This window comes from Enterobacter sp. ECC_219_Taxon_10 (assembly GCF_058354905.1).
Genome location: NZ_CM178005.1, coordinates 798,750 through 914,092, shown reverse-complemented (window position 1 = coordinate 914,092; position 115,343 = coordinate 798,750). Strand labels below are relative to the sequence as shown.

General features: G+C 55.7%; 100 protein-coding genes (2 of these 100 cut by a window edge). 35 read left to right on the top strand and 65 right to left on the bottom strand.

Annotated elements, in window-relative coordinates; translation table 11 throughout:
- The 12 genes from fabZ to rpsB form a co-directional block, all read right to left on the bottom strand.
- On the bottom strand, window positions 1–316 hold the 5' portion of the coding sequence (gene fabZ / locus AC4ICF_RS04220) for a 3-hydroxyacyl-ACP dehydratase FabZ (protein ID WP_010426706.1). Its footprint begins 140 nt before the window's first position; 316 of the gene's 456 nt are visible here — the first part of the coding sequence; it begins with the start codon at window positions 314–316; its stop codon lies beyond the left edge, outside the window.
- Between the two features lie 102 nt (window positions 317–418).
- The gene (gene lpxD / locus AC4ICF_RS04215) at window positions 419–1,444 is read right to left on the bottom strand and encodes a UDP-3-O-(3-hydroxymyristoyl)glucosamine N-acyltransferase (protein WP_041911190.1); all 1,026 of its coding nucleotides are present in this window, start codon (window positions 1,442–1,444) and stop codon (window positions 419–421) included.
- 3 nt (window positions 1,445–1,447) lie between these two features.
- Window positions 1,448–1,942 carry a molecular chaperone Skp gene (skp, locus tag AC4ICF_RS04210; protein WP_014882635.1) on the bottom strand — a complete coding sequence of 165 codons (495 nt, stop codon included), beginning with the start codon at window positions 1,940–1,942 and terminating at the stop codon, window positions 1,448–1,450.
- A 122-nt stretch (window positions 1,943–2,064) separates the two neighbouring features.
- Window positions 2,065–4,482 carry an outer membrane protein assembly factor BamA gene (gene bamA, locus AC4ICF_RS04205; RefSeq protein WP_491466151.1) on the bottom strand — a complete coding sequence of 806 codons (2,418 nt, stop codon included), beginning with the start codon at window positions 4,480–4,482 and terminating at the stop codon, window positions 2,065–2,067.
- Between the two features lie 31 nt (window positions 4,483–4,513).
- The gene (rseP, locus tag AC4ICF_RS04200) at window positions 4,514–5,866 is read right to left on the bottom strand and encodes a sigma E protease regulator RseP (protein WP_320720901.1); all 1,353 of its coding nucleotides are present in this window, start codon (window positions 5,864–5,866) and stop codon (window positions 4,514–4,516) included.
- Window positions 5,867–5,877: 11 nt separating this feature from the next.
- Entirely contained in the window at window positions 5,878–6,735 is an 858-nt protein-coding gene (gene cdsA / locus AC4ICF_RS04195) for a phosphatidate cytidylyltransferase (RefSeq protein ID WP_116343998.1), read from the bottom strand.
- Window positions 6,736–6,747: 12 nt separating this feature from the next.
- Window positions 6,748–7,506: a (2E,6E)-farnesyl-diphosphate-specific ditrans,polycis-undecaprenyl-diphosphate synthase gene (gene ispU, locus AC4ICF_RS04190; protein WP_028015581.1), complete on the bottom strand. Its 759-nt coding sequence runs from the start codon at window positions 7,504–7,506 to the stop codon at window positions 6,748–6,750.
- Between the two features lie 186 nt (window positions 7,507–7,692).
- Window positions 7,693–8,892, bottom strand: coding sequence for a 1-deoxy-D-xylulose-5-phosphate reductoisomerase (gene ispC, locus AC4ICF_RS04185; protein ID WP_061099169.1), 1,200 nt, complete (start codon window positions 8,890–8,892; stop codon window positions 7,693–7,695).
- A gap of 95 nt (window positions 8,893–8,987) precedes the next feature.
- The gene (gene frr / locus AC4ICF_RS04180; RefSeq protein WP_003856180.1) at window positions 8,988–9,545 is read right to left on the bottom strand and encodes a ribosome recycling factor; all 558 of its coding nucleotides are present in this window, start codon (window positions 9,543–9,545) and stop codon (window positions 8,988–8,990) included.
- A gap of 167 nt (window positions 9,546–9,712) precedes the next feature.
- Window positions 9,713–10,438: a UMP kinase gene (gene pyrH / locus AC4ICF_RS04175; protein WP_008501910.1), complete on the bottom strand. Its 726-nt coding sequence runs from the start codon at window positions 10,436–10,438 to the stop codon at window positions 9,713–9,715.
- A gap of 150 nt (window positions 10,439–10,588) precedes the next feature.
- Window positions 10,589–11,440 (bottom strand): translation elongation factor Ts, encoded by an 852-nt coding sequence (gene tsf, locus AC4ICF_RS04170; protein ID WP_028015579.1) that lies wholly within the window; start codon window positions 11,438–11,440, stop codon window positions 10,589–10,591.
- A gap of 117 nt (window positions 11,441–11,557) precedes the next feature.
- Entirely contained in the window at window positions 11,558–12,283 is a 726-nt protein-coding gene (gene rpsB, locus AC4ICF_RS04165) for a 30S ribosomal protein S2 (protein ID WP_003856207.1), read from the bottom strand.
- Between the two features lie 322 nt (window positions 12,284–12,605).
- Between rpsB and map the strand changes: the two genes are divergently transcribed.
- The 3 genes from map to dapD all read left to right on the top strand — a co-directional run bounded on the left by map (window position 12,606) and on the right by dapD (window position 16,995).
- Complete coding sequence (map, locus tag AC4ICF_RS04160) at window positions 12,606–13,400, top strand: type I methionyl aminopeptidase (RefSeq protein WP_028015578.1); 795 nt, start codon at window positions 12,606–12,608, stop codon at window positions 13,398–13,400.
- 62 nt (window positions 13,401–13,462) lie between these two features.
- Window positions 13,463–16,138 carry a bifunctional uridylyltransferase/uridylyl-removing protein GlnD gene (gene glnD / locus AC4ICF_RS04155; RefSeq protein WP_163330353.1) on the top strand — a complete coding sequence of 892 codons (2,676 nt, stop codon included), beginning with the start codon at window positions 13,463–13,465 and terminating at the stop codon, window positions 16,136–16,138.
- A gap of 32 nt (window positions 16,139–16,170) precedes the next feature.
- Complete coding sequence (dapD, locus tag AC4ICF_RS04150) at window positions 16,171–16,995, top strand: 2,3,4,5-tetrahydropyridine-2,6-dicarboxylate N-succinyltransferase (RefSeq protein ID WP_008501915.1); 825 nt, start codon at window positions 16,171–16,173, stop codon at window positions 16,993–16,995.
- Here dapD and AC4ICF_RS04145 read toward each other — a convergent pair.
- On the bottom strand, window positions 16,992–17,624 hold the full coding sequence (locus AC4ICF_RS04145; protein ID WP_116342611.1) for an ECs1377 family protein: 633 nt from the start codon (window positions 17,622–17,624) through the stop codon (window positions 16,992–16,994). The two genes, dapD and AC4ICF_RS04145, sit on opposite strands and share 4 nt — an antisense overlap.
- Window positions 17,625–17,946: 322 nt before the next feature.
- On the opposite strand from AC4ICF_RS04145, the gene AC4ICF_RS04140 reads away from it, so the two are divergent.
- Window positions 17,947–18,336 (top strand): DUF3461 family protein, encoded by a 390-nt coding sequence (locus AC4ICF_RS04140; protein WP_008501916.1) that lies wholly within the window; start codon window positions 17,947–17,949, stop codon window positions 18,334–18,336.
- A gap of 68 nt (window positions 18,337–18,404) precedes the next feature.
- On the opposite strand, the gene AC4ICF_RS04135 is transcribed toward AC4ICF_RS04140, so the two are convergent.
- From AC4ICF_RS04135 to dgt, 3 genes are all read right to left on the bottom strand, one after another.
- On the bottom strand, window positions 18,405–19,562 hold the full coding sequence (locus AC4ICF_RS04135) for a CdaR family transcriptional regulator (protein ID WP_116342609.1): 1,158 nt from the start codon (window positions 19,560–19,562) through the stop codon (window positions 18,405–18,407).
- A gap of 146 nt (window positions 19,563–19,708) precedes the next feature.
- Window positions 19,709–21,145 carry a serine endoprotease DegP gene (degP, locus tag AC4ICF_RS04130; protein WP_116342607.1) on the bottom strand — a complete coding sequence of 479 codons (1,437 nt, stop codon included), beginning with the start codon at window positions 21,143–21,145 and terminating at the stop codon, window positions 19,709–19,711.
- Window positions 21,146–21,276: 131 nt separating this feature from the next.
- A complete protein-coding gene (gene dgt / locus AC4ICF_RS04125) occupies window positions 21,277–22,791 on the bottom strand; it encodes a dGTPase (protein WP_316380906.1) in 1,515 nt (504 codons plus the stop codon).
- A gap of 82 nt (window positions 22,792–22,873) precedes the next feature.
- On the opposite strand from dgt, the gene mtnN reads away from it, so the two are divergent.
- From mtnN to AC4ICF_RS04110, 3 genes are read left to right on the top strand one after another with little or no spacing between them, the layout of a single operon-like run.
- Complete coding sequence (gene mtnN / locus AC4ICF_RS04120) at window positions 22,874–23,572, top strand: 5'-methylthioadenosine/S-adenosylhomocysteine nucleosidase (RefSeq protein WP_166710163.1); 699 nt, start codon at window positions 22,874–22,876, stop codon at window positions 23,570–23,572.
- On the top strand, window positions 23,565–24,365 hold the full coding sequence (gene btuF / locus AC4ICF_RS04115) for a vitamin B12 ABC transporter substrate-binding protein BtuF (protein ID WP_166710161.1): 801 nt from the start codon (window positions 23,565–23,567) through the stop codon (window positions 24,363–24,365). The genes mtnN and btuF overlap by 8 nt, the downstream gene beginning before the upstream one ends.
- A 21-nt stretch (window positions 24,366–24,386) precedes the next feature.
- Window positions 24,387–25,010, top strand: a complete 624-nt coding sequence (locus tag AC4ICF_RS04110; RefSeq protein WP_316380909.1) for a TRIC cation channel family protein — start codon at window positions 24,387–24,389, stop codon at window positions 25,008–25,010.
- 95 nt (window positions 25,011–25,105) lie between these two features.
- On the opposite strand, the gene erpA is transcribed toward AC4ICF_RS04110, so the two are convergent.
- Both erpA and clcA read right to left on the bottom strand, forming a co-directional pair.
- Window positions 25,106–25,450, bottom strand: a complete 345-nt coding sequence (gene erpA / locus AC4ICF_RS04105; RefSeq protein ID WP_316380910.1) for an iron-sulfur cluster insertion protein ErpA — start codon at window positions 25,448–25,450, stop codon at window positions 25,106–25,108.
- A gap of 79 nt (window positions 25,451–25,529) precedes the next feature.
- Window positions 25,530–26,930, bottom strand: coding sequence for a H(+)/Cl(-) exchange transporter ClcA (clcA, locus tag AC4ICF_RS04100; protein WP_316380912.1), 1,401 nt, complete (start codon window positions 26,928–26,930; stop codon window positions 25,530–25,532).
- A gap of 177 nt (window positions 26,931–27,107) precedes the next feature.
- Between clcA and hemL the strand changes: the two genes are divergently transcribed.
- Complete coding sequence (hemL, locus tag AC4ICF_RS04095; protein WP_116342595.1) at window positions 27,108–28,388, top strand: glutamate-1-semialdehyde 2,1-aminomutase; 1,281 nt, start codon at window positions 27,108–27,110, stop codon at window positions 28,386–28,388.
- A 93-nt stretch (window positions 28,389–28,481) separates the two neighbouring features.
- On the opposite strand, the gene fhuB is transcribed toward hemL, so the two are convergent.
- The 10 genes from fhuB to hrpB all read right to left on the bottom strand — a co-directional run bounded on the left by fhuB (window position 28,482) and on the right by hrpB (window position 44,944).
- A complete protein-coding gene (gene fhuB / locus AC4ICF_RS04090) occupies window positions 28,482–30,464 on the bottom strand; it encodes a Fe(3+)-hydroxamate ABC transporter permease FhuB (protein WP_316380913.1) in 1,983 nt (660 codons plus the stop codon).
- Complete coding sequence (fhuD, locus tag AC4ICF_RS04085) at window positions 30,461–31,351, bottom strand: Fe(3+)-hydroxamate ABC transporter substrate-binding protein FhuD (protein ID WP_316380915.1); 891 nt, start codon at window positions 31,349–31,351, stop codon at window positions 30,461–30,463. The genes fhuB and fhuD overlap by 4 nt, the downstream gene beginning before the upstream one ends.
- Window positions 31,351–32,148 carry a Fe3+-hydroxamate ABC transporter ATP-binding protein FhuC gene (gene fhuC / locus AC4ICF_RS04080; RefSeq protein ID WP_116342589.1) on the bottom strand — a complete coding sequence of 266 codons (798 nt, stop codon included), beginning with the start codon at window positions 32,146–32,148 and terminating at the stop codon, window positions 31,351–31,353. The genes fhuD and fhuC overlap by 1 nt, the downstream gene beginning before the upstream one ends.
- Before the next feature lie 50 nt (window positions 32,149–32,198).
- Complete coding sequence (gene fhuA / locus AC4ICF_RS04075) at window positions 32,199–34,454, bottom strand: ferrichrome porin FhuA (protein WP_316380917.1); 2,256 nt, start codon at window positions 34,452–34,454, stop codon at window positions 32,199–32,201.
- Between the two features lie 203 nt (window positions 34,455–34,657).
- Complete coding sequence (locus tag AC4ICF_RS04070; RefSeq protein ID WP_316380919.1) at window positions 34,658–35,662, bottom strand: fimbrial protein; 1,005 nt, start codon at window positions 35,660–35,662, stop codon at window positions 34,658–34,660.
- Between the two features lie 12 nt (window positions 35,663–35,674).
- Window positions 35,675–38,152 (bottom strand): fimbria/pilus outer membrane usher protein, encoded by a 2,478-nt coding sequence (locus AC4ICF_RS04065; RefSeq protein ID WP_316380920.1) that lies wholly within the window; start codon window positions 38,150–38,152, stop codon window positions 35,675–35,677.
- 19 nt (window positions 38,153–38,171) lie between these two features.
- Entirely contained in the window at window positions 38,172–38,885 is a 714-nt protein-coding gene (locus AC4ICF_RS04060; RefSeq protein ID WP_316380934.1) for a fimbrial biogenesis chaperone, read from the bottom strand.
- Window positions 38,886–38,928: 43 nt separating this feature from the next.
- A complete protein-coding gene (locus tag AC4ICF_RS04055; protein WP_316380922.1) occupies window positions 38,929–39,537 on the bottom strand; it encodes a fimbrial protein in 609 nt (202 codons plus the stop codon).
- A 296-nt stretch (window positions 39,538–39,833) separates the two neighbouring features.
- Window positions 39,834–42,359, bottom strand: coding sequence for a bifunctional glycosyl transferase/transpeptidase (mrcB, locus tag AC4ICF_RS04050; RefSeq protein WP_316380923.1), 2,526 nt, complete (start codon window positions 42,357–42,359; stop codon window positions 39,834–39,836).
- A 155-nt stretch (window positions 42,360–42,514) separates the two neighbouring features.
- Entirely contained in the window at window positions 42,515–44,944 is a 2,430-nt protein-coding gene (hrpB, locus tag AC4ICF_RS04045; RefSeq protein WP_316380924.1) for an ATP-dependent helicase HrpB, read from the bottom strand.
- Window positions 44,945–45,018: 74 nt separating this feature from the next.
- Here hrpB and thpR point away from each other — a divergent pair, with 74 nt between their 5' ends.
- The 9 genes from thpR (at window position 45,019) to panD (ending at window position 51,954) form a co-directional block, all read left to right on the top strand.
- Window positions 45,019–45,573, top strand: coding sequence for an RNA 2',3'-cyclic phosphodiesterase (gene thpR, locus AC4ICF_RS04040; protein ID WP_316380926.1), 555 nt, complete (start codon window positions 45,019–45,021; stop codon window positions 45,571–45,573).
- Window positions 45,563–46,267: a DNA/RNA nuclease SfsA gene (gene sfsA, locus AC4ICF_RS04035; RefSeq protein ID WP_116342572.1), complete on the top strand. Its 705-nt coding sequence runs from the start codon at window positions 45,563–45,565 to the stop codon at window positions 46,265–46,267. Before thpR ends, sfsA begins: the two co-directional genes overlap by 11 nt.
- Window positions 46,268–46,443: 176 nt before the next feature.
- Entirely contained in the window at window positions 46,444–46,899 is a 456-nt protein-coding gene (gene dksA, locus AC4ICF_RS04030; protein ID WP_013095632.1) for an RNA polymerase-binding protein DksA, read from the top strand.
- Window positions 46,900–46,958: 59 nt separating this feature from the next.
- On the top strand, window positions 46,959–47,849 hold the full coding sequence (gene gluQRS, locus AC4ICF_RS04025; RefSeq protein WP_116342570.1) for a tRNA glutamyl-Q(34) synthetase GluQRS: 891 nt from the start codon (window positions 46,959–46,961) through the stop codon (window positions 47,847–47,849).
- A gap of 42 nt (window positions 47,850–47,891) precedes the next feature.
- Window positions 47,892–49,289, top strand: a complete 1,398-nt coding sequence (gene pcnB / locus AC4ICF_RS04020; RefSeq protein ID WP_028015552.1) for a polynucleotide adenylyltransferase PcnB — start codon at window positions 47,892–47,894, stop codon at window positions 49,287–49,289.
- Window positions 49,286–49,765, top strand: coding sequence for a 2-amino-4-hydroxy-6-hydroxymethyldihydropteridine diphosphokinase (gene folK, locus AC4ICF_RS04015; protein ID WP_316380928.1), 480 nt, complete (start codon window positions 49,286–49,288; stop codon window positions 49,763–49,765). The genes pcnB and folK overlap by 4 nt, the downstream gene beginning before the upstream one ends.
- A gap of 121 nt (window positions 49,766–49,886) precedes the next feature.
- Complete coding sequence (gene panB / locus AC4ICF_RS04010) at window positions 49,887–50,678, top strand: 3-methyl-2-oxobutanoate hydroxymethyltransferase (protein ID WP_116342566.1); 792 nt, start codon at window positions 49,887–49,889, stop codon at window positions 50,676–50,678.
- A gap of 11 nt (window positions 50,679–50,689) precedes the next feature.
- On the top strand, window positions 50,690–51,541 hold the full coding sequence (gene panC / locus AC4ICF_RS04005; protein WP_116342564.1) for a pantoate--beta-alanine ligase: 852 nt from the start codon (window positions 50,690–50,692) through the stop codon (window positions 51,539–51,541).
- A 32-nt stretch (window positions 51,542–51,573) separates the two neighbouring features.
- Complete coding sequence (panD, locus tag AC4ICF_RS04000) at window positions 51,574–51,954, top strand: aspartate 1-decarboxylase (protein ID WP_006810068.1); 381 nt, start codon at window positions 51,574–51,576, stop codon at window positions 51,952–51,954.
- Window positions 51,955–51,957: 3 nt separating this feature from the next.
- Here panD and AC4ICF_RS03995 read toward each other — a convergent pair whose 3' ends face one another.
- The 4 genes from AC4ICF_RS03995 to AC4ICF_RS03980 form a co-directional block, all read right to left on the bottom strand.
- On the bottom strand, window positions 51,958–53,205 hold the full coding sequence (locus AC4ICF_RS03995; protein WP_316380930.1) for a polysaccharide deacetylase family protein: 1,248 nt from the start codon (window positions 53,203–53,205) through the stop codon (window positions 51,958–51,960).
- A gap of 63 nt (window positions 53,206–53,268) precedes the next feature.
- Entirely contained in the window at window positions 53,269–53,709 is a 441-nt protein-coding gene (locus AC4ICF_RS03990) for a PTS sugar transporter subunit IIA (protein WP_116342558.1), read from the bottom strand.
- A 104-nt stretch (window positions 53,710–53,813) separates the two neighbouring features.
- Entirely contained in the window at window positions 53,814–54,584 is a 771-nt protein-coding gene (locus tag AC4ICF_RS03985) for an ABC transporter permease (protein ID WP_023334536.1), read from the bottom strand.
- A complete protein-coding gene (locus tag AC4ICF_RS03980) occupies window positions 54,581–55,507 on the bottom strand; it encodes an ABC transporter ATP-binding protein (RefSeq protein ID WP_163330333.1) in 927 nt (308 codons plus the stop codon). Before AC4ICF_RS03980 ends, AC4ICF_RS03985 begins: the two co-directional genes overlap by 4 nt.
- Before the next feature lie 107 nt (window positions 55,508–55,614).
- Between AC4ICF_RS03980 and can the strand changes: the two genes are divergently transcribed.
- On the top strand, window positions 55,615–56,277 hold the full coding sequence (gene can / locus AC4ICF_RS03975) for a carbonate dehydratase (protein ID WP_014882586.1): 663 nt from the start codon (window positions 55,615–55,617) through the stop codon (window positions 56,275–56,277).
- 65 nt (window positions 56,278–56,342) lie between these two features.
- On the opposite strand, the gene hpt is transcribed toward can, so the two are convergent.
- Window positions 56,343–56,879 carry a hypoxanthine phosphoribosyltransferase gene (gene hpt / locus AC4ICF_RS03970; RefSeq protein WP_014882585.1) on the bottom strand — a complete coding sequence of 179 codons (537 nt, stop codon included), beginning with the start codon at window positions 56,877–56,879 and terminating at the stop codon, window positions 56,343–56,345.
- 208 nt (window positions 56,880–57,087) lie between these two features.
- On the opposite strand from hpt, the gene AC4ICF_RS03965 reads away from it, so the two are divergent.
- Window positions 57,088–59,478 (top strand): glucose/quinate/shikimate family membrane-bound PQQ-dependent dehydrogenase, encoded by a 2,391-nt coding sequence (locus AC4ICF_RS03965; RefSeq protein ID WP_316380932.1) that lies wholly within the window; start codon window positions 57,088–57,090, stop codon window positions 59,476–59,478.
- Between the two features lie 84 nt (window positions 59,479–59,562).
- Here AC4ICF_RS03965 and cueO read toward each other — a convergent pair whose 3' ends face one another.
- Window positions 59,563–61,131, bottom strand: coding sequence for a multicopper oxidase CueO (cueO, locus tag AC4ICF_RS03960; RefSeq protein ID WP_316379685.1), 1,569 nt, complete (start codon window positions 61,129–61,131; stop codon window positions 59,563–59,565).
- A gap of 145 nt (window positions 61,132–61,276) precedes the next feature.
- Here cueO and AC4ICF_RS03955 point away from each other — a divergent pair, with 145 nt between their 5' ends.
- The 3 genes from AC4ICF_RS03955 to speD all read left to right on the top strand — a co-directional run bounded on the left by AC4ICF_RS03955 (window position 61,277) and on the right by speD (window position 63,404).
- Window positions 61,277–61,624, top strand: coding sequence for a YacC family pilotin-like protein (locus AC4ICF_RS03955; protein WP_014882582.1), 348 nt, complete (start codon window positions 61,277–61,279; stop codon window positions 61,622–61,624).
- Between the two features lie 115 nt (window positions 61,625–61,739).
- Window positions 61,740–62,609, top strand: a complete 870-nt coding sequence (gene speE, locus AC4ICF_RS03950; protein ID WP_028015536.1) for a polyamine aminopropyltransferase — start codon at window positions 61,740–61,742, stop codon at window positions 62,607–62,609.
- Complete coding sequence (gene speD, locus AC4ICF_RS03945) at window positions 62,610–63,404, top strand: adenosylmethionine decarboxylase (RefSeq protein ID WP_013095609.1); 795 nt, start codon at window positions 62,610–62,612, stop codon at window positions 63,402–63,404. It abuts the gene before it with no gap.
- A 30-nt stretch (window positions 63,405–63,434) separates the two neighbouring features.
- Here speD and yacL read toward each other — a convergent pair whose 3' ends face one another.
- Together yacL and acnB are read right to left on the bottom strand one after the other, a co-directional pair.
- On the bottom strand, window positions 63,435–63,797 hold the full coding sequence (yacL, locus tag AC4ICF_RS03940; protein WP_116342548.1) for a protein YacL: 363 nt from the start codon (window positions 63,795–63,797) through the stop codon (window positions 63,435–63,437).
- Window positions 63,798–63,977: 180 nt separating this feature from the next.
- Window positions 63,978–66,575, bottom strand: coding sequence for a bifunctional aconitate hydratase 2/2-methylisocitrate dehydratase (gene acnB, locus AC4ICF_RS03935; RefSeq protein ID WP_316379686.1), 2,598 nt, complete (start codon window positions 66,573–66,575; stop codon window positions 63,978–63,980).
- Between the two features lie 684 nt (window positions 66,576–67,259).
- Between acnB and AC4ICF_RS03930 the strand changes: the two genes are divergently transcribed.
- Window positions 67,260–68,789 (top strand): DUF3300 domain-containing protein, encoded by a 1,530-nt coding sequence (locus tag AC4ICF_RS03930; protein WP_316379687.1) that lies wholly within the window; start codon window positions 67,260–67,262, stop codon window positions 68,787–68,789.
- Window positions 68,790–68,799: 10 nt separating this feature from the next.
- Entirely contained in the window at window positions 68,800–69,591 is a 792-nt protein-coding gene (locus tag AC4ICF_RS03925; RefSeq protein WP_166710132.1) for a DUF2950 family protein, read from the top strand.
- Window positions 69,592–69,644: 53 nt separating this feature from the next.
- Here the strand turns inward: AC4ICF_RS03925 and lpdA are convergent, their stop codons facing one another.
- The 4 genes from lpdA to pdhR all read right to left on the bottom strand — a co-directional run bounded on the left by lpdA (window position 69,645) and on the right by pdhR (window position 76,706).
- On the bottom strand, window positions 69,645–71,069 hold the full coding sequence (gene lpdA, locus AC4ICF_RS03920; protein WP_023332094.1) for a dihydrolipoyl dehydrogenase: 1,425 nt from the start codon (window positions 71,067–71,069) through the stop codon (window positions 69,645–69,647).
- Between the two features lie 175 nt (window positions 71,070–71,244).
- Window positions 71,245–73,140, bottom strand: a complete 1,896-nt coding sequence (aceF, locus tag AC4ICF_RS03915) for a pyruvate dehydrogenase complex dihydrolipoyllysine-residue acetyltransferase (protein WP_316379688.1) — start codon at window positions 73,138–73,140, stop codon at window positions 71,245–71,247.
- Window positions 73,141–73,154: 14 nt separating this feature from the next.
- On the bottom strand, window positions 73,155–75,818 hold the full coding sequence (aceE, locus tag AC4ICF_RS03910; protein ID WP_028015529.1) for a pyruvate dehydrogenase (acetyl-transferring), homodimeric type: 2,664 nt from the start codon (window positions 75,816–75,818) through the stop codon (window positions 73,155–73,157).
- A gap of 123 nt (window positions 75,819–75,941) precedes the next feature.
- Entirely contained in the window at window positions 75,942–76,706 is a 765-nt protein-coding gene (pdhR, locus tag AC4ICF_RS03905) for a pyruvate dehydrogenase complex transcriptional repressor PdhR (protein ID WP_014882565.1), read from the bottom strand.
- Between the two features lie 263 nt (window positions 76,707–76,969).
- Here pdhR and AC4ICF_RS03900 point away from each other — a divergent pair, with 263 nt between their 5' ends.
- The 4 genes from AC4ICF_RS03900 (at window position 76,970) to AC4ICF_RS03885 (ending at window position 81,138) form a co-directional block, all read left to right on the top strand.
- Window positions 76,970–77,197: a hypothetical protein gene (locus tag AC4ICF_RS03900; RefSeq protein ID WP_116342538.1), complete on the top strand. Its 228-nt coding sequence runs from the start codon at window positions 76,970–76,972 to the stop codon at window positions 77,195–77,197.
- A 46-nt stretch (window positions 77,198–77,243) separates the two neighbouring features.
- Window positions 77,244–78,614 carry an aromatic amino acid transporter AroP gene (gene aroP / locus AC4ICF_RS03895; protein WP_028015528.1) on the top strand — a complete coding sequence of 457 codons (1,371 nt, stop codon included), beginning with the start codon at window positions 77,244–77,246 and terminating at the stop codon, window positions 78,612–78,614.
- A 165-nt stretch (window positions 78,615–78,779) separates the two neighbouring features.
- Window positions 78,780–80,177 carry a glycoside-pentoside-hexuronide (GPH):cation symporter gene (locus AC4ICF_RS03890; protein ID WP_233002965.1) on the top strand — a complete coding sequence of 466 codons (1,398 nt, stop codon included), beginning with the start codon at window positions 78,780–78,782 and terminating at the stop codon, window positions 80,175–80,177.
- A gap of 10 nt (window positions 80,178–80,187) precedes the next feature.
- Window positions 80,188–81,138, top strand: a complete 951-nt coding sequence (locus tag AC4ICF_RS03885; protein WP_316379689.1) for a glycoside hydrolase family 43 protein — start codon at window positions 80,188–80,190, stop codon at window positions 81,136–81,138.
- Window positions 81,139–81,156: 18 nt separating this feature from the next.
- Here the strand turns inward: AC4ICF_RS03885 and ampE are convergent, their stop codons facing one another.
- Window positions 81,157–82,011 carry a beta-lactamase regulator AmpE gene (ampE, locus tag AC4ICF_RS03880; protein ID WP_116342532.1) on the bottom strand — a complete coding sequence of 285 codons (855 nt, stop codon included), beginning with the start codon at window positions 82,009–82,011 and terminating at the stop codon, window positions 81,157–81,159.
- A gap of 9 nt (window positions 82,012–82,020) precedes the next feature.
- Window positions 82,021–82,572 carry a 1,6-anhydro-N-acetylmuramyl-L-alanine amidase AmpD gene (ampD, locus tag AC4ICF_RS03875; protein WP_479984776.1) on the bottom strand — a complete coding sequence of 184 codons (552 nt, stop codon included), beginning with the start codon at window positions 82,570–82,572 and terminating at the stop codon, window positions 82,021–82,023.
- 87 nt (window positions 82,573–82,659) lie between these two features.
- Here ampD and nadC point away from each other — a divergent pair, with 87 nt between their 5' ends.
- The 4 genes from nadC (at window position 82,660) to hofC (ending at window position 86,732) form a co-directional block, all read left to right on the top strand.
- Complete coding sequence (gene nadC, locus AC4ICF_RS03870) at window positions 82,660–83,553, top strand: carboxylating nicotinate-nucleotide diphosphorylase (RefSeq protein ID WP_116342528.1); 894 nt, start codon at window positions 82,660–82,662, stop codon at window positions 83,551–83,553.
- 174 nt (window positions 83,554–83,727) lie between these two features.
- Window positions 83,728–84,165: a prepilin peptidase-dependent pilin gene (gene ppdD / locus AC4ICF_RS03865; RefSeq protein WP_116342526.1), complete on the top strand. Its 438-nt coding sequence runs from the start codon at window positions 83,728–83,730 to the stop codon at window positions 84,163–84,165.
- 10 nt (window positions 84,166–84,175) lie between these two features.
- Window positions 84,176–85,558, top strand: a complete 1,383-nt coding sequence (gene gspE, locus AC4ICF_RS03860) for a type II secretion system protein GspE (RefSeq protein WP_320720965.1) — start codon at window positions 84,176–84,178, stop codon at window positions 85,556–85,558.
- On the top strand, window positions 85,548–86,732 hold the full coding sequence (gene hofC / locus AC4ICF_RS03855) for a protein transport protein HofC (protein WP_233002961.1): 1,185 nt from the start codon (window positions 85,548–85,550) through the stop codon (window positions 86,730–86,732). The genes gspE and hofC overlap by 11 nt, the downstream gene beginning before the upstream one ends.
- Window positions 86,733–86,773: 41 nt before the next feature.
- On the opposite strand, the gene AC4ICF_RS03850 is transcribed toward hofC, so the two are convergent.
- Complete coding sequence (locus AC4ICF_RS03850) at window positions 86,774–87,817, bottom strand: GMP reductase (protein ID WP_166710124.1); 1,044 nt, start codon at window positions 87,815–87,817, stop codon at window positions 86,774–86,776.
- 228 nt (window positions 87,818–88,045) lie between these two features.
- Between AC4ICF_RS03850 and coaE the strand changes: the two genes are divergently transcribed.
- From coaE to yacG, 3 genes are read left to right on the top strand one after another with little or no spacing between them, the layout of a single operon-like run.
- Window positions 88,046–88,666 (top strand): dephospho-CoA kinase, encoded by a 621-nt coding sequence (gene coaE, locus AC4ICF_RS03845; RefSeq protein WP_116342518.1) that lies wholly within the window; start codon window positions 88,046–88,048, stop codon window positions 88,664–88,666.
- Window positions 88,666–89,409 carry a cell division protein ZapD gene (gene zapD / locus AC4ICF_RS03840; protein ID WP_028015517.1) on the top strand — a complete coding sequence of 248 codons (744 nt, stop codon included), beginning with the start codon at window positions 88,666–88,668 and terminating at the stop codon, window positions 89,407–89,409. Before coaE ends, zapD begins: the two co-directional genes overlap by 1 nt.
- Before the next feature lie 9 nt (window positions 89,410–89,418).
- Window positions 89,419–89,613, top strand: coding sequence for a DNA gyrase inhibitor YacG (gene yacG / locus AC4ICF_RS03835; RefSeq protein ID WP_316379691.1), 195 nt, complete (start codon window positions 89,419–89,421; stop codon window positions 89,611–89,613).
- A gap of 34 nt (window positions 89,614–89,647) precedes the next feature.
- Here the strand turns inward: yacG and mutT are convergent, their stop codons facing one another.
- The 22 genes from mutT to ilvI form a co-directional block, all read right to left on the bottom strand.
- Window positions 89,648–90,040, bottom strand: a complete 393-nt coding sequence (gene mutT / locus AC4ICF_RS03830; protein ID WP_116342516.1) for an 8-oxo-dGTP diphosphatase MutT — start codon at window positions 90,038–90,040, stop codon at window positions 89,648–89,650.
- A 56-nt stretch (window positions 90,041–90,096) separates the two neighbouring features.
- Window positions 90,097–92,802, bottom strand: a complete 2,706-nt coding sequence (secA, locus tag AC4ICF_RS03825) for a preprotein translocase subunit SecA (protein ID WP_116342514.1) — start codon at window positions 92,800–92,802, stop codon at window positions 90,097–90,099.
- 57 nt (window positions 92,803–92,859) lie between these two features.
- Window positions 92,860–93,363, bottom strand: coding sequence for a secA translation cis-regulator SecM (secM, locus tag AC4ICF_RS03820; protein WP_163330317.1), 504 nt, complete (start codon window positions 93,361–93,363; stop codon window positions 92,860–92,862).
- 281 nt (window positions 93,364–93,644) lie between these two features.
- Entirely contained in the window at window positions 93,645–94,562 is a 918-nt protein-coding gene (lpxC, locus tag AC4ICF_RS03815) for a UDP-3-O-acyl-N-acetylglucosamine deacetylase (RefSeq protein WP_061099229.1), read from the bottom strand.
- A gap of 101 nt (window positions 94,563–94,663) precedes the next feature.
- Complete coding sequence (ftsZ, locus tag AC4ICF_RS03810; protein ID WP_008501978.1) at window positions 94,664–95,815, bottom strand: cell division protein FtsZ; 1,152 nt, start codon at window positions 95,813–95,815, stop codon at window positions 94,664–94,666.
- Window positions 95,816–95,878: 63 nt separating this feature from the next.
- Window positions 95,879–97,135: a cell division protein FtsA gene (gene ftsA / locus AC4ICF_RS03805; protein ID WP_006173845.1), complete on the bottom strand. Its 1,257-nt coding sequence runs from the start codon at window positions 97,133–97,135 to the stop codon at window positions 95,879–95,881.
- Window positions 97,132–97,974, bottom strand: a complete 843-nt coding sequence (ftsQ, locus tag AC4ICF_RS03800; protein ID WP_116342512.1) for a cell division protein FtsQ — start codon at window positions 97,972–97,974, stop codon at window positions 97,132–97,134. Before ftsQ ends, ftsA begins: the two co-directional genes overlap by 4 nt.
- A 1-nt stretch (window position 97,975) precedes the next feature.
- A complete protein-coding gene (locus tag AC4ICF_RS03795) occupies window positions 97,976–98,896 on the bottom strand; it encodes a D-alanine--D-alanine ligase (RefSeq protein WP_166710115.1) in 921 nt (306 codons plus the stop codon).
- Entirely contained in the window at window positions 98,889–100,364 is a 1,476-nt protein-coding gene (gene murC / locus AC4ICF_RS03790; protein WP_116342508.1) for a UDP-N-acetylmuramate--L-alanine ligase, read from the bottom strand. The genes AC4ICF_RS03795 and murC overlap by 8 nt, the downstream gene beginning before the upstream one ends.
- Window positions 100,365–100,420: 56 nt before the next feature.
- On the bottom strand, window positions 100,421–101,485 hold the full coding sequence (murG, locus tag AC4ICF_RS03785; RefSeq protein WP_116342506.1) for an undecaprenyldiphospho-muramoylpentapeptide beta-N-acetylglucosaminyltransferase: 1,065 nt from the start codon (window positions 101,483–101,485) through the stop codon (window positions 100,421–100,423).
- Window positions 101,482–102,726 carry a cell division protein FtsW gene (gene ftsW / locus AC4ICF_RS03780; RefSeq protein WP_028015508.1) on the bottom strand — a complete coding sequence of 415 codons (1,245 nt, stop codon included), beginning with the start codon at window positions 102,724–102,726 and terminating at the stop codon, window positions 101,482–101,484. The genes murG and ftsW overlap by 4 nt, the downstream gene beginning before the upstream one ends.
- A complete protein-coding gene (gene murD, locus AC4ICF_RS03775) occupies window positions 102,726–104,042 on the bottom strand; it encodes a UDP-N-acetylmuramoyl-L-alanine--D-glutamate ligase (RefSeq protein ID WP_166710111.1) in 1,317 nt (438 codons plus the stop codon). Before murD ends, ftsW begins: the two co-directional genes overlap by 1 nt.
- Before the next feature lie 2 nt (window positions 104,043–104,044).
- Window positions 104,045–105,127: a phospho-N-acetylmuramoyl-pentapeptide-transferase gene (mraY, locus tag AC4ICF_RS03770; protein WP_008501985.1), complete on the bottom strand. Its 1,083-nt coding sequence runs from the start codon at window positions 105,125–105,127 to the stop codon at window positions 104,045–104,047.
- Complete coding sequence (murF, locus tag AC4ICF_RS03765; protein ID WP_116342502.1) at window positions 105,121–106,479, bottom strand: UDP-N-acetylmuramoyl-tripeptide--D-alanyl-D-alanine ligase; 1,359 nt, start codon at window positions 106,477–106,479, stop codon at window positions 105,121–105,123. Before murF ends, mraY begins: the two co-directional genes overlap by 7 nt.
- Entirely contained in the window at window positions 106,476–107,963 is a 1,488-nt protein-coding gene (murE, locus tag AC4ICF_RS03760; protein ID WP_316379692.1) for a UDP-N-acetylmuramoyl-L-alanyl-D-glutamate--2,6-diaminopimelate ligase, read from the bottom strand. The genes murF and murE overlap by 4 nt, the downstream gene beginning before the upstream one ends.
- Entirely contained in the window at window positions 107,950–109,716 is a 1,767-nt protein-coding gene (locus AC4ICF_RS03755; protein ID WP_028015504.1) for a peptidoglycan glycosyltransferase FtsI, read from the bottom strand. The genes murE and AC4ICF_RS03755 overlap by 14 nt, the downstream gene beginning before the upstream one ends.
- A gap of 15 nt (window positions 109,717–109,731) precedes the next feature.
- Window positions 109,732–110,097, bottom strand: coding sequence for a cell division protein FtsL (gene ftsL, locus AC4ICF_RS03750; protein WP_006173860.1), 366 nt, complete (start codon window positions 110,095–110,097; stop codon window positions 109,732–109,734).
- The gene (gene rsmH, locus AC4ICF_RS03745; protein ID WP_028015503.1) at window positions 110,094–111,035 is read right to left on the bottom strand and encodes a 16S rRNA (cytosine(1402)-N(4))-methyltransferase RsmH; all 942 of its coding nucleotides are present in this window, start codon (window positions 111,033–111,035) and stop codon (window positions 110,094–110,096) included. The genes ftsL and rsmH overlap by 4 nt, the downstream gene beginning before the upstream one ends.
- Before the next feature lie 2 nt (window positions 111,036–111,037).
- Complete coding sequence (mraZ, locus tag AC4ICF_RS03740) at window positions 111,038–111,496, bottom strand: division/cell wall cluster transcriptional repressor MraZ (protein ID WP_014882537.1); 459 nt, start codon at window positions 111,494–111,496, stop codon at window positions 111,038–111,040.
- A 599-nt stretch (window positions 111,497–112,095) separates the two neighbouring features.
- Entirely contained in the window at window positions 112,096–113,103 is a 1,008-nt protein-coding gene (gene cra, locus AC4ICF_RS03735; RefSeq protein ID WP_014168621.1) for a catabolite repressor/activator, read from the bottom strand.
- Window positions 113,104–113,282: 179 nt separating this feature from the next.
- On the bottom strand, window positions 113,283–113,774 hold the full coding sequence (gene ilvN / locus AC4ICF_RS03730) for an acetolactate synthase small subunit (protein WP_045259452.1): 492 nt from the start codon (window positions 113,772–113,774) through the stop codon (window positions 113,283–113,285).
- A gap of 1 nt (window position 113,775) precedes the next feature.
- A protein-coding gene (gene ilvI, locus AC4ICF_RS03725) for an acetolactate synthase 3 large subunit (RefSeq protein ID WP_316379693.1) crosses the window boundary here: on the bottom strand, window positions 113,776–115,343 show its 3' portion. It continues 157 nt past the right edge of the window; only the last 1,568 of its 1,725 coding nucleotides appear in the window; its start codon lies beyond the right edge, outside the window — the gene reads right to left on this strand; the stop codon is at window positions 113,776–113,778.

Below are 115,343 nucleotides of genomic sequence, written 5' to 3'. Positions count from 1 at the left end.
CGACAGGACGCTTGAAGCGCGCTTCATCAATACCTGCGAAGTAATACAGTTCACCCGGCTCCAGCTTACCGACGCTTTTAAACGCCAGAATACCGGTAGCCTGAGCCATCGCTTCCAGAATCAACACACCCGGGAAGATAGGCTTACCCGGGAAGTGTCCCTGGAAGAACGGTTCGTTCACGGAAACATTTTTCACTGCGCGCAGAAAACGACCTTCTTCAAAATCCAGCACGCGGTCTACCAGCAGAAACGGGTAGCGGTGCGGCAGAAGTTCTAAAATCTCTTCAATATGCAGAGTATGAGTGTCAGTAGTCAAAATACTCTTCCTGTCAAAATGTACTGATAACAATAATAACACGGCCTGCCGGTTTATTAGAAAGCCGACAGGCCGGGAAAGATAGCGTTAAACGGGTGACGTTTAGTCTTGTTGATCGATCTTACGCTCAAGAGACTTGAGTCGCTTGCTCATATCATCAATGTTCATCACCAGAGCTGCTGTTTTACGCCATACCTTGTTGGGTTGCAGCGGAATACCGGAGGAATAGACGCCAGGTTCAGTGATAGGACGCATTACCATGCCCATACCCGTCACCGTCACCTTGTCGCATATTTCCATATGGCCATTAATCACGCTCGCGCCGCCAATCATGCAGTAACGACCAATTTTCAGGCTGCCCGCCATGATGACGCCCCCCGCAACCGCGGTATTGTCGCCAATCACAACGTTATGCGCAATCTGGCACTGGTTATCGATGATAACACCATTACCAATGATCGTGTCGTCGAGTGCACCACGGTCGATCGTTGTACAGGCCCCGATCTCCACGCGATCGCCAATAATAACGCGACCAAGCTGCGGGATCTTAACCCAGTTACCGCGATCGTTCGCGTAGCCAAAGCCATCAGAACCAATCACGGTACTGGACTGGACGAGGCAATTTTCGCCGATTTCAACTTCATGATAAACGGACACATTGGCCCATAAACGGGTTCCAGCGCCGATTTTCGTATTTTTCCCAACAAAGCATCCAGGGCCAATGACGACGTTATCGCCCAGCTCAACGCCAGATTCAATAACCGCATTCGCGCCAACGGCCACGTTGTTACCCAGCTTAGCCGTCGGATCAATCGCTGCGCTGGCAGCAATGTTCTGCGCCGGCTGCGGCGTGGTATCAAGAATTTGAGCCATGCGTGCATACGTCAGGTAGGGATTTTTCACTACCAGCGCGCTTCCAGTGGCAAAGGGAAGATCGTCCTGCGTCAGAACAACAGCTGACGCCTGGCATTGAGCCAGTTGTTCACGGTACTTAGGGCTTACCATGAAGGTAATCGTGCCAGCTTTAGCAGATTGCATGGACGCAACAGCGGTGATGACGATATCGCCATCACCGTGTAATTCTGCATCCAACTGCTGAGCTAAATCAGCCAGTCGAATTGAAGGCATTACTTATTTAACCTGTTTCAGAACATCAGCGGTGATGTCTTTAACATCGCTGCTGTTGAAAGCAACGGCGTTCGCATCAACAACCAGATCGATGCTCTGATCGGCAGCAACTGCTTTAACAGCAGTCTGAATGCGAGTCACCAGCTTGCCACGCTCTTCGTTAGAACGACGCTGACGATCCTGCTCGAAAGCCTGCGCTTTCTGGGAGAAGGTCTGGCGCTGAGCCATAACGTCTTTTTCCAGTTTGCTGCGATCGCTTGCTTTCATGGTAGAACCATCACGCTGCAGACGCTGCATTTTGGACTGAAGATCGCCTTCCATACGCTGCAGTTCGCTCGCACGGCCTTTGAATTCGTTTTCCAGCGTCGCAGAAACACCCGTTTTCTGTGCAACCTGCTGAAACAAATTACCCATGTTGACGATTGCGATTTTGTCTGCTGCCTGAGCAGAAGTTGCCATCGCTAAACCGAGACCTGCAGCTAATAACCACTTTTTCACAATTAACTCCTTACCATCCCATTGGCACCAGAAGGTACCGTTCTTTGCGTGGCAAGGCGACCGTTTGACCGATCGCCGGTTGTCAGCGCTACACTGCCAACGCATTCCGTTGCAGCGGATTATTACCAGGTTTTACCAATGTTAAACTGGAATTGCTCCGCTTTGTCTCCATCGTATTTCTTAAACGGCTGGGCGTAGGAGAAGACCAACGGCCCCAGCGGTGACATCCATTGTAATGCGATACCGGCAGACATGCGAATATTGCTCGGATCGCTGTAGTCTGGAACGCCAGCCAGACGCATCTGCTCAGTATTCTGCCAGTTGGTATCCCACACCGTACCCGCATCCCAGAAGAAGGATGTACGTACGGAGTTCGCGTATTTATCACTGATAAATGGCGTTGGGGTGATGAACTCCAGGCTGGCCACGGCCATGGCGTTACCGCCTACCGCATCATCAGAGCTACATACTTGTTTTGGATCACGGCTTGCGCAGTTATCTTCATCATTACCGCCGTAATAAACCGCTTTCGGACCAATGTTGTTGGACTGGAAGCCACGCACGGTACTTGAACCACCCGCGTAGAAGTTCTCATAGAACGGCAACTCTTTACTGCCGATACCGTCACCATAGCCCCAACGGGTACGACCCAGAACCACCCACTTGTGATCGTCATCAATTGGGAAGTAGGACGCGGTATCCAGCGTCACCTTGTAGAATTCGTTATCGGAACCAGGAATGGTCACCTTACCGTTCAGGTTGACGCGAGAGCCTTCCGTTGGGAAGTAACCGCGGTCAAGACGGTTGTAAGTCCAGCCGTAGTTGAAGGTGAAGTCATCTGCAGCAAAACCGTTGTCATCGCTGGATGTGCTTGCAGACTGGCCGATAGAGTCCAGATAACGCCACATCGCCACCTGCGGCTGCATGTTGGACAGGTCGTTATGCACGTAACCTAAGCCCGCGCGCAGGGTGTTGTATTCGTTAACCGGGAAGCCAAGCGTTCCGTCCACACCGTAACTTTTATTGGTGTAGGAAGACAGATCTGCATCATCCGCTTTAAAGTCGTTATAGAAGATACGACCGCCCAGGCTCACACCGTCAACGGTGAAGTATGGGTTAGTAACGGAGAACTCAGAGTAGGTCTGGTAGTCGTTTTTGGTACCGTTAATACCAACAGAGTAACCCGTACCCAGCCAGTTATCCTGCTGGACGCCCACCTGGAAACTCACGCCGCTTTCCGTGCCGTAGCCCACGCCGAAGTTAAAGCTACCGGTGTTACGCTCTTTCACTTTATAAACGACATCAACCTGATCCGGGCTCCCCGGTACACGCTGGGTTTCAGTGTCTACAGTTTCAAAATAGCCCAGACGGTTCAGACGCTCTTTACCCTGGTCGACCAGGTCGCTGCCCAGCCACGCACCTTCCATCTGGCGCATTTCGCGGCGCAAAACGGAGTCTTTGGAGGTGTCGTTACCGACGAAGCGGATCTTACGCACGTAGAAACGGTTGCCCGCATCAACGTTAACGTGCAGCTTAACGGTTTTATCTGCGTCGTTGATTTCTGGTTGAGTCTGTACGCGCGGATAGGCGTAACCATAGCGGCCGAGCAGCTTCTTAATACTGTCTTCCATTTTGGTGACTTTGGAGCCGCTATACAGATCGCCCGGCTGAATTTTGGTCAGCGATTCGATCTCAGCAGAATGCCCCACCAGGTTACCACTCACTTCAACACCGGAAAGCTTGTACTGATCGCCTTCAGTGATGTTAACCGTAATGTAGATACCTTTCTTGTCCGGAGTCAGACTGACCTGAGTCGAGTCGATGTTGAAGCGGGCATAACCGCGATCCAGATAGTAGCTGCGCAGGGTTTCAAGGTCGCCCGCCAGTTTCTGCTTCTGGTATTTACGATCGCCAACTACGTTCCACCACGGCACTTCATCGCGCAGCTGGAAGGTCGAGATCAGTTCGTCGGTGCTGAACGCGTGGTTACCCACAATGTTGATCTGCTGGATCTTCGCAGAAACACCTTCCTGGAAGACCAATTTCAGGTCAACACGGTTACGTGGCAGCGGAGTGACAACCGCTTTCACGCTGGCGCTGTATTTACCGACGCTGTAGTAGAAGTCTTCCAGACCTTTTTCAATGTCTGAAAGGGTTGTGCGGTCCAGAGATTCACCCACACGAACACCCGATGCTTCAAGGTTTTGCTTGAGCATGTCATCTTTCACCGACTTGTTACCGGAGAAAGTGATACTGGCGATCGTTGGACGTTCTTTTACCTGTACCAGCAGCGTATCACCATCGCGCAGGACGCGGACGTCCTCAAAGTTGCCGGTGGCAAACAGAGCACGGATGGTGTTACTGATATCATCATCATTAACCGTATCGCCGGGGCGCACAGGCATACTGAGGAGGGCCGCACCAACGGCGACACGCTGAAGGCCTTCGAAATGAATGTCTTTCACTACGAACCCGTCAGCACCGTATACGGTGGCGCTGCTAAACAGCAGCGACGCTATGAGCAACTTTTTCATCGCCATCGTTATTATGCGTTCTTCCTAACTAACTCTCTTACAACCGAGAGAAATCATTGAAAAGTGCAAGCCCCATTAACAGCACCAGCAAAATCGAGCCAATGCGATAACTAAAGTCTTGAACTCGCTCGGATACCGGTCCGCCTTTTAGCTTTTCAATCGCTAAAAACAGCAGATGACCCCCGTCTAAAACGGGAAGCGGGAACAGGTTGATAATCCCAAGGTTCACGCTAATAAGCGCGAGGAACATGAGATAGTAAATCACCCCGAACTCCGCTGACATCCCAGCCCCCTGAGCAATCGAGATTGGCCCACTGAGGTTGTTCAGTTTCACATCACCGGTTATCAATTTCCCCAACATGTTGACCGTCAGCTTCATCAGTTGCCATGTTTTATCCGTGGCTTCAAGAATGGCGCTGAACGGCCCATACTGGCGTATTGTCTTGTACTCATCTGGCAGCGGGATCACTTTTGGCACAACGCCTGCAAACCCTTCTGCCTTTTTGCCGACCGACTTCGTATCCGGGATCAGCGTCAGCGAAAGCGGACTACCTTGCCTTTCAACTTCCAGCGCGAGGGACGTCCCCGGATTATCGCGCACCAGAGTAACAAAGGTCATCCACTCTGTTAATGGTTGACCATCGACTTTAACGATCCTGTCGCCAGCTTGCAAACCCGCTTTACTCGCCGCCGAATTTGCCTGTACTTCGGCTAACACCGGCTCAATCTGCGGGCCGCGGGGACGAATGCCCAGCGCAGCGACGGGATCCTCTTTGTCTGGCTCGAAACGCCAGTGGCGTAAATCCAGTACTTTGTCCTGACGCGCGTCTGACCCAAACGGCGATACGCTGATGGTTGTCTGCGGATCGCCAATTTTGGCTACCAGCTGCAGTCGCACGGCATCCCAATCAGGGGTTTCGATGCCATCAATCGCTTTAAGTTCCATCCCGGACGTAATTTGCGCACTCGCCGCGATGGAGTCAGGAGCAATCTCACCCACTACCGGACGCACGCCAGGGACGCCGATGATAAACACCAGCCAGTAAGCGAAAATCGCAAAGATGAAGTTGGCTACCGGTCCGGCAGCAATGATGGCGGCGCGTTGTCCAACGGTTTTGTTGTTAAACGCACTGTGTCGCAGTTCAGGAGCGACAGGCTCAACGCGTTCGTCGAGCATTTTGACGTAGCCGCCAAGCGGGATAAGGGCGATGACAAATTCCGTGCCGTGACGGTCGGTGCGCGTCCAGAGTGATTTGCCAAAACCAATGGAGAATCGCTCTACCCGCACACCACAACGGCGAGCAACCCAGAAATGGCCAAATTCATGCACGGTAATCAGTACACCCAGTGCAACAATGAACGCCGCCAGATTCCAGAGAATGCTCAGCATAAAACCTTCCGTTAAATCGTCCCGAATACCAGTAAAAGCAGGCAAGCAAATACTGGAACAGCCGCTGTCAGGCTGTCAATGCGATCCAGTATACCGCCATGCCCTGGAATAAGATGTCCGCTGTCCTTAATCCCTGCTTCACGCTTAAACATACTTTCGGTTAAATCACCGAGCACTGAGGCAAGTGCAGCAAAAATCGAGCACACCAGCAGTATTGACGGTGCTACGGCCAGATCTGCCCAGACGCCATAGCCCCAGGAGATGATCGCTGCCGTAAACAAGCCGCCGATGAAGCCTTGCCAGGTTTTACCCGGAGAAACTTTTGGTGCCAGTTTATGTTTGCCAAACAGTTTACCAAACATATAGGCCCCGGAGTCAGCCCCCCAGACGAGAATCATCACATAAAGCAGCCAGATCGCACCGCTGTAATGGTTTTCGTCATAGTGCCAGGCTCGCAGCGCGACCATGCCCCAGAAAAACGGAACAATGGTGAGCAAACCAAAAATCAGTCGCAGCACTTTTGAATGACGCCATAATGCCGCGGAGCCTGGATAAAAAAGAACCAGCAACAGCGCGGCAACCCACCAGGCCAACGATATCCACAAGGAGCCGGCAACCAGCGGTTGATGAATATCATGGTGATATTCAGGCAACGTAAACAGCATTATGGCCAGGATAAAGCCACAGAGTACCGCAAGCCATACTCGCTGGCTGCGCGAGGTAAAGCCGCTAAACTGTCCCCATTCCCACGCGGCGAGCATGCACACCACCAGCGTAACAATGGCGAATCCCACCGGGGGCAGTAAAAACAGCGCCGCAATGACAATGGGTATTAAAACAAAAGCGGAAATCAGGCGATACTTCAGCAAAAGCTACCCCCATCAGGCTTTGTCGCCACCTGGCTCGGTGCCGCCGAAACGACGCTCTCGATTGGCAAAGGCATGCAGCGCACCTTCAAAGTCTTGTTCATCAAAATCGGGCCAAAGAACATCCGTAAAGTAAAGTTCAGCATAGGCAATTTGCCATATCAAAAAGTTACTTATGCGATGTTCCCCCCCTGTCCTAATTACCAAATCCACAGGTGCCAGTTCATTCATGCAGATTTGCTTGCTCAGCGCCTCTTCATCAATCTGGTCGGGTCTCAACAGCCCTTCCTGAACCTGTTCGGCCAGATGCCGAACGCCCTGGATAATATCCCAGCGTCCACCGTAATTCGCCGCAACGTTGAGCGTCAGACCGGTATTATTTTCAGTCAGCGCTTCTGCTTTACGAATCCGCTCCTGCAAACGTGAGTTAAAACGACTGGTATCGCCAATGATGCGCAGGCGAACGTTGTGGCGGTGCAGGCTTTTTACTTCGCTGTCTAGCGCCCACACAAACAATTCCATCAACGCAGTCACTTCCTGCGGAGGTCGATTCCAGTTTTCACTGCTAAAAGCATAGAGCGTTAACGCATCAATGCCGTTATTAGCGGCAAAAGAAACGGCACGGCGAACAGATTTCGCTCCCGCTTTATGCCCAAAGGCTCGTATTTTCCCTTGTCTTTTCGCCCAGCGCCCGTTGCCATCCATGATGATTGCTACATGACGGCAGCCATGAGCTGGCAAGTTTTCGCTTATTGGTTGATTCGCAGACAACATAACGCGTTTTTTGTCCCTGAAAAGGATTTAACGGTACTCAGGAATACTTAAGCCTGTACATAAAAAAGCCGTGTCAAACCACGGCTTACCTGACCACATAAAGTCAAATTCCTGCGATCAGGTGGCGCAGACTATATCACTGAAGCCCAACGCTAACAAATAGCACGACCACTAGTGCTTGCTTTATCACCAGCTTGCAAGACGTGTCACCTGTTTACGCGCAATATCACGAGCAGCTGTATCCACCGCCAGCACCTCTTCCACGCTTTGTGGCTCGCGCAAATCCATCATCTCCAGTACCGATAAATTTAACGTCGCGATATCGGTAAAACGGATCTGCTGATTCAGAAATGCGTCAACGGTAATTTCATTGGCTGCATTCAGTGCCGTCGTCGCCGCCTGCCCCTGGTCAAAGGCGTTCATTGCAAGCTTCAGACAAGGATAACGATCGTAGTCTGGTTCACTGAATGTCAGGGAACTGAGCTTACAGAAATCAAGCGGCTTAACGCCGGATTTCACCCGGTTTGGCCACGCCATTGAATGGGCAATAGGCGTACGCATATCCGGCTCGCCGAGCTGTGCCAGCACGCTGCCATCCTGATAGCGCACCATCGAGTGAATCACCGACTGCGGGTGGATCAGTACTTCCATCTGCTTCGCTGACGCATTAAACAGCCAGCGCGCTTCAATGTATTCCAGACCTTTGTTCATCATGGTGGCTGAGTCAACGGAGATTTTACGCCCCATTGACCAGTTCGGATGACGGCATGCCTGGTCCGGCGTCATTGCGCGCAGTTCAGACAGTGGCGTTTCACGGAACGGGCCACCAGACCCGGTAAGCAGAATCGACACGACGCCATTCTGCTCCAGGTCAGCGTACCCCAGGTTCTGTTGAAAAGGTTGCGGTAAACTCTGAAAAATGGCGTTGTGCTCGCTGTCAACCGGCAAAAGGCGCGCCCCACGCTGTTTTACCGCGTCCATAAACAGGCGGCCGCAGGTAACAAGCGACTCTTTATTGGCGAGCAAAACGTCTTTACCGGCATCGATCGCAGCAAGTGTCGGCAGCAGCCCGGCCGCTCCGACGATGGCCGCCATAACCTGGTCAACTTCATCCAGCGCAGCCATCTCGCAGGCCGCCTGCTGGCCGCTCAGCACCTCGGTTCGGCTGCCCTTTTCCCGCAGCTGGGCTTTCAGCAGACGCGCGCTCTCTTCGTCATCCATCACCGCGTAGCGGGGCATAAACTCCAGGCACTGCTCGACCATACGCTGCACATTCTTACCGGCCACCAGCGCTGTCACGGTGTAAAGTTCAGGATTATGGCGGACGACGTCGAGAGTACTGCAACCGATGGAGCCGGTTGAGCCGAGGAGTGTTAAATGCTTCATGAGATGCCCGAAAAAAGTTAGACCAGATAAAAGCAAAACGCCGCCAGCAAGACCCGAAGTCCCTCTGAACGGCGTTTATCAGTGTACGACAGAAATCAGAACTGCATCAGTTCCGCTTCTTTTTCTGCCAGCGCCGCATCAATTTTCTTGATGGCTGCGTCGGTCATTTTCTGAATGTCGTCCTGAGAACGACGATCGTCATCTTCGCTGATCTCTTTTTCTTTCAGCAGTGCTTTCACTTTATCGTTCGCATCACGGCGCACGTTACGCACGGAAACACGACCCTGCTCTGCTTCACCGCGAACCACTTTGATCAGGTCTTTACGACGTTCTTCCGTCAGCGGAGGCAGCGGAACGCGAATGTCAGCGCCCGCAGAACTTGGGTTCAGACCCAGGTCAGAGGCCATGATCGCTTTCTCAACGGCCGGGCTCATAGAGCGATCGAAGACGTTGATTTTCAGCGTACGGGTATCTTCAACCGTCACGCTCGCCAGCTGGCGCAGAGGCGTTGGCGTACCGTAGTATTCTACGATGATGCCATCCAGCAGGCTTGGGGAAGCACGGCCAGTACGGATTTTGCTGATTTGGTTTTTGAACGCTTCTACGCATTTGTCCATGCGTACTTCAGCATCTTTTCTGATGTCGTTAATCACGTTACGAATCCTTGAAAACTTGTCTCAGGCAGACTATCCGCCAGCACAGCGCTACAGGTGTGCTAAGTATAGTCGCGTTTAATTCATGACAACGCCAAAGGCGCGTCCAGGTAAGATACCACTACAAAGTAAAGCGGAATCTTACCTGTATTTATCGTCAACGGAAATTATTCCGTGATCAAAGTGCCTTCTTTTTCGCCCATGACCACGCGACGCAGTGCGCCAGGTTTGTTCATGTTGAAGACACGAATTGGCAATTTGTGGTCGCGAGCCAGCGTGAAGGCGGCAAGATCCATCACTTTCAGCTCTTTATCCAGCACTTCGCTGTAGCTCAGCTGATCGTACATGGTGGCAGAAGGATCTTTTGCCGGGTCGGCAGTAAACACGCCATCGACTTTGGTCGCTTTCAGTACCACATCAGCTTCGATCTCGATACCGCGCAGGCAGGCAGCGGAATCGGTCGTAAAGAACGGGTTACCCGTACCGGCGGAGAGGATCACCACGCGGTTGTTGCGCAGCAGGCTGATGGCCTCTGCCCAGCTGTAATTATCGCATACGCCATTCAGTGGAATCGCGGACATCAGGCGGGCGTTCACATAAGCGCGATGGAGCGCGTCACGCATTGCCAGGCCATTCATCACGGTTGCCAGCATACCCATGTGGTCGCCCACAACGCGGTTCATCCCCGCTTTCGCCAGACCAGCACCACGGAAAAGGTTGCCACCGCCAATGACCACGCCAACCTGGATACCCAGTTCGACCAGTTCTTTGATTTCCTGTGCCATGCGATCAAGGATGCTTGCGTCAATACCGAAGCCTTCCGATCCCTGCAGCGCTTCGCCACTCAGCTTAAGCAGAATGCGTTTGTACACGGGTTTTGCATTGGTAGCCATGTTTCTTTCCTGAGACTGTCAACGATTAAGATGGGAGTTAATTCTGGCGACATAATATGCCGCAAATCAGTACAGCGATACTGGAGCCTGTCTGATTTCCTGTGACGGGTGACAAAAAGAAGCCGCCCTCAGGCGGCTCCTTTTCAATCATTAAGACTGCTTGGACATTGCAGCAACTTCTGCTGCGAAGTCAGTCTCAACTTTCTCGATGCCTTCGCCCACTTCGAAGCGGATGAAGCCAGTTACGTCAGCGTTGTGCTCTTTCAGCAGCTGAGCAACAGACTTGCTTGGATCCATAACGAAAGGCTGGCCAGTCAGAGAAACTTCGCCGGTGAATTTCTTCATGCGGCCTTCAACCATTTTCTCTGCGATTTCTTTTGGCTTACCAGACTGCATCGCGATGTCCAGCTGAACCTGGTACTCTTTCTCTACCACTTCAGCAGACACGTCTTCTGGCTTAACGAATTCTGGTTTGCTTGCAGCGATGTGCATAGCCAGCTGTTTAACCAGCTCTTCGTCAGCGCCTTTAGCCGCAACCAGAACACCGATACGTGCGCCGTGCTGGTAAGAACCCAGTACTTCGCCTTCCAGGGAAGATACGCGACGGATGTTGATGTTCTCACCGATTTTAGCAACCAGCGCAACACGTTCTTCTTCGAACTGTGCTTTCAGAACTTCAACGTCAGTGATTTTGCCAGCAACAGCTGCGTCCAGAACTTTGTTCGCAAATGCCTGGAAACCGCCATCTTTAGCAACGAAGTCAGTCTGGCAGTTAACTTCCAGAATGATGCCGTAGGTGCCGTCGATTTTAGTGATGATCACGCCGTCAGCAGCAACGTTGCCTGCTTTCTTAGCTGCTTTGATCGCACCGGATTTACGCATGTTTTCGATTGCCAGCTCGATGTCGCCGTTCGCTTCAGTCAGCGCTTTTTTGCAATCCATCATGCCTGCGCCAGTACGCTCGCGCAGCTCTTTTACCAGGGATGCGGTAATTTCAGCCATTCTTAAATCCTCGGGAGATGTGAACTGCCCGGCCGGAGGCCAAACAGTGTAAATTGAAAAAAGGGGCCGATAATGGGCCCCTATTCATACACGGTACTAATAAGGGGTAAAACCTTATTATTCAGCTTCTACGAAGCTTTCTTCCGCCTGAGAAGCCAGATCCTGGGAACGGCCTTCACGAACGGTAGCAGCTACAGCGCTCAGGTACAGGCTAACAGCACGGATTGCGTCGTCGTTACCCGGGATAACGAAGTCAACACCGTCCGGATCGGAGTTGGTATCAACGATAGCGAATACCGGGATACCCAGGTTGTTAGCTTCTTTGATAGCGATGTGCTCGTGGTCTGCATCGATTACGAACAGCGCGTCTGGCAGGCCGCCCATATCTTTGATACCGCCCAGGCTGTTTTCCAGCTTGTCCAGTTCACGAGTGCGCATCAGCGCTTCTTTCTTAGTCAGCTTGTCGAAAGTACCGTCCTGAGACTGGGTTTCCAGATCTTTCAGGCGCTTGATGGACTGACGAACAGTTTTCCAGTTGGTCAGCATGCCGCCCAACCAGCGATGGTTCACGAAGAACTGGTCGCAGCTGTTAGCAGCATCTTTCACAGCTTCGCTTGCAGCGCGCTTAGTACCAACGAACAGAATCTTACCTTTACGGGAAGAGATCTTGTTCAGCTCAGCCAGGGCTTCGTTGAACATTGGTACAGTTTTCTCAAGGTTGATGATGTGAACTTTGTTACGCGCGCCGAAGATGAAAGGCTTCATTTTCGGGTTCCAGTAACGGGTCTGGTGACCGAAGTGAACACCAGCCTTGAGCATGTCGCGCATGGAAACAGTTGCCATGTTTTAAAACCTCTATATTGAAAGTTGGGGTTATGCCTCCACGTATCCCATATTACCGACCCCGAAGGGCACCCCGGAATATGTGCCGATACGTGTGTGTTGTTACACAAAGTGAGATTTGTCGCTTCCGTCCAGCCTGTGTATCTGAGATGGATCGGAAGTCCGGCGCGCTTTATACCACAAAACACGACCAGAAACCAACAGTTGTTGGCGGAGTGTGCTGTTAATGATTCTCAATTTGGCACGGAGCGTGCCTGACTGATACCATTGACGACACTTAGACTAGTATTGTCGAAAAAATCGACACCGATGGACAGATTACATGGCTATCTCTATTAAGACACCTGAAGAAATTGAAAAGATGCGCGTCGCCGGTCGTCTGGCCGCGGAAGTGCTGGAAATGATCGAGCCGTTCGTGAAGCCGGGCGTCAGCACCGGCGAACTGGATCGCATCTGTAATGACTATATCGTTAACGAGCAGCACGCGGTTTCCGCCTGTCTCGGCTACCACGGTTTCCCGAAATCCGTCTGCATCTCTATTAATGAAGTGGTTTGCCACGGTATTCCTGACGACGAAAAACTGCTGAAAGATGGCGACATCGTCAACATCGACGTGACCGTCATTAAAGACGAGTACCACGGTGACACCTCAAAAATGTTCATCGTTGGCAAACCAACGATTCTGGGCGAGCGTCTGTGCAAAGTGACGCAAGAGAGCCTTTACCTGGCGTTGAAAATGGTTAAACCGGGTATTCGCCTGCGCACCCTCGGTGCCGCAATTCAGAAATTTGTGGAAGCGGAAGGTTTCTCCGTGGTGCGCGAGTACTGCGGTCACGGCATTGGCCGCGTCTTCCATGAAGAACCGCAGGTTCTGCACTATGATGCCGATGACGGCGGCGTGGTACTGCAAAAAGGGATGACCTTCACCATCGAACCGATGGTCAACGCCGGTGACTACCGCATTCGCACCATGAAAGACGGCTGGACGGTGAAAACCAAAGACAGAAGCTTGTCTGCCCAGTACGAGCATACTATTGTGGTAACGGACAACGGCTGCGAAATTATGACGTTGCGCAAGGATGACACCATCCCGGCGATACTGACGAACATTGAGTGATAAGAAGCCGGCAAATGCCGGCTTTTTTAATGGCGATAGCTTTTTCTTATGGGTGGCGCACGATGAGTAATCTATTACCCGAACAGTATGCTAACACAGCACTTCCCACCCTCCCCGACCAGCCCGATAACCCGGGCGTCTGGCCGCCGCACGAGCTGACCTGCGCGCACATAAAAGCCCATATGGACGTTTTCCATCGCTGGCTGGGCAGCGCGTTCGACGCGGGCGTATCTGCCGAGCAGCTCATTGAAGCGCGCACCGAATTTATCGACCAGCTGCTGCAGCGTTTGTGGATCGATTACGGATTTGGGCAAATCAGTGATGTTGCGCTGGTTGCCGTCGGGGGCTATGGCCGCGGAGAGCTTCATCCGCTCTCCGATATCGATCTCCTGATCTTAAGCCGCAAAAAGTTGCCGGACGAACAGGCGCAAAAAATTGGCGAACTGCTGACCCTGCTCTGGGACGTCAAGCTTGAAGTGGGCCACAGCGTGCGCACCCTGGAAGAGTGCCTGCTGGAGGGGTTATCTGACCTGACCGTCGCCACCAACCTGATTGAAACCCGTCTGCTGATTGGCGACGTCGCGCTGTTCCTGGAGCTGCAAAAGCATATTTTCAGCGACGGCTTCTGGCCATCTGAGAAATTCTTCGCCGCTAAGGTCGAGGAGCAAAACCAGCGCCACCAGCGCTACCACGGCACCAGCTATAATCTTGAACCCGATATTAAAAGCAGCCCCGGCGGCCTGCGCGACATCCACACGTTACAGTGGGTCGCCCGTCGCCACTTTGGCGCCACCTCAATGGACGAGATGGTCGGCTTTGGCTTCCTGACCGAGGCCGAACGTAACGAGCTAAACGAGTGTCTGCACCTGCTGTGGCGCATCCGTTTTGCCCTGCATCTGGAAGTTACCCGCTACGATAACCGCCTGCTGTTCGACCGCCAGCTCAGCGTGGCACAGCGGCTGAATTATCAGGGCGAAGGTAACGAGCCGGTTGAGCAGATGATGAAGGATTTCTTCCGCGTCACCCGCCGGGTCACCGAGCTGAACCAGATGCTGTTGCAGCTGTTTGATGAAGCAATCCTCGCCCTGACGGCGGACGAAAAGCCGCGCCCGATTGATGACGAATTCCAGCTGCGCGGCACATTGATCGATCTGCGCGACGAAACGCTGTTTATCCGCGAGCCGGAAGCAATCCTGCGGATGTTCTACACCATGGTGCGCAACAGCACCATCACCGGGATCTACTCCACCACCCTGCGCCATCTGCGCCACGCGCGCCGTCATCTGACGCAGCCGCTGTGCTATATCCCGGAAGCGCGGTCGCTGTTCCTGAGCATGCTCCGCCACCCGGGCGCCGTCAGCCGCGGTCTGCTACCGATGCACCGCCACAGCGTGCTGTGGGCCTATATGCCGCAGTGGTCGCACATCGTCGGGCAGATGCAGTTTGATCTGTTCCACGCCTATACGGTGGATGAACATACGATCCGCGTCATGCTCAAGCTGGAAAGCTTTGCGAAAGAAGAGACGCGGCCCCGCCACCCGCTGTGCGTGGAGCTGTGGCCGCGCCTGACCCACCCTGAACTGATCCTGATTGCCGCCCTGTTCCACGACATCGCCAAGGGCCGCGGCGGCGATCACTCGGTGCTGGGCGCGCAGGACGTGCTGAAATTTGCCGAACTGCACGGTCTCAACTCGCGTGAAACGCAGCTGGTCGCCTGGCTGGTGCGCCATCACCTGCTGATGTCGGTTACCGCCCAGCGTCGTGATATTCAGGATCCGGAAGTGATCAAGCAGTTCGCCGAAGAAGTCCAGACGGAAAATCGCCTGCGCTACCTGGTCTGCCTGACGGTGGCCGATATTTGCGCCACCAACGAAACCCTGTGGAACAGCTGGAAGCAGAGCCTGCTGCGCGAACTGTACTTCGCCACCGAAAAACAGCTGCGTCGCGGGATGCAAAACACCCCGGACATGCGCGAGCGCGTGCGTCATCACCAGCTGCAGGCGCTGGCGCTGCTGCGGATGGATAACATTGATGAAGAAGCGCTGCATCAGATTTGGGCCCGCTGCCGTGCCAACTATTTTGTGCGCCATAGCCCAAACCAGCTTGCCTGGCACGCGCGGCACCTGCTGAAGCATGATCTGTCTCAGCCGATGATCCTGCTGAGCCCGCAGGCCACGCGCGGCGGAACGGAGATATTCATCTGGAGCCCGGACCGGCCTTATCTGTTTGCTGCCGTCTGCGCCGAGCTGGACAGGCGTAACCTGAGCGTTCACGACGCGCAGATTTTTACCACCCGCGACGGCATGGCGATGGATACCTTTATTGTGCTGGAGCCGGACGGCAGCCCGCTGTCCTCGGACAGGCATGAAGGGATACGCTTTGGTCTGGAGCAGGCGATTACCCAGCGCAGCTGGCAGCCACCGCAGCCGCGCCGTCAGCCGGCGAAACTGCGTCATTTTACCGTCGATACCGAGGTCAACTTCCTGCCGACCCATACCGACCGTAAATCGTTCCTGGAGCTGATCGCGCTCGACCAGCCAGGGTTGCTCGCCCGCGTCGGCCAGGTTTTTGCCGATCTGGGAATTTCGCTCCATGGGGCCCGAATTACAACCATTGGCGAGCGAGTAGAAGATTTATTTATAATCGCCACCGCCGACCGGCGTGCCCTTAATAATGACCTGCAGCTTGAAGTGCAACAACGGTTGACAGCAGCCCTCAATCCAAACGATAAAGGGTGACGTGTTTTTTAGTGAAATGGAAAGAGTAAACAATGCAGCAGTTACAGAACGTTATTGAGTCCGCTTTTGAGCGTCGCGCCGAGATCACTCCGGCAAATGTGGATACCGTGACCCGTGAAGCGGTAAACCAGGTTATTTCCCTGCTGGATTCCGGCGCGCTGCGCGTGGCAGAAAAAATCGACGGTCAGTGGGTCACTCATCAATGGCTGAAGAAAGCCGTGCTGCTCTCTTTCCGCATCAACGATAACCAGGTTATCGACGGAGCAGAAAGCCGCTACTTCGATAAAGTGCCAATGAAATTCGCGGATTACGACGAAGCGCGTTTCCAGAAAGAAGGTTTCCGCGTGGTACCACCGGCAGCAGTACGTCAGGGTGCATTCATCGCACGTAACACCGTGCTGATGCCATCCTATGTGAACATCGGTGCGTACGTTGACGAAGGCACCATGGTCGATACCTGGGCAACCGTCGGTTCCTGCGCGCAGATTGGTAAAAACGTTCACCTGTCCGGCGGCGTCGGCATCGGTGGCGTTCTGGAGCCACTGCAGGCCAACCCAACCATCATTGAAGACAACTGCTTCATCGGCGCGCGTTCAGAAGTGGTAGAAGGCGTGATCGTGGAAGAAGGCTCCGTGATCTCCATGGGCGTTTACATCGGTCAGAGCACCCGTATTTACGACCGTGAAACCGGCGAAGTGCACTACGGTCGCGTTCCTGCGGGCTCCGTGGTGGTTTCCGGTAACCTGCCGTCAAAAGACGGTAAATACAGCCTGTACTGTGCGGTTATCGTGAAGAAAGTGGATGCGAAAACCCGCGGTAAAGTGGGCATCAACGAACTGCTGCGCACCATCGACTAATCCCCGACGCGTTGATAAACCGGGACCCGCCTGTGCGTCCCGGTATAATCATCAAAAACGTCCGTTTCCGCTGTCGCGATTGCCATTCCCTTTTTTCGCAACCCTGCGATATCCGCCGCCATACGCTGGCTCCCCAGCCAGAACAGCCCGTCGAGAGCCGTCACCGCCAGCCCCGACTCCAGCGCCAGTTTCAGTCGCTCACGCGGCGCTTTTACCTCTTTGGCAATCTGCCGGAAAGGCTCTGCCGTAAGTCCGGTGGGATCGATCCGCCGAATGCGGGTGCTCATGCGGTACTGAAAAGCCTCGGGAATCGCATTGAGATCGGCTTTCAGGCTATATACGCAGCCAAAGCGCTTGCCGTTAAAGATGACGTTCTTCTGGCTTAGCTGAAACTCATCGCGCAGCCCGGCGATGAGCTGAGGGGCACGGGTCAGCACCAGTCGGAACGGCAGTTCGAAGCTGGTGACATAATCCACGTTCAGTAAGGCAATGCGTAAACGCTCTTCCGCACCCGCCTTCAGCTGGCGGCACTCAGCGGCAACTTCTGCCCACTGGTGCGTGAGCCTTGGGCTCTCCTCTACGGCGCCAAAGCTGTATTTTTCGATTTGATAATCAATGCGTCCTGACATGTCATTATCCCCGCGGGCTACGCTTTCGTACGATAACTTTGCCTCATTTCCCCGGTTTTGAATACCCGTCTCGCCCTGCTTTTATCGCGGCTATCGCTATGCTACGTAAGCCTTGAGAATGCAGATTAAAGTATTAAAGTGATTTCCACTTGACGTAGTCGTTAAAAACAACAATAAACGAGTGGGGGCAATGCACCTTCCCTGCCCGGTAATTTCAGTGAAATGTAATCAGGATCGACCCCGCTTTTTTTGTATGTGAGGGTGGCAAAAAGGAATTTTTTCGTTAATTATTCAAAGGTTATGTTGAGATAAGGGTACCGCTATGTACGATAATCTGAAAAGTCTGGGCATTACCAATCCTGATGAAATTGATCGTTACAGCCTTCGCCAGGAAGCCAACAACGACATTTTAAAAATCTATTTTCACAAGGATAAAGGAGAGTTTTTCGCCAAGAGCGTGAAGTTTAAATATCCACGCCAGCGTAAGACCGTCGTCGCCGACGGCGTAGGACAAGGCTATAAAGAAGTTCAGGAAATCAGCCCTAATCTGCGCTATGTGATCGATGAACTCGATCAGATTTGCCAGCGCGATCGCACCGAAGTCGATCTCAAGCGTAAGATCCTCGACGATCTGCGTCACCTTGAAAGCGTTGTCACCAACAAGATCAGCGAGATTGAAGCGGATCTTGAGAAATTAACTCGCAATAAATAAGTCAGGTGCGGTCTGATCCCCTCACCCCGGCCCTCTCCCACAGGGAGAGGGTGAAAATGCACACTGCATCATCTCTGCTCGTCCAGCTGCAGCGCCACGTACAGCAGTAGCCTGTCGTCAAAGTTTCCCAAATCCAGCCCGGTCAGCTCTGAAATCCGGTTAAGCCGGTACTCCAGGGTGTTGCGATGAATAAACAGCGCTTTTGAGGTCGCCAGCGGCTGCACGTTATGGCGGAACCACGCCTGCAGGGTCCGGCGCAGCAAGCCGTTATTGTCCATTGCCTTCAGGCGCACTAACGGCCGCGCCAGCTCGTTGGCCTGCCAGCCGCCGCGCAGGCTGTCGAGCAGCACCGGCAGCATCAGATCCTGATAAAAATAACTGCGGCTCTCCGGCATCCGCTGCTTGCCCACCATCATGGTGGTGCGCGCGGTACGCCAGGACCGGGCGATGCTGCCGGGCCCGGTAAAGTAATTGCCCAGGGCAACGCGAAAACGCAGCTGGCCGTTCTCCTGCATACGGGAGATCAGCAGTTCCACGCGACGACGATGATCCTCAGCATCCCAGCGGCCGAACGGATTGAGCGCAGGTTTGAGTACCACCATTTCCGTCAGCGAGACTATCGCCACCAGGTTGTTGCGCTCCGGCGTCGCCAGTGCATTTTGCAACTGCTGAAGTTCAGCCATCGCGCTGTCTACGCCAAGCTGTCCGCTATCGACCTCAATCACCGCCACCACGCGCGGCTGGTTCAGATCGATCCCCAGACGCTGCGCCCATTCGCTGAGAGCAGGGGTATGCTCTTCCGCCTGAATCAGGTTCATTACCAGCTCTTCGCGTAAACGGCTGTCCTGGGCAAGCAGATACATCAGACGCGACTGCTCCAGCATCATTTCCGCCGTCATACAGACCAGCTCGCCGTATTTACGCAGAGATTCCGGTTCGCCCGTCAGACCAATGACGCCAACAATTTCCCCTTCCAGACGCAGCGGCAGATTAATCCCCTGACGCACGCCGTGCAGGTGTTTCGCTACCGCATCGTCGATATCAACCACGCGGCCCTGAGAGAGCACCAGCAGGGCACCTTCGTGCAATTCCCCAATACGCTCCCGATCCCCGCTGCCAATAATGCGCCCGCGGGCATCCATTACGTTGATATTGGTATCAATGATGCGCATGGTGCGCGCCACGATATCCTGCGCCATTTTGGTATCAAGATGCCAGCCAGCCATGTAACCCTCCTGTGAGCAGAGCTCAAGCATAGGGAAGTTCAGCGACGGCTGCATTGTGCGAATGCACAAAGTGAGAGGGGGAAGTATGGAGTTGCGGTAGGCGTCACAGAAACGAGAAAGCCCCTGCACGCAGGGGCTTAAAAGGATTACTGCATCAGCAGGTAGATTGAGGTGTCACCGCGCTGGATATTCAGTGCCAGCACAGACGGTTTGCTGTCGAGGATTTTGCGCAATTCAGCGATGTTTTTCACCGGCTGCTGGTTAGCCCCCATAATCACATCACCTTTTTTCAGGCCGATACGGGCAGCAGGTGAATTCGCCTTCACGTTGTTCACCACCACGCCTTTATCTGCGCCTTTATTGCTCATCTCGGCACCTTCAATACCGCTGAAGATAGTGCTGGAATCTACCTGATTCTGGCTGCTCTGCTGCAGCTCAAGGCTCACGTTAACCGGTTTGCCGTCACGCAGCAGGCCAAGGGTCACTTTGCTGCCAATCGGCATCGAGCCCACTTCCGCACGCAGGGCGGCAAAGCTGCTGATCGGTTTACCGTTCAGGGAGGTAATCACATCACCCGCTTTAATGCCCGCCTTCGCCGCAGAGGAGTTCGGCATAACCTGGCTCACGAACGCGCCGCGCTGCGCATCCACCTTCATCGCTTTCGCCAGTTCAGAGTTCAGCTCGGTACCCATAATACCCAGCTCGCCGCGTTTCACCTGGCCATACTGCACCATCTGAGCAGTCAGGTTTTTCACCATGTTGCTCGGGATAGCAAAGCCAATCCCGATGTTGCCGCCGTCCGGTGCCAGAATAGCGGTGTTGATACCGATTAGCTCGCCATTCAGGTTCACCAGCGCACCACCGGAGTTACCGCGGTTAATGGCCGCATCCGTCTGGATGAAGTTTTCATAGTTTTCCGCATTCAGGCCGCTACGGCCCAGCGCAGAGACGATACCAGAGGTCACGGTTTCACCCAGACCGAACGGGTTACCGATAGCGACGGTGTAATCGCCCACGCGCAGTGCGTCGGAGTCGGCAATCTTAATCGCCGTCAGGTTTTTCGGATCCTGAATCTGGATCAGCGCGATATCGGAGCGCGGGTCTTTACCCACCACTTTCGCATCAAACTTGCGGCCATCGCTCAGCTGAACCTTGATGCTGTTAGCGTTATCCACAACGTGGTTGTTGGTGACGACGTAGCCTTTCGCCGCATCAATAATCACCCCCGAGCCAAGCGCCATGAATTTCTGTTGCTGGCCGCCGCCCTGGCTGTCATCCCCTGCGCCACCGCCCTGACAGAACGGAGAGCTCTGGAACGGCGAACCGTCCTGGCAGAACGGTGAATTGTCACCGAAGAACTGCTGGAAGTTACGCGGCATACGCGGCGTATTGACGGTCGTGCTACCCTCAACGTTAATACTCACCACCGATGGCATCACTTTTTCGAGCATCGGTGCCAGGCTTGGCATCTGCTGCGCGGTTGCTGCCGACGACGCGGTCTCAGCTGCAGTAGCAGTCAGAGGAGACAGCGCTAAACCTAAACTCAGAGCCAGTGCACTCATTGCTAATGTGGTTTTTTTCATGTTTCTCAATCTCGATTTACAGGTAACGCAAAATTGCTGTGTAACTCAGATTCATTTTATACCGCTTAGTTCCGGCCATAAGTTTATGGAAAAGGTAAAAATTTATTGGCCGTCTTTACAAAACTCCGTGGTTATTCCACCGCCATGAGCTTGCGGTATTCATCCCAGGCATACAAATCCGTCATGCCGCTGATATAGTCCTGGATAAGACGGCAGCGATAATAATATTCCATCACCGGCCATTGGGGAGAATGGCGATCCAGCTTACCGATCGCCTCGACATAGGCCAGGCGATGCCGGGTAGAGAGTTTCTGATAAAGCCGCGATTCGATGGGTATTCTGCGCACGCGCTCGTGCTCCACCAGCTCGCTGAAATCGTCCACCGACAGCTGGAGCAACGGGGAATAAATTTCCAGTAACCCACTGATTACCCGATAGCCCTGCAGCTCTAACTGCTCGACATCCGGATGGCTAAATACATGCCGCATCGCCACATGCTTATAAAGCTCAAGGAGTTGGCTGAAACTGCTGTCATCCTCCAGCAGCGCGTGGTTGAATTCCCCGCTGAAGATTTGCGGCAAATTATCTATAAAGCGTGAGGCGGCATACGGCACCAGTTTATTTAATGTATTGACCCGTAAATACATAAAGAACTGATCTTCCGTACTGCGGCTTAACGTATTTGAGCGCGATTTTTCCCAGGCATTTTCGACAACCTGCGCGAACAGCGATCCTTTTTCATGGGTTCCCCATGCTGCATAAAGATGCTGATAAAGCTCCTCGACGCTGAATATTCTTTTCTCGACGGCATCTTCCAGGTCGGCCACGCAATAGGAAATATCGTCGGCGGCTTCCATAATCCACGTCAATGGGAAGCGGCCGTTTGGCGTCAGGGAAAGTTCTTTACGGAGCCGTTCTATATAGGCCTCTTCGGAAAGGTAATAGCCCGGTTTTTTCATTAAATAACTGTGGGACGCGGGCGTTTCCCCCATCCACCAGGCGGGACGCGTATATTTCAGAATGCAGCCGACCTGCGCCCAGGTCAGGTTCATGCGCATCAGAGAGTGCACCAGCCGGATCCCCTGCGCATTGCCCTCAAAGTGACAAAGGTCCTGGCGCACTTTGCGGCGCAGATCGTTTAGCCCTTCTTCGCCCTCACGCAGGCGTAAATCACGCACGATGCAGCGGTCATCGCTGAGTGGCTGGCTTACCGCATCCGACGGATGAAGCCGCTGTTTAAACCAGTCATTAATAGCCGCCTCGCCAAAGTGGCCAAAAGGCGGGTTGCCGATATCGTGCATCAGGCAGGCCATCTCAACGATGCTCTCGAAGGGCCCCGTCAGCTCATCCAGGCCATAGGTTTCCAGTAAACGTTGCTCTTTGAGGCGGCTTAAAATCTCTTTGGCAATATAACGTCCGACCTGCTGCACTTCCATTGAGTGGGTTAAGCGCGTGCGCACCGCGGCGTTACGCTCCAGCGGGAACACCTGGGTCTTTTGCTGCAAACGCCGGATGGCGGGTGAGTTAATGATCCTGCCGCGATCGCTTTCGAAGATACGCAGGATCTCATGTTCGCTCTTTTCGCCCTGCGGCGAACGGAAACGTCGGTGCCAGTTAATTTTGGTACGAAAATCGATTGGTGACATGTGCTCCCCCGCGTGAGAATGCGTTTCCCCTTAACCGCATGATAGACTATGCCTCTTAACAAGGCACATCGCGAGTAAATCTATGAAAATCGGCATTATTGGTGCAATGGAAGAAGAAGTTACGCTCCTGCGTGACAAAATTGAGAACCGTCAGACCCTCTCTCTCGGGGGTTGTGAGATCTACACCGGCCAGCTGAACGGTGTTGAGGTGGCTCTGCTGAAATCAGGCATCGGTAAAGTGGCTGCTGCGCTGGGTGCGACCCTGCTGCTTGAGCGCTGCAAGCCGGACGTCATCATTAACACCGGCTCGGCAGGCGGCCTGGCACCGACGCTGAAAGTGGGTGATATCGTTGTCTCCGACGAAGCGCGTTACCACGATGCTGACGTCACCGCGTTCGGCTACGAATACGGCCAGCTTCCGGGCTGCCCGGCAGGGTTTAAAGCTGACGACAAACTGATTGCGGCGGCAGAGACCTGTATTGCTGAGCTCAACCTCAACGCAGTGCGCGGCCTGATTGTCAGCGGTGATGCGTTCATCAATGGCTCCGTCGGTCTGGCGAAAATCCGCCACAACTTCCCGCAGGCGGTTGCCGTTGAGATGGAAGCGACCGCGATTGCGCACGTTTGCCACAACTTCAGCGTACCGTTTGTAGTGGTTCGCGCCATCTCTGACGTGGCAGACCAGCAGTCTCACATCAGCTTCGACGAGTTCCTGGCCGTTGCAGCGAAACAGTCTACCGTGATGGTTGAACGCCTGGTGCAGAACCTGGCACGTGGTTAAACAGTCACTCAGGGCGCTGGTCGCCCTGCTTCTGCTCGCACCGGCGTGGCTTTTCGCCGCGCCGCGTGTGATTACCCTCTCCCCCGCCAATACCGAACTGGCGTTTGCCGCCGGGATCACGCCCGTTGGCGTCAGCAGCTTTTCGGATTACCCCCCACAGGCGTCCGGCATTGAGCAAGTGGCAACCTGGCAAGGGATGAACCTTGAGCGCATCGTGGCGCTTAAACCGGATCTCGTGCTGGCCTGGCGTGGTGGTAACGCCGAGCGGCAGGTTAACCAGCTCACCTCGCTTGGCATCAAAGTCATGTGGGTTGACGCGGTAAGTATTGAGCAGGTCGCCCAGGCACTCCGCGCCCTGGCCCCTTATAGCCCTGCGCCTCAAAAAGCCGAGAGTGCGGCGAACCAGATGCTCAGCGACTATGCCGCGCTGAAAGCCCAATACGATACGCCAGCCAAAAAACGCATCTTCCTGCAGTTTGGCAGCCAGCCGCTGTTCACCACCGGAAAAGGCTCGATTCAGAACCAGGTGCTCGAAGTCTGTGGCGGTGAAAATATCTTTGCTGCCAGCCGGGTACCGTGGCCTCAGGTGAGCCGTGAGCAGGTTCTGGCGCGCCAGCCGCAGGCCATCGTAGTGGTCGGAAATGCGAGCGAGATTCCTAAAATTAAACAATTCTGGCAGAGCCAGCTAAAAATTCCGGTGATCCCGCTTAACAGCGACTGGTTTGAACGCGCCAGCCCGCGTATTATCCTCGCCGCAAAACAGCTCTGTGCCGCCCTGGCAGAGAGCCACTAACATACGTTCGAGGATTTAGCGATGCTCGTTTATTGGCTGGATATTCTTGGTACAGCCGTTTTTGCTATCTCCGGCGTCCTGCTCGCCGGAAAACTACGCATGGATCCGTTTGGCGTGCTGGTGCTAGGTGTGGTGACCGCGGTGGGCGGCGGGACAATCCGCGATATGGCGCTGGATAATGGCCCGGTGTTTTGGGTGAAAGATCCTACCGACCTGGTGGTGGCGATGGTGACCTGTCTGTTAACCATTGTACTGGTTCGCCAGCCCCGCAGATTACCGAAATGGATCCTGCCGGTGCTGGATGCCGTGGGTCTGGCCGTGTTTGTGGGGATCGGGGTGAATAAAGCCTTCAATGCCGGAACAGGGCCGATGGTGGCGATCTGCATGGGGGTATTGACCGGCGTAGGCGGCGGGATCATTCGCGACATCCTGGCGCGCGAAGTACCGATGATCCTGCGGACTGAAATCTACGCCACGGCCTGTATAATTGGCGGGATTGTGCACGCCACGGCGTACTACACCTTCGCGGTACCGCTGGAAAATGCGGCCATGCTGGGGATGGTCGTTACGCTGGTGATACGTTTAGCGGCGATACGCTGGCACCTGAAGCTGCCGACGTTTGCGCTGGATGATAATGGCAGGTAAAAGCAAAACGGTAACCCTCAGGTTACCGTTTTTAGGCTTTTCTCCCTCTCCCTGTGGAAGAGGGCCAGGGTGAGGGGCATCAGCCTGCCCCCCTCTTAAATACTGAACGAAGAACCACACCCGCAGGTGCTTGTTGCGTTCGGGTTGGTCACCACAAAGCGCGAGCCTTCCAGACCTTCGGTATAATCCACCGAACCGCCTACCAGATACTGCAGGCTCATCGGGTCAACCACCAGCGCGACGCCCTGCTTCTGAATGGTCATATCGCCGTCGTTCACCTGATCGTCAAAGGTAAAACCGTACTGGAAGCCGCTGCAGCCGCCACCGGTAATATAGACACGCAGTTTCAGATCCGGATTGTCTTCGTCGGCAATCAGGGTTTTCACTTTGTTGGCTGCTGCTTCGGTAAATTCCAGCGGCACAGCTACGTCATCACTCATCTTATGCTCCCATGAATACTGCTATTGGGTAAAATTCACCCAATTCTTTTCGTCATTATCTAATACCCTGGTAATTCATTCAAGTATTCTGCGTGGCGGCCCGCTCCACCTCTTGTTTTGCCAGGGTACGCGCGAGGATGGTGGAGTATAGCGGTTTTCCACCCAGGAATTGGGCTAATAGTGTCGCCCCGAGACAGGTAATGATCATTGGCAAAATGAGCTGGTAATTATCCGTCATCTCCAGCACCAGCACTATGCCGGTTAACGGCGCACGCAGGGACGCGGCCAGCAGTGCCCCCATCCCGGCCACGGCAAAGGTGCCAGCGTCCAGATGGTAAGCGGGGAAACCCGCCTCAGCCGCCATACCAAACGCGGTGCCGAGCAGCGTTCCCAGCGCCAGCATCGGGGCAAAAATCCCGCCGGGCGCGCCGGAGGAGAAGCACAATACCGTCGTGATAACCCGGGAGATAAACATAAACAGCAGCAAACCCACGCTGAAGTTTCCGGCTGCGGCAATGGGAATTAGTCCGAAGCCGCCGCCCGCGGCATTCGGTTCGATAAAGCCGAGCACGCCACAAATGCCGCCCAGCAGGCCGCCCATCAGCACCCATTTCGTGGTATTGCCGCCGTGAACGCGCTGAAACATATCCTGAGCGCGTAAGATAAAGGCGTTGAACAGCGGCCCCACCACGCCAAAAATCATGCCGAGGATCAGATATAGCCACAAGGTGTTCACCGGTGCGTTGGTCAGTTTACCGACTTCAATCACCGCCCCTTCGCCATTAAAGATGCGAAAGACAATGCTCGACATAATGACGCCAGTAAACACCGCTTTAATGGAGATCAGGTTGTAGCGGAACTGCGCGCGCATCTCTTCGATGATGAATAAAATACCCGCAAGCGGCGCGTTAAATGCCGCAGAAAGCCCCGCCGCTGCACCGGTGGCCAGCAGCGTATGGCGCGCCTCGGCGCTACGCATACGGAACAGATCGCCCACCATGCGGCCGACGTTCCCCCCCAGCTGCACCGTTGGCCCCTCCCGGCCTAGCACCATCCCCGCGCCCAGCGTCCCCATGCCGCCGATGAATTTAACCGGGATCACCCTCCACCAGCGCACCGGACGCAGCTCCTCCAGCGCGCCTTCAATTTCCGGAATGCCAGACCCGCCCGCTTCCGGGGCGAATTTACGCACCAGAAAATACCCCACCATGGCAAACAGCGCAGACAGGCCGAATGCCGCTACCCATACCAGCCATTCGCTCTCGGCGAAACCGGCTACGGTTCCCACTCGCCAGTTGAGTACGGCATTAACCGCTTTTTCAAACGCCACGCCAACCAGGCCTGCAAGGGTACCCACCACGGCAGCGGCCAGCAGGATCGCCAGCGGCGTTTTATCGCGATTGAGCAGCCGCCGAATACTGATTCGGTGCTGGGCGCGCGTAAACTGTTGTTCTTCAAAAGACGGAGAATCTGATTTCATGTCCTGTTCTTATTCATCATACAAAAAGCCGCGAAGATTTTACCAGAGACCTTCCCTGCGTCGCCTGAAAAATACTTAACAAATCTTAAAGCATTACCCGGCTAAAAATTTCATAACCTTCCACGAATCACTTAGAATAGTGTGCTTAATCATTTTATACGAACCAGGAACGACGCCATGAGCAAGTCTGAAAACCTCTACAGTGCAGCCCGCGAGCTTATCCCAGGTGGCGTGAACTCACCTGTTCGCGCCTTTACCGGCGTGGGCGGAACGCCGCTGTTTATTGAACGTGCTGACGGCGCGTATCTGTATGATGTCGATGGCAAAGCCTATATTGATTACGTCGGTTCCTGGGGGCCGATGGTTCTCGGACATAACCACCCTGCCATTCGTAACGCGGTCATCGAAGCCGCGCAGCGCGGCCTGAGCTTCGGTGCACCAACCGAGATGGAAGTGAAAATGGCGGAGCTGGTGACCGAACTGGTGCCTACCATGGACATGGTGCGTATGGTGAACTCCGGTACTGAAGCCACCATGAGCGCCATCCGCCTGGCGCGCGGTTTTACCGGTCGCGACAAAATCATCAAGTTTGAAGGCTGCTACCACGGCCATGCGGACTGCCTGCTGGTGAAAGCGGGCTCCGGCGCGCTGACGCTCGGCCAGCCAAACTCGCCTGGCGTACCTGCGGATTTCGCGAAGCACACCCTGACCTGCACCTACAACGATCTGAACACCGTTCGCGCGGCGTTCGAGCAGTATCCGCAGGAGATCGCCTGCATTATCGTTGAGCCGGTTGCGGGCAACATGAACTGCATCCCTCCGCAGCCTGACTTCCTGCCGGGCCTGCGCGCCCTGTGCGACGAGTTCGGCGCGCTGCTGATCATCGATGAAGTCATGACCGGCTTCCGCGTGGCGCTGGCGGGTGCCCAGTCTTACTACGGCGTTGAGCCGGACCTGACCTGCCTCGGCAAAATCATCGGAGGCGGCATGCCGGTCGGTGCTTTCGGTGGTCGTAAGGACGTGATGGAGGCCTTGGCGCCAACCGGCCCGGTTTACCAGGCGGGCACGCTCTCCGGTAACCCAATTGCCATGGCTGCGGGCTTCGCCTGTCTGACCGAAGTGGCGCAGCCGGGTATTCATGAAACCCTGACGGACCGCACCACGCAGCTGGCAAACGGTCTGCTGGAAGCCGCAGAAGAAGCGGGGGTTCCGCTGGTTGTTAACCACGTCGGCGGCATGTTCGGGATTTTCTTCACCGATGCGAAAACCGTGACCTGCTACCAGGACGTGGTGAAGTGCGACGTTGAACGCTTCAAGCGCTTCTTCCACCTGATGCTGGAAGAAGGCGTGTACCTGGCACCGTCCGCGTTCGAAGCGGGCTTTATGTCCGTGGCGCACAGCGAAGAAGATATCAATAACACCATCGACGCTGCGCGTAAGGTGTTTGCGAAGTTGTAAGATGTGCGGCCTGGTGCCCTCACCCCAACCCTCTCCCACGGGGAGAGGGAGCAAACACTAAAACGGCAATCCAAGGATTGCCGTTTACTTTTATTACCGACTCTGCTTTCTCAACAGATAGATGAAGTACGGCGCACCGATAAAGGTCGACAGCAGGCCCGCCGGGATCTGATACGGGAACAGCACCATCCTTCCACACCAGTCGGCAAACACCAGAATGACCCCGCCCGTCAGGGCCGACATCACAATATGCGGCATCGTTCGGCGGAAACCCATCATTCTGGCGATATGCGGTGCCATCAACCCTACAAAGCTCAGCGGACCGATGGTCATGGTGGCGGTTGCCGTCAGACACGCCGCCAGCAGCAGAAGCGCGACGCGCGTTGGCGTCAGCGCTAAGCCAACCGCACGCGCGGTTTCGCCCCCCAACGGCAAAATGGTCATCCAGCGACGACACAGCGGCACAATTGCCAGCAGCACGATCATAACGCTTCCTGACCAGGCAACCTGGCTGGCGGTGGCGTTGTACGTTGAGCCGGAAATCCAGGTCAGGATCTTCGCCATGCGCGGATCGCCGCTCGCCTGTAGCATCATCAGCAGCATAGTAAAGGCGGTGCTGAGGGCCATACCGGCCAGCAGCATGCGGTGTGGAGAAAATCCGCCGCGGCCCGAGGCAACCAGAATAATCATCAGCGTGACCGCCGCACCGATACTTCCGGCAGGCATCAGCCAGCCAAACGCATTGCCCGGCACCAGGAACAGCATCAGCACCACGCCAAAGGCAGCGCCGGAGCTGATCCCCAGCACTTCAGGACTTGCCATCGGGTTGCCGGTGAGACGCTGAATAATACAGCCAGCGACCGCCAGCATTACGCCAGCAAACAACGCAGAGAGAATACGCGGCCAGCGCCATTGTAATAGTTCGTTGAGTAAGTCACCCGTTGCCCAGTGCCAGCCTGCGGCATCGCGCCCAAACGCGAGGGCGGCAAACGAGGCGATAAGCAACACCGCCAGACCGGCAAGGCTGAACCACAGCACCGACTGACGTTCAGCATAGACCTTATCGCCGGCGTCCATCGCCGGCGCGCTGATACTGCGCAGGCGCGGGAGCAGCCACAGCAGCAGCGGCGCCCCGATAAGCGCCGTTGCCGACCCCGTAGACACTTCCATCCAGACGCGCGCCAGCCAGAGAATGATCTGATCGGAAAGCCAGAGGATCAGCGCGCCAATCAGCGGCGCCAGCAGCAGACGCGCCAGCAGGCGACGCGCTCCGAGCATTTTCGCCAGCAGGGGCGCAAAGAGGCCAATAAACCCGATGATGCCGACCGCGTTAACCAGCAGAGCACTGAGCACAATCGCCAGGGTGAGCGCTGCCAGGCGAGCCAGCGACAGCGCCAGCCCCAGGTTGCGCGCCACGCCATCATCCAGCCCCATGAGCGTCAGCGGACGAAGCAGCAGCAGCGTCAACACGACGCCGCCCGCCAGCTGCGGCCACAGGCGCTGCACAACGCTCCAGTCGGTCTGGGTGAGCGTACCGGTACTCCACAGGAACATGCTTTGCAGCTGATCGTGATGGAACAGCACCAGCAGCTGATTAATCGCGCCGCAGTAGAGGCTGACGACCAGCCCGGCCAGGATCAGCGTTACCGGGGAAAGGCGCTTGCCCCAGGCGACGCCAAAGACCAGCGCCCCCACCACGCACGCTCCCGCGAGAGCGGCAAACTGCGCGGTTAACGCCCCGGGTAACGCCCAGAGCGTGGTTATCGTGATCCCAAGCTGAGCCCCCGTCGCGACGCCCAGGGTTGTCGGCTCTGCCAGCGGGTTACGCAACACCTGCTGGAACAACACGCCCACCAGCCCTAAACCGGCCCCAACCAGCAGTGAAATCGCCAGACGCGGCAGCAGGCTGTAGTGGAACAGCATCTGCTGAATATTGTCGATATCCGGCGAGGCCAGCGCGGCGCCCCACTGCGCGCGCGGTAACGCCGTCGAGAGATTGAACCCGGTGAGAGCCAGCGCAACCAGGAAAAGCATGAACAACAGCAGCACCGGGAAACGGGCGATACGCGTACTCATGCTTTGCCTCCCAGCGCGTTATCCAGCACGCGGGCAAAATGCATGGCCGACAGCGTCGCGCCGTAGAACCATACTGCGGGTGCGCGCTGGAAGCGCTTCTCGCGCACAAACGGCATCGCCTGCCAGAGCGGCGTCGCCATCAGCGTTTGCATCTCGCGTTCGTTGCCGTGGTCGAAGCACAGCACGTCCACATCGCGAAACGCCGCCAGACGATCGATACCGACGGCGGTGCTGCCCCAGAAAGTCATCTCCCCTTCCCAGGCATTGCTAATGCCGAAGCTGTCCAGCACCTCCTGGAACAGGCAGTTTTTACCGAAGACCAGCATATGGCGGGCATCCAGCAGCGTCACCATCAGCAGCGGGCGATCGCCCCGGTTGGCAAAGCGCGGCTTAAGGGCGGTAATCAGGGCATCGAAGTCATCGAGATGCTTTTTGGCCTCCGCCTCGCGGTTGAGGAAATGCGCCATCTCGTTAATGGAGTTTTTCGCCACGGTCAGCGGTTTTTTACCGTCGCTGAAGGAAAAACCGCGCCCGGGCGCAATCCGCGCCATGGTCTCTTCTGACGGACCGTAGCCCGCAGACCAGAACAGGAACGACGGTTTCATCTGAGTGAGCAGTTCGAGGTTTGGCTCCGTGCGCAGGCCGATGTCGATCACCGAGTCCGGCAGCTTCGGCTCGTTCACCCAGAGGTTATAGTTTGGAATATCCGCCACGCCATACGGCGTGACGCCCAGCGCCATCATCAGTTCGACCGGCAGCCACTCCAGCGCCACAATGCGGTGCGGATCGACGGCGGCAGCGCGCGCCGCATTCATTTTAAACAGCAGCGGTGAGAGCGCCATTGCCGTCAGAAGACGACGGCGGCTAAGGGAAATGTTATCCAGCATCAGTATACGAAGCTCACCGGTGCAGCCCCGGCCGGGTGAGGCAAAATCCCCATCGGAATACCGTAAATATGTTCCAGCGTTTCGCTGCGCATCAGTTCAGACGGCGTGCCCTGGGCAATCATTTCGCCGCCACGCAGCGCGACGAGGTAGTCACAGTAGCGTGCCGCCATGTTGATATCGTGCAGGACCGCGATCACCGTCAGGCCACGCTGCTGGCTTAAGCGATGCACCAGCGCCAGCACGTCCACCTGATGGGCAATATCCAACGCAGAGGTCGGTTCATCCAGCAGCAGGCAGCGGCTGTCCTGCGCCACCAGCATCGCAATCCACGCCCGCTGACGTTCACCGCCGGACAGGCTGTCCACCAGACGGTGCGCCAGCGGTTTTAGCCCCACCAGCGCAATCGCCTCTTCCACTTTTTCTCTGTCGGCGACGCCGAAGCGCCCAAGCGCACCGTGCCACGGATAACGCCCAATCGCCACCAGCTCACGCACCGTCATCCCTTCCGCCTGCGGCAACTGCTGCGGCAGATAGGCCACTTTGCGAGCAAAGGCTTTGCTGCTCCAGCTCTCCAGCGGCTGGTCATCCAGCAGAATAGCGCCTTCTGAAGGCGGCTGATGGCGCCCCAGCATCTTGAGCAGCGTGGATTTACCGGAGCCGTTGTGGCCAATCAGGCCCGTCACTTTACCGGCCGGAAACGTCAGAGAGAGCGGATGCAGCAGCGTGCGCCCGGGTACGCGAAAGGAGAGTTGATTGAGCGTAAAGGTGGTGTCGGATTGCGTTTTATTATCCTGCATGTCAGCCAACTTAAATAAAAAGGGCACGGCGAACCGTGCCCAAAAAGCGATTAGAAGCGGAAGGTCGCGGTGGCAACAACCTGACGTTCGGCACCCCAGAAGCAGCCGTAGGTATTGAAGCAGCTGGCGACGTATTCACGATCGAACAGGTTGTTCACGTGAAGCGCAACGTTAGAGCCTGCCATGCCAACGCGAGCAAGATCGTATCTGACCAGCGCATCCACCACGGTGTAGCTGCCTACTTTGAAGGAGTTCGCCGGATCGCCATAGCTGGAGCCCGTATAACGCACGCCGGTACCCAGCGTCAGACCGGACAGTGCACCATCAAACAGCGTGTAGTCGCCCCACAGCGACGCCATGTGTTTTGGCACCTGAGCAGGCGTGTTGCCTTTGTAGTTGGTGTCCGTGGTGTACTCGGCATCGGTGTAGGTATAAGAACCGACAACGTTCACGCTCGCAGACAGGGCCGCTTTCGCTTCCAGCTCTACGCCACGGGCGCGGATCTCGCCGCCTTCAACGGAGAAGAAGGAACCCGCAGGGTCGGCCATCAGGTTGTTGGTTTTAGTCAGTTGGTACAACGCACCGGTGACAACGATCGGACGATCGTTCGGCACGTATTTCACGCCCGCTTCGTACTGTTTGCCTTTAGACGGTGCAAAGACGTTGCCGTTCGCTCCGGTCTGAGAAGCCGGTTCGAACGATTCGCTGTAGCTAAAGTACGGGGTGACGCCGTTATCGAACAGGTAGTTAACACCGCCACGCCAGGTGAACTGGGTGTCATTACGCTCGGAAGTCGTATTTGTCACGCGGTTGTAAGATTCTTGATTGGCCCAGTCATATCGACCACCCAGCGTTACCAGCACTTTATCCCACTCGATCTGATCCTGAGCATAAATACCGGTCTGCTTTTGCTTGTTCAGCACCTGATAAGCACCTGACGGCCCGGGATGTGAACCGAAATCGAAATCGCTACGATCGAGGTTATAGATATCAGAGGGAGCTACGGAACCGGCATAACCAAACCACGAATCGATGTCATTACGCATGCGCATAAAATCAACGCCGGTCAGAAGCGTATGATCGAGCGAACCCGTCGCGAACTTGCTCTGCAACTGCGTGTCGACAGTGAAGTTTTCCAGCTTCTCGTTATCGATCACATACTGGCGAGTCAACGTATGACCCCACTGCGATTGAGGAATGCTGGCGCAAGGGCTGGATGCCGGATTACTCGAATAGAGCGGGTCAGAACACATACCGTAGCCGTAGACGCTGTTTTGCGAGGTTTTATTCTGCGCATAACGCAGGTTCTGACGCACGGTAAAGGTATCGTTGAATTCGTGGTCGAAGCTGTATCCCACCATCTTCTGGTTACGGGAATAGGTGTTGTTCTTCGCGCCTTCGTTGAAGTTCGTTGGCAGACGATCGCCGTCAGGCAGCGGATCAACCGTCCCCTCTTTTGGCAACCAACCGTAGTAGCCCGTTTCAGGCTCGTTCTGGAAGTAAGAGAGGAATGTGAAGGTGGTCTTCTCATCCGGACGCCAGGAGAACGATGGCGCGATGGCATAACGCTGTTCGCCTTTACCTTCCTGCTGCGAATTGTTCGAACGCGCAACGCCCGTCAGACGGTACGAGTAAACACCGTCATCATCGATCGCATCGCTAAAATCAAAGCCGGTCTGGAACAGGCTGTCCGTACCCACCTTGAACTGGATCTCTTTCAGCGGTTCGGTTGTCGGGCGCTTACTGACCATGTTCAGCAAACCGCCAGGGCTGCTTTTGCCGTACAGAACGGAAACCGGACCGCGCATGATCTCGGCGCGCTCCAGCATGTACGGGTCAATTACCGCGTCGTTGTAGAAGTTCCCCTGCATTTTCATGCCGTCGAGGTAGTTATTCTGCGACTGCCCATCCGCCGCGAAGCCGCGAATGATCAAATAGTCATAGGTATTAGACGCACCGCGCGTGCCTACCGCAACGCCCGGCGTGTAGCTCAGGGCTTCTTTCACCGAGCGCGGCTGGTGCAGCGCCATCTCTTCGGCCGTCACCACAGAAATAGACTGCGGAACCTTCTGGATTGGCGTATCCGTTTTCGTGCCGGTGGCGGATTGCCTTGCAGCGATAGTCGCAGCGGGCCCCCAGGCACTTTCCTGGGCAGCAGGTGCTGCGGTTACCGTAATGGTCTCTTCTTTTTTCTGGGTTTCGGCAGCATGTGCGTACGTAGACATGCCGGCAACCGCTGTGGCTACGACCGCCGCGACTTTACGCAGCGACGTGGTAATTGGCTGAGCAGTATTGGAAAGCGCCATGTTTATCTCTGATGGAAAAGTGAATGATAACGTAAACGAGAATTATTATTATGACCGCAGAATAATATGCGAAACGCTGGTTGCATAGCAAGCAGTAAGCGGCCCTACAAGATTTAAGGGTTTAAGAATTAACCAGATGAAAACAGGGGGTTAATAAGTGTAGTGAAATGATCGTTTAAGCCCGCCGGAGCGGGCAGGATGGATTATCGGTAAAAGACTTCGAACGTCGCGACAGAGTCGACTTTGCCGGCTTTAATCTCTCCCGTCTTGATGTAGCGGGCCTTGAGCGGGATCTCGACAGGGACTTTGTCCTGCGTACTGGTTATGGCCGTGTAGTTCTGATCAAAGTGCAGAACCGTATTATTCTGGTCAAGGATCTGTATGCCGACGCCATCGGCGGCAGAGTCTCCGGCAGCAATGCCGAGAATATTGCCGTTCGTGACCCCCGTTGAACCCGCGCTGGTAAACTGATAATCAACCTTTGTGCCCGCCGCACAGTCGGTGATTTCAATCCTGAAGCTGCTGTCCGTGAGTATGTCTGAGTACTGGCCGTTAAAGTCCTGGGTGTTGACCGTTTTCAGCGGCACATAAATGTTTCGGTCAACCAGGTTACAGGTGTTGGTTGTAATGCGAACGCTGGCAGGAGAAAAACGCATCTCACCTATCACCGCGTTGCCCAGAATGTCCATTGAGGTTAATCGTGAGGTATCGAGATACCCTTCCTGGATATCGCCCGTCACCACCAGCTGTGCGGCGGCACGAAATACCGATTTGCTTTGCGAGCTTCCATGTGTCGATCCCAGATAGTGCATCGGCCTGAGGATATCTTCCTCGTTGTAGCTGGGGAACTGCTCGTTCGACGATGCCGCACGGATGCCAATACCCGGCACGTTGGTCTGGTAAACCCCGGTCATCACATCCTCCCGCGCGTCGGTATCGGTCAGATACAGATATCCGCGCCGAATTTGCGCTTCACCGCTACAGTCCACCAGCACCTCTTTACTTTCAACGCTGGCATCATAAATCACGGTGCCGACGGGCGTATCGGGCTGGACAATAATCACCGGAGGAAGTTGAAACGTTACGACAGCATCCACGCCAGCGCTGCCGTTAAAGGTACATTCAGCCCGGGCTGAATGGAAAAAAAGGCCCGCCAGCAAAAGCAGCACGGGCGAGAGAAACGTATTGACTGAACGGTGGAGAATCATGAAATACCTCTGTTAATGGCAGTTGACCGTTGCTTTGACGATCCCTGCCGGGCTCTCTGAAGGAATATCCAGCGTCCCCTGACACTGCCGATCGCGCTCTTCCCCCCACTGCACACTAAACATGGTTTTGCCGGACAGCCCCGTCAGGTAAACCTCACCGTCATCACCCACGATGGCAGTGGTGTTATCCAGCGCTACGACGGCACCAAACGGCACGGGTTTGCCCGCATAAAGCAAAGTCACCAGCGCGCGTCGTCCAACGCGGGCATCGAAGGTGGCGTGCAGCGCGGCGCCTTTCGTCGGGACGAGATCCTTCGTCGCCGCGTCGATATCAATATCTTCCCGATCCTGAGTGTTGACCGTAATGACGTTGTGTCGATAGGCGGTCAGGGAGGGAACGATCGCGTTACCAAAACGATCGGTTGAAATGCCGCGTCCGTTTTGCACTTTGACGTTATCGCCATCTTTAATGTGCACAATGGCGAAGGCGTCGCGCACGGGTTGCCCCAGCGTCACGCCATGCTCGTGAGCAACGATTGACCCCTGAGCGCTGTAATTCCACTGTCGATTGTCGCCGCCGTAGCTGTACCCCATCCCCACTTCACCGGAAGCGCCGCGGTAACGCCCGGACAGGCTGCCACCGTAGCCCGTATCCTGGCTGGCGTAGGTCTGCTGGAGGTTATAGCTCAGCTTATTGTCCTCAAGAGCAGTACCGCCGAGCCCGACCTGATGCGAAACAAACCCACCGCTGGCGGTGTTAGCGCTGTAGGTTACCCAGGCATCAGGCAGCCATTTCGATAAGGGAATATTGACCGTCAACGCCATTTGCCGGTCGGTATCGGCATCTGGCGTGCGGGTCAGGTTGTAGCTTATCGACCAGGTGATATTGCGCCAGCTGGAGCTCAGCCCCGCGCTGACGCTACGTTCGTGGCCGTCCATGTCCCAGTAATCCTGCTGATAGCCGTTGAGATAGGCCGAGCCCCAGTCTGAAATACGCTGGGAAAGGTTGAGCTGCATGCGGCTACGGCGGTTGTTGGTTCTGCGGTAGGTATAAATGCCGTCATCGATCTCGCTGTCACGCTGATCGAGAGCTTCCTGAAAGGTATAAAAACCCGAGGTGGAGTAGCGATAGCTGGCAAGCGTCACGGTCGTATCCGTGTCAGGAATATCTTTCGAATACTGAGCCCGCCAGGATAAACCGCTGGCATCGTCACGTCCGTCATCAAACGCGGTACGCGCGGCGGTGAGATCGACAGATGCCGAGCCGAAGTGTCCCAGGTCGGCGCCGAGCCCCAACAGCAAAGCATGATACAGGGACGCCCCCATCGCGCCGGTATACGCCGTAACGCCGTAAGGCAGACCATAGATGGCCGTGCCTTGCGCAAAGATCGGTTCATCTTCACCTTCATTACCGCGATAGCGCCCAGCTGCCAGTGAATACTTAAAACCACCTTCCCGCTGCAACACCGGCACCGAGGCGCTGGCCTGGATGAAGCTATGCTCGCTGCCGTCCGCCTCTTCGACAGTCACTTCCAGATCGGCGCCGGATGTTACCTGGCTTAAATCGCGGATCTCAAACGGCCCCGGCGAGACGTTCGTTTGATAAATGATGTAGCCGTTTTGCTTAATAGTGACTTTCGCATCGCTATTGGCAATACCGCGCACGACAGGCGCAAAGCCCTGCTGGCTGACGGGCAGCATAGAGGAGTCCGTTTCCAGCTTCACGCCGGTCATCTGGACGCTGTCAAAAAGCTCGCCGTTGGTATACGTCTGGCCAATCTCAAGCTGGCTTTTTAGCGTTTTGATGTCGCGTTGTAACGTGCTGGCAATGGCCTCCCAGCCGGAAGCGTCGCTCCAGGTGCTGTTATTACGCAGCCGCCACGCTCCAAGGTTAATCCCCGACTCCAGGCCAAGCCAGGTCGAAGAAGTTTTGCCCGTGCTGTAGTGCTGCTGAGAACCGCTGAGTTGATAGCTTGTCCAGGCGGCAGGCGCGCCGTCATCCCAGAATTTTGGACGTATCGCGCCAGCGGCAGCGTGGTCGCGATACACCTGCGGGATGACCAGCTTCAGGGTCTGGTCATCCTGATTGTATTCGTAACGGGCATTTTCAATAAAATGGGAGATATCGCGAACGTAAGCGCCGTCATCCAGATCTTTTAAGTCCGGGATCGCGTCGACTTTCACGCCGTAATCACGCAGGTCCGCTTTCGTTAGCTCCGGCAGCAGGCGCTGTTTATCGTCAGAGAGCACGAAGGCGATGGGACGTTTATCCACAACGTCCCGATCCCACATAACTGTCGTGAGGTAGCTTCCGGCTAGTAACCCGTTATCGTTGATGAAGTTTTGTAGCGTAGAGGTATTTTCGAGCGGCGTATCCAGTTCAAGGATCCGCAGGTTAAATTCGTCATCGGCACTTGCAGGCTGGATCGCGGCGAGCAGCGCCAGCGCGATCCCGGATAGTACCTGTTTGTGGAGCAGAGATGACGACATAAAATACCAACATGATTATTTAAAGAGCCTGTTTGCGTTGCGGGGTCTGTCCACCGAAATCGTTGATTGCCGTCCAGGTCACCGCGCCCTTTGCTGAATTCGGTAACGCGAAACGCTGCTCGCTGAACGGTGCCACCATCATGGAAATGGCTCCAGGCGTGGTTTTGGTCTCTTTCACCGGCACGCTTTTCCCGCCAACGGCAAGCTCGCCAAACGAGACGTAAAACGGTGTCGGGTTGTTTGCGATAAGCGTGTCACCCTGGCGATGGAAAGTGATTTTTTCATAGGCACTCAGCGCATCGGTTTCTTTCAACTGAGCGGGGCGCCAGAACAGTTTGAGGCGCGTTTTCATCGCAAACTGCAGCGTATTTTTCTCTTTCAGCTCAGGTGAAAGTGCCGATACCGATTTAACGTTCGCCAGAAACAGTGATTCCCGGTCTGCGGGCAGGCTTTTTTTATCGCCGGTAAAAATAACGTGCAAAAGGGTTTGACGATTTTCCTGCAATTTGTAAACAGGAGGCGTAATAATGAAAGGCGCTTTTGCATCATTGGGATAACTGACCCAGCTTTGCACCAGATAACGCGTATGAGGATCTTTATTTTTAAGTGCTATTTGAATTTCAGATTTATTCGATGGATAAATAATTCGCGTACCGCCGAGAACAACGCTTGCCTGTACTGAACAGCAGGAAACAATTAAACAACCACATAACAATTTAAATAAAGTCTTCATACAATGTTCCAAAAAGGCAGCCGTTCAGGCTGCCAGTCATTGCTTAGCGGTAGACAACCTCGAATGTTGCAGAGGAGGAGTAATGGCCCGCAGTTGGCGCGGTATCCCCCACCTGAATCACTTTCGCGGTGTAGTTAAAGACAGAAGCCGTTGCCCCGGTCGCGTCGTTATTCACATCGGTACCCGCATCCGGTACTGAACCGTCGAAAATAACATCGCCTTTTGAGCCGTTCTCATTGCTGACGATAATACCTACGTTGGTCGCATTACCTGCGCCTGTCAGATCGTTCTTCAAACGCTTGTACGCGGCGTCTGTCGTCGTGCCGCTGAACTTGAGGTTCAGTTTAGCGACCAGAGGGTCACATTTTTTCACTTCAATCTTAAAGGCTTTTGAGGTACCAACCGTACCATCAGCGCCAAAATCCGAAGGATAGGTATCGGCGAAAGTGACGGTGGAAGCGTTAGTTCCGGATCCATCCACGTTAATTTCGCAGGTATCAGCAACAATTTTTCCGGCAAAGTTCACCGTACCGGAATCGTTCGATGCAAATACAGGCAAAGACAGCGCGGCCATTATGCTTCCGGCTAATAACGAAGAAACAACATACTTATTCATAATAATATCCTTATATTTGATGATAGAGGCATCCATTCTCGCTACAAATATTTCGCGTTAGAATGTTCTCCGACAGTTACGCCACTAACTCTTTAGAAATATCCTTAGAGAAAGTGAATTTCTTGAGGAGATTACATCAGATTTTTCTTCATTATGTCCAGAGCGGACAATGAGGCGAGACATACAGTTAGCCACAACCGCATGTTTTAAATGAAAAATACATGAACTTAAAAATACTTAATTTAAGATTTAATTTTTTTAATAATTTCAAAGTGTAAATCACAAAAAAAAGCCGCTTAAATATAAAGCGGCTTTTTTATTCAGGAAATTAATTAGTTTCCGCCAAACATGTCCTTAATCCAGCCGGCCACGCCATCACTGTCTTTCTTCTCGTTCTGCTGCTGAGCCGGTTGTTGCTGCGGCTGCTGCGGCTGAGAAGATTGATCGAACGGGTTGCCCGTTGGCTGTTCAGGCTGGCTCTGCTGGCACAGCGAGTCCGGGTTGGTCGTCCAGACCGGAAGGGTACGCATCCCGCCGCCGCAGACAAAGTTCCCGGAACCATCCACGCCCATATCGACGATATCTTCCGGCGCAACCAGATTTAGCGGCACAGGTGACTGGTTCGCCAGGTAGCGCTGGTAAATCGACATCGCCCCGCTCGCCCCGTACAGTTTGGTCGGCTGGTTGTTGTCACGGCCTACCCAGGTAATCACCACTTCACGGCCATCAATACCGGCAAACCAGGTATCGACGTTGTTGTTGGTGGTCCCGGTTTTACCCGCCAGATGCAGACCAGGATACTTCGCCCCCAGCTGACGACCGGTACCGCGCTGCACAACCTGCTGCATCGTCCACAACGTCATATAGGCCGCCTGCGCGGGAACGGCACGTTCCGCCTGCGGGAAGCTCTGATACAGCACGGAGCCATCTTCGGCAATCACCGAACGCAGGGCAGAGAGTGGTGCGCGGTTCCCCCCGCTGGCAATGGTCTGGAACGCCTGCGCCACTTCGATCGGCGTCAGGTTAAGCGCCCCCAGAATCATCGCCGGAACAGGGTGCAGCTGATCTTTCGGTACGCCCAGCTTCTGCCAGGTATCGACAATGGCCGGCAGACCCAGCGCCATACCGAGGTTAACCGTTGGTACGTTCATGGAGCGGGTTAACGCATCCACCAGCATCACCTGGCCGCTGAACTGTTTATCATCATTCTGCGGTGACCATACCTGGCCGTTAGGCTGACGCAGGGAGATTGGCGCATCGGCAATCCAGGTGTTCAGGCGATACATATTCGGCTGGCTCAGCGCGGTGAGATAGGTCGCCGGTTTAGCCAGAGAACCAATCGAACGACGCGCCTGCATTGCACGGTTGTAGCCCGCATACTGCGGCTCGGCGCCGCCCACCATCGCACGCACTTCGCCAGTGTTACGGTCAACGACCACCATCGCGGTTTCAAGATCGCTCAGCTTGCGCTGTTTCTTCAGCGCCGGGATCCCTTCAACCGCCGCTTTTTCTGCCGCGTCCTGCGCCACGGAATCAAAGGTCGTGAAGATCTTCACGCCGGAGAGATCTTTGACTTTATCCCCGAGCTTAGACTGCAGCTCCTGACGCACCATCTGCATGAAGGCAGGCTGTGGAGAGATCACCCCACCGCGCGGCTGCACGCCCAGCGGACGTGCACTCAGCATGTCGTACAGCTCCTGGTCAATGACCTGCTGCTGTTGCAGCAGGCGCAGCACCAGGTTACGACGCTCCAGCGCCAGTTTAGGGTTGCGCCACGGGTTGTAAATGGACGCCCCTTTCACCATGCCCACCAGCAGCGCCTGCTGGTCCAGGCTGAGCTCTTCCACCGGGCGGCCAAAGTAGTACAGGCTCGCCAGCGGGAAGCCGCGGATCTCGTTATCGCCGCTCTGTCCGAGGTACACCTCGTTCATGTACAGCTCAAGGATACGATCCTTGCTGTAGCGCGCATCCATCAGCACGGCCATATACGCTTCGTTGGCTTTACGCCAGTAAGAACGCTCGCTGGAGAGGAACAGGTTCTTCACCAGCTGCTGGGTCAGCGTACTCGCCCCCTGCACGGTACGGCCCGCAGTCAGGTTCGCCAGCACCGCACGGCCGATGGAGTAAAGGCTGATACCGTCGTGCTCGTAGAAGTGGCGGTCTTCGGTTGCCAGCAGGGTATCCACCAGCAGGTCCGGGAAACCGTTACGCGCCACGAACAGACGCTGTTCGCCGTTCGCCGATGAAAGCATGGTGATCAGACGCGGATCGAGACGGAAGAAACCGAACTGGCGGTTGTTGTCCATGTTCTCGATGGTTTCCAGCCGATCGCCGTCAAAGGTCAGACGCGCGCGCACCTGCCCTTCTTTGCTGTCCGGGAAGTCGAACGGACGACGGATCATCTCAATGCTCTTCGCCTGCACCGTAAACTCGCCCGGGCGCGTCATCTTCGTGACCTGACGATACTGTGTGGCCTGCAGCAGTTTCACCATCTCGTTCTTGCTGATGGACATATCCGGCTCAAGGTTCACCATGCGACCATACACTGCCGCAGGCAGCTGCCAGACTTTTCCGTCAATACGACTGCGGATCTTCTGATCCAGATAGACGCCGTAAATCGCGATCAGCACCACAAAAACAATAAACAGCTTCAGCAGCAGCCAGAACCAGCCGCGCTTGCCCCGAGGCTTACGCCCTTTGCCTTTCCCTTTACGCGGCATGGGTTCTTCATCCTCATAATCGTCTTCATAGTCATCGTCATAGTCCTCATCTCTGAGGCGACGACGGCTTACCTTTTCTTTCGCCGGACGCACGGGTTTTCCCTTACGTCCTATTGGCTCGCGGTCATTCCCCGCCATGCTTTTTCTCCGCAACTTTCAGGCGCAAAGGCCAGATTTTCTTTTCTTCCACAGGCCTGTGAAAGAAGAAATCTCTCAAAATTGGTTTTCTCCCTCTCCCTGTGGGAGAGGGCCGGGGTGAGGGCATCAGGCCGCACTCCCCTCTTTCACCTAACTCATGAATACTTCTTCGTGCGCCGCGTCGGCGCCGTATTCGCCGGATCGTCCGGCCAGACGTGTTTGGGATAGCGCCCTTTCATCTCTTTCTGCACTTCACGGTAGCTTCCCGCCCAGAACGCCCCCAAATCGCGGGTGATCTGCAACGGACGATGCGCAGGCGAGAGCAGCTCAAGTACCAACGGCACACGCCCTTCAGCAATAGACGGCGTGGTGGCTTCACCAAACATCTCCTGCATCCGAACCGCCAGCGCCGGAGGATTATCCTCATGATAACGAATGGCAATCCGGCTCCCGGTGGGCACAGTGTAATGCCCTGGAAGCTCACTATCCAGACGTTGACGTAATGACCAGTCCAGTAAATTCTGTAACGCGGTCTTAACATCAAGCGCCTTAAGGGCGCGCAGAGAGTGCACGCCGCTCATTTGCGGCAATAACCAGTGCTCAAGCGTGGCCAGCAGCGTCTCATCATCCACCGCTGGCCAGCCGTATTCCGGTAGCCACTTCGCGGCGCAGTGCAGACGAATACGGTACTGTTCGGCCTCCGGCGTCCAGTTCAGCACGCCCAGCCCTTTTTCCCGGATGCCGTTCAGCATTGCCTGGTGTAACTCTTCTTCCGACGGCTTCGCCAGCGGTTTCGTCCCGAGGATCAGTTTGCCAATCTGGCTACGCCGAAACGCCTTCAGCGTCCCCTGGGCGTCATCCCATTCCACGATGTCTGATTGCTGGAGCAGCTGCGGGCAGGTGCACGTCAGGGCGTCTACGTCCACGGCAATCGCCTGCAGGATACGCGCATCCGGAGACTGGCTGCCCTGAAGCAACAGCGGGGCGATCAGCCACTCGTGACGCGTCAGGGCATCATCGCTGTCCAGCATCGCCCCCATACCGTTTGCCAGCTGATAGCGACCGTCAAGCCCGCGGCGGCGCGCAATCCTGTCCGGGAAGGCCAGCGCCAGCAGGGAGGCAATCTTATCGCTGTCAGGTGAACCGCCCCGGCTATTCAGACGTTTGCACAGCTGCTGCGCCCGCTGCTGCCAGTTTCCCTGACTGCGCGAAAACGCCTGCCCCAGATCGCTGCTGCCTCCGCGCGGCGGCTCCTCAAGAATAGCCGCCAGTTTCGCCGCCGTGGCAATTTCATCTTCTCCCTGCGCGGCCACCAGCATCGCCGCCAGACGCGGATCGTTGCCCAGCGCCGCCATTTTCTGACCGCGCGCCGTCAGACGTTCACCTTCCAGCGCGCCAAGCTGGGTCAGCAGGCTGCGCGCGGCGGCGAGGTTCACGACGGGCGGCGGATTGAGCCAGGTGAGCTGTTCAGGGTCCGGGCAGCCCCACTGCAGAAGATCCATCACCAGCCCAGAGAGATCGCTTTGTAAAATCTCCGGTGTGCTTTGCTGTGCCGCGCGTTCAGCCTGCTCCGCGCTGGTCAAGTGCAGGCAAATCCCCGGCTCAAGACGCCCCGCACGGCCCGCGCGCTGCACCATTGACGCCTGGCTGATGCGCTGCGTCAGCAGTTTCGTCAGCCCGGTGCGTGGATCAAAGCTCGCCACCCTCTCCTGCGCGCTATCCACCACCAGACGAATGCCTTCGATGGTCAAACTGGTTTCGGCAATGTTGGTTGCCAGCACCACTTTACGCTGCCCCGCCGGGGCGGGAAGGATGGCTTTACGCTGCTCGGTCAACGACAAGGCACCATAGAGCGGGCAAAGCATAACGTCAGTGCCCACCCTGGAGGCCAGCCGCTCCTGCACGCGCTGAATCTCCCCCACGCCGGGCAAAAACAGCAGCAGCGAACCGGGCTCCTGGCGAAGCAGGTCAGCAGTGGCAACAGCCACCGCTTCGTCAAAGCGCTGATGGACAGGAAGCGGCAGATAGCGGCGCTCAACAGGGAACGCTCGACCTTCGGAGGCGACAACCGGCGCATCGGGCAGCGTCTGCTGCAGCCGCTCGTTGTCCAGCGTCGCCGACATAATCAGCAGCCGGAGATCGTCGCGCAGTCCCTGTTGTACATCCAGCAACAGCGCCAGGGCGAGATCCGCCTGCAGGCTGCGCTCGTGGAATTCATCCAGAATCACCAGCCCGACGCCGGTCAGCTCCGGATCGTTTTGCAGCATGCGGGTGAGAATACCCTCGGTGACCACCTCAAGACGCGTGGACGGGCCGACGCAGGTTTCGGCACGCATCCGATAGCCCACCGTTTCACCCGGTTTTTCATTCAGCAGTTCCGCCAGCCGCTGCGCCACGTTGCGCGCGGCCAGCCTGCGCGGCTCGAGCAGGATGATTTTTCCGGCAATCTTCCCCTCTTTGAGGATCTGCAACGGCAGCCAGGTAGATTTACCCGCCCCCGTAGGCGCGTTAAGCAAAACCTGCGGGGCATGTTGTAAGGCAGCGAGAAGCTCAGGAAGGACGACGGCGACCGGCAATGAGGACACTAACAGCTCCAGAGGGTTAACATTAGTCGGCGTACATTGTAGCATCGGCGCATATCATTACCGAGTCCCCCCGAATGTCTGAGTCGAAACGGCTGTTTTTTGCCATTGAATTGCCCACCACCGTACAGCGGCACATCGTTCGCTGGCGCGCGGAACATTTTCCGCCGGAAGCGGGCCGACCCGTTGCGGCAGCCAACCTGCACCTGACGCTGGCGTTTCTGGGTGACGTGAGCGCCGAAAAACAGCGGGCGTTGGCCGCCATGGCCGGGCGCATTGCCCAGCCGGCGTTTACGCTGCACCTCGACGACGCGGGCCAGTGGCTGCGTTCGCGCGTGGTCTGGCTGGGTACTCGCCAGCCGCCGCGCGGGTTGTTACAGCTTGCCAATATGCTGCGCGCGCAGGCGGCGCGAAGCGGCTGTTATCAAAGCCCGCAGCCGTTTCACCCGCACATCACGTTATTGCGCGATGCCGGTCAGGCCGTTGCCATCCCGCCCCCGGGCTTTCATTGGGCTTTTCCGGTCAATGAATTCGCGCTTTATGAATCCGTCTTTGCACAGGGACGCACCCGCTATACGCCGCTACAGCGCTGGACGCTGGGCGACACCACAAGGAATTCTGATGAAGTTTAGTCCTGCACTCCAGTCTGCCACGCTGATCCAACGCTACAAACGCTTCCTCGCGGACGTGGTGACGCCGGAAGGCGAAGCGCTCACCCTGCACTGCCCCAACACCGGCGCCATGACCGGTTGTGCCGCCCCGGGTGACACGGTCTGGTATTCCACGTCAGAAAATACTAAACGCAAATATGCCCATACCTGGGAAATAACCGAGACGCAAAACGGGGCGTTTATTTGCGTTAACACCCTGCGCGCAAATCAGCTCGTTAAGGAAGCGCTGACTAATGGCGCCATTCCCGAACTTGTGGGTTACGGTACGCATAAAAGTGAAGTGAAATATGGCGATGAAGGCAGCAGAATTGACTTCATGTTACAGGCGGAAGACCGGCCTGAGTGCTATATTGAAGTAAAATCAGTGACGTTAGCGGAACAGGAAAATGGCTTCTTTCCGGATGCGGTAACGCTACGCGGGCAGAAGCATCTGCGAGAGCTAATGAGTGTTGCGGCGGCGGGCAAACGCGCCGTATTGCTGTTTGCGGTGTTGCATTCAGCCATTGAACGGTTTTCCCCTGCCCGCCATATCGATCCTAAATACGCACAACTGTTGAATGAGGCACAAAAGCAGGGGGTAGAGGTTTTAGCTTATAAAGCGGAACTTTCTGCCGATAATATGACTCTGAGATCGTCTCTTCCCATTGTCTTATAAGGGATTAGACGATTGATGAATAAGTGTTCTGGCCGCGTGCGCAAATACGCTTTTCCTCACAGGCTTGTCAAGTGTTACGTTTAGATAATTGCCATACGGAAAAGCATCTGCTATTTATAGCGACCTGATTTTTCCCCCAACACGGGGATCGATAGTGCGTGTTAAGGAGAAGCAACATGCAAGAAGGGCAAAACCGTAAAACATCGTCCCTGAGTATTCTCGCCATCGCTGGGGTGGAGCCGTATCAAGAGAAGCCGGGCGAAGAGTATATGAACGAAGCCCAGCTGTCGCACTTCAAGCGTATTCTTGAAGCATGGCGTAATCAACTCAGGGATGAAGTGGATCGCACCGTTTCGCATATGCAGGATGAAGCGGCTAACTTCCCTGATCCGGTAGACCGTGCCGCTCAGGAAGAAGAGTTCAGCCTCGAACTGCGTAACCGTGACCGCGAACGCAAGCTGATCAAAAAGATCGAGAAAACGCTGAAAAAAGTCGAAGACGAAGATTTTGGCTACTGCGAATCCTGCGGTGTTGAAATCGGTATTCGTCGCCTGGAAGCGCGTCCAACCGCCGATCTGTGCATCGACTGTAAAACGCTGGCCGAAATCCGCGAAAAACAGATGGCCGGCTAACGCCAGCGCTGTTTACACACTCCAAAGGCGGGAGTCTCTCCCGCCTTGTTACTGTTGATATGTCTGAATCACACTATATTGGGCGCTTCGCGCCATCTCCTTCCGGTGAATTACACTTCGGCTCATTAATTGCCGCGCTCGGCAGCTACCTGCAGGCTCGCGCCCGCCAGGGCAAATGGCTCGTACGCATTGAAGATATTGACCCTCCGCGTGAAGTTCCCGGTGCTGCAGACACCATTCTGCGTCAGCTGGAACATTACGGTCTTCACTGGGACGGCGACGTCCTCTGGCAGTCAAACCGTCATGAAGCCTACCGGGAACGTCTGGCCTGGCTTAGCGCTCAGGGGCTTTCCTATAACTGCACATGTACCCGCGCGCGTATCCAGAGCGTGGGAGGGGTTTATGACGGCCACTGCCGCACGCTGAATCTTCCCCCGGAAAATGCCGCCGTACGGATAAAGCAGCGCTTCCCGGTGACGTGCTTTAACGATTTACTCTCCGGCGAAATCCATGCTGATGAGCGCCTCGCGCGCGAGGATTTTATTATTCACCGCCGCGACGGCCTTTTCGCCTATAACCTGGCCGTGGTCGTCGACGATCGTTTCCAGGGCGTCACGGAAATTGTGCGCGGAGCGGATCTGGTCGAACCGACGGTGCGACAAATATCGTTGTATCATCAGTTTGGCTGGACAGCGCCGGATTACATTCATCTGCCGCTGGCGGTCAATGCGCAGGGCGTTAAGCTGTCCAAGCAAAACCACGCTCCGGCCCTGCCAGACGGCGATCCGCGTCCTGTTTTGATCGACGCGCTGCGATTTCTCAACCAGAATGTAACCAACGAATGGCAGGATCTGTGCATTGACGAACTGCTGAAAATAGCCATTGCCAACTGGACGCTCACGGCGGTGCCAAAAATCCAGCATTCTCAAATGCGTTGCGCTGAGCTATGATTAGCCGCTTTTTTCATAACAAAACACACTACGAGGTGTACCATTTTTACCCGAGTCGCTAATTTTTGCCGTAAAGTGCTAAGCCGCGAAGAGAGCATGGCGAACGACGCTATTGCACAGCCACACATGTCGGTTATTCCGCGTGAGCAGCACAATATTTCCCGCAAAGATATCAGTGAAAATGCCCTCAAGGTACTCTATCGTCTGAATAAAGCGGGCTACGAGGCCTATCTCGTTGGCGGTGGGGTGCGTGATTTACTGCTGGGCAAAAAACCGAAAGATTTCGACGTGACGACCAGCGCCACGCCTGAGCAGGTGCGCAAATTATTCCGTAACTGTCGTCTCGTTGGCCGCCGTTTCCGTCTCGCTCACGTGATGTTTGGGCCAGAAATTATCGAAGTGGCGACCTTCCGCGGCCACCACGAAGCGGGCGCATCCGATCGCACCACGTCACAGCGCGGCCAGAACGGCATGCTGCTGCGCGACAATATCTTCGGTTCTATCGAAGAAGATGCCCAGCGCCGCGACTTCACTATCAACAGCCTTTATTACAGCGTGGCGGATTTCACCGTACGCGATTACGTCGGCGGCATGCAGGACCTGAAAGAGGGTCTGATCCGTCTGATCGGCACGCCGGAAACACGCTATCGCGAAGATCCGGTGCGCATGCTGCGCGCCGTGCGTTTTGCCGCCAAGCTGAACATGCGCATCAGCCCGGAAACCGCAGAGCCGATCCCGCGTCTGGCAACGCTGATTAACGACGTACCACCTGCCCGCCTGTTTGAAGAGGCGCTAAAGCTGCTGCAGGCTGGCTACGGGTTTGAAACCTACAATCTGCTGCGCGAATACAACCTGTTCCAGCCGCTGTTCCCGACCATTACCCGCTACTTCACCGAAAACGGTGACAGCCCAATGGAGCGCATGATTGCGCAGGTGCTGAAAAATACCGACACCCGCATCCATAATGATATGCGCGTGAACCCGGCGTTCCTGTTTGCGGCGATGTTCTGGTATCCCCTGCTGGAAACGGCTCAAAGAATCACCCAGGAGAGCGGCCTCGCCTATTACGATGCCTTCGCGCTCGCCGCGAACGACGTGCTGGACGAAGGGTGCCGCACGCTGGCAATCCCGAAACGTATTACCACGCTGGTGCGCGATATCTGGCAGCTACAGCTGCGCATGTCCCGCCGTCAGGGCAAGCGCGCCTGGAAGCTGATGGAGCATCCAAAATTCCGCGCAGCCTTCGATCTGCTGTCGCTGCGTGCGGAAACTGAACGTAATCAGGAGCTGCAGCGCCTGGCGCAGTGGTGGGCTGAGTTCCAGGTTTCCGCCCCGCCGGAGCAGAAAGATATGCTGACCGGGCTGGATGAAGAGCCTGCACCGCGTCGCCGTCATCGTCGTCCGCGCAAACGCGCGCCGCGTCGTGAAGGGACAGCATGACCCTCGCGTATATCGCCATCGGCAGTAATTTAGCCTCTCCGCTGGAGCAGGTTAACGCTGCCGTACAGGCCCTGGGCGAGATCCCGCAAAGCCGTATCGTGGCGGTCTCCTCGTTTTACCGCACCCCGCCGCTCGGCCCGCAGGATCAGCCTGATTATCTGAACGCCGCCGTGGTGCTGGAAACGGCCCTCGATGCCGAAACGCTGCTGGACAATACCCAGCGCATCGAGCTACAGCAGGGGCGCGTGCGTAAAGCCGAACGCTGGGGGCCGCGCACGCTCGACCTCGATATTATGCTGTACGGCCATGAAGTGATTAATACCGAGCGCCTCACCGTACCGCATTACGACATGAAAAACCGTGGCTTTATGCTCTGGCCGCTCTTTGAAGTGGCACCCGATCTCACCTTCCCGGACGGTACCGCATTAAAGACCGTTCTGAGCAACCTCAACGCGGAAAGACCCGCTCGCTGGTGATCCTCTCCCCCACCGATTGACCGCAAAATAATTGTGGTTAATCGGTTACCTAAAATCATTGTTCCCTCGAATGTTACTGTTAGAATGCGCAAAGATTCGCTTTGGGCTATCAGGAAACAGTATGAAACCAACCACCATCTCCTTACTGCAGAAATGCAAACAGGAAAAAAAACGCTTCGCCACCATCACCGCGTATGACTACAGCTTCGCCAAACTGTTTGCCGAAGAGGGTATCAACGTCATGCTGGTCGGAGATTCGTTAGGGATGACGGTACAAGGACATGATTCCACCCTGCCGGTCACGGTTGAGGATATCGCTTACCATACCCGCGCCGTGCGCCGTGGAGCCCCTGCCTGCCTGCTGCTTTCCGACCTGCCGTTTATGGCCTACGCCACGCCAGAGCAGGCATTTGAAAACGCGGCGGCGGTAATGCGCGCGGGCGCTAACATGGTCAAAATTGAAGGCGGCGCCTGGCTGGTGGATACGGTGAAAATGCTCACCGAACGCGCGGTACCGGTGTGCGGTCATTTGGGCCTGACGCCGCAGTCCGTCAACATCTTTGGCGGGTATAAAGTGCAGGGCCGCGGCGACGCAGCCCAGACGCTGTTTGATGATGCCCTGGCGCTGGAAGCCGCCGGCGCGCAGCTGCTGGTGCTGGAGTGCGTGCCGGTTGAGCTGGCGAAACGCATCACCGACGCGCTAACCATTCCGGTGATTGGTATTGGCGCAGGCAACGTGACCGATGGTCAGATTCTGGTGATGCACGACGCCTTTGGCATTACCGGCGGGCATATTCCGAAGTTTGCCAAAAATTTCCTTACCGAAGCGGGCGACATGCGCGCTGCGGTCAGGCAGTATATTGCCGACGTTGAATCCGGTGTTTACCCGGGTGAAGAACACAGTTTCCATTAAGGAGTCTCGTTGTGCTAATCATTGAAACCCTGCCGCTGCTTCGCCAGCATATTCGTCGCGCGCGTCAGGAAGGTAAACGTATCGCACTGGTCCCAACCATGGGCAACCTGCATGACGGCCACATGAAGCTGGTGGACGAAGCAAAAGCCCGTGCAGATATCGTGGTGGTCAGTATCTTCGTTAACCCAATGCAGTTTGACCGCGCCGATGACCTGGCACGCTATCCGCGCACCCTGCAGGAAGATTGCGAGAAGCTTAAAAAGCGCCACGCAGACATCGTCTTCTCACCGGCCCCGGCAGATATCTACCCGCAGGGTACCGACGAGGCGACGTACGTTGATGTCCCCGGCATTTCCACCATGCTGGAAGGCGCCAGCCGCCCTGGACACTTCCGCGGCGTCTCCACCATCGTCAGCAAGCTGTTCAACCTGGTGCAGCCGGACGTTGCCTGCTTCGGTGAGAAAGATTTCCAGCAGCTGGCGCTGATCCGCAAGATGGTCGCCGATATGGGATACGATATTGAGATTGTCGGGGTGCCGATTGTGCGTGCGAAAGACGGTCTGGCGCTCAGCTCGCGCAACGGCTACCTGACCGCTGACCAGCGTAAGATCGCACCGGGCTTGAGCAAAGTCATGAATACCATGGCGGAACAGCTGCTGGCGAAAGAGCTGGACGCAGAAGAGATCGTCGCCCTTGCAGAGCAGGCGCTGAACGACAAAGGCTTCCGCGCTGATGATATTCAAATCCGCGATGCTGATACCCTGCTTGAACTGACGCAGACCAGCAAACGCGCGGTAATTCTGGTGGCGGCATGGCTCGGCCAGGCACGCCTTATCGACAATAAAGTGGTTGAGCTGGCGTAGTTCTTCACCCTGGATAATTAAAGGTAAACGTAATGATTCGCAAAATGCTGCAAGGTAAGCTTCACCGTGTGAAAGTCACCCAGGCCGACCTGCACTATGAAGGCTCCTGCGCCATTGACCAGGATTTCCTCGACGCGGCGGGTATTCTTGAAAACGAAGCGATTGATATCTGGAACGTGAACAACGGCAAACGCTTCTCCACCTACGCCATTGCCGCCGAGCGCGGCTCCAAAATCATCTCCGTTAACGGCGCGGCAGCGCACTGCGCGGACGTGGGCGATATCGTGATCATCGCCAGCTTCGTGATGATGTCTGACGAAGAAGCGCGTCGCTGGCAGCCAAAAGTGGCCTATTTTGAAGGCGACAACGACATGAAGCGTACCGCGAAGGCGATTCCTGTTCAGGTTGCCTGATCGTTACCCCTGCGGCTGATTGCTGATCAGCCGCGACATGGTCTCCAGAGAATCCGTTCTTAATATATACAAACGCTTCAGTAAGAACGGATTATCCCCCGGCTTCACCTTCCCTTTCACTGTGGTCACCGCAAGATGAAAACCGGCGTCGTTCGCCGCCTTGATCGCTTTATTGTCGTAGCCACCAAACGGATAGGAAAGGTACAGCACGCGCGGATTAAACTGCGACAGCGCGCGACGAGAACGTTCAAAATCAAACAGGATCACGTGATAGCTGCGGCTCAGCAAGATCGGGTGTTTATACCCGTCGACGCGATGCAGGAAGTGAGTATGAGACTGAATATCGAACACGTCCTGAATGCCCTTAATTTCCTGAACGCTCATAAACTGCAGCGATTTCGGGTCCCACTTCTGCGGATGGCCTTTAATTCGTGAGGAAATGATAAACGCCGTCGCGTTGAAGCCATATTGTTTCAGAACCGGATACGCGTAGCGGCTCACCGACTTCAGGCCGTCGTCAAAGGTAATCACCACCGCCTTTGCTGGCAGGTTCATCCTGTTACGCACGTAGCCTTCCAGCTGATACATCGTCAGTGTGGTGTACCCCTGGTCGCGAAGCCAGGTCATCTGGTTGCTGAACGCGCGTACGCTGGTGGTCGTGGAAGTATGACGAAAACGGGTGTTCTCCTCATCGCGCAGAATATGGTGGTAGGTCAGAACCGGAATGCCGTTATCTTCCTGCGCATCCAGGCTGCTGATCCACGCCAGACGATTGCCAATGCGGATCTGAAACCAGGTCTGATTCAGACGGTCTTTAAGTTTGTTCAGAATGGGATAACGCAGGTTGGCGCTAAGGGTGCCAAAAGGCGCACTTCCGCTGCTGGGCGCGTTATAGACGGGCGTATCTTTCCAGGTGATGAGGTTCTGGTTACTGAGCGGCTTGTTCAGATCGCCCAGGCTGTCCTCAACGCGCTGTTTGCCCTGCACTTTCTCAAGGTGATCTTTATCGATAAACCCCGTGCCGAATCCGAAGCGAAATTCATAATAATCCGCCGCAGCGGGAAAGACCGCGAGGATCTGCCCGGCGCGAATATTGCCTACGTTAACCACCTCATTCCCCACCTGGGCCCAGATGGCCGCATCCTCAGTGGTTTGCATATATTGAGCAGGAAGCCCTTGCTGGCTTATCAGGCTGGCAGACGCCTTGCCGGAAACCAGCAGCAAAAGGAGAAAGATAACGCGCATGAACATAGGATATTAATCGACACAGGAAATCAGTCGCCATTGTAGCAAAAGCGACATCAATACCAATGTTTAATGCTTATACAGATCGTGAAGCAGAACGAAAGGCGGGTTCTTCTGCTGCTGGTGCCACAGGCTGCTCACTTCCGGCAGCCCCTCTGCCACGATGGCGTGACGAAACTCGGCGCTGCTTAATGAGGCACGAAGTGGATACACGGTTTCGAGTAAAGGCAGGCTGATACCGGAGATCACTTCACAGTTATCATGCTTGTGGCTCAGTAACGCCGCGGCCCGGTAAGGCGCGGCCCCGGATTTATCGGTAAGAAAAATGACCCCATCACCGGTGTCCGTTTCATGCAGGGCATCGCACATCATCCGGCTGAGCATGTTGGTGCTCAACCCGCGCCAGTAATTTACCGCCCGGCATTGCGCCAGCGGGCCAAATCTGGCCTCAAGCTTGTCCAGCATTTCCTGCGCCTGTTCATCGTGGCAGGTAATAACCCATCCCAGCATAACTCTCTCCTTAGCAGGCAAGTAGTTTAGCGAAGTGAAGGTTTGCTTACGGTGATAACTGTCAAAGAAAGTGCCCGGCAACCAGAACGTCGCCGGGCAGGAGGCTAACTGCGCAGACCGCGCCCGCGCTGGATCAGATACCAGCACAGCAGGTAGAAGGCGATGATGAACACCACCAGCACCGCCACCGTGGTAAACAGCGGCACATCGGTAATGCCGAGGAAGCCAAAGCGGAAACCGCTGATCATGTAGACAATCGGGTTCAGGTGCGACAGCGCCTGCCAGAACGGTGGCAGCAGCGTCAGGGAGTAGAACACCCCGCCGAGATAGGTCAGCGGCGTCAGCACGAAGGTCGGGATCAGGCTGATGTCGTCAAACGTTTTGGCGAATACTGCGTTCAGCAGACCGGCCAGCGAAAACAGGATCGCCGTCAGGAGCAGCGTGAGCGCCACGAACAGCCACGAGTGCACCTGGAACGGGACGAAGAACAGCGAAATCGCCGTGACCAGGATCCCTACGCACAGCCCGCGCGCCACGCCGCCACCCACGTAACCGGCGATGATGACGTGCGTCGGCACCGGTGCCACCAGCAGTTCTTCAATGTTGCGCTGGAATTTGGCGCTAAAGAACGACGACGCCACATTGGCGTAGGCGTTGGTGATCACCGCCATCATGATCAGACCCGGCACGATAAACTGCATGTAGGTAAAGCCGTGCATTTCACCAATGCGGGAGCCAATCAGGTTACCAAAGATAATGAAATAGAGCGTCATAGTAATGACCGGCGGCACCAGGGTTTGCACCCAGATACGCATAAAGCGGTTAATCTCTTTCGCCCAGATGCTCTTCAGCGCGACCCAGTAAAGATGCGTCATGCCTTGTCTCCTTGTTTATCCTGCACCAGAGAGACAAACAGCTCTTCCAGTCGGTTCGCTTTATTACGCATACTTAATACCTGAATCCCCTGCGCGCTCAGCTGCGAGAACACGCTGTTGATCCCCTGCTCGCGCAGCACTTCCACTTCCAGCGTCGAGGTATCTACCAGGCGATACTGGTACCCTTCAAGCTTCGGTAGCGGGCTTTTTGCCGCCAGATCGAGAATAAAGGTTTCTGATTTCAGCTTGGAGAGCAGATCCTTCATCGAGGTGTTTTCCACCAGCTCGCCGTGCTGAATGATGCCGATGTTGCGGCACAGCATTTCAGCCTCTTCCAGATAGTGGGTGGTCAGAATGATGGTAGTGCCCTTGTCGTTGAGATCTTTCAGGAAGCCCCACATGGAACGACGAAGTTCGATATCGACACCCGCAGTCGGTTCATCGAGGATCAGCAGCTTTGGCTCGTGCATCAGCGCACGGGCAATCATCAGGCGGCGCTTCATCCCGCCGGACAACATCCGCGCACGCTCGTTACGTTTTTCCCAGAGATCGAGCTGCCTGAGGTATTTTTCGCTGCGCTCCAGCGCCTCTTTACGCTCAACGCCGTAATAACCCGCCTGGTTAACGACAATCTGCTGCACCGTCTCAAACGGGTTGAAGTTAAACTCCTGCGGTACCAGCCCCAACTGACGCTTGGCGTTGACCACATCTTTTTGCAGATCGTATCCGAACACGCTGACGCGGCCGGAGGTTTTGTTCACCAGCGAGCTGATGATCCCTATGGTGGTGGATTTCCCCGCCCCGTTCGGCCCCAGAAGCGCGTAAAAATCACCGGCCTCTACTTTTAGATCTATCCCGCGTAGCGCCTGAACGCCACCCGGATAGGTTTTTTTAAGCTGCTCAAGCTCCAGTGCAATTGCCATGAATTTAACTTACCTTCAGTTCTTACACACGTTGTGTGGTTTCATTAAAAGTCGGGTTACCCTATAGTAGCGCAACGCAATTACTTGGTTACAGGTCGCTAACCTCCATGAACGACATAGATACACTCATTAGCAACAATGCACTATGGTCAAAAATGCTGGTGGAGGAAGACCCCGGATTTTTTGGAAAACTGGCGCAAGCCCAAAACCCGCGCTTTCTCTGGATTGGCTGTTCAGACAGCCGCGTACCTGCGGAACGCCTGACCGGCCTTGAGCCCGGCGAACTGTTTGTTCACCGCAACGTCGCCAACCTGGTGATTCATACCGATCTCAACTGTCTTTCCGTGGTTCAGTATGCCGTTGACGTTCTGGAAGTCGAGCACATCATTATTTGCGGCCACTACGGCTGCGGCGGCGTGCAGGCGGCGGTTGAAAATCCGGAACTGGGGTTGATTGATAACTGGCTGCTGCACATCCGCGATATCTGGTTCAAACATAGTTCACTGCTCGGCGAAATGCCGCAAGAGCGACGCATGGACACCCTGTGCGAGCTCAACGTGATGGAGCAGGTATATAACCTTGGGCATTCGACCATCATGCAGTCGGCGTGGAAACGCGGGCAGAAGGTTTCAATCCACGGCTGGGCGTACGGTATTCACGATGGCCTGCTGCGCAATCTGGAAGTCACCGCCACTAACCGCGAAACGCTGGAGCAGCGCTACCGTTCGGGGATTGCCAACCTCAAGCTTAAGCATGTGAACCATAAATAAACAAAACCGGGGGTTTTCACCCTCTCCCCGTGGGAGAGGGCTGGGATGAGGGCATCAGCCCGCTATTACTCGTCCAGCAATACCACTTTCCCGACATACGGCAGATGACGATAACGCTGCGCGTAGTCAATGCCGTAACCGACGACGAATTCGTCCGGAATCGAGAAACCGACAAACTCCACCGGCACCTGCACTTCACGGCGGTCAGGTTTATCCAGCAGAGTACAAATCGCCAGAGATTTTGGCTCACGCAGGCTCAGGATCTCGCGCACTTTTGACAGCGTGTTGCCGGAGTCAATAATGTCTTCAACGATCAACACATCTTTGCCACGAATATCTTCATCCAGATCTTTCAGGATTTTCACATCACGGGTTGTGGACATGCCGCTGCCGTAGCTGGAGGCGGTCATAAAATCGACCTCGTGTGGCACCTGCACTTCACGGCACAGGTCTGCCATGAACATGAAAGAGCCACGCAACAGGCCCACCAGCACCATTTCGCTGCCGCTGTCCTTGTAATGTTCGGTGATTTGACGACCCAGTTCGGCGATACGCGCTTTGATCTCGGCTTCCGGGATCATCACTTCAACAGTATGTTTCATATTACTAACCATATGATTTTAATGAAAATCTCTCAATGCAGGTGAATGTGTTTCCGGCATCGATACGCAAGCCAGCCATTATACCAGCAAATGGATAACCCTGGCGCATGAGTTATAAAAAGCAAATATTGTGATTCCGATCACACTTGTTAATACCTATAATTAGTTGCTAGCAAATTATTAACAAAAACTGACGAGTACACTTTCTATGGCTGAAACAAACTCTAAACAGCCGCGTCTACTGGTGACACTAACAGCGCTATTCGCCGCCTTCTGCGGCCTGTACCTGTTAATCGGTGGCGTCTGGCTGGTCGCGATCGGCGGCTCCTGGTACTACCCGATTGCGGGCCTGGTTATGCTTGGCGTAACCGTCCTGCTCTGGCGTAGAAAACAATCCGCACTGTGGCTCTATACCGCACTGCTCCTCGCCACGATGATCTGGGGCGTCTGGGAAGTCGGCTTCGACTTCTGGGCGCTGACCCCGCGCAGCGACATCCTGGTCTTCTTCGGTATCTGGCTGATCCTGCCGTTTGTCTGGCGTCGCCTGATTGTCCCTTCCAGCGGTGCCGTTGCGGCGCTGGTGGTAGCGCTGTTAATCAGCGGCGGCATCCTGACATGGGCAGGTTTTAACGACCCACAGGAGATCAACGGCACGCTGAACGCGGAATCCACGCCTGCGGCAGCTATCTCTCAGGTGGCGGACGGCGACTGGCCGGCCTATGGTCGTAACCAGGAAGGTCAACGCTACTCCCCGCTGAAGCAGATCAACGCGGACAACGTTAAAAACCTGAAGGAAGCCTGGGTATTCCGTACCGGCGACCTGAAGATGCCAAACGATCCGGGCGAGCTGACCAATGAAGTGACCCCGATTAAAGTGGGCAACATGCTCTACCTGTGTACGGCGCACCAGCGTCTGTTCGCGCTCGACGCGGCCACCGGTAAAGAGAAATGGCACTTCGATCCGCAGCTGAACTCCAACCCGTCCTTCCAGCATGTCACCTGCCGTGGCGTTTCTTACCACGAAGCGCGTGCCGATAATGCCAGCCCGGAAGTGATTGCCGACTGCCCGCGCCGCATTATGCTGCCGGTGAACGATGGCCGTCTGTTCGCCATCAACGCAGAAACGGGCAAGCTGTGTGAAACCTTTGCCAACAAAGGCATCCTGAATCTGCAGACCAACATGCCGGACACCACGCCGGGTCTGTATGAGCCAACCTCGCCGCCAATCATCACCGATAAAACCATCGTGATTGCCGGTTCGGTAACGGATAACTTCTCCACGCGTGAAACCTCCGGCGTTATCCGCGGTTTCGACGTGAACACCGGTAAACTGCTGTGGGCCTTCGACCCGGGCGCGAAAGATCCAAACGCGATCCCGTCGGACGAGCACACCTTTACCTTCAACTCGCCAAACTCCTGGGCGCCAGCCGCGTATGACGCGAAGCTGGACCTGGTCTATCTGCCGATGGGCGTGACCACGCCGGATATCTGGGGCGGTAACCGTACGCCGGAGCAGGAACGTTATGCGAGCGCTATCGTGGCGCTGAACGCGACCACCGGTAAGCTGGCGTGGAGCTACCAGACCGTTCACCACGATCTGTGGGATATGGATATGCCGTCCCAGCCGACGCTGGCCGACATTACCGTAAACGGCAAAACCGTGCCGGTCATTTACGCTCCGGCCAAGACGGGCAACATCTTCGTCCTGGATCGCAGCAACGGTAAGCTGGTTGTGCCGGCACCGGAAAAACCGGTTCCGCAGGGTGCCGCAAAAGGCGACTACGTCAGCAAAACCCAGCCGTTCTCTGACCTGAGCTTCCGTCCGAAGAAAGACCTCAGCGGTGCAGACATGTGGGGTGCCACCATGTTTGACCAACTGGTGTGCCGCGTGATGTTCCATCAGCTGCGCTATGAAGGCATCTTCACGCCGCCGTCTGAGCAGGGCACGCTGGTCTTCCCGGGTAACCTGGGGATGTTCGAGTGGGGCGGTATCTCCGTTGACCCGAACCGTCAGGTGGCGATTGCCAACCCGATGGCGCTGCCGTTCGTTTCTCGTCTGATCCCACGCGGTCCGGGCAATCCGATGGAGCAGCCGAAAGACGCGAAAGGCAGCGGTACCGAATCCGGTATTCAGCCGCAGTATGGCGTGCCGTTTGGCGTGACCCTGAACCCGTTCCTGTCTCCGTTTGGTCTGCCGTGTAAACAGCCGGCCTGGGGTTACATCTCCGGTCTGGATCTGAAAACCAACCAGATTGTCTGGAAAAAACGTATTGGTACGCCACAGGACAGCATGCCGTTCCCGATGCCGGTTCCGGTGCCGTTCAATATGGGTATGCCAATGCTGGGTGGCCCTATCTCCACCGCCGGTAACGTGCTGTTCATCGCGGCAACCGCAGATAACTATCTGCGCGCGTACAACATGACCAACGGTGAAAAACTGTGGCAGGGCCGTCTGCCGGCCGGTGGACAGGCAACGCCGATGACCTATGAAGTGAATGGCAAGCAGTACGTTGTCATCTCTGCGGGTGGTCACGGCTCGTTTGGCACGAAGATGGGCGATTATATTGTCGCGTACGCATTGCCGGACGAAGGCAAATAAAAGCAAAACGGCAACTTCGGTTGCCGTTTTTGTGTTTGTTCCCTCTCCCCGTGGGAGAGGGTGAGGGCATCAGGCCGCTCTGCTTTAAACCGTGAACCCCAGCATCATCCCCGTATCTTCGTGCTCCAGCAGATGACAGTGGGCCATATAGGCAAACTCTTTAGGCGCGTCGTGGTCAAACTTCACCAGCACCTCGCTGACGCCGCCTTCTACTCTCACCGTATCTTTCCAGCCTGCGCGATGCGCATCCGGCGCTTTGCCGTTCTCAGAAAGAATGCGGAACTGGGTACCGTGGATGTGGAACGGGTGCAGCATCATGTCGCCTTCGCCTGAAATCACCCAGCGCTCAAACTGACCTTTAGTGGCAGCAAACATCGGCGCGTTCATGTCGAACGCTTTGCCGTTGATCGTGTTGGCGTTGTGGAAATCGAACCCGTGACCACCGTGATCCATGTTCCCCATGCCGCCCATTTTGCCGTGATCCATATTCATATGGCCCATCATCTGCCCGTGGTGCATCCCCGCCATCGCCTGATTGCCATACTTCTTCATCAGCGCCTGCATGCCCATCATGTCCAGCATCGGATCCATGGCAAGCTGAAGCTTGCGCTGCGTAAGGCCATCCAACGACGGGAGAGCAGGCAGCGTGGCTAAGGTGTCCGGCAGCGTACCAGAGGCCGTGACCTGTAGCGGCTGAATGCGCAGCACCGGATGCGGTTTATCAAACGGCGCAACCGCCATCCCCATCTGGCTGACCGGCAGCGTTACCAGGTCGAACGGCTTGCCGTTGCTGATGTCCACCAGCACTTCGAAGCGTTCGCCCATGAGCATCGGCAGCTCGCTCACCTTCACCGGCTCCGGCAGCAGGCCGCCGTCGCTCGCCACGACATACAGCGGGCGCTTATCGCTGGCAGCAAAATTCAGCGAACGCGCGTTACAGCCGTTAAGCAGACGTAAACGCAGCCAGCCTTTCGGCGCGGCATGCTGCGGATAGATCGCGCCGTTGGCCAGCAGCGTATCGCCGAACCAGCCGACCGCCGCGCTCATCACGTCCAGCTGATAGTCAATCTGGCCGTCCGCGGTGAATTTTTTGTCCTGCACAATCACCGGCACGTCGTCGATGCCCCACTGTTTCGGCAGGCGCAGCAGGCGGCTATCGTCGTCTTCTATCAGCACCAGTCCCGCCAGCCCCATCGCTACCTGATGGCCCGTTTTTCCATGCTGATGCGGGTGGAACCAGCAGGTCGCCGCGCGCTGGTCAGGCGTAAAGGTGACGCTACGTTTGCCACCGGCCTTGATAACCCCCTGCGGTCCACCGTCTACTTCGCCCGGGACTTCGAGCCCGTGCCAGTGCAGAGTGGTCTCTTCAGCGAGCGTATTGTGGATATCCACCGTCACCGCCTTCCCTTTACGTAACTGAAGCGCCGGACCGAGCAAATTGCCGTTATAGCCCCACGTCGTAGCGTTGTTCTCGCCGAACGTCGTTTTACCGGCCTGAACAACAAGCTGGATACGGCTGCGGGCGTCAGCGGTCAGTAAGTCAGGGATGGGTAAGGCAGGCCTGTCAGCCGCGAAAACCGCGCGGCTCCAGAGTGGTATTGCACTGGCAGCCCCCAGCACAGCGGAATATTTTAAAAAATCACGACGTTGCATGTTCATTTCCTTATTTCCAGCAGGCGATCTTTTGAGCATAAACCCTCCCCTTACCGGAAGGTCAAGTAAAGCGGCAATAATAAAGATCGTCGCACTGGCATCAAGTATGCTAACGTTAATTTTCCGTGAAGAAGTGGTAGAAGCAATGAAGACGTTTTTCAGGACAATTTTGTTCGGAAGCCTGATGGCAATGTGTGCGAACAGCTATGCGCTCAGTGAAAATGAAGCGGAAGATATGGCCGATTTAACGGCGGTTTTTGTATTCCTGAAAAATGATTGTGGCTACCAGAATTTACCCAACGGGCAAATTCGCCGCGCGCTGGTCTTTTTCGCCCAGCAAAACCAGTGGGATCTCAGCAACTACGACAGCTTTGACATGAAGGCGCTCGGTGAAGACAGCTACCGCGACTTGAGCGGTATTGGCATTCCCACGGCTAAAAAATGCAAAGCGCTGGCTCGCGATTCGCTCAGCCTGCTCGCCTACGTGAAATAACCTTCCCAACGCCCCCTGTTGAACCTATAACCGTGCAACCACGGTTATAGTTAGCTATCATGTTTCGCTCATTTTTTATGAGCGTTACGGAAGTTAACAAAGGAGGAGTCCGCGTATGGCCGACCACACGTTGTGGCATGAAACACTGCATGACCAGTTTGGTCAGTACTTTGCCGTTGATAACGTGCTCTATCATGAGAAAACCGATCACCAGGATCTCATCATTTTCGAAAATGCCGCCTTTGGCCGCGTGATGGCGCTGGACGGCGTCGTGCAAACGACCGAGCGCGACGAGTTTATCTATCATGAAATGATGACCCACGTTCCGCTGCTGGCCCACGGTCACGCGAAGCATGTCCTGATTATCGGCGGCGGCGACGGCGCAATGCTGCGCGAGGTTTCCCGTCATCGGTCCATTGAAACCATCACCATGGTGGAGATCGATGCAGGCGTGGTCTCGTTTTGCCGTCAGTATCTGCCCAACCACAATGCTGGCAGCTATGACGACCCGCGTTTTAATCTGGTCATTGACGACGGCGTTAACTTCGTTAACCAGACCACGCAGACCTTCGACGTCATTATCTCCGACTGTACCGACCCCATCGGCCCCGGCGCGTCGCTGTTTACCTCCTCGTTCTACGAAGGCTGCAAGCGCTGCCTGAACCCTGGCGGTATCTTCGTCGCGCAAAATGGCGTCTGCTTCCTGCAGCAGGATGAAGCCCTCGACAGCCATCGTAAGCTGAGCACCTATTTCGGCGACGTCAGCTTCTATCAGGCGGCCATTCCGACGTACTACGGCGGGATCATGACCTTTGCCTGGGCGACGGATAACGACGTGCTGCGCCATCTCTCCACCGAAATTATTCAGGCCCGCTTCCATCAGGCCGGTCTCACGTGTCGGTACTACAACCCGGCCATTCATACCGCAGCGTTTGCTCTGCCGCAGTACCTGCAAGACGCATTATCCACTAAGGGGGTGAGCTAATTGAAAAAGCTTAAACTGCATGGCTTTAACAACCTGACCAAAAGCCTGAGTTTTTGTATTTACGATATCTGCTATGCCAAAACAGCGGAAGAACGCGATGGTTACATCGCCTATATCGACGAACTCTACAACGCCAACCGTCTGACCGAGATCCTGTCAGAAACCTGCTCGATCATCGGTGCGAACATCCTGAACATAGCCCGACAGGATTATGAACCTCAGGGTGCCAGCGTGACCATTCTGGTCAGCGAAGAGCCGGTCGACCCAAAGCTTATCGACAAAACTGAACACCCGGGCCCGCTGCCGGAAGTGGTCGTCGCCCACCTGGACAAAAGCCATATCTGCGTGCATACCTACCCGGAGAGTCACCCGGAAGGCGGGCTGTGCACGTTCCGCGCGGATATTGAGGTGTCGACCTGCGGCGTGATTTCCCCGCTGAACGCGCTGAACTATTTAATCCACCAGCTGGAATCGGACATCGTCACGATTGATTATCGCGTGCGCGGTTTCACCCGCGATATCAACGGCATGAAGCACTTCATCGACCACGAGATCAACTCCATTCAGAACTTTATGTCCGAGGACATGAAATCGCTGTACGACATGATGGACGTGAACGTGTACCAGGAAAACATCTTCCATACCAAAATGTTGCTTAAGGAGTTCGACCTTAAGCACTACATGTTCCACACAAAGCCGGAAGATTTAAGCGAAGAAGAGCGCAAGGTCATTACCGACCTGCTCTGGAAAGAGATGCGCGAAATCTACTACGGCCGCAATATTCCGGCCGTGTAAGTGTTGCCCGGAGCAGGGACGCTTCGGGAGTTACTTCTGTTTCATGAACTCACGGTAGGCATTCACGACCTGCAGGAAGTCTTCCACGCCGCACAGCGACAGGCTCTCTTCGTCGTAGTAGCTCATCCCCTCTTCCATCTCGTCACCTGAAAACTCGAGCTGGTTAGCGCGCACCATCACCTCTTCGCCATCCATCCACAGCGTGTATTCATGTCCGGCGCGTTGCCAGGAGCGTTCACTGCCTTTTACCGTCTTCGCCGCCTGTTCGACTTCATCCAGCAGCGCGAGGTTCTCTTTCACCTCTTCGTTAAACCAGTGTCCAACGGCTTCGTGCCCCATCGACATACGCACTTTCACCACGCCAGTGATGTCGCGCAGAAATTCGTAATCCATAGCATTTTCCTCTGCAAAGCCATTAGGGTAATTATCGCAGCAGAGAGGAAGAAAAAAAGCGGGAGAGGTGGGAGGAATGAAAATAAATCCCCCCTCACCCCCAGCCCCTCTCCCCAAAGGGGTGAGGGGGTTATATTCCCTCTCCCCTTTGGGGAGAGGGCCAGGGTGAGGGGGCGTTTTTTATACTGCCGTCTGGAAGATAACCCCGTCGGCCTTCTCGGTGTACTGAGAGAGCTGGTCGAAGTTCAGATAGCGGTAGGTATCCACCGCCGTCTTATCCACCTGAGCCACAAAGGTCTGGTACTCTTCCGGCGTTGGCAGTTTGCCAATCAGCGCCGCAACCGCCGCCAGCTCCGCAGAGGCCAGGTAGACGTTCGCACCGGTACCTAAACGGTTCGGGAAGTTACGGGTTGAGGTGGAGACCACCGTCGCACCGTCGGCCACGCGCGCCTGGTTACCCATACACAGAGAACAGCCAGGGATTTCGATACGCGCACCGCTCTTACCAAACACGCTGTAGTAGCCCTCTTCGGTCAGCTGAGCCGCGTCCATTCGGGTTGGAGGAGCCACCCACAGACGGGTCGGCAGCTGGCCTTTGTGGGTATCCAGCAGCTTACCGGCAGCACGGAAGTGGCCGATGTTGGTCATGCAGGAGCCGATGAACACTTCGTCGATCTTATCGCCCTGCACGTCAGAGAGCAGACGCGCATCGTCCGGATCGTTCGGTGCACACAGGATAGGCTCTTTGATATCCGCCAGATCGATGTCGATCACCGCCGCGTACTCTGCGTCTGCGTCGGCTTCCAGCAACTGTGGATCCGCCAGCCATTTTTCCATGCCCTGAATACGACGCTCCAGCGTACGACGGTCGCCGTAGCCTTCCGCAATCATCCACTTCAGCAGCACGATGTTGGAGGTCAGATACTCAACGATCGGCTCTTTGTTCAGCTTGATGGTACAACCCGCCGCAGAACGCTCTGCGGAGGCATCGGTCAGCTCGAACGCCTGCTCCACTTTCAGATCCGGCAGACCTTCAATTTCCAGGATACGGCCGGAGAAGATGTTTTTCTTCCCTTTTTTCTCAACGGTCAGCAGGCCCTGTTTAATCGCATACAGCGGGATCGCGTGAACCAGGTCGCGCAGGGTGATGCCCGGCTGCATTTTACCTTTGAAGCGCACCAGCACCGACTCAGGCATGTCCAGCGGCATTACGCCGGTCGCCGCAGCAAACGCCACCAGACCGGAGCCCGCCGGGAAGGAGATACCGATTGGGAAACGGGTGTGGGAGTCACCGCCGGTACCGACGGTATCCGGCAGAAGCATGCGGTTCAGCCAGGAGTGAATCACGCCGTCACCCGGACGCAGAGAAACGCCGCCGCGGTTCATGATGAAGTCAGGCAGCGTGTGGTGCGTGGTTACGTCAACCGGCTTCGGATAGGCCGCCGTGTGGCAGAATGACTGCATTACCAGGTCAGACGAGAAGCCCAGGCACGCCAGGTCTTTCAGTTCGTCACGGGTCATTGGGCCCGTGGTGTCCTGAGAGCCCACGGAGGTCATCTTCGGCTCGCAGTACGCGCCAGGACGGATACCGGCAACGCCGCACGCGCGACCCACCATTTTCTGTGCCAGCGAGAAGCCGCGGTTGCTTTCCGCAACGTCTTTCGCGTGGCGGAAAACGTCCGAGTGCGGCAGACCCAGCGCTTCACGCGCTTTGGTGGTCAGGCCACGACCAATGATCAGCGGGATACGGCCACCGGCGCGCACTTCGTCGATCAGCACGTCAGTTTTCAGCTCGAAGCTTGCCAGCAGCTCGTTGGTCTCGTGGTCACGCACTTCGCCTTTGAACGGATAGACGTCAATCACGTCGCCCATGTTCAGATTGCTCACATCCACTTCGATCGGCAGCGCGCCCGCATCTTCCATGGTGTTGAAGAAGATTGGCGCAATTTTGCCGCCGAGGCACAGGCCGCCGCCGCGCTTGTTTGGCACGTGCGGAATGTCGTCGCCCATGAACCACAGCACGGAGTTGGTGGCGGACTTACGGGAAGAGCCAGTACCGACAACGTCACCGACATAGGCCAGCGGGAAACCTTTCTTCTGAAGCGCTTCGATCTGTTTGATCGGGCCAACAACGCCTGGCTGATCCGGCTCAATGCCTTCACGGGCGTTTTTCAGCATCGCCAGGGCGTGCAGAGGAATATCCGGGCGAGACCACGCATCCGGCGCCGGAGAGAGGTCATCGGTGTTGGTTTCACCGGTCACTTTAAAGACGGTCACGGTGATTTTTTCAGCGAGCGCTGGACGGTTCAGGAACCATTCGGCATCAGCCCAGGACTGCATCACCTGCTTCGCATAGACGTTGCCCGCTTTGGCTTTTTCTTCCACATCGTAGAAGTTATCGAACATCAGCAGCGTGGAAGAGAGCGCTTTAGCGGCAATCGGTGCCAGCTTGTCGTTATCCAGCGCGTCAATCAGCGGATGAATGTTGTAACCACCCTGCATAGTGCCAAGCAGTTCAATGGCTTTTTCAGGAGTAACCAGTGGGGAGGTGGCTTCGCCTTTGGCGATAGCAGCAAGGAATCCGGCTTTTACGTAGGCAGCTTCATCTACGCCAGGCGGTACGCGGTTGATCAGCAGATCTAACAGGAATTCTTCTTCGCCCTCAGGCGGGTTCTTCAGCAGCTCGACGAGCGCGGCCATTTGGGTTGCATCTAAAGGTTTGGGTACAATTCCCTCGGCGGCACGTTCTGCTACGTGCTTACGGTATTCTTCTAGCACGACGGTTCTCCTCGCTCTCATTGTCATATGCGGCGGGCGTTCTCTTCACGCTCCTGTGAGACAGCAGTTTGTAGGGTAAATGCCCGATACCGCGTCGGGCAGCATAGCAGGATTTCTGCACAGTGTTAATCCGTTTACAAAAAAGCAACATTAAAAAATTTGCTGAATCGTTAAGCATGGTGTAGCGGGGGGTCGAGATGAATTTTGGGTACAAAAAAACCGCCTGGTAGCGGTTATTTTGTTGCCTTGCGGTGGTAGCACACCGGGCTGGCAGATTTGCGGCAATGCACTCGGCATGAATAATGTTCCTGAGTATGCAGATCCGCAAGCACATATTTTATGTTTACGAGCTGCCATCCAGTTTCGAATGAAAAAGGATGAAACTGCATTTCACCTATTTTCAGTCCATTTCGGCTGTAATACTGTTGCCCCCGGCCTGCTTCGCTGGTGTAGCAACCAGTCACCGGGCCATGAACTAGCTGCTGGCCGCTCGCAAGAGCGGCCTTCTGAATTCCCTCCGGTTTTTCCCGCATCGCATATAATTGCGTAATAAATACTCACACTCTTTATCAGGACACACCGAACGCTTCCCAATAAAAGTCAAAAAAGTAAAAGACGTGTAATTGATACTCACGCCAACCGTAACGCCTCACGGCACAGCGCTTGTCTCATCGGAGTCATTTTATGAAGTTGCCTTTTAAGCCTCACCTGCTCGTCCTTCTGTGCAGTGCCGGGCTGTTTGCCGCCTCGGGCGTGATGTTTGTCAAAGGACGCGCAACGGAGCCCGCTGCGCCTGCCCCCGTCGCACAACAGCCGGCTGCACCGGCGCCTGCCGCAGCCCAGCCTGCTCCGGTTGTCGCGCCAACCTACACTGCCGCGCAAATCGACCAGTGGGTTGCCCCCATTGCGCTCTATCCGGATGCCCTGCTGTCGCAGATTTTAATGGCGTCAACCTATCCGTCTAACGTTATCCAGGCGGCACAGTGGTCAAAGGACAATCCTAAAATGCAGGGTGATGCCGCCATTCAGGCGGTGGCCAATCAGCCGTGGGATCCCAGCGTGAAATCGCTGGTCGCGTTTCCTCAGCTGATGTCGCTGATGGGTGAAAATCCGCCGTGGGTACAAAATCTGGGGGATGCGTTTCTCGCGCAGCCGAAAGACGTGATGGATTCGGTGCAACGGTTGCGCCTGCTGGCGCAACAAGCGGGTGCGCTGCAATCCACGCCGCAGCAGACAGTCACCACCGTCACGAAGCCCGCACCGGCAAAAACAACATCAACAACGGCAACGGCAACGGAAACAACCAGCAATCCGACGGTCATTAAAATTGAATCCGCCGATCCGCAGGTGGTTTACGTTCCCACCTATAACCCAAATACGGTTTACGGTACATGGCCCAACACCACTTACCCGCCGGTGTATCTCCCGCCCTCCCCCGGCGAGCAATTCACCGACAGCCTGGTCAAAGGTTTGGGTTTCAGTCTCGGGGTCGCAACAACCTACGCCATCTTCAGCAATATCGACTGGGATGATGACGATGACTGGGATCATCACCATGACGACTGGGATAATCACGGCGGCTATAACCACAACGGTGATAACAACATCAATATTAATGTTGATAATTTCAACAGAATCAGCGGCCAGCATCTCACCGATATCAATCGCACATGGCAGCACAATCCGGCCTATCGTGAGGGCGTTCCCTACCCGAATAATCAGTTGGCTAACCGTTTCCACTCCACAAATACAGCCACAGGGCTAAGCGCAACGCAGCAAAAGCCGGTTAATCGCGACAGCCAGCGCCAGGCCGCGCTCAGCCAGATGGAAAAATCAACGGGAAAAACCTTCCCGCGCACCGGCACGCGGGATGCTCAGCGTCTGGCCTCGACGCAGCAGTTAGCGCAGATTTCGCAGCGCAATAACTATCGTGGGTATGACGCCAGGCCGCAGACCGTAAAACGCGCGAGTACACCGCAGCGTGAAAATCACCAGACTGCCGTGCACAGACAGGAGAAGCGGGCTTCACAGACGGTACAGCAGCCAGCCAGGCTGCATCGCGCCAATGCCCTGAGCGGCAACGACAGCCGCTCCGCCAACTGGCAGGCGCAGCAGCAGCGAGGTGCACAGAGTCGGCAGCTCGCTGCTCGCCAACAGCAATCGCGCCAGGTTTCTGGCGAACGTGTAGAACGCCGTGAATTCCGTCATCGTTAAGGGAGCCGACATGAAAAGTAAATTACTCAGTGGAATAGTATTGTTCATGGCTTCGGCGACCGTTATGGCGCAGCAATCCTTCAGTTCGCCAGAACAGGCAACCAATGCGCTGGCAAGCGCCATCAGCGAGCAAAACGAAAGTGCGATGAACAATCTGCTCGGCGAAAACTGGCGCGATTTTCTGCCGCCTGAAGGCGTTGATCCGGATGCGGTCGATCGCTTCCTGCGCGACTGGAACGTCCGTCATAACACCGTTGTCGAAGGGGATACGGCGCATCTTGTGGTCGGAAACAGCGGCTGGCAGCTTCCCATCCCGGTGATCAAAACCGCCTCCGGCTGGCAGTTTGACATCAAAGAAGGGGCCGAGGAGATCCTGACCCGCGAAATTGGGCGTAACGAGCTCGCCGCCATTGAAGCCCTGCATGCCTACGTAGATGCCCAGCAGAGCTATTTTGCGATGAACCAGAAATACGCGCAGAAGATTGTCAGCTCTGAAGGGAAAAAGGACGGTCTGTACTGGCCCGTCTCGCCCGGAGAAACGCCGAGCCCGCTTGGCCCGGCGTTCAGTCCGAAAGAGCCGGGTGCGGGTTACCACGGCTATCGCTTCCGCATCCTGCCGGATAATCACGGTTTTGCGATGGTGGCCTGGCCGGTCAGCTATGGTCAGACGGGCGTAATGAGCTTTGTGATTAACCAGGACGACAAGGTGTACCAGTCCGATCTCGGCAGTGATTCAGAGCAGAAAGCCCGTGCGCTAGCCGCCTACAGCCCTGATAAAACCTGGCAGCCGGTGGCACCCTAAACACAGCGCATAAAAAAAGCGGCCATTGGCCGCTTTTTTTCATCTGAAGAAACTTATTTCTTCTTCGCTTTCGCGTTTGGCAGGTCGGTGATGCTGCCTTCAAACACTTCAGCCGCCAGGCCCACGGACTCGTGCAGAGTTGGGTGAGCGTGGATGGTCAGTGCGATGTCTTCCGCATCACAGCCCATTTCGATAGCCAGACCGATTTCACCCAGCAGCTCGCCGCCGTTGGTGCCGACAATCGCACCACCGATCACGCGGTGAGTCTCTTTGTCGAAGATCAGTTTGGTCATACCGTCAGCACAGTCGGACGCGATAGCACGGCCAGAAGCAGCCCACGGGAAGGTGGCGGTTTCGTAGCTGATGCCTTTCTCTTTCGCTTCTTTCTCGGTCAGACCGACCCATGCAACTTCTGGCTCGGTGTACGCGATAGATGGGATGACTTTCGGATCGAAGTAGTGCTTCATGCCGGCGATAACTTCAGCGGCAACGTGACCTTCGTGAACACCTTTATGCGCCAGCATTGGCTGACCGACGATATCGCCGATAGCAAAGATGTGCGGCACGTTAGTGCGCAGCTGCTTGTCAACGCGGATGAAGCCACGGTCGTCCACTTCCACGCCAGCTTTGCCCGCGTCGAGGTTTTTACCGTTCGGCACACGACCGATAGCCACCAGCACGGCGTCGTAACGCTGTGGTTCGGATGGGGCTTTTTTGCCTTCCATGGAAACGTAAATACCGTCTTCTTTCGCTTCAACGGCAGTCACTTTGGTTTCCAGCATCAGGTTGAATTTCTTGCTGATGCGTTTGGTGAAGACTTTAACGATGTCTTTGTCAGCAGCCGGGATAACCTGGTCGAACATTTCAACCACGTCAATGTCTGAACCCAGCGCATGGTACACAGTACCCATTTCCAGACCGATGATACCGCCGCCCATGACCAGCAGGCGCTTAGGAACGGTTTTCAGCTCCAGAGCATCGGTGGAATCCCACACGCGTGGATCTTCATGCGGAATGAATGGCAGTTCAATTGGGCGAGAGCCTGCCGCGATGATCGCGTTGTCGAAGTTGATCACGGTTTTGCCGTTTTCGCCTTCAACTTCCAGGGTGTTCGCACCGGTGAATTTACCCAGACCGTTTACCACTTTCACCTTACGGCCTTTGGCCATACCCGCCAGACCGCCGGTCAGCTGAGTGATAACTTTCTCTTTCCAGGTACGAATTTTGTCGATATCAGTTTTCGGCTCGCCGAAGACGATACCGTGTTCAGCCAGCGCTTTGGCTTCTTCGATAACTTTCGCTACGTGCAGCAGCGCTTTAGAAGGGATACAGCCGACGTTCAGACAAACACCGCCGAGGGTGCTGTAACGTTCTACGATGACGGTTTCCAGACCTAAATCCGCTGCGCGGAATGCTGCGGAGTAACCTGCTGGGCCTGCCCCAAGTACTACGACCTGAGTTTTGATTTCTGTGCTCATCATGACCTCTTAATTTATACCCGTCGTCCACCGGGTCGTTCTATCCGCCCGTATTTTACAAAATTGTTAACAATTTTGAAACAACAAACGGCTCACGAATTATCGCTTTCACCCATAACCTCATAAACCCCATGAGGTTATCAGAAAAAAGCCGGCCGAGCGGCCGGCTTTTCGATTACATCACCAGGCGGCGAATGTCGCTCAGGGTGTTGTTGATGATGGTGATGAAACGTGCACCATCAGCACCGTCGATCACGCGGTGGTCGAAGGACAGAGAGATTGGCATCATCAGACGCGGCACGAACTCTTTGCCGTTCCACACCGGCTCCATCGCGGACTTGGACACACCGAGGATAGCCACTTCCGGCGCGTTAACAATCGGCGCGAAGTGGGTGGTACCCAGGCCGCCGATGCTGGAGATAGTGAAGCAGCCGCCCTGCATTTCGCCGGCAGTCAGCTTACCATCACGCGCTTTTTTGGAGATGGTGGTCAGTTCACGGGACAGCTCAGTAATGCTCTTCTTGTTCACGTCTTTGAAGACCGGAACAACCAGACCATTTGGCGTATCAACCGCAACACCGATGTTGATGTATTTCTTCAGCGTCAGCTTCTGACCATCTTCGGACAGGGAGCTGTTAAAGCGTGGCATCTGCTCAAGGGCAGCGGCAACGGCTTTCATGATGAAGACCACTGGGGTGAATTTCACGTCCAGCTTACGCTTCTCAGCTTCGGCGTTCTGCTGTTTACGGAACGCTTCCAGATCGGTGATATCGGTTTTGTCGAAGTGCGTAACGTGCGGGATCATCACCCAGTTACGGCTCAGGTTCGCACCAGAGATTTTCTGAATGCGGCCCAGCTCCACTTCTTCGATTTCGCCGAACTTGCTGAAGTCCACTTTCGGCCATGGCAGCATGCCCGGGATACCGCCGCCAGCGGCTGCAGCTGGTGCAGCTTCGGCGCGTTTCACCGCGTCTTTCACGTAGGTCTGCACGTCTTCGCGCAGGATACGACCCTTACGGCCGGTTCCTTTCACTTTCGCCAGGTTCACGCCGAACTCGCGCGCCAGGCGGCGAATCAGCGGGGTAGCGTGGACGTAAGCGTCGTTTTCAGCGAACTCAGATTTTTCTGCTTTAGCAGCAGGAGCAGCTGCGGGTTTAGCAGCCTGAGCCGGTGCAGCAGCCGGTGCTGGAGCAGCCGCGGCAGCTGGAGCTGCTGCAGGCGCAGCGCCTTCCACTTCGAAGACCATGATCAGAGAGCCGGTAGACACTTTGTCGCCGGTGCTGATTTTGATCTCTTTAACGGTACCGGCGAACGGCGCAGGGACTTCCATAGAAGCCTTGTCGCCTTCAACGGTGATCAGTGACTGTTCAGCGGCAACTTTGTCGCCCACTTTTACCATCACTTCGGTCACTTCAACTTCGTCACCGCCGATGTCCGGTACGTTAACGTCTTTCGCGCCGCCAGCAGCCGCTGGTGCAGCCGCCGGAGCCGGAGCAGCAGCCTGTGCAGGCGCGGCAGAAGGTGCAGCACCCGCCACTTCGAAGACCATAATCAGGGAGCCGGTAGACACTTTATCACCGGTGTTGATCTTGATCTCTTTAACGGTACCGGCGAACGGCGCCGGCACTTCCATAGAGGCTTTATCGCCTTCTACGGTGATCAGTGACTGCTCGGCCGCAACGGTATCGCCCACTTTTACCAGGATCTCAGTGACTTCAACTTCGTCACCGCCGATGTCAGGCACGTTCACTTCTTTCGCGCTCGCGGCAGCTGCTGGAGCAGCGGCGGCCGGAGCGGCTTTCTTCTCTTCCTGCGCAGGTGCAGCAGCTGCTGCACCGTCGGCGGAATCGAAAATCATGATCAGTTTGCCGGTCTCGGTTTTATCGCCAACAGAGACTTTGATCTCTTTAACGATGCCAGCCTGAGGAGACGGGACTTCCATAGAGGCTTTGTCGCCTTCTACGGTGATCAGCGACTGTTCAGCTTCAACTTTGTCGCCAACTTTGACCAGGATCTCGGTGATTTCAACTTCATCAGCCCCGATGTCCGGTACATTGATTTCGATAGCCATTATTCTTTTACCTCTTACGCCAGACGCGGGTTAACTTTTTCTGCATCGATGTTGAATTTGGTAATTGCGTCCGCAACCACTTTCTTATCGATTTCGCCACGTTTAGCCAGTTCGCCCAGTGCTGCTACAACCACGTAAGAAGCATCAACTTCGAAGTGGTGACGCAGGTTTTCGCGGCTGTCAGAACGACCGAAGCCGTCAGTACCCAGTACGCGATAATCATCAGCCGGAACGTAAGTACGAACCTGCTCAGCGAACAGTTTCATGTAGTCAGTAGATGCCACCGCTGGCGCGTCGTTCATCACCTGAGCGATGTACGGAACGCGTGGGGTTTCCATTGGGTGCAGCATGTTCCAGCGCTCACAATCCTGGCCATCACGCGCCAGTTCAGTGAAGGAAGTTACAGAGTACACGTCGGAACCCACGCCGTAGTCTTTCGCCAGGATCTGCGCTGCTTCACGCACGTGACGCAGGATAGAGCCGGAGCCCAGCAGCTGAACTTTACCTTTGCTACCTTCGATGGTTTCGAGTTTGTAGATACCTTTACGGATCCCTTCCTCGGCACCTGCTGGCATTGCCGGCATGTGGTAGTTTTCGTTCAGGGTGGTGATGTAGTAGTAAATGTTCTCTTGCGCTTCACCGTACATGCGCTGCAGACCGTCATGCATGATGACTGCCACTTCGTACGCGTAAGACGGATCGTAAGAGATACAGTTAGGGATAGTCAGAGACTGAATGTGGCTGTGGCCATCTTCGTGCTGCAGACCTTCACCGTTCAGGGTCGTACGACCGGAAGTACCACCGATCAGGAAGCCGCGAGCCTGCTGGTCGCCTGCCTGCCAGCACAGGTCACCGATACGCTGGAACCCGAACATGGAGTAGTAAATGTAGAACGGGATCATCGGCAGGTTGTTGGTGCTGTAAGAAGTCGCAGCAGCCAGCCAGGATGCGCCTGCGCCCAGCTCGTTGATACCTTCCTGCAGGATCTGACCTTTCTCGTCTTCTTTGTAGTAAGCAACCTGCTCACGGTCCTGCGGGGTGTACTGCTGGCCGTTCGGGCTGTAGATACCGATCTGACGGAACAGACCTTCCATACCGAAAGTACGCGCTTCGTCGGCGATGATTGGAACCAGACGATCTTTGATCGACTTGTTCTTCAGCATCACGTTCAGGGCACGAACGAAAGCGATGGTGGTAGAGATCTCTTTGTTCTGCTCTTCCAGCAGTTGAGAGAAGTCTTCCAGCGCCGGCAGTTCCAGCTTCTCGGTGAAGTTAGGCTGACGAGCAGGCAGGTAGCCTTTCAGCGCCTGACGACGTTCGTGCAGATACTTGTGCTCTTCTGAACCTTCCGGGAAGGTGATGTAAGACAGGTTTTCTACCTGCTCATCGGTCACTGGAACGTTGAAACGGTCGCGGATGTAACGCACGCCGTCCATGTTCATTTTCTTAACCTGGTGAGCGATGTTTTTACCTTCTGCGGTATCACCCATGCCGTAACCTTTAATGGTGTGGGCCAGGATTACAGTCGCTTTACCTTTGGTTTCGCGCGCTTTTTTCAGTGCAGCGTAGATTTTCTTCGGATCGTGACCACCGCGGTTCAGCGCCCAGATCTGCTCATCAGTCCAGTCTGCAACCAGTGCGGCGGTTTCAGGATATTTGCCGAAGAAGTGCTCACGCACGTAGGCACCGTCTTTGGATTTGAAGGTCTGGTAGTCGCCGTCAACGGTTTCGTTCATCAGCTGGATCAGTTTACCGCTGGTATCTTTACGCAGCAGTTCGTCCCAACGGGAACCCCACATCACTTTAATCACGTTCCAGCCAGCACCCGCGAAGATGCCTTCCAGTTCGTTGATGATCTTGCCGTTACCGGTTACCGGACCATCCAGACGCTGCAGGTTACAGTTGATGATGAAGCACAGGTTGTCCAGCTTCTCACGGGTTGCGATGGTGATCGCACCTTTGGATTCTGGCTCATCCATTTCGCCATCGCCAAGGAAGGCGTAAACGGTCTGCTCGGAGGTGTCTTTCAGACCACGGTGTTCCAGGTACTTCAGGAATTTAGCCTGGTAGATCGCACCGATTGGACCCAGACCCATAGATACGGTAGGGAACTGCCAGAATTCAGGCATCAGTTTAGGGTGCGGGTAAGAAGACAGACCTTTACCGTGAACTTCCTGACGGAAGTTGTTCATCTGCTCTTCGGTCAGACGACCTTCCAGGAATGCACGTGCATAGATGCCCGGAGAGATGTGGCCCTGGAAGTACACCAGATCGCCGCCGTCTTTCTCGTTCGCTGCACGGAAGAAGTGGTTGAAGCACACTTCGTAAACGGTTGCAGAAGACTGGAAGGACGCCATGTGGCCACCCAGCTCCAGGTCTTTCTTGGATGCGCGCAGAACGGTCATGATGGCGTTCCAGCGGATTGCAGAACGGATACGACGTTCCAGATCCAGATTGCCCGGGTATTCCGGTTCGTCTTCAACGGCAATCGTGTTTACGTAGTTGCTAGCCCCTGCACCTGAAGCAACCTTCACGCCGCCTTTGCGGGCTTCAGAAAGCAGCTGATCAATCAGATACTGAGCGCGCTCAACACCTTCTTCACGGATGACCGATTCGATCGCCTGTAGCCAGTCGCGAGTTTCGATCGGATCCACGTCATTTTGGAGACGTTCTGACATGGGGGTATTCCTTATCTATCTAATACGTTGATTTGTCTGGAACCTGTCCCATTGTATTTTCGTCAGAAAACACAATAAGACAGGTTCTGCGTTTAGTTGCCGCGCTCTAAAAGTACCTGGCGCTTAATCCTTTCGTTGCTGTATGCGGCGTAATGAACGTTCGCGACGCGATTGTTCACGGCTGCGGTCCAGCAAGATTTCCTCAATGAAAGCCAGGTGACGGTGCGACGCTTCGCGCGCCTGCTCCGGCTCCCCGGCCATTATCGCCTCGAATATTCGGGTGCGATGGTTGCTTACCAGTGGGAGCATCTCCCGACGGGCATACAACAATTCAAAATTCTGACGAACGTTCTGGGCCAGCATCGGCTCCATGCAGCGTAGCAGATGGAGGAGCACCACGTTGTGTGCCGCTTCGGTGACGGCGATTTGATACTGGACGACGGCGCTGGACTCGGCGTCTAAATCGCCGGACTGCTGTGCCCGTTCAATGGCCTGATGCAGTTCGCGGATACGCACGCGATCTTCATCAGTGCTGCGAAGGGCGGCGTAATAGGCCGCAATACCTTCCAGCGCGTGACGGGTCTCAAGCAGATCAAACTGGGATTCTGGGTGGTCAGAGAGAAGTTCTACCAGCGGATCGCTGAAGCTCTGCCACAGGCTGTTTTGCACAAAGGTTCCGCCGCCCTGGCGACGAAGCAGCAAGCCCTTTGCTTCGAGGCGTTGAATCGCCTCACGCAGAGAGGGGCGTGAAACGTCGAACTGTTTTGCCAGCTCGCGTTCTGGCGGAAGTTTCTCACCCGGGCGCAGAGTCCCTTCGAGGATTAAAAACTCCAGCTGCTGCTCAATCACATCAGATAGTTTTGGTTGGCGAATTTTGCTGTAGGCCATATTCCCTGTCTTACGCCTTTTTGCCCGGAGTCAATTGGTCTTACCAATTTCTGGTTCGTATCGCTAAAGTAACAAAGTATTCACCTTCTGTCCATATTGGTTTTGATTGAAATCAGTAAACCCTGCACATTTTAACAACCTTACAGAAATAACGTTTCAGAAATGTAACTTTGCACAAATGAGTTGATTACTCCCAAAGAGGGAGTTTTAACCATAATGAAACGAGGGTTTTTGCAATCTGAAGCGATTCAACAGGGCAAATAATGAAAATTCGTCCACTTAATAAGCATTTCTATTCTATAGGTTGGGTTAGGAAGAATAAGCGGGCCGATTTACAAATGCTTTCTTTTTATTCAAGTCGTCAGCATCCCTTCATAAAGCAGGTGCATTCGCAGGCGCTTACCACTATTCTGGCGCGTACGGAAGTCATCACCGCTTTTTTCGGTTTGTTTAACCGTAAAGAAATAAATACAGAATATGGACTTTCATAATTACACACGCTCAGCGTGAACATAACAACCACACACGAGGTTTCAAATGGAAGCTCAACAGCACGGCGATCAGCTAAAGCGCGGGCTTAAAAACCGCCATATACAGCTCATCGCACTGGGCGGTGCGATTGGTACCGGCCTGTTTCTGGGCAGCGCATCCGTTATCCAGTCAGCCGGTCCCGGCATTATTTTGGGTTACGCGATTGCCGGTTTTATTGCCTTTCTGATTATGCGCCAGCTGGGAGAAATGGTCGTTGAAGAGCCGGTAGCAGGCTCATTCAGCCATTTTGCCTATAAATACTGGGGCAGCTTCGCGGGTTTTGCCTCCGGCTGGAACTACTGGGTGCTGTACGTTCTGGTTGCAATGGCAGAACTGACCGCCGTCGGGAAGTACATTCAGTTCTGGTACCCCGAGATCCCCACCTGGGCCTCCGCAGCGGCATTCTTCGTGATTATCAACGCCATTAACCTGACCAACGTGAAAGTGTTCGGCGAGATGGAGTTCTGGTTTGCCATCATCAAAGTGATTGCCGTTGTGGCGATGATCATCTTTGGCGGCTGGCTGCTGTTCAGCGGCAACGGTGGCCCGCAGGCTACCGTGCGTAATCTCTGGGAACAGGGCGGCTTCCTGCCTCACGGCATGACCGGTCTGGTGATGATGATGGCGATCATTATGTTCTCCTTCGGCGGCCTGGAGCTGGTGGGCATCACCGCCGCAGAAGCCGACAATCCGGAGCAGAGCATTCCGAAAGCCACTAACCAGGTTATCTACCGCATCCTGATCTTCTATGTGGGCTCGCTGGCCGTGCTGCTCTCCCTGTTGCCGTGGACGCGCGTGACCGCTGACACCAGCCCGTTTGTTCTCATCTTCCATGAGCTGGGCGACACCTTCGTCGCAAACGCCCTTAACATCGTGGTGCTGACTGCAGCGCTCTCCGTTTACAACAGCTGCGTATACTGCAACAGCCGCATGCTGTTCGGCCTTGCCCAGCAGGGCAACGCGCCTAAGATGCTGCTCAACGTTGATAAACGCGGCGTGCCGGTCAATACCATCATTGTTTCAGCCATCGTGACCGCGCTGTGCGTGCTGATTAACTATATGGCACCGGAATCGGCGTTTGGCCTGCTGATGGCGCTGGTGGTCTCTGCGCTGGTCATCAACTGGGCAATGATCAGCCTGGCGCATATGAAGTTCCGCCGCGCGAAGCAGCAGCAGGGCGTCACTACGCGCTTCCCTGCCCTGCTGTATCCGCTGGGTAACTGGATCTGCCTGCTGTTTATGGCGGCCGTGCTGGTGATCATGCTGATCACGCCGGGTATGGCGATTTCCGTCTACCTGATCCCGGTCTGGATTGCGATCCTTGGCGTTGGCTATCTCTTCAGCCAGAAAAGCCGTAATGCCATGAAGGCGCACTAAGCCTCCCACCACGGCACCTTGCTTTTGCGGGTGCCGCGCGTTGTTACCTCCCTCACACTTTCACGCCCATAGCGCATTTATCCATATCACCGCCCTGATACTGCAACGCATATATTCCTTTGCCAGCAAATAATTCTCTCCATACCGTAAACCGGAGAGCTGTCGATGGATAACAACAAACTGTCAGTAAAAGAAAAGATCGGCTATGGGATGGGCGACGCGGGATGCAACATTATCTTCGGCGCCATCATGTTGTTTGTTAACTATTTCTACACGGATATTTTTGGCCTGGCGCCTGCGCTGGTCGGCGTACTGCTGCTTTCCGTCCGCGTGATTGACGCCGTAACGGACCCGATCATGGGGGCGATTGCCGACCGTACCCGCAGTAAATATGGCCGGTTTCGTCCATGGCTGCTGTGGATTGCCTTCCCCTACGCGCTGTTCAGCATCCTGATGTTCACCACCCCGGAGTGGAGCTATAACAGCAAAGTTATCTATGCGTTTGTCACCTACTTCCTGCTGTCGCTCACCTATACCGCCATCAACATCCCCTACTGCTCGTTAGGTGGGGTGATCACCAACGATCCAAAAGAGCGCGTGGCCTGCCAGTCGTATCGCTTCGTGCTGGTCGGCATCGCCACGCTGCTGCTCTCATTAACGCTGCTGCCGATGGCCGACTGGTTTGGCGGGGATAACAAAGCCAAGGGCTACCAGATGGCAATGACCGTCCTGGCGCTGACAGGTACCTGTATGTTCCTGTTCTGCTTCGCCACCGTGCGCGAGCGCGTACGCCCGGCGGTACAGACCAACGACGAGCTGAAAAATGACCTGAAAGACGTGTGGAAGAACGACCAGTGGGTACGCATTCTGCTGCTGACGCTGTGCAACGTCTGTCCGGGCTTTATCCGCATGGCGGCGACCATGTATTACGTCACCTGGGTGATGGGCCAGAGCACCCACTTCGCCACCCTGTTTATCAGCCTGGGCGTTGTCGGCATGATGCTCGGCAGCGTGCTGGCAAAAGTGCTGACTGACCGCTGGTGCAAGCTGAAGGTCTTCTTCTGGACCAACATCGTGCTGGCGGTATTCTCCTGCGCCTTCTATTTCTTCGACCCGAAAGCCACCGTCACCATCGTAGTGCTCTACTTCCTGCTGAACATCCTGCACCAGATCCCGTCTCCGTTGCACTGGTCGCTGATGGCCGACGTGGACGACTACGGCGAGTGGAAGACCGGGAAGCGCATCACGGGCATCAGCTTCTCCGGCAACATCTTCTTCCTGAAGCTGGGCCTGGCGATTGCCGGAGCGATGGTCGGCTTCCTGCTCTCCTGGTACGGTTATGACGCGGGCGCGAAAGCGCAAAGCGCGGACGCCATTAACGGGATCGTGCTGCTCTTTACCGTTATTCCCGGCATTGGATACTTAATTACCGCGGGCGTGGTACGTCTGCTGAAAGTGGATCGCGAAACCATGAAGCAGATCCAGGCCGATCTGGAGAAGCGCCGCACCAACTACCGCGAGCTGAATGATTATCAGGAACTTAAAGCCGCTGAGACTAAATAAGGAAAGCCGAATGCAAACCTGGCCAAATCCGTTTATCGAACAACGCGCCGACCCGTACATTTTACGCCATGAGGGGCAGTACTATTTTATTGCCTCCGTGCCGGAGTACGACAGGCTGGCGATCCGCCGCGCAGACTCGCTGGAAGGGCTACGCGACGCTGAAGAGGTGGTGGTCTGGCGCAAACCCGACACCGGCCCGATGAGCCAGCTAATCTGGGCGCCCGAACTGCACCACGTCGACGGCAAGTGGTACATCTATTTTGCCGCGACGCACACCCAGGCGCTCGACGCGCTCGGGATGTTCCAGCACCGCATGTTCGCCATTGAATGTGCTGACGGCGATCCGCTCACCGGTACGTGGACGGAAAAAGGTCAGATAAAAACGCAGTTCGACACCTTCGCCCTGGACGCCACCACCTTTGTTCATCAGGGGAAACGCTGGTATTTATGGGCGCAGAAAGCGCCGAATATCACCGGCAACTCCAATCTTTATCTGTGCGAAATGGAGAATCCGCGGACGCTGAAAGGCGAGCCGGTGATGCTCAGCAAACCGGAATACGACTGGGAATGCCGCGGTTTCTGGGTCAACGAAGGCCCTGCGGTGCTGTTCCATGACGATAAGCTGTTTATCAGCTACTCTGCCAGCGCCACCGATGAGAACTACTGCATGGGATTACTGTGGATAGATATGAACGCCGATCCGCAAAACCCGGCAAACTGGCACAAATCCCCTCGCCCGGTTTTCGTCACCAGCTTTGAGAACCGCCAGTACGGGCCAGGACACAACAGCTTTACGCAAACGCCGGAAGGGGAAGATGTACTGGTGTATCACGCGCGTAATTACACCGAAATTGAGGGCGATCCGCTGTACGATCCGAACCGTCATACCCGCCTGAAGCTTGTCCGCTGGGACGAAAACGGGATGCCTGATTTCGGCATCCCGCCTGCGGATACGCTGTAGTGTTTGCGGCGCGCTGGGTTACACCAGCGTGCCGTAAATGGTCAGCAGCGCCACAATCACGACCACCGCAAACGACGTTTTCTTCGCCATTGAAACGGCGGCTTTTGGCGTTTCAATCTTGTCGGTATGCGGCTCGCGCGCCAGTGAGAACTGCGCCAGGCGCGTTAACACCTGGTACTGCGACGTATGGCGGTCGCCAAGCGAAGCGAACCATGCGGGCAGCGCTTTTTCACCGTGGCCAATTAACGCGTACACCACGCCTACCAGACGCACCGGAAGCCAGTCGAGCACGTGCAGGATGGCATCAATGCCGGACAGCAAACGCTCATGCGGCGTCAGATAACGGGCAAGCCAGGTCTGCCAGGCGCGCAGAAACGCATAGCCCATTAGCAGTACCGGCCCCCACGGGCCGCCCACCACAAACCAGAACAGTGGTGCCAGGTAGTAGCGGAAGTTAATCCACAGCAGCGCGTTTTGCAGCTCGCGCAGGAACTCGCGCTCGTCGCAGTCCGGCGGCACGCCGTGGATCATCGTCAGCTCGCTCGCCATCGCGCCGCGCGCGTGGGCATCGTCACGGGAGGCAGCTTTCAGGTAGGCATGATAGTGCAAGCGCACCTTGCCCGCACCAATACACAGCACGCCGAGCAGGATCCACACCACCAGCAGCGGCACGTTGAAAAACAGTCCGTACAGCGAGCGCAGAAGCAGGAAGGTAATCGCCATCACGCCCGCCATCATCAGCAGCGTGCGCAGCATGGAAAAGTGCTTGATGCGGCGGAATAACACTTCCAGCCGATGATCCAGTTGCCAGTGTTCGCCGAGCTTGAACAGGCGTTCAGCGATGATAACCAGCAGCATGGTAAACAACGTCATGGTATCTCCTTATTCTGACGACGCGGCAAGCATGGCGCGAAACCGTGACCAGTCAAATGCCGGGCCGGGATCGGTTTTTCTCGCCGGAGCGATATCGCTGTGACCGGTAATATTGTCGGCGATTGCCGGGTAGAGTCCGATAAGCGTGTGGGTAATAGCAACCAGCTGCTGATACTGAGCATCGGTGTAGGGGGGCGTGTCCGTGCCTTCCAGCTCGATCCCTATTGAGAAATCGTTGCACCGTTCGCGCCCGTGATACATCGACACACCGGCATGCCAGGCGCGCTTATCAAAAGGAACATACTGAACCACCTCACCATCACGGCGAATCAGGCAGTGAGCCGACACGCGCAAATGCGCAATCTCAGCGAAGAAAGGATGGGCATTGGGATCTATCGTTCCCGTGAATAACGCATCGATCCACGGGCCGCCAAACTCACCCGGCGGGAGGCTAATATTATGAACCACCAGCAGTGTGGGCTTTTCATCCTCCGGGCGGCAGTCGTGGTGCGGCGAGGGCACATGCCGCGCATCCACCAGCCATCCGTTTTCTAACAACATGCTGGAACTCCTTCTGTATGGTGCAATGACTCGGTTCAGAGTAGCATGTTTCAATATTATGATTCGTTACCAATTTGGAGTTTTATCATGCCGCCTCGCCGCTACAACCCCGACCACCGACGTGAAGCGCTTCTGGAACGTATTAATATGGATATTCCGGCAAGCGTCGCCCATGCGTTGAAAGAAGACCTGGGGGGTGACGTTAACGCCGATAAAGACATTACCGCACAATTGTTGCCAAAAGAGACACGCTCGCACGCGGTCATTATCACCCGTGAGGAGGGCGTTTTTTGCGGCAAGCGTTGGGTTGAAGAGGTCTTTACTCAGTTGGCGGGCGACGATGTGCAGGTGACATGGCACGTTGAAGATGGTGATGCGGTGACCGCCAATCAGCCACTGTTCGAGCTGGACGGGCCATCCCGCGTATTGCTGACCGGCGAGCGTACCGCGCTAAATTTTGTCCAAACGCTCTCTGGCGTCGCCAGTGAAGTTCGCCGCTACGTTGACCTGCTGGCCGGCACCCGAACCCAGCTGCTGGATACCCGCAAAACGCTGCCAGGTCTGCGCACCGCCCTGAAGTATGCGGTACTGTGCGGCGGCGGCGCAAACCATCGTCTCGGTTTATCCGATGCCTTCCTGATTAAAGAGAACCACATAATTGCTTCTGGCTCCGTACGTCAGGCGGTGGAGAAAGCCTTCTGGCTGCACCCGGATGTGCCGGTTGAGGTGGAAGTTGAAAGCCTGGAAGAGCTGGAGCAGGCGATTAAGGCCGGGGCCGATATCATCATGCTCGATAACTTCGAGACGGAGCAGATGCGCGAGGCGGTGAAACTGACCAACGGCCGGGCCCAGCTTGAAGTCTCCGGAAACGTCACTTTCGACACGATCCGTGAGTTCGCTGAAACCGGCGTGGATTACATCTCCGTCGGCGCGCTGACCAAGCACGTTCGCGCCCTCGACCTCTCAATGCGCTTCAAATAACGCGCGCTCCCCTCTCTGCCCGGAGGGGGGAATTTCAGCTCTGCTCGCAAATCCATTGTCTCTTCCTGCAACACGGAATGAATTCTCTGAAGCCTCTTTCCCGTTCCCTTATTTGCCCCTCGTTTCTGCCCTGTCCCGCTGACAAAGTAGCGCCACTTTGCATAAGGAGCAGATATGGACAGACAACAAGGATTCACGCTCATTGAGCTGATGGTGGTCATTGGCATTATTGCGATTCTGAGCGCCATCGGTGTTCCCGCCTATCAGAACTACCTGCGTAAAGCAGCCCTCACCGATATGCTGCAAACTTTCGTGCCTTACCGTACCGCCATTGAGCTTTGTGCGCTCGATCGCGGCGGCGTGGAAAGCTGCGATGCCGGCAGTAACGGTATTCCCTCTCCTGCCACGACGCGTTACGTTTCAGGAATGAGCGTGGCGAAAGGGGTCGTGGCCTTAACGGGCCAGGAAAGCCTGAACGGGCTGACGGTAACCATGACGCCACAGTGGAACAACGGCAACGGTATGACGGGCTGGACGCGTGACTGCAACATCAGTGCTGACAGCGCGCTTAAGCAGGCCTGCGAAGACGTCTTCCGCTTCGACACTTACTGAGGAGCGGATAATGAACACCGATCAACTCGTGGCACTTTGTCTTCGCCACCATGCGCTGCTGCTCACCAGCGACAGCGACATGATTAGCATCGCCGTCGTGGGAAACCCCGCGCCTGAACTGATGGAGGCCCTGCGCTTCGCGACCCAGAAGCGGATTGATATCGAATGCTGGAGCGCTGAACGCATGGAAAAGCACCGGCAGTTAACCGCGCAATCGCATCTGCCTGTCGTTTCACAACCCCACTCCGCGGTGGATATCCTCAACCACACGCTGCAGCAGGCAATAAACCAGCGCGCGTCTGACATCCATATCGAACCGATGGAGCACGCGTGCCAGATCCGCTTGCGTATCGACGGGGTACTTTACCCGCAGCCTCCCCTTTCCGCCGCGCTGACGACGATGCTCAGCGCCCGGTTAAAAGTGCTGGGTAATCTGGATATTGCAGAACGCCGCTTACCGCAGGACGGTCAGTTTACGATTGAGCTGACAAACGAGCCAGTCTCGTTTCGTATCTCCACGCTTCCCTGCAGCGGCGGGGAAAAGATTGTGCTGCGCCTGCTGCACCAGGTTCAGCAGGCGCTGGAACCGAGCGCGCTTGGCATGAGCGCTAAACAGCTGGCCTGTTTTAATGAGGTACTCCACCAGCCTCAGGGGCTAATTCTGGTCACCGGCCCGACGGGCAGCGGCAAAACCGTAACGCTCTACAGCGCGCTGCAGGCGCGTAACACCCCTGACGTCAACATCTGCAGCGTTGAGGATCCCATTGAGATCCCGCTTGTAGGGTTAAATCAGACTCAGATTAACCCCCGCGCGGGCTTAACATTCCAGAGCGTACTGAGGGCGCTGCTCCGTCAGGATCCGGACATCATTATGGTTGGGGAAATTCGTGATGGTGAAACGGCAGAAATTGCCATCAAAGCCGCACAGACCGGACACCTGGTGCTGTCGACGCTGCACACCAACTCGACGATGGAAACCCTCATTCGTCTGGAGCAGATGGGCATTGCACGCTGGATGATCTCTTCCGCGCTCTCGATGGTGATTGCCCAGCGGCTGGTTCGACGCCTTTGCCCGCACTGCCGACAGAAAACAGGGGAGCATACGGACTTACCGCGCTCGGCCTGGACGCGGCAACTTCCTCGCTGGCAGCCCGCAGGCTGCGATCGTTGTTATCACGGTTTTTACGGCCGCGTGGCCATTTTTGAAGCGCTTGCGATCGATAATCCCCTGCGCCAGGCGATTGCCAGCGGGGCAGGCATTGAGGTGATAGAAGCCAGTGCACGGCAGGCGGGACTCATCTCGCTGTTTGAACACGGCTGCATGGCCGTCGAGCAAGGGCTCACTACGCTTGAAGAGTTAGTGCGTGTTCTGGGAATGCCCGATGGCCGTTAATCAACTCTGGCGCTGGCGAGCAATCTCCGCTGAAGGAGAACCCCGAAGCGGGGTTCTCTGGGCCACAGACCGCAGCGCGGCCTTCACCAGGCTGATGCGTAACGACCTCCATCCCCTGGCCCTGACCCGATGCGCTCAAAGACACCGCTGGCGTCCACATCACTGCTACGAGATGTTTCGTCAGCTCGCAACGCTTCTGCAGGCCGGCCTGACGCTCGCACATAGTCTGCAAATGCTGGCAGACCAGCATCCAGTAGAACCGTGGCGGGGGCTACTGCAAAGCGTTGCCGATGAACTCAGCGAAGGGCGTCCTTTTTCTGAGGCGCTTAAACGGTGGCCAGCAGTCTTTAGCCCACTGCATATCTCAATGGTGAAAACCGGAGAGCTAACAGGGAAGCTTGAAGCGTGCTGCCGGGAGCTTGCAGAGCAGCAAAAAGCGCAGCAGCAGCTCAACGCGAAAGTGAAAAAAGCGCTGCGCTACCCGGCGATCGTCCTGACGCTGGCGGTGCTCGTCGTGCTGGCAATGGTCACCCTGGTTTTGCCCGAGTTTGCCGCGATTTACAAAACGTTTAACACCCCGCTTCCGGCACTGACGCGAATAGTGATGGGGATAGCCGCGTTTATGCAGTCATATGCCCTCGTGCTGTTCGCGATGCTACTTGTTCCCGTAACCGCAGCCTGGGCTCTGCGACACCATCCTCGCTGGCAGCGTATTCTGCTGAGTTTTCCCGTAATGGGAGCGCTGGCGAAAGGGCAAAAGCTGGGGCAGATCTTCACCGTGCTGTCACTTACGCAGCAGGCGGGCATTGCCTTCTTACAGGGTCTTGAGAGCGCAGAAGAGACCGTTGAAAGCCGGTACTGGCAAGGGATACTCAGCAGCATAAGGGAGGAGATCGAAAAAGGTCTCCCCGTCTGGTCTTCCTTCCAGAAAGCGGCGATGTTTACCCCGCTCTGCATCCAGCTCTTACGAACCGGCGAGATGTCAGGTTCGCTGGACGTCATGCTGGCAAACCTTGCCCGCCATCACACGGAACAGACCTTTCAACGGGCAGACAACCTGGCGGCGCTTCTGGAGCCGCTGCTGCTGGTTGTTACTGGAGTCATCATCGGCACGCTGGTGGTGGCAATGTATCTGCCGATTTTCCATCTGGGAGATGCGATGAGCGCGGGGTAGTGCAACAGCGCTGGCGCACGGGCATGCGCCAGCGAAAGCCATTACAGGCTATTGAAAACGCGGTTTTCCTGCTCCTGAACGCGAATAAACGTCGTGCGTTTCGTCAGCTCTTTCAGGCGGGATGCACCTACGTAGGTGCAGGCTGAGCGCAGGCCACCGAGAATATCGCGCGCGGTGTTTTCAACCGGACCGCGCAGTGGCAGCTTCACGGTTTTGCCTTCTGCCGCACGGTATTTAGCCACGCCACCGACGTGACGGGTCATCGCGGACTCAGAGCTCATACCGTAGAACAGCATGAATTTCTCGCCGTTCTCTTCCACTACGGTGCCGCCGCTCTCTTCGTGACCTGCCAGCATACCGCCGAGCATCACGAAGTCCGCGCCGCCGCCAAAGGCCTTTGCGACATCGCCCGGCATGGTGCAACCGCCGTCGCTGATAATCTGGCCGCCCAGGCCGTGCGCCGCATCGGCACATTCAATGACCGCGGAAAGCTGCGGATAACCAACTCCGGTCTTAACGCGCGTGGTGCATACGGAGCCCGGGCCAATGCCCACTTTCACGATGTCGGCACCGGAAAGGATCAGCTCTTCACACATTTCACCGGTCACCACGTTGCCCGCGATGATAGTTTTGTTCGGCCAGGCTTCGCGCGCCTTGCTGACGAACTGTACGAAGTGCTCGGAGTAACCGTTCGCCACATCAATACAAACGAAGCTAAGCGCTGGGTTGGCATTCAGGATCTGTTTGGTCTTTTCGAAATCTGCATCGGAGGTACCCGTGGAGACCATCACGTGCTTCACCACATCAGCAGAGGCGGACGCAACAAACGCGTTCCACTCTTCAGGAGTGTAGTGCTTGTGGACTGCAGTAAGAATATCGAACTGAGCCAGCGCCGTTGCCATCTCAAAGGTACCGACCGTATCCATGTTGGCAGCAATGATTGGCACGCCAGACCAGGTCTGACCGGAGTGTTTAAAGGTGAATTGACGTTCGAGTTCAACGTCTGAGCGACTTTTCAGTGTAGAGCGTTTAGGGCGGATAAGAACGTCTTTGAAACCTAACTTCAGATCTTCTTCGATACGCATGTGCGGATTCCTGGGGTTAGAGGCAAATATGTTAAAAGCACAACTCCAGTGACGCTATCATACGCACTAATACCTGCTCCGCAAGACTGCGAAATTCTCTTTTTTTACGCTACAATCCTATAAATTTACCTGGTAAAAAGCGGGTAAAGAGAATCAAACAATTACTGTCGCACGTTTGTTTTTTAAGCAACTGATTTTCATAATGAATAATTCCCAGGATTTGATTTAATGGGGTATATCGTCGCAGTAACCGGCGGCATCGGTAGTGGCAAAAGTACCGTTGCGGACGCGTTTTCTCGTCTCGGCATCGCGATTATTGATGCCGATATTATTGCCCGTCAGGTGGTAGAGCCCGATACACCCGCGCTAAAGGCCATCGCAGACCATTTCGGTCAGGCAATCATCAATGCCGACGGCACGCTGAACCGCCGTCAGCTTCGCGAATATATTTTTTCTGATTCTGCGGAAAAAGCCTGGCTTAATGCCCTGCTCCACCCCATTATCCACCAGGAAACTCAGCGTCAGATAGCCGCAGCCCGCTCGCCCTATGTCCTGTGGGTGGTTCCGCTCCTGGTGGAAAATCAGCTGTATAAGAAAGCCAATCGGGTACTGGTGATTGATGTCACACCCGAAACGCAAATCCAGCGAACCATGACGCGCGACCACGTCTCGCGTGAACATGCTGAACAAATTCTTGCCGCTCAGGCCACGCGCGCTCAGCGCCTTGCCGTTGCGGATGATGTTATTGATAATAACGGCGCACCAGATGCCATTGCATCGGATGTTGCCCGTCTGCACGCGCAGTATCTGACGTTCGCCGCGCAGGCCGTTGCACAGGAAAAACCATAATGTCCACTCACATTCTTTTTGAGCACCCGCTTAATGAAAAAATGCGTACCTGGCTGCGCATTGAATTTCTTATCCAACAGCTTTCACAACATCTTCCTGTTAACGATCATGCCACGGCGTTGCACTTCTTTCGCAACGTAGGCGATCTGCTGGATGTGATTGAGCGTGGCGATGTCCGTACGGAGCTGTTGAAAGAGCTGGAGCGCCAGCAGCGTAAATTACAGGCCTGGGCCGAAGTGCCGGGCGTGGATCAAAGCCGGATTGACGCCTTACGTCAGCAATTGAAAAACAGCAGCACAACGCTGATGGCAGCGCCGCGCGTTGGGCAATATTTACGAGAAGACCGTTTGATTGCGCTGGTGCGCCAGCGCCTGAGCATACCGGGCGGTTGCTGTAGCTTTGACCTGCCAACGCTGCATATGTGGCTGCATATGCCGCAGGAACAGCGCGATCGTCAGGTAAACAGCTGGCTGGGCAGCCTGGAGCCGATGAATCAGACGTTATCGCTGATCCTCGATCTTGTGCGTAACTCTGCCCCGTTCCGCAAGCAAACCAGTCTCAACGGTTTTTATCAGGACAACGGCGACGACGCCGATCTTCTGCGTCTAAATCTGTCTCTTGGCGAGCAGCTTTATCCGCAAATTTCCGGGCATAAAAGCCGTTTCGCGATCCGCTTTATGCCGCTCGACAGTGAAAATGGCACCGTGCCGGAACGCCTCGATTTTGAACTGGCCTGTTGTTAAGGAGTGCCAATGTCTGACGTCACCACCGTAAACTGCCCAACCTGTGGCAAAACCGTTGTCTGGGGCGAAGTGAGTCCATTTCGCCCATTCTGCTGCAAGCGCTGTCAGCTCATTGACCTGGGCGAATGGGCAGCGGAAGAGAAACGTATTCCGAGCGAAGGGGACCTCTCGGATAGCGATGACTGGAGCGAAAGCCAGCCGTAACGTTCAAAGCCTGCTGGCGCTCCGTCCGGCAGGCCTACATATTTGCCGCTAAGCGGCGGATCACAGGCTCATTGGCTGGCGGGAATTTGTCGGCATCACTGGCCTGAAGTTCCACCCAGTTACCCGGCTGTCCTTCTTTTCCCCATGGGTCACCTTCCCAGCTTTCCACCAGCCAGAACCACAGCGTGATGTGCCTGTCGGGAAACTGGTATTCCAGCTTATCAAACAGCGTGGCACCAAGCGGGGTAATCCCCACCTCTTCCTGCAGCTCACGCACCAGCGCCTCTTCCGGCGTTTCTCCTGATTCGATTTTCCCACCAGGAAACTCCCACTTGTTCGCCATATGGGCGTCGGCAGCGCGCTGGGTGATGAAGATTTGGTTTTGCGGGTTGCGAATAATCCCGACGGCAATTTGCAGTATTTTCATAGTTTCACTTCCATAAAAAAGGCGCAGATGTCTGCGCCTTTTCTTTTTTTATGAACTTAGTTCAGACGGCCGTGGCAGGCCTTGTATTTTTTACCAGAACCACATGGGCATGGATCGTTACGACCCACTTTACGATCGCCGGTCTGCGCGGCGATCGCTGCTGCGGCTTCGCTTTCGTCGGTCTGGTGGCTCAGCTGCTGCATCTGCGCCAGACGCTCAGCTTCTTCACGACGCTGCTGCTCCATCGCTTCCACTTCTTCCGGCATACGCACCTGAACCTTACTCAGGGTGCTGATCACTTCATACTTCAGCGACTCCAGCATAGAGGCAAACATGGAGAAGGATTCACGCTTGTACTCCTGCTTCGGATCTTTCTGTGCATAGCCACGCAGGTGGATACCCTGACGCAGGTAGTCCATCGCCGCCAGGTGCTCTTTCCACAGGGAGTCCAGCGTCTGCAGCATCACGCCTTTTTCGAAGTGTCGCATCATCTCAGCGCCAACCACTTCTTCCTTACGCTTGTAAACCTCCAGCGCGGTTTCAAAGATACGTTCGCGCAGGGTCTCTTCATGAAGCTCAGGCTCTTTGTCCAGCCACTCTTTGATTGGCAGATCGAGATCGAAGTCGTTTTTCAGGCGTTCCTGCAGGCCTTCAACATCCCACATCTCTTCCAGAGACTGCGGTGGAATATGCGCGTCGATGGTGGCTTTGAACACATCCTCGCGGATGCTGTTGATGGTTTCGCTCACGTCGGACACGTCCAGCAGTTCGTTACGCTGGGTGTAGATTGCACGACGCTGATCGTTGGCAACGTCATCGTATTCCAGCAGCTGCTTACGAATATCGAAGTTGCGGCTTTCCACTTTACGCTGGGCGTTAGCGATCGCTTTAGTCACCCACGGGTGCTCAATGGCTTCGCCTGGCTTCATGCCCAGCTTACGCATCATGCCGGACACGCGGTCGGAGGCGAAAATACGCATCAGCGCATCTTCCATAGACAGATAGAAGCGGGAAGAACCGGCGTCCCCCTGACGACCCGCACGGCCACGCAGCTGGTTGTCGATACGACGAGATTCGTGACGCTCGGTACCAATGATGTGCAGGCCACCGGATGCCAGCACCGCGTCGTGGCGCACCTGCCAGTCGGCTTTGATCTGCGCGATCTGCTCTGGCGTTGGGTTTTCCAGCTCTGCAACTTCAGCCTGCCAGCTACCGCCCAGCATAATATCGGTACCACGGCCCGCCATGTTGGTGGCGATGGTCACGGCTGCCGGATAGCCAGCCTGAGCAACAATGTCTGCTTCTTTAGCGTGGAACTTGGCGTTCAGAACGTTGTGCTTGATGCCAGCTTTGGTCAGTTCGTTAGAAACCACTTCAGATTTCTCGATGGAGATGGTCCCCACCAGAACCGGCTGACCATTGGCAGTACGGTCACGAATATCTTCGATGATCGCCTGAATTTTTTCCGCTTCGGTCATGTACACCAGGTCCGGCATATCCTTACGGATCATCGGACGGTTGGTTGGCACAACCACGGTATCCAGCTTGTAGATGGAGCTGAATTCAAACGCTTCGGTATCTGCAGTACCGGTCATCCCTGCCAGCTTCTCGTACAGACGGAAGTAGTTCTGGAAGGTAATAGACGCCAGCGTCTGGTTTTCGTTCTGGATATCCACGCCTTCTTTCGCCTCAACGGCCTGGTGCAGACCGTCAGACCAGCGACGGCCCTGCATGGTACGACCGGTGTGTTCATCGACGATGATGACTTCACCGTCTTTGACGATGTAGTCGACGTCGCGGGTGAACAGCGCGTGCGCACGCAGCGCGGCGGTTACGTGGTGCATCAGCATAATGTTGCTCGGAGAGTACAGAGACTCGCCTTCTTCCATAATGCCTTCAGCCACCAGCAGCTCTTCAATTTTCACCAGACCACGTTCGGTCAGGTTCACCTGGCGCGCTTTCTCATCAACGGAGAAGTGGCCTTCACCCTGGAAGGTATCGGAGTCTTCTTTCTCCTGGCGCAGCAGGTGTGGAATGATTTTGTCGACTTTACGGTACATGTCAGAGCTGTCTTCGGCCGGGCCGGAGATGATCAGCGGGGTACGCGCCTCATCGATAAGAATGGAGTCAACCTCATCCACCAGCGCATAGTGCAGCTTGCGCTGGACGCGCTCTTCCGGGCTGAACGCCATGTTGTCACGCAGGTAGTCGAAGCCGTATTCGTTGTTGGTACCGTAGGTGATATCAGCGTTATACGCTTCACGCTTGGCGGGCGCCGGCAGGCCGGACATGTTGATGCCGACGGTCATGCCGAGGAATTCGAACAGCGGACGGTTGTTTTCGGCATCACGCTGGGCCAGATAATCGTTGACGGTAACGACGTGAACGCCCTTACCGGTCAGTGCATTCAGGTAAGCCGGCAGCGTTGCGGTCAGTGTTTTACCTTCACCGGTACGCATTTCCGCGATGCAGCGCTCGTTAAGCACCATACCACCCAGCAGCTGAACGTCGAAGTGACGCATGCCAAATACGCGTTTACTCGCTTCACGCACAACCGCGAAAGCTTCCGGAATAAGGCTCTCCAGGGTTTCGCCTTTTTCCAGGCGCGCGCGGAATTCCGCCGTTTTCGCTTTGAGCTCATCATCAGAGAGCTTCTCCATCGCCGGTTCCATACCGTTGATGACGTTTACAGCTTTGCGCATACGGCGCAGGGTACGATCGTTACGACTACCGAAAACTTTGGTTAATAATTTGATTAGCATAATAAATTCTCAAACGCCCCAGACGGGCAGATAAATTAAGGTATTGAAAAAGTTAATTTAGCTGAGGCGTTGTGGCCCGGCGCGGATGCCGTGAACCTGGCTAATCCATGTCGAAACGGAGAATGATACAGGGGAGACAAACCCGGTTTGCGCCGTCTGACTCACGTTCACAGGCGGCTGGTTGTCCTGCGTCAGAAGCGCATTAAGCGTATCGAGCAGGGCAAGATGCTGAGCCTGAACCGGCAGCGTTTCTTCAGCAACAGGCATCGTCTGCGGCGCCATCGCGAACGACAGATGACGGATAACCGTGCGGATGGCGTGCTGCTGCCAGTAATCAACGGAGAAATTAGGACGACGGCTGGCTTCTAGCCACGCGAGATTAGTAAAATTAACCCGCGTCGAGAGATCGTGTTTAGTCGTAGTGGAACGTGCTGGTGTCGCCGCTTCCGCACTGTTGCTGAGCGCAGGCAAGCCGAAACTCGCCGCGACCATCCCTAATAAGAGATGCGGCCAGAAGTAACGTCTGCCAAATTGTCGCCAGCGCGTCAGTATTCCGCTCACTTGCTCCACCACATTCGCCCGCCAGTGCAGGCTGAGTTCAGTTATTCTTTTTTTAGCGCCCAGATATTACCACTAAAGCCACTACACAGCAGCAGGAATGACACCTTGTAGCAGGTAAAAACGGTCAATAATGCAGCGAACACACCGTTATTCGGCACCCGACAAAGGCCAGGGAATAGAGGGACAAATCACAGAAGGGCAGAAATAAAAACGACTGGCTTCCCTGGTCGGAGAGAGTACCAGGTGAACCAGTCGCTTTTCTTACGAAACGGCGTTAACCGTTACGCCAGGACCATAGTCGGTGCTTTGAACGCCAGCGGCAGCTCAGCTTCGTCTTCGAAGGTCACATATTCCCAGGCTTCCTGTTTTGCCAGGACGGCCTGCAACAGTTTGTTGTTCAGTGCATGACCGGATTTAAACGCGGTAAATGCACCAATGATGTTGTGACCACACATGAAGAGGTCGCCGATCGCGTCCAGCATTTTGTGACGAACGAATTCATCTTCAAAACGCAGGCCGTCTTCGTTCAGTACGCGATAATCGTCAACAACGATGGCACAATCGAAGCTGCCGCCCAGGCACAGGCCGCGGGACTGCAGATATTCGATATCACGCATGAAGCCAAACGTACGTGCGCGGCTGATCTGGCGCATAAACGCATCAGCAGAGAAGTTCATCGCATAGCGTTGGGTGCTGGCATCAATCGCCGGATGGTTAAAGTCGATGGTAAAGTCCAACGAGAAACCATTGTACGGTTTGAATTCAGCCCACTTGTCGCCATCTTCGACGCGAACGGTCTCTTTAATGCGAACAAATTTCTTCGCACAGTTCAGTTCTTCGATGCCGGCATCCAGCAACAGATAAACGAACGGCGCAGCACTACCATCCATAATCGGGATTTCTGGCGCATCGACTTCAACAATAATGTTGTCGATACCCAGACCCGCCAGGGCGGCGTTCAGGTGCTCTACGGTAGAAATCCGCACGTCATGCTCGTTCACCAGACAAGTACAGAGCATTGTATCACGCACAGATTTGGCATCGGCCGGAAAATCTACCGGTGGATTCAAGTCGGTGCGACGATAGATGACCCCGGTATTGGCCGGCGCAGGGCGTAACGTCAGTGTGACTTTCTTGCCGGTATGTAAACCGACACCCGTCGCCTGAACGATACGTTTAAGTGTCCTTTGTTTGATCATCGTATAATCTCGCCAAATTAACTATCCAACCGAGAGTGTATATCACTAACGGTGGGCCAGTTTAGCACAAAGAGCGCAAATCCCCAAATTCCAGCCAATTCTTAGTCAGCTTGCTTACGCAGGAACGCCGGGATGTCCAGATAATCTGGCTCTTTTGCCGTTTGCGGCGTTGGGTCGTTCACCACTTTCGCGGCCGGTTTTTGCTCCTGAGTCAGAGGAGACATACCGTGCTGCTGGTAACGATCCATTACCGGTTGCTGAGTCTGCTTGTTGGTCACCAGGGTGATCTCAGGACGCTTGTCCATACCGATACCAGTCGCAACAACGGTAACACGCAGCTCGTCGTTCATTTCCGGGTCAAGAGACGTACCGATTACCACGGTCGCGTTGTCAGAGGCGAACGCACGAATGGTGTTACCCACGGTTTCAAACTCATCCAGACGCAGGTCAAAGCCAGCGGTAATGTTGACCAGCACGCCGCGCGCACCAGACAGATCGATATCTTCCAGCAGTGGAGAAGAGATAGCCATTTCAGCCGCTTCTTCTGCACGGTCTTCACCGCTCGCCACGCCAGAGCCCATCATCGCGTAGCCCATTTCGGACATCACGGTGCGAACGTCTGCAAAGTCAACGTTCATCAGGCCAGGACGGGTAATCAGTTCAGCGATACCCTGAACCGCGCCTTTCAGCACGTCGTTTGCCGCGCCGAAGGCGTCCAGCAGGGAGATACCGCGACCCAGCACTTTCAACAGCTTGTCGTTCGGGATAGTGATCAGCGAGTCCACATGCTTGGACAGCTCAGTGATACCCTGCTCCGCGAAGGCCATACGCTTTTTGCCTTCGAAGTTGAAAGGCTTGGTCACGACAGCAACGGTCAGGATACCTAAATCTTTTGCCACTTCAGCCACAACAGGTGCTGCACCGGTACCAGTACCGCCGCCCATGCCTGCTGCGATGAAGACCATGTCCGCACCTTCCAGTGCAGCACGCAGGGCTTCACGATCTTCTTCAGCCGCGTTACGGCCGACTTCCGGGTTAGCTCCAGCCCCCAGGCCTTTGGTGATACCACCGCCGATCTGGATAGTCTGGCCAACTGCCGTCTTACGAAGTGCTTGCGCATCGGTGTTAACTGCAAAGAATTCAACACCTTCAATGCGTTCACGCACCATATGCTCTACGGCGTTACCGCCGCCGCCACCGACGCCGATGACTTTAATCACCGCGTCGTTGGTCAGTTCCATAGGTTCAAACATAATTTCTCTCTCCGTTGTGCCTGTCGCCCGAGACCGCTAATTCTCTCCGGTCTCTTTAAAAAATTAAAACTCTTTTCGCAGCCAGTTGTTCAGTCGTTTGACCCACGACCCCACTGAGACGCGTTTTTCCACTTCTGCTTCACCACTGAGATGAGATTCCTTCCCGTAGTGGAGCAGGCCCACTGCCGTTGAATAGTACGGCTCCTGGGCATAATCCGTTAAACCGGTAATATTCAGCGGCGCACCAATACGCACCTGCGTATGGAACACGCGCTGAGCGCAGGCCGCAAGACCTTCAATTTGCGCTGCACCGCCGGTTAATACAATCCCCGCCGCAAGATGATGTTTCACGCCCTGCTGACGAAGCTGTTCCTGTAACTGTAAAATCTCTTCGTTGACCAGGTTGAGCAGCTCGGTATAGCGTGGCTCAATCACCTCTGCCAACGTCTGGCGCTGCAGGCTACGCGGCGGACGACCGCCCACGCTCGGCACTTCAACGCTCTCATCTTTGCCAACAATAGACCCCAGCGCACAGCCGTGGCGTACTTTAATCGCTTCTGCATCGCTCGGTGGCGTACCGAAAGCGTAAGCAATATCGCTGGTCACAACGTTCCCTGCGTATGGGATCACTTTGGTGTGGCGCAGCGCACCGCCGGTATACACGGCCATGTCCATTGTACCACCACCAATATCGACCACACAGACACCCAGTTCACGTTCGTCTTCGGTCAGCACGGAATAACTTGCCGCCAGACCGGCGAAAATAAGTTGGTCAACTTTCAGGCCACAACGTTCAACGGCTTTTACAATGTTCTTCGCCATATCGTTGTGACATGTGATCAGGTGCACTTTTGCCTGCATACGCACGCCAGACAGACCAACCGGGTTCTTGATCCCTTCCTGGTAGTCGATCGCATACTCCTGCGGGATCACGTGCAGCACGCGATGCTCATCGCGAACGCGCACGGACTTCGCCGTATGCACAACGTTTTCAACGTCTTCCTGCGTCACTTCTTCTTCGGAAATAGGCACCATACCAATTTCGTTCTGGCAGCTGATGTGCTTGCCAGAAAGGGCCAGATAGACAGAAGAAATCTGGCAATCTGCCATTAATTCAGCCTGATCGATGGCGCGCTGTACGCACTTCACCACCGACTCAAGGTCGTTTACCCCACCTTTATCCATACCACGGGACGGGCAACTGCCCACGCCAATGATATTGACCATACCGTCGGGCAGAACTTCCCCTACTAAAGCGGCAACCTTCGCGGTGCCAATCTCCAGTCCAACTACCAGTTTTCTGTCCGTCGCCTTGATCATTGTTGTTCTGCCTGTACCTGTGCCTGATTCTGTTGCTGATTAGGTTCCTCGACCGGAGCCGGCTCCCAACCGACTGCTGCGCCTGAGTCATAGCGCAAATCAACGTAGCTTATCCGTTTGCCGTCCGTCTGCGCCTGCTGCTGTAAAACCGGGTAAAGTTCTACAAAACGCGCCAGACGTTTCATTGTGTCGCCGCGTCCCAGGTTGAGCTTAATGCCGTTCGTCAACGTCAGCTGCCAGGAGCGGCGCGCCGTCATCGCAGCATCTTTTAACGTAAACCTGTCCTTCGCCAGCACCTGGCCCATTTCACGAAAACCTTGCAATACTTCGTTTTCGCTGCCTTCCGGGCCATACAACATCGGTAAATTTTGCTTGTTGACACGATCGCTCGGGACGCTGAAGGAATTTCCATCTACGTCAACCATGTGCTGATCATTCCAACGCGCAATGGGCACATATTCAACCAGATGAATCTTCAATTCATCAGGCCATTGTTTTCTGACGCTCGCCTGTTTTATCCATGGCAGACGTTCAATCTGGCTCTGAATAATATTGACGTCCTGCGTCATAAAGGTGCCGGGCGATCCCAGCGCCAAAATTGACTGGCGAATATCATCGTTACGCGTGTAGTGACGCTCACCGGTCACCACCAGCTTCGACAGCGGCAGCCGCTGCGCATCTTCCATCCAGCCCAGCACCATCCAGCCGCTGATAAACACGGTGCACAGCACCCCGAGCAGGAAAATAATCCCTGCAAGACGCGTTCCATTACTCCGGCGTGAAGAAGTATATTCTTCTTCGTCATCGCGGTTGCGCGTGTTCAATGCAGCCTGAGACATATCAGCCCGCCTGGTCCAGAATACGTACGACTAACTGTGAGAAGCTCATTCCCGCCTGACGCGCCGCCATCGGCACAAGGCTGTGGCTGGTCATTCCCGGCGAGGTATTGGCTTCCAACAGATAAAACTGCCCGTCATTGTCCTGCATCACATCAATGCGTCCCCAGCCGCGACACCCGAGAACATTCCAGGCTTTTACCACCAGGGACTGTAATTCGGCTTCACGCTCACCTTCAAGACCACAAGGGCAGAAATATTGCGTCTCATCAGAGAGATACTTCGCCTCATAATCATAGAAGACTCCGGCGGGTTGGATGCGAATTGACGGTAAAATTTCTTCGCCAAGCATCGCGACGGTAAATTCCGGCCCGCTGAGCCATTTTTCAATCAGAACTTCTTCATCGTGTTGAAATGCCAGCGCTAAAGCAGATGCTAAATCTTCAGCTTTATCGACCTTTGACATCCCGACGCTCGACCCTTCCCGGCTCGGCTTTACAATAACCGGTAAGCCCAGTGACGCAATGCGTGTATTAACGCTGTCCGACAGGCCCAATTCAAATTCGCGACGGGTCAGCGCCACCCAAGGTGCAACAGGTAGCCCCGCGCCCTGCCAGAGTAACTTACTGCGCAGTTTATCCATAGAGATGGCGGAAGCCATCACGCCACTGCCGGTGTAAGGCATGCCGATCAGATCCAGAAGCCCCTGCAGGGTTCCGTCTTCACCGCCACGACCATGTAACGCGATAAAGACCTTATCGAAGCCCATCGCTTTTAATTGCGTCACGTCGACCTCTTTTGGATCGACCAGGTGCGCGTTTACGCCGCCTTCACGCAGGCCCGCCAGCACGGCAGCCCCGGAATTCAGGGAAACCTCGCGCTCGGCGGAGGTGCCGCCAGAGAGGACTGCAATCTTATCAGCCATGATGCTCATCCTCCTGGGTTTGCGGCTTCAGTTTGATTTCAGCTAAAGTACGGGCGATTTTGCCGATATTTCCCGCACCCTGAATCAGAATCAGATCGTTACCGGTCAGGACCGGTGCCAGAATTTCCGCCACCTGCGCCGGATCAGATACCAGAATAGGGTCAACTTTACCGCGCCCGCGAATGGTACGACACAGGGAACGACTGTCCGCGCCCGGAATCGGCGTTTCGCCTGCGGCGTAAACATCCAGCATCAGCAGGGTATCCACCTGCGACAGGACGCTGGCGAAATCGTCATACAGATCGCGGGTACGCGTGAAGCGGTGCGGCTGGAAGATCATCACCAGATTCTTCTCCGGCCAGCCCGCGCGTGCGGCTTTGATGGTCGCGTCCACTTCGGTCGGATGGTGACCGTAGTCGTCTACCAGCATCGCGGTGCCTGGCTTACCATTCACCGCATCCAGCGGGAATTCACCGAGGAAGTCGAAGCGACGCCCCGTGCCCTGGAAGCTTTCCAGCGCGCGCAGGATCGCTTCATCGTCAATGCCTTCTTCCGTCGCAACAGCCACTGCCGCAGCGGCGTTGAGCGCGTTATGGCGCCCAGGCGCATTCAGCGTGACGTGCAACAGCTCTTTGTCCTGACGCGCCAGAGTGAAATGGCCCTGCGCACCAATCTGTTTGTACGCTTCCACGCGGACGTCAGCGTCTTCGCTGAAACCATAGGTAGTGATTTGACGACCGACGCGCGGCAGCAGCTCGCGGATCACCGGGTCGTCGACGCACATTACCGCACGCCCATAAAACGGCAGGTTGTGCAGGAAGTTGATAAAGGTCTGCTTTAAGTTCTCGAAGTCGCCCTGGTAGGTATCCATATGGTCAGCTTCGATGTTCGTGACAATCGCCACCATCGGCTGCAGATGCAGGAACGACGCGTCACTCTCATCCGCTTCCGCAATCAGATAACGGCTGTGGCCCAGACGCGCATGCACGCCTGCCGCTTTCACCAGACCGCCGTTGACGAACGTCGGATCGAGCCCGGCTTCCGCATAAATACTGGAGACCATCGCCGTGGTCGTGGTTTTACCGTGGGTGCCGGCAATCGCAATGCCGTGACGGAAACGCATCAGTTCCGCCAGCATTTCAGCACGGCGGATCACGGGAATGCGCGCTTCATGCGCGGCAACGATTTCCGGGTTGTCAGAGGAGATGGCGCTTGAGACCACCACCACGCTCGCATCGCGCACGTTTTCCGGGCGATGGTTGAAATAGATAGTCGCCCCAAGCGACGCCAGCTGCTGCGTTACAGGGTTTGGCGCCAGGTCAGACCCGCTGATCTGATAGCCTTCGTTAGCTAACACTTCGGCAATACCGCCCATGCCAGCACCACCGATGCCAACAAAGTGAATGTGCCGGACGCGACGCATCTCGGGCACGATTGAACGCAGTTTTGCCAGTTGTTGTGTATTCATTCTCTAAACGCCATCGACTACTTAAAATTCGTGCCGCGCTTCACGCGCTGCGAGGGTTAAGCCTGGGCTGCCAGGCTCACTTCTTTTGCCACCCGTTCTGTCGCATCCGGGATAGCAACCGCGCGCGCGCGTTGTGCCATCTCCAGCAGTGCGTCTCTGTTCCAGCCCGCCAGGGTGGTGGCGACCGCATCGGCGGTAAATTGTGGCTGTTCAAAAATTTTCGCCGCGCCGGCTTTCTCAAGCGGCAGCGCATTCCAGTACTGCTGTCGGTCTTTGTGCTGGAACGGCACGAACAGCGCGGGTAAACCGGCGGCGGCAATTTCGCTCACCGTCAGCGCCCCCGAGCGGCAGACCACGACATCGGCCCAGGCATAGGCTGCGGCCATATCGTCAATAAATTCCGTCACTTTATGCTGCGGTTTTCCCGCTTCGGCATAAGCCTGCTCAACGGTCTGCTGAGCGCCTTTTCCGCTCTGGTGCCAGATCGTCACGGCATCCCCCAGCTTTGCCGCCACCTGCGGCATCGTCTGGTTTAAAATACGCGCCCCCTGAGACCCACCGACAACCAGCACACGAACCGGACCTTCACGTCCCGCCAGGCGGGCATCCGGCAGCGGTAGCGCCAGCACGTCCACGCGCACCGGGTTGCCCACCACGTCCGCTTTCGGGAACGCGCCGGGAAACGCCTGCATCACTTTGGTCGCGATTTTCGCCAGCCACTTGTTGGTCAGGCCGGCAATACCGTTCTGCTCATGCAGCACAACGGGAATACCCAATGACCATGCGGCCAGCCCGCCGGGACCAGAGACATAGCCGCCCATGCCCAACACCACATCGGGCTTAAAGCGCTTCATGATGGTGCGCGCCTGACGCCAGGCGTTGAAAATACGCACCGGTGCCAGCAGCATGGCCTTGAGACCTTTTCCCCGCAGGCCAGAAATTCGAATAAAGTCGATCTCGATACCGTGCTTCGGTACCAGGTCGGCCTCCATGCGGTCTGCGGTTCCCAGCCAGCGTACCTGCCAGCCCTGATCCATTAAATGGTGCGCAACCGCCAGTCCCGGGAACACGTGTCCGCCGGTACCGCCCGCCATCACCATTAACCGCTTCGGTTGATTCATCGTGAACCTCGTGTAAACGCCTGGGCTTTCTCCAGACGCGTCTCATAATCTATGCGTAACAAAAACATAATGGCCGTCGACATGATCAACAGACTCGAACCACCATAGCTGATCAGCGGCAACGTCAGACCTTTGGTCGGCAGCATACCCGCTGCGGCCCCGACGTTAACCAGTGCCTGGAAGCTAAACCAGATACCAATTGAGCAGGCTAAGAAGCCTGAGAAGCGGTGATCGATCTCCAGCGCTTTCCGGCCGATGGACATAGCACGGAAAGCGACGAAGAATACCATTAATAGCGCTAATACCACACCGATATAACCCAGTTCTTCCCCAATAATGGAGAAGATGAAGTCAGTATGCGCTTCCGGTAAATACTCCAGTTTCTGAACCGAATTGCCCAGGCCTTGCCCCCAGACTTCACCGCGGCCAAACGCCATCAGCGACTGCGTCAGCTGATAACCGCTGCCGAACGGATCTTCCCAGGGGTTCCAGAATGAGGTAACGCGGCGGATACGGTAAGGCTCAGCGAGGATCAGCAGCACCACCGCTGATATCCCCATTCCGATAATGGCAATGAACTGCCACAGCTTGGCCCCTGCCAGGAACAGCATCGCCAGCGTCGTCACGAACAGCACTACCACAGTACCGAGGTCAGGCTGCGCCAGCAGCAGGATCGCCAGCACCAGAATCACGCCCATCGGCTTTAAGAACCCGCGAAGGTTATTACGCACCTCATCGACCTTACGGACCAGGTAGTTCGCCAGATAGCAGAACAATGAAAGCTTGGTAAATTCCGCCGGCTGAATACGCAGCGGGCCGAAGGCGATCCAGCGCGATGCCCCGTTAACGGAGCTCCCGACAACCAGCACGATCAACAGCATGATGATAGAAGCGATCAGCATCGCGGTACTGTGCCGCTGCCAGAACGCCATCGGCAGACGAAGCGTCACCAGCGCCAAGCAAAACGCCAGAATGATGTACAGCCCGTCACGCTTGGCGAACAGGAAGGGATCGTTCGCCAGACGCTGCCCGACGGGCATGGAAGCCGAGGTCACCATGATAAAGCCGATCGCCGCCAGCCCCAGCGTCAGCCAGAACAGGGTGCGGTCGTACATAATCAGGCTATCGGAATCTTTATCCCGTGAAGCCATCACCCAGCCTTTCAGCGCCGCAAACAGCCACACCAGGATCCCAAATCCTGGCAGGCGCGGCATTTTCAGGCGAGGGAGAGATAAACGCATCAGCCTAACTCCTTCGCAAGGCGGGTAAAGACATCGCCACGCTGTTCGAAATTCTTAAACTGATCGAGACTGGCGCACGCCGGGGAGAGCAGAACCATATCGCCAGGCTGCACGCGCGGGGCGATCAGCCGCATCGCCTGTTCCATGGTTTCAGTTTGCTCGGCAATTTCCGGGCGTAGTTCAGCCAGCTCGCTGCCGTCGCGGCCAAAGCAGTACAGGCGGATGTTATCGCCGGTGAGATACGGCTTCAGGGAGGAGAAATCTGCGGATTTGCCGTCTCCACCCAACAGCAGATGAAGGGTACCGTCAACGTGCAGACCGTTCAGCGCGGCCTCCGTGCTTCCCACGTTGGTCGCTTTGGAGTCGTTAATCCAGCGCACGCCGTTATGCTCCAGCGCCAGCTGGAAACGGTGCGCCAGGCCGGAAAACGTAGTCAACGCTTTCAGGCTGGAAGAGCGCGGCAGCCCTACGGCATCCGCAAGCGCCAGCGCCGCCAGGGCATTGGTGTAGTTGTGCTGGCCGGAAAGCTTCATCTCTTTCACGTTCAGCACTTTCTCGCCTTTCACGCGCAGCCAGGTTTCTCCCAACTGACGGTTCAGATGATAATCACCCATGGTGATACCAAAGCTGATACAGCGCTCGTCCGCGCCACGCACGGGCATGGTCAGCGCGTCATCGGCGTTAACCACGCAGACTTTGGCGTTTTCGTATACGCGCAGCTTGGCCGCGCGGTACTGCTGCAGACCAAATGGATACCGGTCCATATGATCTTCAGTCACGTTGAGGATTGTTGCCGCCGCCGCATGCAGGCTGGAGGTGGTTTCAAGCTGGAAGCTGGAAAGTTCCAGAACGTACAGCTCGCAGCCTTTGTCCAGCAGCATCAGCGCGGGCAGACCGATATTGCCGCCTACCCCTACGTTCATGCCTGCGGCTTTCGCCATTTCACCCACCAGGGTAGTAACGGTGCTTTTGCCGTTAGAACCGGTGATCGCGATAACCGGCGCCTGCGCTTCGCGGCAGAACAGTTCGATATCGCCGACAATCTCAACGCCCGCATCCGCGGCAGCGCTCAATGAAGGGTGCGCCAGCGCCATTCCCGGGCTGGCGACAATCAGATCGGCTGCCAGCAGCCAGTCATCATTCAGACCACCAAGGTGGCGTTCAACCTGTTCCGGCAGCTTGTCCAGACCCGGCGGAGAGACACGCGTATCCATCACGCGCGGCGTAACGCCGCGCGCAAGGAAAAAGTCCACGCAGGAGAGGCCTGTGAGGCCTAACCCGATGATAACGACTTTTTTGCCCTGGTAATCTGCCATGATTAACGTACCTTCAGCGTTGCCAGGCCAATCAGCACCAGCATCAGCGAAATAATCCAGAAGCGCACAATCACGCGCGGCTCCGGCCAGCCTTTCAGTTCATAGTGGTGGTGGATCGGCGCCATACGGAAGATGCGCTGACCGCGCAGCTTGAAGGAGCCAACCTGCAAAATCACCGACAGGGTCTCAACCACAAACACGCCGCCCATGATCACCAGCAGGAACTCCTGACGCAGCAGTACGGCGATAATGCCGAGCGCACCGCCTAAAGCCAGAGAACCGACGTCGCCCATAAAGACCTGCGCCGGGTAGGTGTTGAACCACAGGAAGCCCAGCCCCGCGCCGACAATCGCCGTACAGACGATCACCAGCTCACCCGCGTGGCGCAGATAAGGGATGTGCAGGTAGTTCGCAAAGTTCATGTTACCGGTCGCCCACGCCACCAGCGCGAAACCGGCGGCCACAAAGACGGTTGGCATAATGGCCAGGCCATCCAGACCGTCGGTCAGGTTAACGGCGTTGCCGGTGCCAACAATCACAAAGTAGGCCAGCAGGATGTAGAACAGCCCCAGCTGCGGCATCACGTCTTTAAAGAACGGCACCACCAGCTCGGTGGCAGGCGTGTCTTTTCCGGCCAGATACAGCGCGAAGGCCACGCCCAGCGCAATCACTGACATCCAGAAATACTTCCAGCGGGCGATCAGGCCCTTCGTGTCTTTGCGGACGACTTTGCGGTAATCATCCACAAACCCGATGATGCCGTAGCCCACCAGCACGGTCAGCACGCACCAGACGTACGGGTTGGACGGGTAGGCCCACAGCAGCACGGAAACAACGATCGCGGTAAGGATCATGATCCCGCCCATCGTCGGCGTACCGCGCTTGCTGAAGTGCGACTCCGGACCGTCGTTACGTACGACCTGGCCGAAAGAGAGTTTTTGCAGACGGGCAATCATGCGCGGGCCCATCCACAACGAGATGAACAGCGCAGTCAGCAGGCTGACGATGGCGCGAAACGTCAGATACGAAAAGACGTTAAAGCCTGAATAATATTTGACCAAATGTTCGGCCAGCCAAACTAACATGTCCCGTTCTCCTGTAATGCGTGCACAACCTCTTCCATGGCGGCACTACGTGAACCTTTCACTAACACTGTCACAATTTGTTTTTCTGTAATTAATGCCTTAAGGCGCTCAATTAAGGCGGCTTTATCGGCAAAATGTTCGCCAACGCCGCTGGCACGGCTAATCGCCTGGCTCAGTTTTCCTGCGCTCAGCACGCAGTCCAGCCCCGCCGCTTTTGCCGCTTCACCGACCTGGGTATGACAGGCTTCGCTTTCATCGCCCAGCTCGGCCATATCGCCAACCACCATGATGCGGTAGCCCGGCATTTCAGATAATACCTGCACCGCCGCCGTCATCGAGCCGACGTTCGCGTTGTAGGAGTCATCCAGCAGCAGCTTGTTTTCCGAAAGCTGAATCGGGAACAGACGTCCCGGCACGGCTTTCAGGTTCGCCAGCCCCGCTTTGATCGCCTCATGCGACGCGCCCACCGCCGTCGATAACGCCGCTGCCGCAAGCGCATTGGCGATGTTATGGCGTCCCGGCAGCGGCAGCAGCACGTCTACGCCGCCCGTCGGAGTGGTGAGGGTGAACTCCGTACCGTGCGACGTCACATGGATATTGGTCGCGGTAAAGTCACTGTTGGCCGCATTCGGCGAGAAGCGCCAGGTTTTACGCGAACCAATGATGCTTTGCCAGTTCAGCCAGTCGTTGTTATCGGCGTTAAGAATGGCAATACCGTCATCCGGCAGGCCGGTGTAAATCTCACCTTTCGCTTTCGCCACGCCTTCCAGCGAGCCGAAGCCTTCAAGATGCGCCGCCGCCAGGTTATTCACCAGCGCCGCTTCCGGGCGAGTCAGGCTTACGGTCCAGGCGATTTCGCCCTGGTGGTTTGCCCCTAACTCGATCACCGCAAATTCATGCTCTTTGGTCAGGCGAAGTAATGTCATCGGCACGCCGATGTCATTATTGAGGTTGCCCGCGGTATAGAGCGTATTGCCGCACTGGCTGAGGATCGCCGCCGTCATCTCTTTCACCGACGTTTTGCCTGATGACCCGGTCAGTGCGACAACGCGAGCAGGCACCTGCTGACGCACCCAGGCGGCCAGCTCGCCGAACGCGAGACGTGTATCGTTCACCACAATCTGCGGCAGATCGATATCGAGCCTGCGGCTGACGAGCAGCGCACCGGCGCCGTTCTCTTTGGCCTGTTCTGCAAAATCATGCGCGTCAAAACGCTCGCCTTTCAGCGCCACAAACAGACAGCCCGCAGTAATTTTGCGGGTGTCAGTCGTCACGGCATCGATGGTCAGGTCTTGCCCGTGCAGGTCGCCCTGCAGGATGGCAGCGGCCTGACGTAACGTGATGCTAATCATGCAACTACTCCCAGCAGGCGTGCTGCCGTTACGCGGTCCGAGTAGTCCAGACGGCGATTGCCAACAATCTGATAATCTTCATGCCCTTTGCCCGCCAGCAGAACAACATCATTCTCCTGCGCCTGCATAATGGTGTTGGTCACGGCTTCCGCACGGCCTTCCACCACGCGGGCACGACCGGCGTCCAGCATTCCCGCCAGAATATCGTTGATGATGGCGCGCGGCTCTTCGGTACGCGGGTTGTCATCGGTCACAACCGGAATATCCGCGAACTGCTCGGCAATAGCCCCCATCAGCGGGCGTTTGCCTTTATCGCGATCGCCGCCGCAGCCAAACACGCACCAGAGCTTACCGGTGCAGTGCAGGCGCGCTGCTTCCAGTGCTTTTTCCAGCGCATCCGGGGTGTGGGCATAATCAACCACTACGGTCGGTTTACCCGGCGCGCTGAACACTTCCATACGGCCGCAAACCGGCTGCAGACGCGTTGACGTTTCCAGCAGCTCCGCCATCGGATAACCCAGCGCCAGCAACGTCGCCAGAGCCAGCAGCAGGTTGCTGACGTTAAACGCCCCCATCAGGCGGCTTTCAATTTCACCTTCCCCCCAGGAAGAGGCAAAGCGGATCGTCGCGCCGCTGTCGTGATAGTTAACGTCAACGGCCTTCAGCCAGCGGCCGTGGCAGTTCGGATTGATATGGTCTTCCATCGACACCCCAACCGCGTCCGGCAGCTTCGCAAGCCAGCGGCGGCCCACTTCGTCATCGGCGTTGATGATAGCCTGGCCGTAATGGTGAGTAGAGAACAGCAGCCATTTCGCGGCTTCGTAGTGCTCCATATCACCATGGTAATCAAGGTGATCGCGGCTCAGGTTCGTGAACACTGAAGCAGCAAATTTCAGCGCCGCGACGCGGTGCTGAACCAGACCGTGCGAAGAGACTTCCATCGCAGCAAAGGTTGCCCCCTGCCCTGCCAGACCGGCAAGCACATGCTGTACGTCAACCGCCGAGCCGGTGGTGTTTTCCGTCGGGCTCACTTTGCCCAGCAGGCCGTTGCCTACGGTGCCCATCACGGCCCCCGTTTCACCCAGCAGTTGAGCCCACTGCGCCATCAGCTGCGTGGTGGTGGTTTTTCCGTTCGTGCCCGTCACGCCAACCAGACGCAGCTGGTCGGAAGGTTCGTGATAAAAACGTCCTGCCAGTGCAGAGAGACGCTCATTCAACTGGCTGAGATAGACAACCGGCACCCCGTGAATTTCACGGATCTCACCGTCGGTTGCTTCGTCTTTGGCCTCAGCAATAATGGCAGCAACACCTTGCGCAATCGCCTGCGGGATATAACGACGCCCGTCCGCCTGATGACCGACCACCGCCACAAAAAGATCGCCAGAAGCAGCCACGCGGCTGTCCAGTACCATCTCTCGTAGTGCTCGCGCAGGTAGCATAGGCACCCACGGAGCGAGAAGGTCGCGCAAATTACGATCTGCCACCTGTACCCTCGCCTTGATTAATTACAAATTCACTTTTTTCGCCCGTCGCCAGCGCATCCGGTTCAACGTTCATGGTGCGTAACACGCCGCCCATGATGGCGCCAAACACAGGCGCAGAAACGGCGCCGCCGTAGTATTTACCCGCCTGTGGATCGTTAATGACGACCACAAGCGCAAAACGCGGATTGCTTGCAGGCGCAACGCCTGCGGTATAGGCAATGTATTTGTTGATGTAGCGACCGTCTGGCCCCACCTTTTTCGCCGTACCGGTTTTAATGGCGATGCGGTAGCCTTTAATGGCCGCCTTCACGCCGCCGCCACCCGGCAGCGCCACGCTTTCCATCATGTGCACAACGGTACGAACGATGGATTCCGGGAAGATACGCTCGCCCGGAACCGGTGGATCAACTTTGGTGATGGACAGCGGGCGATAGACGCCGTAGCTGCCAATCGTTGCGTAGACTCGCGCTAACTGTAACGGGGTTACCATTAGCCCGTAGCCGAAAGAGAAGGTGGCCCTCTCTATGTCAGACCACCGTTGTTTTTGAGGATATAAGCCACTGCGTTCTCCGACCAACCCCAAATTGGTCGCCTTTCCCAGTCCAAAACGTGAGTAAGTCTCTACTAACGCTGAGGACGGCATCGCTAACGCCAGCTTTGAAACACCGACGTTACTCGACTTCTGTAACACCCCGGTCAGGGTCAATTCGCTGTAGCGCGCCACGTCTTTAATCTCGTGGCCGTTAATACGGTAAGGGATCGTGTTCAGGACCGTGTTTTCATTGACGATACCGCGCTGAAGCGCCGTCATCACCACCATCGGTTTCACCGTGGAGCCGGGTTCGAACACGTCAGTAATCGCCCGGTTACGCATCGCATCTTTTGCGGTGCCGGTAAAGTTATTCGGGTTGTAGGACGGACTGTTGGCCATGGCCAGCACTTCGCCAGTACTGACATCCACCAGCACGGCGCTGCCTGACTCGGCCTTGTTAAACGCCACGGCGTTGTTGAGCTCGCGGTAGACCAGCGCCTGCAGGCGCTCGTCAATACTCAGGGCCAGGTTGTGCGCCGCCTGGCTGTCCGTAGAGGAGATATCTTCGATGACGCGCCCGTAGCGGTCCTTACGCACAATTCGCTCGCCCGGCTGGCCGGTAAGCCACTTATCGAAACTTTTTTCAACGCCCTCAATCCCCTGGCTGTCGACGTTGGTGAAGCCAATGAGGTGAGCGGTTACTTCACCGGACGGATAGTAACGACGGGATTCTTCGCGCAGATGAATGCCCGGCAGCTTCAGTTTTCGAATGTAGTCCGCCATGTCAGGGTTAACCTGGCGCGCCAGATAGATAAAACGCCCTTTCGGGTTCGCGTTGACGCGAGAGGCAAGCTGATCCAGCGGCATTTTGAGCGCATCTGACAGCGCTTTCCAGCGGTTATCAAGCGTGATGCCACCGGCATCGTGCAGCTCTTTCGGGTCGGCCCAGATCGCTTTCACCGGCACGCTCACCGCCAGCGGGCGGCCTGAACGGTCGGTTATCATTCCGCGAGAAGTCGACACTTCCTGAACGCGAAGGGAGCGCATATCCCCCTGGCGTACCAGCATGTCAGGGGCGATGATTTGCAGCCACGCCACGCGCCCCAGCAGGAAACCCAGCGCCAGTAAAATGCAGCCGCAAAGCAACGCAAAACGCCAACTGATAAAGTTGGCCTGTTCTTCCTGACGTTTTGGTTTTAGCGTTTTTGCCGCTGCTTTCATGCGTCGCGTTTTCCCTTATTTTTGTACTACGATATTTTCCTGGGAAGGATCAACATGCTGCAGTTGCAGCTTTTCCGTTGCGATCCGTTCAACCCGGCTGTGATCGCCGAGCGCGTTTTCTTCAAGGATCAGATTTCGCCATTCAATATCCAGCGCATCGCGTTCAAGCACCAGCTGCTCGCGCTGCGCAGTCAATAAACGTGTATGGTGAGCCGTGGTCACCACCGTAACTGCCGTAACAATGATGCAAATGAACAGGCAGAGTGGCAGCTTCCCAAACCGCAAAAGATCGTCGCCGATCACGCCAGGCAAAGCATGGCGCTCGTTGCTTCCTAACGATCCCTTAACTTTGCTTAGGGTCTCTGTCACTCTGCCGATCATGCGTTCGTCCTCTCTGCAACTCGCAGCACTGAACTACGGGCGCGTGGATTCTCTGCCACCTCTTCTTCGCCCGGCATCAACTTGCCTAATGCTCGCAACTGACGGCCACCCAGCTTCCTGAGTTGTTCTTCCGTCATCGGCAGCCCCGCTGGCACTTGTGGACCGCGGCTCTGTTCACGCATGAAGCGTTTCACAATGCGGTCTTCCAGCGAATGGAAGCTGATGATGGATAACCGCCCACCCGGGGCCAGCACGTCGAGCGAGCTTTTTAGCGCCAGCTCTATTTCCTCCAGTTCACTGTTTACCCAGATGCGAACCGCCTGGAAGGTACGGGTCGCGGGATGTTTGTGCTTATCCTTCACCGGCGTCGCCGCCGCAATCACTTCGGCCAGCTCTTTGGTGCGGGTCATTGGCTCAACGCGGTTGCGCTCAACGATGGCGCGCGCAATGCGCTTGCCAAAACGTTCTTCGCCAAAGGTTTTGATCACCCAGGCAATATCCGCTTCGTCAGCGGTCTGCAGCCATTCGGCGGCAGACTGGCCACGCGTCGGGTCCATACGCATGTCCAGCGGACCGTCGCGCATAAAGGAGAAGCCGCGTTCTGCATCATCAAGCTGGGGTGAAGAGACGCCAAGATCGAGAAGAATCCCGTCGATCTTGCCCGTAAGATCGCGCTCGGCAACGTAATCCGCGAGCGCAGAGAAAGGTCCATGCACGATGGAAAAGCGTGGGTCATTGATGGTCTGTGCAACGGCAATCGCCTGCGGATCGCGATCGATTGCCAGCAGACGCCCTTCCTCTCCAAGCTGGGAGAGGATCAAACGCGAGTGACCACCGCGACCAAACGTGCCATCAATGTAGATGCCATCCGGACGAATGTTCAGGCCGTTCACGGCCTCGTCCAGCAGCACCGTTTTGTGTTTATAATTTTCCATCATATTTATAGAGACAAGTCCTGCAGCCGTTCCGATAAAGTTGCGGAATCAGACTGCTCAGCGTCGATATCTTCCTTGACCTGTTGATACCAGGTCGTTTCGTCCCACAGTTCAAACTTGTTGAACTGTCCGACCAGCATCACTTCTTTGGTCAGACCGGCATGTTGCCGCAGCACGGGCGCAATCAGTAATCGCCCGGCGCTATCCATCTGACACTCACTGGCATGTCCCAATAACAGCCGCTGCACGCGGCGCTCTTGCGGGTTCATGCTCGACAGTCGCGACAGCTTTTGCTCAATAATTTCCCATTCAGGTAAGGGGTAAAGCAGCAGGCAGGGGGAGTTGATGTCAATGGTGCAAACCATTTGACCCGAAGCGTTCTCAATCAGCTGGTCGCGATATCGGGTTGGGACCGATAAACGCCCTTTGCTGTCGAGATTGACTAACGTAGCTCCACGGAACATGCCAGTCTCACCCCTCCTCACCACTTTAACCCACAAATTCCCACCTAAAGGAGTTTACGGAGCGAGGGAAAAGCTTGTCAAGCCAGGACTCTCCCTATAAGGACCCGAAAGGCCGCTATTTACAGAGATAAACAGACCTGGCTAATAACTGCACAACTGGCGAGGCAAAATTAACGTTATGAATATTTGTAAGAAAAAAACCGAATATGCACACTAGCGTTAAGGCTCACTCAATATCATCGCAGATAAATATAAAGTGTCAGTTTGCGACGCGGGCAGCATTTTATGACAGATTCTCTGGGGATAACAGCGCCAGATTCACGCAAGCGGACGGTGAAGGCAGCGGCTGCGTTGCTGGCCGGTCAAGGGGGAAGGAAAAACGGCTGAATATTCATCGACCGAAGAGGGTTTGTAACAAAATAATACAAAGATAGGCTTTTAAAATGGCTTCATGATTCTTTAAGGACCATTTTAAACGACAAAATGAATTAGGAAAAATAGTAGATTATGATCTCTCAAGAATTATCCTAATTTCATTGCGGGAATTAACTCGGCAAATTATTTCAGTAAAAAGGGGCGGTTTTCGCCGCCCCGTCATTTCATTTATGGCGGCTCAAAATTCCGCGATGATAGAGATTACGTTTGATACGCGTCAGACCCGGCTTCGGTTTTCGCGGCTCATCCAGGCTCGCCAGAACAATCTCCAGAACGCGTTCAGCTACATCGCGGTGACGCTGAGCCACCGCCAGCACCGGGCACTGAAGGAAATCGAGAAGCTCGTTATCCCCAAACGTGGCGATCGCCAGGTCGGAGGGAAGCTTGCCTTCACGACGTAAGGTGACATCCATCACCCCCTGCAGAAGAGCAAACGACGTGGTGAACAGCGCCTGGGGCATCGGGTGCGTCTCCAGCCATTTTTCGAACAGCTGCGCAGCGGCTTCGCGTTCATAGCTGTTGGCATAGAGATAGTGGACTTCACGCGGATCGTCTTTCCAGGCGGTTCTGAACCCCTGCTCACGCAGGAAGCTCACGGAAAGCTCAGGCAGCGCGCCAAGATACAGCACCGTTTCAGCGGGGAAAGTTCTCAGCTCAGCGGCCAGCATTTCCGCGTCATCCTGATCGGCACCCACTACGCTTGTGAAATGCTCACGATCGAGTGCGCGGTCCAGCGCAACGATGGGGAAAGGATCGTTCGCCCAGCGCTGGTAGAACGGATGCTCCGGCGGTAAGGAGGTCGAGACGATGATGGCATCAACCTGACGCTGGAGCAGATGCTCAATGCAGCGCATCTCGTTATCGGGCTGGTCTTCAGAACAGGCGATCAGCAACTGGTAACCGCGCTGACGAGCCTGACGTTCAAGATAGTTGGCGATACGGGTATAGCTGGTGTTTTCCAGATCCGGGATCACCAGACCAATAGAGCGGGTGCGCCCGGCACGCAGGCCGGCAGCGACAGCATTCGGATGGTAGTTATGCTCACGAACCACCGCCATAACTTTTTCAACGGTCTTATCGCTGACACGGTACTGCTTTGCTTTGCCGTTAATCACATAGCTGGCCGTTGTTCGTGACACGCCGGCTAGCCGGGCGATTTCATCCAGTTTCACAATTGCCCCTTAAAAAAAGAAAAGAGTCCATGGCCCTGTCAAGGTTATGGTTAAATCTTTTAACATCTAAACGCAGAAAAGCCTTCGCGGCAACCGCTTTTATCTGCGTTGTCGGCTGATTACGCAAAAAAAAGCCCGGCTTTGGTGACCGGGCTGAAAGAGGCGAACCTTTTTAATAACTACCGCATGATTTTCTCGCCGCGTGACAGACCAACGATCCCCGATCTCGCCACCTCAACAATTTTTGCTACATCCCGCACGGACGCCAGGAAAGCGTCCAGCTTGTCACTGGTTCCGACCAGCTGAACCGTATAAAGAGAAGGCGTGACGTCGATGATCTGCCCGCGGAAAATATCCGCATTGCGTTTGACCTCTTCGCGCCCGTAACCGCTGGCCTGAATTTTTACCAGCATGACCTCACGCTCAACGTAAGCGCCCTGCCCCAGCTCGCTCACGCGCAGCACGTCGACCAGCTTATGCAGCTGTTTCTCGATCTGCTCAATCACCTTGGCGTCGCCAACGGTCTGAATCGTCATACGCGACAGCGTCGGATCGTCCGTTGGCGCTACGGTCAGGCTTTCAATGTTATAGCCGCGCTGCGCAAAAAGCCCAATGACGCGCGACAGTGCGCCAGACTCGTTTTCCAGTAATACCGATAATATCCGGCGCATATCAGGTTCTCTCCGTTTTGCTTAACCACATCTCATCCATACCGCCGCCGCGAATATGCATCGGATAAACGTGCTCGGTCCCATCAACGATGACATCCATAAAGACAAGGCGGTTGTTTTTAACGTGCTCAAGCGCTTCTGCGAGCTTCGTTTCCAGTTCAGCCGGGTCGGTCACCCGCATCCCCACATGACCGTAAGCTTCAGCAAGACGAACAAAATCCGGCAGCGATTCCATGTACGACTGAGAGTGGCGGCCCGAGTAGATCATATCCTGCCACTGCTTCACCATGCCGAGATAGCCGTTGTTGAGGTTGAGCACCAGCACCGGCAGCTCATATTGCAGCGCGGTGGAGAGTTCCTGAATGTTCATCTGGATACTGCCGTCACCGGTCACGCAGACAACGGTTTCATTTGGCAGCGCCAGCTTAACGCCCAGCGCGGCAGGCAGGCCAAAGCCCATCGTGCCTAAACCACCCGAGTTGATCCAGTGACGCGGTTTATCAAACGGATAATAGAGGGCGGCAAACATTTGATGCTGGCCCACGTCAGAGGTTACATATGCATCGCCTTTCGTCAGTCGCCAGACCGCTTCGATGACCGCCTGCGGCTTAATATGCTCGCTTTGGGTGTCATATTTCAGACACTGCCGCGCGCGCCACTGCTCAATTTGTTGCCACCAGTCGCGGATTTCATCCAGCGGCTGAGCTGTGTTCTCCAGGGCCAGCAGATCCAGCATTTGTTCAAGGACCTGACGAGCGTCACCGACGATAGGTACATCAGCCGACACTGTTTTTGAAATTGAGGTTGGATCAATATCAATGTGCAGCACGGTGGCATTCGGGCAGTACTTCGCCAGGTTGTTGGTAGTACGATCGTCAAAACGCACGCCGACGGCAAAGATCACGTCAGAATGATGCATTGTCATGTTGGCTTCATAGGTACCGTGCATCCCTAACATGCCGAGCGCCTGACGGTGGGTGGCGGGAAACGCTCCGAGCCCCATCAGCGATGACGCAACAGGAAGATTGAGCTTTTCAACCAGTTCACGAAGCTGTGCCTCACACGCTGAATTGACAGCCCCGCCACCGACATAGACCACCGGTTTTTTAGCAGCCAGCAGCGTTTGCAGCGCGCGTTTGATCTGACCTTTGTGGCCCTGCGTTGTTGGGTTGTAAGAGCGCATGCTCACCGATTCCGGCCAGACATAAGGCAGCTTGTTTGCCAGGTTCAGGATATCTTTAGGGAGATCGACCACCACCGGCCCCGGGCGCCCGCTTGCCGCCAGCCAGAACGCCTTCTTCAGCACGCCAGGAATGTCTTCGGTTTGCTTGACCAGGAAGCTGTGCTTCACAACGGGACGCGAAATCCCGACCATGTCGCACTCCTGAAACGCGTCATAGCCAATCAGTGATGTCGCGACCTGTCCGGAAAGGATCACCAGCGGAATAGAGTCCATGTACGCAGTCGCAATGCCGGTAATGGCGTTTGTCGCACCGGGCCCCGACGTGACCAGGACCACGCCTACTTCACCCGTCGCACGCGCCAGGCCATCGGCCATGTGCACCGCCG

What these genes read in the sequence shown, in the direction of transcription:
- lpxD (WP_041911190.1), bottom strand. Translation starts at nt 1,444, where the DNA reads ATGCCTTCAATTCGACTGGCTGATTTAGCTCAGCAGTTGGATGCAGAA.
- bamA (WP_491466151.1), bottom strand. Translation starts at nt 4,482, where the DNA reads ATGGCGATGAAAAAGTTGCTCATAGCGTCGCTGCTGTTTAGCAGCGCC.
- rseP (WP_320720901.1), bottom strand. Translation starts at nt 5,866, where the DNA reads ATGCTGAGCATTCTCTGGAATCTGGCGGCGTTCATTGTTGCACTGGGT.
- ispU (WP_028015581.1), bottom strand. Translation starts at nt 7,506, where the DNA reads ATGTTGTCTGCGAATCAACCAATAAGCGAAAACTTGCCAGCTCATGGC.
- ispC (WP_061099169.1), bottom strand. Translation starts at nt 8,892, where the DNA reads ATGAAGCATTTAACACTCCTCGGCTCAACCGGCTCCATCGGTTGCAGT.
- pyrH (WP_008501910.1), bottom strand. Translation starts at nt 10,438, where the DNA reads ATGGCTACCAATGCAAAACCCGTGTACAAACGCATTCTGCTTAAGCTG.
- tsf (WP_028015579.1), bottom strand. Translation starts at nt 11,440, where the DNA reads ATGGCTGAAATTACCGCATCCCTGGTAAAAGAGCTGCGCGAGCGTACT.
- rpsB (WP_003856207.1), bottom strand. Translation starts at nt 12,283, where the DNA reads ATGGCAACTGTTTCCATGCGCGACATGCTCAAGGCTGGTGTTCACTTC.
- map (WP_028015578.1), top strand. Translation starts at nt 12,606, where the DNA reads ATGGCTATCTCTATTAAGACACCTGAAGAAATTGAAAAGATGCGCGTC.
- glnD (WP_163330353.1), top strand. Translation starts at nt 13,463, where the DNA reads ATGAGTAATCTATTACCCGAACAGTATGCTAACACAGCACTTCCCACC.
- dapD (WP_008501915.1), top strand. Translation starts at nt 16,171, where the DNA reads ATGCAGCAGTTACAGAACGTTATTGAGTCCGCTTTTGAGCGTCGCGCC.
- AC4ICF_RS04145 (WP_116342611.1), bottom strand. Translation starts at nt 17,624, where the DNA reads ATGTCAGGACGCATTGATTATCAAATCGAAAAATACAGCTTTGGCGCC.
- AC4ICF_RS04140 (WP_008501916.1), top strand. Translation starts at nt 17,947, where the DNA reads ATGTACGATAATCTGAAAAGTCTGGGCATTACCAATCCTGATGAAATT.
- AC4ICF_RS04135 (WP_116342609.1), bottom strand. Translation starts at nt 19,562, where the DNA reads ATGGCTGGCTGGCATCTTGATACCAAAATGGCGCAGGATATCGTGGCG.
- degP (WP_116342607.1), bottom strand. Translation starts at nt 21,145, where the DNA reads ATGAAAAAAACCACATTAGCAATGAGTGCACTGGCTCTGAGTTTAGGT.
- dgt (WP_316380906.1), bottom strand. Translation starts at nt 22,791, where the DNA reads ATGTCACCAATCGATTTTCGTACCAAAATTAACTGGCACCGACGTTTC.
- mtnN (WP_166710163.1), top strand. Translation starts at nt 22,874, where the DNA reads ATGAAAATCGGCATTATTGGTGCAATGGAAGAAGAAGTTACGCTCCTG.
- AC4ICF_RS04110 (WP_316380909.1), top strand. Translation starts at nt 24,387, where the DNA reads ATGCTCGTTTATTGGCTGGATATTCTTGGTACAGCCGTTTTTGCTATC.
- erpA (WP_316380910.1), bottom strand. Translation starts at nt 25,450, where the DNA reads ATGAGTGATGACGTAGCTGTGCCGCTGGAATTTACCGAAGCAGCAGCC.
- clcA (WP_316380912.1), bottom strand. Translation starts at nt 26,930, where the DNA reads ATGAAATCAGATTCTCCGTCTTTTGAAGAACAACAGTTTACGCGCGCC.
- hemL (WP_116342595.1), top strand. Translation starts at nt 27,108, where the DNA reads ATGAGCAAGTCTGAAAACCTCTACAGTGCAGCCCGCGAGCTTATCCCA.
- fhuB (WP_316380913.1), bottom strand. Translation starts at nt 30,464, where the DNA reads ATGAGTACGCGTATCGCCCGTTTCCCGGTGCTGCTGTTGTTCATGCTT.
- fhuD (WP_316380915.1), bottom strand. Translation starts at nt 31,351, where the DNA reads ATGCTGGATAACATTTCCCTTAGCCGCCGTCGTCTTCTGACGGCAATG.
- fhuC (WP_116342589.1), bottom strand. Translation starts at nt 32,148, where the DNA reads ATGCAGGATAATAAAACGCAATCCGACACCACCTTTACGCTCAATCAA.
- fhuA (WP_316380917.1), bottom strand. Translation starts at nt 34,454, where the DNA reads ATGGCGCTTTCCAATACTGCTCAGCCAATTACCACGTCGCTGCGTAAA.
- AC4ICF_RS04070 (WP_316380919.1), bottom strand. Translation starts at nt 35,662, where the DNA reads ATGATTCTCCACCGTTCAGTCAATACGTTTCTCTCGCCCGTGCTGCTT.
- AC4ICF_RS04065 (WP_316380920.1), bottom strand. Translation starts at nt 38,152, where the DNA reads ATGTCGTCATCTCTGCTCCACAAACAGGTACTATCCGGGATCGCGCTG.
- AC4ICF_RS04060 (WP_316380934.1), bottom strand. Translation starts at nt 38,885, where the DNA reads ATGAAGACTTTATTTAAATTGTTATGTGGTTGTTTAATTGTTTCCTGC.
- AC4ICF_RS04055 (WP_316380922.1), bottom strand. Translation starts at nt 39,537, where the DNA reads ATGGATGCCTCTATCATCAAATATAAGGATATTATTATGAATAAGTAT.
- mrcB (WP_316380923.1), bottom strand. Translation starts at nt 42,359, where the DNA reads ATGGCGGGGAATGACCGCGAGCCAATAGGACGTAAGGGAAAACCCGTG.
- thpR (WP_316380926.1), top strand. Translation starts at nt 45,019, where the DNA reads ATGTCTGAGTCGAAACGGCTGTTTTTTGCCATTGAATTGCCCACCACC.
- sfsA (WP_116342572.1), top strand. Translation starts at nt 45,563, where the DNA reads ATGAAGTTTAGTCCTGCACTCCAGTCTGCCACGCTGATCCAACGCTAC.
- dksA (WP_013095632.1), top strand. Translation starts at nt 46,444, where the DNA reads ATGCAAGAAGGGCAAAACCGTAAAACATCGTCCCTGAGTATTCTCGCC.
- gluQRS (WP_116342570.1), top strand. Translation starts at nt 46,959, where the DNA reads ATGTCTGAATCACACTATATTGGGCGCTTCGCGCCATCTCCTTCCGGT.
- folK (WP_316380928.1), top strand. Translation starts at nt 49,286, where the DNA reads ATGACCCTCGCGTATATCGCCATCGGCAGTAATTTAGCCTCTCCGCTG.
- panB (WP_116342566.1), top strand. Translation starts at nt 49,887, where the DNA reads ATGAAACCAACCACCATCTCCTTACTGCAGAAATGCAAACAGGAAAAA.
- panD (WP_006810068.1), top strand. Translation starts at nt 51,574, where the DNA reads ATGATTCGCAAAATGCTGCAAGGTAAGCTTCACCGTGTGAAAGTCACC.
- AC4ICF_RS03995 (WP_316380930.1), bottom strand. Translation starts at nt 53,205, where the DNA reads ATGTTCATGCGCGTTATCTTTCTCCTTTTGCTGCTGGTTTCCGGCAAG.
- AC4ICF_RS03990 (WP_116342558.1), bottom strand. Translation starts at nt 53,709, where the DNA reads ATGCTGGGATGGGTTATTACCTGCCACGATGAACAGGCGCAGGAAATG.
- AC4ICF_RS03985 (WP_023334536.1), bottom strand. Translation starts at nt 54,584, where the DNA reads ATGACGCATCTTTACTGGGTCGCGCTGAAGAGCATCTGGGCGAAAGAG.
- AC4ICF_RS03980 (WP_163330333.1), bottom strand. Translation starts at nt 55,507, where the DNA reads ATGGCAATTGCACTGGAGCTTGAGCAGCTTAAAAAAACCTATCCGGGT.
- can (WP_014882586.1), top strand. Translation starts at nt 55,615, where the DNA reads ATGAACGACATAGATACACTCATTAGCAACAATGCACTATGGTCAAAA.
- hpt (WP_014882585.1), bottom strand. Translation starts at nt 56,879, where the DNA reads ATGAAACATACTGTTGAAGTGATGATCCCGGAAGCCGAGATCAAAGCG.
- AC4ICF_RS03965 (WP_316380932.1), top strand. Translation starts at nt 57,088, where the DNA reads ATGGCTGAAACAAACTCTAAACAGCCGCGTCTACTGGTGACACTAACA.
- cueO (WP_316379685.1), bottom strand. Translation starts at nt 61,131, where the DNA reads ATGCAACGTCGTGATTTTTTAAAATATTCCGCTGTGCTGGGGGCTGCC.
- AC4ICF_RS03955 (WP_014882582.1), top strand. Translation starts at nt 61,277, where the DNA reads ATGAAGACGTTTTTCAGGACAATTTTGTTCGGAAGCCTGATGGCAATG.
- speE (WP_028015536.1), top strand. Translation starts at nt 61,740, where the DNA reads ATGGCCGACCACACGTTGTGGCATGAAACACTGCATGACCAGTTTGGT.
- yacL (WP_116342548.1), bottom strand. Translation starts at nt 63,797, where the DNA reads ATGGATTACGAATTTCTGCGCGACATCACTGGCGTGGTGAAAGTGCGT.
- AC4ICF_RS03930 (WP_316379687.1), top strand. Translation starts at nt 67,260, where the DNA reads ATGAAGTTGCCTTTTAAGCCTCACCTGCTCGTCCTTCTGTGCAGTGCC.
- AC4ICF_RS03925 (WP_166710132.1), top strand. Translation starts at nt 68,800, where the DNA reads ATGAAAAGTAAATTACTCAGTGGAATAGTATTGTTCATGGCTTCGGCG.
- lpdA (WP_023332094.1), bottom strand. Translation starts at nt 71,069, where the DNA reads ATGAGCACAGAAATCAAAACTCAGGTCGTAGTACTTGGGGCAGGCCCA.
- aceF (WP_316379688.1), bottom strand. Translation starts at nt 73,140, where the DNA reads ATGGCTATCGAAATCAATGTACCGGACATCGGGGCTGATGAAGTTGAA.
- aceE (WP_028015529.1), bottom strand. Translation starts at nt 75,818, where the DNA reads ATGTCAGAACGTCTCCAAAATGACGTGGATCCGATCGAAACTCGCGAC.
- pdhR (WP_014882565.1), bottom strand. Translation starts at nt 76,706, where the DNA reads ATGGCCTACAGCAAAATTCGCCAACCAAAACTATCTGATGTGATTGAG.
- AC4ICF_RS03900 (WP_116342538.1), top strand. Translation starts at nt 76,970, where the DNA reads ATGAAAATTCGTCCACTTAATAAGCATTTCTATTCTATAGGTTGGGTT.
- aroP (WP_028015528.1), top strand. Translation starts at nt 77,244, where the DNA reads ATGGAAGCTCAACAGCACGGCGATCAGCTAAAGCGCGGGCTTAAAAAC.
- AC4ICF_RS03890 (WP_233002965.1), top strand. Translation starts at nt 78,780, where the DNA reads ATGGATAACAACAAACTGTCAGTAAAAGAAAAGATCGGCTATGGGATG.
- AC4ICF_RS03885 (WP_316379689.1), top strand. Translation starts at nt 80,188, where the DNA reads ATGCAAACCTGGCCAAATCCGTTTATCGAACAACGCGCCGACCCGTAC.
- ampE (WP_116342532.1), bottom strand. Translation starts at nt 82,011, where the DNA reads ATGACGTTGTTTACCATGCTGCTGGTTATCATCGCTGAACGCCTGTTC.
- ampD (WP_479984776.1), bottom strand. Translation starts at nt 82,572, where the DNA reads ATGTTGTTAGAAAACGGATGGCTGGTGGATGCGCGGCATGTGCCCTCG.
- nadC (WP_116342528.1), top strand. Translation starts at nt 82,660, where the DNA reads ATGCCGCCTCGCCGCTACAACCCCGACCACCGACGTGAAGCGCTTCTG.
- ppdD (WP_116342526.1), top strand. Translation starts at nt 83,728, where the DNA reads ATGGACAGACAACAAGGATTCACGCTCATTGAGCTGATGGTGGTCATT.
- gspE (WP_320720965.1), top strand. Translation starts at nt 84,176, where the DNA reads ATGAACACCGATCAACTCGTGGCACTTTGTCTTCGCCACCATGCGCTG.
- hofC (WP_233002961.1), top strand. Translation starts at nt 85,548, where the DNA reads ATGGCCGTTAATCAACTCTGGCGCTGGCGAGCAATCTCCGCTGAAGGA.
- AC4ICF_RS03850 (WP_166710124.1), bottom strand. Translation starts at nt 87,817, where the DNA reads ATGCGTATCGAAGAAGATCTGAAGTTAGGTTTCAAAGACGTTCTTATC.
- coaE (WP_116342518.1), top strand. Translation starts at nt 88,046, where the DNA reads ATGGGGTATATCGTCGCAGTAACCGGCGGCATCGGTAGTGGCAAAAGT.
- zapD (WP_028015517.1), top strand. Translation starts at nt 88,666, where the DNA reads ATGTCCACTCACATTCTTTTTGAGCACCCGCTTAATGAAAAAATGCGT.
- yacG (WP_316379691.1), top strand. Translation starts at nt 89,419, where the DNA reads ATGTCTGACGTCACCACCGTAAACTGCCCAACCTGTGGCAAAACCGTT.
- mutT (WP_116342516.1), bottom strand. Translation starts at nt 90,040, where the DNA reads ATGAAAATACTGCAAATTGCCGTCGGGATTATTCGCAACCCGCAAAAC.
- secA (WP_116342514.1), bottom strand. Translation starts at nt 92,802, where the DNA reads ATGCTAATCAAATTATTAACCAAAGTTTTCGGTAGTCGTAACGATCGT.
- lpxC (WP_061099229.1), bottom strand. Translation starts at nt 94,562, where the DNA reads ATGATCAAACAAAGGACACTTAAACGTATCGTTCAGGCGACGGGTGTC.
- ftsZ (WP_008501978.1), bottom strand. Translation starts at nt 95,815, where the DNA reads ATGTTTGAACCTATGGAACTGACCAACGACGCGGTGATTAAAGTCATC.
- ftsA (WP_006173845.1), bottom strand. Translation starts at nt 97,135, where the DNA reads ATGATCAAGGCGACGGACAGAAAACTGGTAGTTGGACTGGAGATTGGC.
- ftsQ (WP_116342512.1), bottom strand. Translation starts at nt 97,974, where the DNA reads ATGTCTCAGGCTGCATTGAACACGCGCAACCGCGATGACGAAGAAGAA.
- AC4ICF_RS03795 (WP_166710115.1), bottom strand. Translation starts at nt 98,896, where the DNA reads ATGGCTGATAAGATTGCAGTCCTCTCTGGCGGCACCTCCGCCGAGCGC.
- murC (WP_116342508.1), bottom strand. Translation starts at nt 100,364, where the DNA reads ATGAATACACAACAACTGGCAAAACTGCGTTCAATCGTGCCCGAGATG.
- murG (WP_116342506.1), bottom strand. Translation starts at nt 101,485, where the DNA reads ATGAATCAACCGAAGCGGTTAATGGTGATGGCGGGCGGTACCGGCGGA.
- ftsW (WP_028015508.1), bottom strand. Translation starts at nt 102,726, where the DNA reads ATGCGTTTATCTCTCCCTCGCCTGAAAATGCCGCGCCTGCCAGGATTT.
- murD (WP_166710111.1), bottom strand. Translation starts at nt 104,042, where the DNA reads ATGGCAGATTACCAGGGCAAAAAAGTCGTTATCATCGGGTTAGGCCTC.
- mraY (WP_008501985.1), bottom strand. Translation starts at nt 105,127, where the DNA reads ATGTTAGTTTGGCTGGCCGAACATTTGGTCAAATATTATTCAGGCTTT.
- murF (WP_116342502.1), bottom strand. Translation starts at nt 106,479, where the DNA reads ATGATTAGCATCACGTTACGTCAGGCCGCTGCCATCCTGCAGGGCGAC.
- AC4ICF_RS03755 (WP_028015504.1), bottom strand. Translation starts at nt 109,716, where the DNA reads ATGAAAGCAGCGGCAAAAACGCTAAAACCAAAACGTCAGGAAGAACAG.
- ftsL (WP_006173860.1), bottom strand. Translation starts at nt 110,097, where the DNA reads ATGATCGGCAGAGTGACAGAGACCCTAAGCAAAGTTAAGGGATCGTTA.
- rsmH (WP_028015503.1), bottom strand. Translation starts at nt 111,035, where the DNA reads ATGATGGAAAATTATAAACACAAAACGGTGCTGCTGGACGAGGCCGTG.
- mraZ (WP_014882537.1), bottom strand. Translation starts at nt 111,496, where the DNA reads ATGTTCCGTGGAGCTACGTTAGTCAATCTCGACAGCAAAGGGCGTTTA.
- ilvN (WP_045259452.1), bottom strand. Translation starts at nt 113,774, where the DNA reads ATGCGCCGGATATTATCGGTATTACTGGAAAACGAGTCTGGCGCACTG.